Origin of the sequence: Ferrimonas kyonanensis DSM 18153, assembly GCF_000425405.1 — a bacterium.
In the GTDB taxonomy this organism is placed as follows: domain Bacteria; phylum Pseudomonadota; class Gammaproteobacteria; order Enterobacterales; family Shewanellaceae; genus Ferrimonas; species Ferrimonas kyonanensis.
This window is the reverse complement of the sequence record NZ_AUDJ01000015.1, coordinates 1-115,343: the sequence shown is the minus strand read 5'-3', so window position 1 is coordinate 115,343 and position 115,343 is coordinate 1. Positions and strand designations below refer to the sequence as shown.

Here is a 115,343-nt window from a genome sequence, read left to right as displayed (position 1 = left end):
GAGCCGCAGCCAGCACGCCAAGCAAGGGGTCACCTGCGTGACCTGCCACATGCCACAAAAGCAAACCGAAGACGGCCAGGCTTACAGCGAACACAACGTCGGCGGAGCACTGGACAACTTCGATCTGAGCTGCGTGGCCTGCCACGACAGCAAAGCCGAGCTAACCCAGGCCCTGGCTGACAACAAGGCCGCCATCGATGCCCTGCGCACCGAGATTGAACTGATGCTGGTCAAGGCCCACTACGAAGCCAAGGCCGCCTGGGATGCCGGTGCCGAGTGGTACTTTATGGATGAGCCGCTGATGGCCATTCGTCACGCCCAGTGGCGCTGGGATTTCGCCATGGCTTCCCACGGCATCCATGCCCACAACCCCGAGGAAGCAATGGCGCTGCTGACCGAGGCCAAGGCTCAGGCCGAACTGGCGCGCACTCAACTGGCCGAGGTGCTGACCCAGCTGGAAGTGACCGAAGTGGCCTACCCGGATCTGTCCAGCAAAGCAGCGGCCCAGGCGGCGGTGAAGTTGGACATGGAAGCGCTGAAATCAGAGAAGGCCAAGTTCATCAACGAACAGGTGTCCAAGCATTGGCCGGAAGCCGCCATGCGAGCCCTGAAGTACGAACACTAACCCACCGCTGAGTTTCAACCAACCCTTACCATCCGGGCCCTGTTTCAGGGCCCGGATTTTTTGTGCTGCTACCTGGGTTTAAGAAAGCCAACGGCTGCTTGGGCTAAGGGTAAAGTAACGCCGAAGCCCCAAAATAAAGCATGAGCTCCCCCGCCACTACCAAGATGCCATACCAAGGCTGCTCAGAGTCATCAGATCTAAGTTCTACCGAAGACGAAGCTTCACACTCTCCCGTTGCCACTCCCTCCGAGGCCCCTGAATAACCAAGAGTCCGGCTGTTGCATGTTGACCAATAAACGCCGAGACGCCAATTACAGTCATCAGTGACAACAAAATCCTCCACACTGTGACCTGTCCCCTAGAAAACACCAACAGCAGAGGTGTACCGTAATAACCCCGTTAAATCAGTAAGATGCAACCAATGATGCTGTAACGAGTGGGCGCAATGGCTCATCAATGGCGGAGCTTGGCTGAAATTTGACACATTAAAAAATTAAATCAATAAAAATCAGCAACATAGAGGTTTGCACCTACTAACACAGGCAATGCAGCAGCATAGTGTAGAGATGCACGAAGCTACATGACTCCGCATTTGTCAGTGCCTAACCGGTTGTTCGAGATTGTTGACCTGAAGGCAAAGAGGCAGCTTTGGTTTTCATAAGAAAAACACTAGCGACAGGCCGGGCCCTCTGCACGTCCAAGATAAGCGACAAGGATCCTTGGCAGGAAAGACCTCACATTGGCCGCACTATAGGTTGTTAAGTGGTAGATGAAGTTATGAAGAAATTTCTAGCATTAATCATGAGTTTTTTAAGTTTCGCTCCTTCTCATGCTGACACATCTAATTTCGTATCCTATCAAGATACTAAACCGGTACTTAAAAAACTCAGTTTAGGCCAAATGCCATACGAATTTTTTGGCCTTACAAGTAACGGTGTGGATTGTGTATATTTTGTTTTCGAAAATGGAATTTATTCTCTAGAATTCGAAGTGATGGTCGAACCACAGAAACACGTTGCTGAGAAGTTTAAGGAATGGGCGTCTATAAATGGTTTGCATGTTTCACAAACAACCTATGGGAACCAACCACAATACACCTCAACTTCAACAGCACCTGTTTACAGAGTTATTCTTGGCGGAAACTTAGAAGAAACATATAGATTTGGACTGTCCTTCTATCATTTTGCTTTTGGTTATGAAGAGAGCAAACTGTTTGAGTTGGTACCGTAAATTAATTTAACAAGGATAGAAATAATGGATCATGAAATAAAACCCTCTTTCAAAATCGCAACCCGTATTTGGTGGAACATCACTTGGAAAACGATTTTATTTAGCCTCCCATTTTCATTTGTTGGTGGCATAGCTGGCGCAATGATTGGTACGATTGTAAGTGGTGGAAACGATAATTTAGCAAATCTAATAGGTTCAATCTCATCTGCAATAGCAGTAATACCCATTGCGATTTTAGTCATTAGCTCGAGCCTCAACGAATCATATGGTAAATACAGGGTTTCTTTAACCGAAACAAACAGTTATTAAAAACTCACACCAACCTTATCAGTAAGCCACTGATTCACAAAGACCACAATATTGGTGTCTCTATATCCATTAACCACAAAATACAGATCTAAAGGTATTATAGTTATGAGACGTTACCAGAAATTCAGGTTCGCATTAATTTTTCAGGTAGCTCTGACAGTTTTATTCAATATTGCACCACATCTATTAGAAAGTTTAAATACTCTGCTTTGGATAGTCGGTTTCTGCAACGGAATTTATATATTCATAATGATATTCAACTATTTCTGCCCTAGGTGTAAAAAAAATCAGGTCATGAAAGGATTGTATAGCTACTCTTTGCCCTCCGAGCGTTGTTGGAACTGCAAAGAAAAGATCGATTAGATGGTTACTCGATACCGATTAACAAGACACACACGCCAACTGGCAAACTACTGATTTACAAAGACCATAAGATGGGTGTCTTTGTAAATCTTGTAAATCCTTCATAAGATGGGTATCTCCGTAGCCTTTAATTAAATATCAGCGAAGCCAAACGGATGAAAATAAACAATGCATGAAAATAACTGCTTTAATTGTGGGGCACCATTACCATTTGCAATACATAGTAATGAAGTAAAGTGCACAACTTGCACAAAGATAAACTCTATCTCTGAAAATAATAAGAAAAAGTCAACAAAAAATAGAGTTGATAACAAGCCCCAAAATAGTAAGAATAAGTCGTTAGTCAGGAAGGTTTTTGACGGAGCCATCACTTCCATTTGTGTAGTATATTTTATTTTCTTTATCTCTGGAAAGTTAGGATATGATCTTAAAGAGTATTTTCATTTTTCTGTAGCATTTCCTCAAAAGGTTGAAATATCAAAATCTGATATACATAATTTTTCACTTGATGGAGTCAATGAACTGCTGAGACAGTTCCAAAGCCAGATAATTAGCCAGAGATGGCTTGATAGAGCATCAAGTAGATCACAGCTTAATGCTCAACAAATTAGAGATTGTCTAGCCACTAATGTTGTTTTAGATGATCACAAAGACGTATGGGTGGTTGAGTTTATATGTCAAACAGATTTTAAATACTCATCTGATAGCATTAAAGTCACTAAAGAGATTAAAAATCGATTTGAGACGTTCGTAAAGTCTAACAAATCAATCAAATAGGTTATGAAGGTAACCCGCTTTCTGGAAAAGACAATGACCTTAATGTTGCATCAAGAGTTTCTGATGATTAACGGGATAACTATGACAACTGTATCAGTAATTCACTAATTTACAGCAATTAGAAAGTGAGTATTTCTATAGCCAGAAGTTAGAACCACTAATAATGTTAAGGGATATGAATGACAAAAAAACAAAAATATGCAACGCTAATAATTTATTCAATTATTGCTGGTTTTGGATTCGACCTTATTAACAGTGTACCTGCCGTTGCATCAAATCTTGAGATTGCTGCTGCAATTTACTTGACTTCGTTTATGACAATACTAATTGCCATTTCATCAAGCTTATTCAAGCTGAATTTTAAGACACAATTTATCGGGTTTATTAATCCTGTGCAGCCAGAAAATAGAAATGCTTCAAGAGTTCCTTATGCGATTGCCGTTGGCGCGCTTGTACTATATTTTTCTGGAAACCTAGGAACAATGATTTTATCTACCACCCTTTTCTGTATCGGAGAGCTCCTGTGTATAGAAAATCAAACTTCGGCCTTGCAATAGCGATTAACAATACACCCGCGCTATGCTTATCGGTAAGCTACTGATTTACTAAGATCAAAAGATGGGTGTCTTTGTATCTTTTTCAGGCTTAGTACGAATTCGCACTAATACACTGTTATAAGCCACTTGAAATTTGGCGAATTAAAAGGACATTATTTTATGAGAAGTTTATTTTTTCTCTTTGCTTTACTTGGATTACCTGCGGTAGCTGACGTTGTAGAAGAGGAAAAAATAGAGTTAGCTAGATCTATATTCTATGGTTCAGATGTTTTGGATTTAGCAGAACACTCTAATGCTATGACTCAAATGATCTTAACGCGAAAGCCGCACTGGGAAAAACACAAAGAAGTAATATCAGCGCGTGTATCAAAGTTATTGTCTTCAAGTTCATATCAAAGAAAGGTAGCTGCAATAGTCGCGAAAAATTTTTCCGGCGATGAACTACTTCAACTGGCAGAAATTATGAAAAGTCCAGTAATGGCAAAATGGAATAAAAGGATGCCTGAATTTTGGCCACAAATCACAATGGTAACTACAGATCATGTTATGCCTATAGTCGATGAATTGGCGAAAGAAATACTGGAAATAGAGAGCCGAAATACCACTAGTAATCAAGAACCAAGTGAGTTTGAAAAGTTGGTTAAAAGTGGAAACTGTCCGGCAGTCAAATCGTTGGCTGACGAAGCGATAAGAAGCAATAATAGAGATGTTGAAGCTTTATATTTCAAAGGCTATTGCTTAATGAACGAGCAAAACTACACAAAAGCGCGGGAGTTATTTTTAGCGGTCTACGAACAAAACCCAAATTTTAGACGAGTTAACTACAATTTAGCACAGATATATTTAAATGAAAACGATCTTATGTCAGCTATAAAACATGCTACGTTGGATTCAAAAAACTATCCTTCTGATTCAGATAGTTTTTCATTATTGGCTATCGCCCATGGGTATAATGGGAATAAAAACGAAAGTTTAAAATACTTTGATGAATCTCTGAGGTTGAACCCGAAAAACATGAGAAGTTTGTATGAATTAGCGTTACTTTATTTAAGGAACGGTGAAAAGCAAGAGTCATGTAAGGTGTTTCAAAGTGCTGAAATTCACAATCCCAATATCGCAAAATCTGCTGCAAAAAAAGATGCATGTGGCTTATAATCAGGCGTTTAAAAACTCGGACACCGTAATGCTTTCTCTGGAAATTTAGATGACTTTAAATGATTTAACTGTAAATTTCAGTCACCTTGATAGAAATACTATATTATGTGATTGGGAGTGGTTATTAGATGGTGAGTATTTGCCTGTTTTGTTGTCAGCGTCTGGCGATGCCTTTGTACAACATATACGAAATGATCAAGTTTGGTGGTTAGATACTGGTGGGGCTGAATTTTCACAGGTAGCAGAATCGCCTGAAGAGTTTAACGAACTTCTGTCAGATAAAAAATTTGTTGTTGAATATTTTGCTGTTCAATTGATTGGGGATTTGATCCAATCAGGTAAAAGACTATCTAGTGGTCAAATATATAGCTTAACTAAACCTTGGTTGTTAGGTGGTGAATATGAGCTTAGTAATCTTGAACCAACAGATATCGAAGTTCACTTGTCTTTGAGTGGGCAGATTGCACAAAAAGTTGTTGGGACTTAAAGCTAACAAGGTCTTTTAAACGGTTCATGATCATCAGGATCAACAAAAACAGTTGGCTTTGTTTCGTACCTCAACAAGTGTAACTAACTATTTTTCCGCTTAAGGCGGGGTTACACCCCAAGCTCCTGAAAGACCGCAATGTGGAGTGCGCTGCCCGTCACTTCGTGGTGATGCTGTTTGCAGGTAACGATACGATTGGTGGAACAGTTAATATGATGGAATTTAAATTTCTAAAAAACTTTTTATATCTCTCTTATTGGAACTTGTATACGGATATGCTTAAAAAATGTGAAGATGAAGGTTGTCACATTTTCCCTTTTAGCGCCATGTCAGTGATGGTCTTTGCCTTCCTTAGCGGGCTCTGCCACTTATTAGAGATCTTTTCTGGTTATTTCTTGCCCATAAGTTTCGACTTTAGATTGATTATGTTTTTAACAATTGGAGCTATTTCGGCGTACTTTATTTTTGTTAAAAATGATAAATTTAAGCTTGCAAAAGTAATTTTGGCGGGTCTCGAACATATGGACCAAGAGGAAATTTGTGCACGTTGTGGCCTAATGGTTGTCGCTCTTGGTATGTCTCCGGGTGTCCTCGTTTTGATTGTTCTTTTTTTCTTTCATACGAGGTGAAGTGGTTGAACTTAATGGCTGCCCCTGATTGCTCTCCACTTTATTGAGTCGATGACCATCTCCAGGAGAAGTGAAGGCATCTCAATATAAGCCCAATCAAGACACCCATGCTAACAGCATCGGTAAGCTACTCATCTTTGTAGACATGAAGTATAGATAGTATTCGAGCTGGAGACGACTATCTATTTAATTATCGGATAAAAAAATTGAAGATCAACTGTATAGTAAGAGAAGAACTTGAGAGCTTTGTATTTTTACACGGAATTTCTGTTCTATTTATTTTAGGTAGTACTCTCATATCCTCCTCAACATACAGAAGAGAGTGGCTGATTGTAACCGCTCTTGTAATTATTTCAACATCACTCACATGGTTTTATTTTAAGACTTCAAAAAGTCTTGATGTTAGATACCTCCTTTGCCGCAGCATCATAACCTGCTTTACATTAATTTCAATGGCACTTGCTCTGTCTGACATATGGCTAACAGGGGGTAATAGTAACTGGTGGTTGGCATTGGTGCTTCTACTCTCGTTTCTTGGACCAACAATAGGTATTCTTGCTAGGATTTACGAACCATCTGCAAATTTTGAAACATGCTTAAAAAGAGGCCGATTTACTTTGCAGACGTGCAAGTTCAATCCATCAGCCCATTATGGCAATGCGACTAAAAACAACCCTGTTTTAAGGGCTCTTGGAATGAGCGAAGACGTTGAGAGCAATCGACTTAGTATATTGGTTAAAAAAAATTCTGTATATTCGGCGCTAGGAGCTCTATTTTTTGGTTCTTTACGCTCAATAGGTAATCCAGGCTTTTTTGAGGCTTTGTTGCTAGCATTAGGGATATTCTGTGGTGGCTACCTATATTTTTACATTTATGTGGCTGACTTATATTTTTGTGCCAAAGCAAGCCGAACAGCATAAGTTCTATTGATCAATGACTAATGAAGGCACCCTCAACAATAAGTTATTGACTTACATAGACCTCTTAAAGTGTGCGCCTTTCTGTTCTTTGATTAACCAGGAAGACTAAATCTTCGATTATGTGTAAATTAAGTAATGCTACAATTCATAAAATTAGTGATCGCTCTATTTCTTCGTTTTGTATTTTATGCACCTCTATGGATTTACTGTAATAATAATGAGAGAAAGTCTCCCTCAGAGGTTATAGTGGATATTAGTTATGGCTCTGGACCTAGGCCTGTTCTAATCATGACTCCGCTTTGGGCTATGTCTTGGATAACAGGCGGGAATTTAAATTTAATGATTGCCCTTCTAGTCTTGTTTATGGGGTTAATACTTTCTTTGTTGTATTTGAGTGTTTTTTGTTGTGAATGGCTGAATGAAAATCTAGAAAAAACTCTATATTTGGCTCATCGATACCGGAGGAAATGTTACTAAAAGTAGAGCACAAATGTTTTTAATAGTAACTGTACAGGCTATTATCGCAGGTGGAGTGCTATTACTCTCAATTGTCCTTCATTTTGGTTAATGGCGTATTGCTAGGGGCTTTTCACTTAAACCACAACTCGACAGAGGACAGTCCCCGACTAACTCGCTGCCCTTGATATGACTGGCTCTGGTGGAAGCCAGAAGAAGAACAGCCAGCGCGGGGTAGTATTGTCGATGTGGCTCGGGGCATCACAAGCTTCTTTGATTCTGATTTTCCCCAAGTGCTACGTCGCTGAACGACTCCTTTGTGGCGGTAAGAGTCATTGACTCTTACCGCACAAGTGGGGATTTTTCTTAACCACCAGTAACGACTTTGGCTAGAACGCTTCGTTAACCGAGAAGTAGAAACCGCCGTCGCCGTTGCCAAAGCCCATGTCCAGGCGCACGTTCACCCGTGGCTTCACCTCAAACCGATAGCCGACGCCGACACTGTGCAACCACTTGTCGTCCCCCAACTGGGAGATGGAGTCGGATACCGTCCCCAACCCGGCCCACACCACCATGCCGTGGCGGCCTCGCAGGTGCTGACGCCACTCCGCCTGGCCCAGGGTCATCTGTTTGCCCCGGTACTGGCCCTCTTCATAACCCCGGAGCCGATGGCTTCCGCCCAGGTGGCTGAGCTGATCCCAGGGCACATCGCCGCTGCTGAACTCCGCCAGCCATTGCCAGGCCAGTACCGCATCCAGTTGCGTCAGCGACAGGTAGTCGTTGTAGGTCAGGCTGTATTTCTCAAAGTCCTGATCCGATCCCAGTGCTTTGCTGAATACCGCCACATCCGCCTGCAGCAAATGCCCTTCACTGGCGTTGAGGACAAAATCGCGGCTGTCATGAACCAGATGCAGGGTCACGCCGGAGCTAACGATGGTGTCGGCGAAAAATGCCGGCCCACCGCCAGACTCGTAGGCCCCATCCAGATCCCGGGCTTTGGCCCTGGACAGCTCATAGCCCACGCCGACGTAGGTCGCCGGTGCCACCCGCATCAGAAACTGCGGGGTGATCCCCAGGGCATTACGTTCAAAATCGGTTAACTGCGACTCATCGCGGCCGGCATCGATGCCGGTGCCGTAGAAGATGTCTGGCGACGAGGTGAATTCACCCTCGATGTAGAGGCGGTAACGATCATCGTCGAAAAACGACTTGTTGCGCACCTGCACGCCATAGGCGCCATTAACCGAGCCAAAACCGTTGATGGTAATGGAGCTGGGCTGAATGTTGCTGCTTACGTCGTCGGCCTGGTACAGACCCACCGCCGAGATGCCAATACCAAACGACTTCTCCGGGGTGTAGAACGGCCCCGGCAACAGGCTCCAGTCGATGCCATCGTGGGGATCGTAGGCGCCATCGGCTCCCAACTCCTCCAAGACCCGATCCATCCACAGCGACGCCCGCTGCACCAGGCCGGTTTCGGCCTCACTATTTTCTGCAGCCGTTACTGCAGGGGCGGCCAGCAAGCAGGCCACCCCAATCCATGCTGATTTCATCAATTAGAATCGCCGTGATACAGAGGCAAAGTAGGTTTCGCGGTCGCCAAAGCCAATCTCGCCCAATAACTCCCACTCACCGCGCCAGGAGTACATGGCACCAACCACGCCATTCCAGCGTGAAGTGCCCTTCTGAGAGACTTTAAACTTGCCATCGCCGGCGATGGCCGCCACCTCAGGCAGCAGATCCGAGATGTTGCCGGATAACTCCTGATCCATGGCCATGTACATGCCACCAATGAAGGCGCGCATCTCGCTGCCACGGGCCAGTTCCCAGCGATAGCCCACCCGTGGAGCACCGGTAAAGGTACCGATCTCACCGTCAAGGGCACTGAGGCTGGTGTAGGTGTAATTCATGTCGACCAGGGCAAACCAGTTGCCAATTCCCCCGGCCAGGGTGGTGCCGATGCCGTAGGAGCCGCCGTTCAGTTCCAGGGCAAACGGGGCGCCCTGAACCGCCGGGCCGACGGCATCGATGGCGGCGCACAGCAACTTGTCACCCACGCCGCTGACTTTACTGGCGTCGCACCCCAGAGATTCGATGGTTGCCACCGAATCGCCATCGGTGTAGCCGATGATGCCGTACAGGTTCCAGAACGGGAACACCCACAGGTCGCCGCGTACGGTCACGTTGTAGCCATCGAAGTTGGCATTGGGAGCATCGACGCTCACCGCTTCCAGCAGATCGGTGCCGGTCAGACTGATGCTGTTCACCTCTACCGGGTTGCTGAGATCCATGTAGGACAACGACAAGCCGTAGGGTTTGGGGATGGTGTAGCCCCGAGCCCGGGCCTCGTCACCCCAGATGGGAAACAGCGAGCCCTGCTCTTCGGCGATGGCCGCCCCGCTCAGGGACGCCAGCAAAACGGTGGTGATAAAACGCGTCATATACATTCTCTGTAACAGATGGTGCACCGATTGATTCAAGGTGAGATACGTTTTGCCCTTGCAGTGATGTGGGCTACTCTCTAACATCCTAAGCTCTCACGCTTAGTGTGTATTTTCAATCGTGTAAAGCATGTGAAAACCGCTGATTGTAGCCATCGATCCCGGTTCAACCCAGAGATATCATCAATTAATTTGTTGGAATTCGTTTCAGAACCATGACTCTGTGCCGCCTTATTGTCGTCCCCAAGCTGACCTTACTGCTGGTCGGTCTAACGCTGCTGCTGAGCGCCTGCACCACCCAGTGGCAGGGACACCCGAGACCCGATGCCAATACCATCGCCCGCGCCCTCGGCCACCCTGGCGATGAGATTCAGCTGTGGGATCTGCCCAGCGACAGCATGCCGGATTTTCCCCTGCCCAAAAGCCTGCGCCCCTGCTGCGCCTTTGGCAACATGCAGAAGGTCAAGGTCGGTGCCCTGCCGATCCCGTTGTACCGGCTCGGCAACACCGTCGATGTTAACGATGTCGGCCCGCACACCTACGACGGCGGCATGCTTGGTTTTACCCGCTCCAGCGTCAGTGCCACCCGTCATGCGGGTACCGAGAACAACGGCATTGTCTACACCAAGCGCGGTGGCTTCATCGATTTGGCCCACGTACGCGACACCGCCGACGACACCATGGGTTTGTTTTTCCCGATCTTTAAACACCTGGGCCAGCAGCAGGTGATTGAGCTAGACGGTGAGATTGGCCGCCGTTACGTTCGTCTGCACGCGTTCGACGCCTCCAATCTGAGCAACCATCAGCGTTGGCAGCTGGCCGCCGCCCTCGCCGCCCGACTGGCCTACTTCAAGGCCGAGTCCCACGAAATCGCCCAGTGGCGGGGCTACGCCAGTCTGGCCAGCTGGCCGGAAACCGTATCCGCCTACAGCCCGGAAGATCTGTACTCCAACATGCTGGGCGCCAAGCTGTCGCTGGCACTGATCCAATCCAAGCTGGTGCTCAACAGCCAGCTGTACGATCAGAGCATGACGGTGTGGCTGGAAGAGGCACTGAAATGGCTCGGCGGGGTCAGTGCCAAAGAAACCAATGCCCTGTTTGATGTGGTCGACGGCCACTGGTGGGATTCCAGCCGCGCCATTCCGGAAAAATACCTGGTGCTGAAACGCCACTACCTGATGGGCGACGCCCAGCAGCCGCACCGGGTGCCAGTGGCCCTGGCCCGCAGTCACTCACAATGGCCGGCGCTGGCGGCGATGTACGTCGGCCAGCCACAGAGCCAGCCGCTGTCTCTGGCCAGCACTCTGTTTGGGTTGTCTTTGGATGAGATTGGCGAACTGCGGCTGGAGGTCGACCCGGCCTATCAGGCCAGCTTTGCCCACTTGCCTGAAACCCTGTGGCAACAGGGCTTCAGTCATCGCCAGTTTGGGGCGATCGCCGCGGCCGACGAGCGCCTGGATCAGGCAGAACTGGCGGAATTGGGTCACTAACTCAGGGTCAGCAGCGCCTCTTGCAGGCGCTGCCACTGTTCGGCACTGGCGGGCAAACCGACCCGCAAGCCGTCCTTTTCATCGGTCAGGCGCACCAGAATGCCCTGCTGACACAGTTGCCGGTGCCACTGCTCGGCGCGATCGCAGAGCAGGGTCTGAAACAGCGGCGTGCCAGACAGGGTACCCGGCAACGACGACAGCATCGCCGCCAGTCGCAGCGCCGCCCGCTCCAGCCGTGCCCGTTGAGACTGTTGCCAGGCCCGATCCGCCAGCGCCTGGCGGCAGGCTTCTCGCGACGGTCCGGCCACGGTCCACGGGCCCAGCAGATCCGTCAGCGCGGTCAGCACTTGCTGTTCTGCCAGCACAAACCCGGCGCGAATGCCCGCCAAACCAAAGAACTTACCAATGGATCGCAGCACCACCAGGTTCGGCTGCGGGCACCAATGGCTGATGGACTCCTTAGGGTCGACATCGGCGAACGCTTCATCCACCACCAGGGTGCCGCCCTGCTCGGCCAGCTGTCGGTGCCACTGCATCAGCCGCATCGACGACACTCGATAACCGGTGGGATTATTGGGGTTGATCACCACCAGCGCCTGCACCTGAGCCAGCATTGCCGAGTCGGGCTCTTTGTCGTACAGCTCCGGGCGCCAACCGGCGCGAAGCCAGGCTTTCTGATGCTCCTTGTAGCCGACTCGGGGCAAGGCCACCACCGGCTCTGACGGCAACGCATTAAGGGTTTTCAGCACTCTGGGCAGCGCCTGAATTGCCGCCTGCGAACCGGCCACCGGCAGCAGCGACTGACAATCGTAATAACTGCGGGCCACCCGCTCCAAACCATCTTCCTCCTCTGGCAGCCGGTTCCACTGCTCCAGAGGAATGGGCTCCAGAGGGTAGGTCCAGGGGCTGACGCCGGTGGACAAGTCCAGCCACTGAGATCGCTCAATGCCAAATTCGGCCACCGCCTGTCTCAGACGACCACCATGGTGCAATGCGCTCATAAGGCGCCCTCCACTGCAACTGCTAACAAAATCAGGGCACCCGCCCACAGCACGGCGCCCCGGTTCACCAAGGCCACCGCCTGGTCGATGGCACGCCAATCCGCCTGCGGCCCCTGGCCCAGTAACGGCTTGTCGCACTGGTAACCCTCGTACTCGGCGCTGCCGCCAATGGTCACGCCCAGGGCGCCAGCGCCACTGGCCATCACTGGCCCGCCGTTGGGGCTGGCACATTGGCGCCCCTGCTGCCAGGCGCAGCGTAGCGCCGTGGCCAGCCGTCCCTGACCGGCGCCCTGAATGGCGTAGGTCATCACGCACAGCCGCGCTGGCAGGTAGTTAAGCAGATCATCCCAGCGAGCCGCCGCCCAGCCAAATTGACGGTACTTGGCGTTTTTATAACCCCAGCGGGCATCCAAGGTATTGGCTATGCGGTAGATAATGGCGCCCGGCGCCCCTGCCACCATATACCAGAACAGGGTACCAAACACGGCGTCATTGCCATTTTCTAACATCGACTCCACCGTGGCACTGACCACCTGGACCTCCGTTAACGACTGAGTCTTGCGGCTAACGATGTAGCCAACCCGCTCTCTGGCCAGCGAAAGATCCCGCTGTTTTAATGCCACCGCCACCGCCTGGCCATGCTCGCCGAGGCTGCGGCCACCGAGGCACAGGTACAACACCACCGCCTCGACCCACCAGGACCAGGGCAAGGCCATCAATAACAGTGCCGGCAGTGTCAGCACCGCCAGCGCCACTGCGCCGCGCCAGCGTCGATCGCCATACAGTTTCTGCTCTGCCAGAGTAATAAGGCGTCCCAAACCGATTAATGGATGAAACCGCGTCGGCTCGCCAAGGAGGCGATCCAGCAGCAGTGCCAGGCACACCACCAGTGCCACTTGCCAGCAGTCGGCCGCCATCAACATGAGATCACCAAGGCCTGCTGTTGCTCACAGGCTCGTTGCCACTGTTCCAGCGAGTCCTGCGCCAGTTCGTGCACCAGGTGCTCGGGCTCGATGGCCGCCAGCAGCGGCCGCAGATCGGTTTCGGTAAACGGATGGTGACCGTCTATCTGTGTTACGTGTTTCAATGCTCGCTCCAGTCGATACCAGAAATCGGGGCAGCCCTGATACGGGTCGGTCTGAGTCTTGGCCGCCTCAATGTAGGCGCCATTGAGGCTGCAATTCAGGTGCAGGGTATGAATCTCGTCAGTCAGATCCAGCGATTTTAACCGCTGCTGCAAGAACGCCACGCCCTCCTGCTCGCTGCGCAGGCCGGTATGGGTAGCCATCATGTGGCCGGCATCAAAGCACAGGCCGCAATTGTCGTAATTGACCCACTGACGCAGGGTGTCGTACTCCTCGCGGCTGTCGAGACGAAAGCTGCCGGGCCACCACAGGTTTTCAAACAGCAACCGTCCGGAAAAATGACTCTGGGCCAGGGCGGCGTTGATCAGCTCGGCACACACCTTGAGGGTGTCGCGCCAGTGCCAGGGAAACTGCTGACTGAACAGGTTGTCCATGTCACAGGTGACTGGATGAAACACCACGTAAGGGGCCCCCAGATCGGCGGCCAGGTTCAGCTGGTGCACATAGATGGCCACCAGATGCTCGGGATCGCGACTGCCGTAGAAATGCTCCACGGTTTGCCAATCGTCAAACATGGCCAGCAGCGCAGTCGTATTCTGCTGCCAGAACGGGGTCAGAATCGGGAAAAACGTCAGGTGCAGCCCCCCTACCAGATCCATGGGCACCTGGCTGGCCTCAAACTGACCATGGGGCGCGATCTCGTAGCCATCCAGCCCCGCCGCCTGCAGCCACTGCCGGGCATGAGACCAGTCTTGTAGCAGGTGTCCGGGGGCCGGATTGACGGTCACATTCAGCAGTTGCTTCATAGGTAGCCCTGGTTGAACATCGCCACCAGTACCAGCAGGGTCATCAGCTCCACCACCTGCTCGGTGGCGCCGAGGGTATCGCCGGTGTAGCCCTGAATGTGACGGTTCATGTTCCACACCATGAAGGCGAAGGCGGCGCTCCAGGCCAGCAGCAACACCGCCGCCGCCTCGTAAGGCAGCGCCAACAGAGGCGCCGCGCCGCAGATCATCAGCGTCAGCTGGGCCAGGTAGCCCGGGGCGCGATCCCGCTGCGGCGTTTTGCTGTTGCCGTCATCCCGGGCATAGGGCAGCAAGACCGGCACCAGACCGGCCACGGCTCGGCCACCAGCGTGGCAGATCACCAGTGCCAGCATCGCCAGCCCCAGTGGCAGCGTCGATAACGCCACCGCCTTGATGGCAAAGGCCGCCACCAGGGCCAGTACGCCGTAGGTGCCGATCTGGCTGTCTTTCATGATTTCAAGTTTGCGCTGTCGCAGCCAGTGACCGCCAAAGCCATCGCACCAATCCGCCAGTCCATCCTCATGGAAGGCGCCGGTCAGTCGCAGCACCAGCACCAAGGTCAGAACCACCGCCAACGGCTGACCAAGATAAGGTTCAAGCAGCCACAGACACCCGGCCGCCAGCGCGCCAATCAACAGGCCGACCAAGGCAAACCAACGAGCCGCCCGGGCGACGCTGTCGCCATCGAACGGCACCCAGGCCGGCATCGGCAGGCGGGTCAGAAACCCCAGGGCGGTCAGAATCAATTTTGGCTGCATTAGGACTCCTTGTTGGCATCAAACCAGCGCGCCACCAGCGCCGGGGCACTGGCAAAGTACCAGTGAACGTAGGAGGCCACCACTCGGCGGTGACTGTATACCGGCTCTCCGACTCGAACCCGGCCGCTCTGCACCGCCTCGGTGACCGGAGTCAGGCGAATGTCGCTGCTGGAGTAATGGAAACAGTGGCCCTTGATCTGAGATTGATCCAGCTCGGCGGTCAGGATGCCGATCCCCTGCAGTCGTGACTGCATGGCCGCGGTCCCCGGCAGCGCCCCCACCATGGTATGGCTCTGTCCCTCAATATCGATCAGCTGTTCCAGCAGGTACAGCATGCCGCCGCACTCGGCCACCAGCGGTTTATTGGCCTCGACGTGGTCGCGAATCTGCTGCAACAAGGTGGCATTGGCGCCCAGAGCGCCGGTGTGCAGCTCCGGATAGCCTCCCGGCAAATACAGGCTGTCACAACTCGGCAGCGCGTCCCCGGCCAGGGGCGAGAATGTCACCACCTCGGCCCCAAGTTGCGTCAGCAAAGACAGGTTGTCGTGATAGACAAAGGCAAAGGCGGCATCCTGGGCCACGGCGATGCGTTGCCCAGCCAGGGGCCGCCCCAGTGTCTGTAGCGCCGCGTCTGCGGGAGCCGGCTGAAACGCCACCGGCTTTGGCAGCGGCATGTCGCAGCTTTGACCCAATGTATCGGCGGCGGCATCCAGCCAGGCGTCCAGCTCCGGCAACTCCTCGGCCTGCACCAGCCCCAGATGGCGGTCTGGCAGCGCCAGCGTCTCATCCCGGGGCAACCAGCCACAAAACTCAATGCTGTCCGGCACGCTGTGGCGTAGCAGGGTGGCATGGCCGGCACTGCCCACCTGGTTGGCCACCACCCCAAACAGGGTCACGTCTTCGCGATAGTGGGCCAGGCCACAGGCAATGGCACCAAAGGTCTGGGCCATCTTGGCCGCCGGAATCACCGCCAGCGCCGGCACCCCGAAGGCCACCGCCAGATCGGCGCTGGAGGTGGTGCCATCGAACATCCCCATCACTCCCTCGATCAGGATAAGGTCCGCCTCCTGGGCGGCCCGATGAAGATGGCGGCGGCACTGGGTTTCCCCCATCATGCCCAGATCCAGTTGATAGGCGGGCTCGCCGCTGGCCACCTCATGAAACTTGGGGTCGATAAAATCCGGGCCGGTCTTAAACACCCGTACCCGTTTGCCGCGATTGCGCCAGTAACGGGCCATGGCCGCCACCACCGTGGTTTTACCGCTGTCGCTGGCCGGTGCGGTCACCAGCAACGCCGGGCAATGAGCCACCGTCATGAGCGCCACCCCGCCACCGGGGCAAACAGGGTATCCAGATCCAGGTGCGCTTCCAGGGCATCGGCCAGGCGATCGATGCCCTGCTCCCGCAGTGCCGCCATGTCCTGAGCCTTGGCATGGGGCGCCTCCAGGCCCGCCCAGCGCAGCAACAGATTGCAGGCCTGGGGCTGATCAAACACGCCATGGAGGTAACCGCCCAGCACCTGACCATCGGTCGAGCAGGCGCCATCGGCGCTGCCATCCAGTTCAAACGGTTGTTGACCGCTGACCTCGGTATGGCCGGCATGAATCTCATAGCCTTCCACTGCGGCGGTTTCCCCCAGCAGAGTCAGTTGTCCCCGAACCCGGGTCAACTGCTTGGCGCTGGCCAGTGTAGTGCGGGTCGCCAGGTACCCTAAGCCCTCACTGCTGCCGGGCTGGCCTTCGACCCCCAGGGGATCGTCGATGCTCTGGCCCAACATCTGATAGCCGCCACAGATGCCAATCACCTTGCCACCAAAGCGCAGGTGACGGGCGATCTGCGCATCCCACCCTTGCTCCCGAAGGGCCTGAAGATCGGCGCGGGTGCTTTTGGAGCCCGGAAGGATGATCAGATCCGCCGGCGGCAACGGCTGGCCGGGACGCACAAACTGCAGGTCCACCTTGGGATGCAGTCGCAGGGCGTCGAAATCGGTGTGATTGCTGATGCGCGGCAGGCCGGGCACCACCACTCGAAACCGGGCGTCCTCATCGGTCTGCTGGACGTTAATGGCGTCTTCCGCCTCCAGGTATAACCCCTTTAAGTAGGGCACCACCCCCAGCACCGGCACGCCGGTCTTCTGTTCCAGCCATTCCAGGCCAGAGTCCAGCAAGCTCGGGTCACCACGAAAGCGGTTGATGATAAAGCCCTTCACCAGGCTTTTTTCCTGTTCCGACAGCAGTTCATAGGTGCCGTACAGGTGGGCAAATACGCCGCCGCGATCGATGTCGGCGACGATCACCACCGGCACATTTGCTGCCAGGGCAAAGCCCATGTTGGCGATGTCGTGCTCGCGCAGATTGATCTCTGCCGGGCTACCGGCGCCTTCCACCAGGCGGGCGTCCGCCTGCTGGCCCAGCTCCTCAAAGGTGTCTACCACCAGTTGCAGCAGCTTGGGCTTAAAATCGTGATAGCCGCGGGCGTCCATGTCGGACAACGCCTTGCCACGTACAATCACCTGGGCGCCGGTATCGGTGTTGGGCTTGAGCAACACCGGGTTCATCAACACGCTGGGCTCGAGCCGACAGGCCTGGGCCTGTACTGCCTGCGCCCGGCCAATTTCGCCGCCCTCTTTGGTCACGGCGCTGTTCAGTGCCATGTTCTGAGGCTTAAAGGGGGCCACCCGCACGCCGCGACGGGCCAACACCCGACACAACCCCGCCACCATCACGCTTTTTCCGGCATCACTGGTGGTGCCCTGAACCATTAACGAATAACTGCTCATCGTCTCTCTCTTACTGAAATTGCGATTGGTGGCGTGTGCACGCCTGCTCCAACGTGGTGATAATGTCGTTGGCGTCCAGGCCCAGCTCTTCCGCCAGTACCAGCACGCCTCCCAGGCCACAGCCCTCCACCACCAGTCCCTGCTCATAACGATTCAGACAATCGAAGTCACTGAGGCCAAAGTCGGTTTGGTGCAAGCCGAGGCGCCAGTCTGCTGGCAGATGGCTCAGCACCGACTGGCCGTCTGCGGCCACCACCCAACGGGTGGTATCCACCCTGCCGCGAAGATCCGGCCGTACCCGGGCGGCGGCAATCAGCGGCGCCACGAACATCATGCCGCCGGCCAGGTGCGGCACAGGCAACGAGGCCGGCCAATGGCACAGCAAGCCGTACAAGGCTCGCTGAATCTGATCGTGAAACTGCGGACTGGCCAGCAGCGCCTCCACGTCAAACTGGGCGTGCGCGCGGCGATACTCCTGCTCCAACTGGGCCAGCAGTCGTGCTTTTTGCGCCAATTTATCCGCGTCCTTGGTGCTACCGGCGGGACTGAGCGTCAGACCGGTCAGCAGCCGCAGCCACAAGGTAGAAAACGTGGTACCGCCAACGCCACACTCGGCCAGGATGCTGATGCAGCCCCGTTCTGCCTGGGCGGTCAGATCCGGCAGCAGCCGCTGCTGAATCAAGTCGCCACAGTCCGCCTCCAGGCCGCCATGGTGCTGACAATCAGCAAACCAGTCGCTGCTGCCCGGCTGCGGGCACTGCACCTGAAAGTTGTAACTGCGAAACTCAATGTTGTGCCCGGCCTGATGCAGGCGATTGAGCATTCCCCGGGTCAATACCGCCGGGCTGATGCCACCGTTATCCAGCAGCCCTTTGGCCGTCAACGGCGTCGGCTGAGGCGGGCTTGGGAACGGCGTCAGGGCCGAGCCATTGGCGATCAGTTCACTGTCCCGTGTTGGCGTCAGGTGCATCAAGTCCTGGCCGGCACCGGCGTCGGACAACTGATGCAGCTGCGGCAACTGGGTGGCCGCGCCGTTTAGGATATTGAACGCAATGGTGGGCTTTGGGTGTGTCATGACGGTCTCACTCACAGTCAGTCGGGGCGGGAAACAGCCCCATCAACTGGGGCCAGTGCAGCCCCTGCTCATCGATGTAGATCTGAATATGCAGCCGGGCCGCATGCCCCAGCGCCACCCGGCTCAGGTGGGCGTTGCCCTGTTGCTGGCCGCCGAGCAACCAGGACAACAGCACTCGAATCACGCCGGAGTGGGTCAACAGCAACACCGTCTCACCCCGATGGCGTTCGGCCAGCTCAGCCAGCAGGCCGGTGACCCGCTGCAGCAGCGCGTCGGTGGACTCCCCTCCCGGCGGCACCTGCTGCCAGGGCTGCTGCCAATAGGCTTCAAAGTCGCCCTCGGGGCGCTGCCAAAGCTGCGCCAACGCCTGGCCGTCCCACTCGCCAAAATCCAGCTCTTGCAGGCGATCGTCGAGCTGCAACGAACAATGCCGCTGCCGGGCAAGTTGCTGGCCAAATTCGGCGCAGCGCCGCAGCGGCGAGCTGTACAACTGTTGCCATGTCAGGGGCGCGCAGCTGCTCTGCCACTGGCGCCACCCCAGCTCGGTTAACTCGGGGTCACTGCGCCCCAGCAATCGCTCGGCGTCCTGTGGCTGGCCGTGGCGTACCAGGTGAAACTCGGTGGTGGTCATCGAATGCCGTCCTTCAGCGGTTGCTCAATGCCCGCCTGGCACCACAGCACCCTCTGGGCAATGGCGGCAATGGCCTGATGCATCTGGCCACTGGCACAGACAAAACTTCGGCTGAGGCTGTCATCTGGGATCAGCCCCTGCCCCACCTCGGTGGATACCAGCACCACCTCGGCCGAGCACTGGCTCAGGGCGCGGCCAAGCCGGTCAATCTCGTTGTCCAGGTCCACCCCGGCCAACAGCTGATTGGTCAACCACAGGGTCAGACAATCGATCAGCAGCAGCTCGTCGGCGTTGGCTTGCTGCAACAGCCGCACCAGATTCAGCGGTTCCTCGACGCAGCGCCAGTGGGCCGGGCGACGCTGCCGATGCAGTTCGATGCGTTCGGCCATGCTGGGGTGACTGCGGGCGGTTGCCACGTACAGCACCCGCTTATCGCTGGCCAGACACCAGTCCTCTGCGAGGCCGGACTTGCCACTGCGGGCCCCGCCCAGATACAGGCTGATCACAACGCCTCCCGTTGCCGACGGGCGGCATCCACCTTGCGGCATACCAGCGCCATGCCCTCAAGCACCCGCGGGCCGGTGCGATGCACCAGATCCCCTTCGATGGGGACGATCTGGCCATTGGCCACCGCCGGGATCTCCGGCCATACCCGCCAGTCGACGATTTCCTGGTTGCTGTTGCCGTGGTATTCCGGCTTGAGAATGATCTCCGGCTTGCGCACCAGCACCTGCTCCATGGAGACCTGGGGATAATCCGCCTCACCATCGGCAAACACATTGTCGGCGCCGCAATCGGCCAAAATGCCGTTCATCCAGCCGCCTGACACCGTGGTCAGCGGCTCGGGCCACACCTGATAGAACACCTTGACCGGCGCCTGTTGCCGGTACTGCTGGCGCAGCTGAGCCAACCGCTGGCGAAACTCGCTGGCCTGCTTGTGGCCTTCGGCCTCCAACCCCAGGGCCTGGCCCAGTTGCTCGAGCCGGTCGGCAATTTCGTCGATGCGGGTCACGCTGGTATCAAATACCGGCAGCCCCAGGCTTTGCAGGCGCTCCACCAGCGGCGCGCTGGTGTCTTCAACGCTGAGCACCACCAAGTCTGGCTGCAGCAACATCAGCGCTTCCATGTTCAGATAGTCGAAGCGACCGATGCGCGGGATTGCCTGCGCCGCTTCGGGGTAGTCGGCATAATCCACCGTCGCCGCAATACGATCGCCGGCGCCGATGGCAAACAGCATCTCCACCGAATGGGGCGACAACGCCACCAGTTTCTGCGGTACCGCCAGGGCACACGGGGCCAACAGCATCAGGGTCCACCACCACAGCAGGCGTCTCATCGTGACTCCCCTTTCAGTTCCAGCGGCAGGCCGGCAATGGTCAACGTAACCCGGTCGACTCGCTGGCCCAGGTGCTGGTGCAGCCAGCCACACTCATCCACAAAGCGGCGGTTAGACTCCCCAAGGGGCACCACCCCCTGGCCCACCTCGTTGCCGATGAAGATCACCGGCCCGGGCAGGGTCGACAGGCACTGCAACAGCGCCGCCTTGGCCGCCGGCCAGTCGCCGTCGTCGGCAAACAGTTCGTTGGCCAGCCACAGGGTTAAACAGTCCACCAATACCAAGGTGTCGGCACCAGAGGCACTGACCAGCGCCTGGGCCAGATCCCGCTGGGCTTCAATCAGTGACCAGTCGGCGGGCCGGTGACGCTGATGATGGGCAATGCGCTCGGCCATGCTGTCATCGGCTCTGGCGGTGGCGATCACCACCACCTGGCCGCCACCAGCCTGTTGCCACTCACGGGCTCGTTGCTGGGCCAGCCGGCTTTTTCCGGAGCGGGCGCCGCCGCTGATTAACTGCTTCATGAACGACCCCGACGTTTCATTAGAATTCCGATGAAGAAGGCACTGCCGAGAATGGCGGTCACCACCCCGACCGGCAGCTCCTGGTTGCCTAGCAATTGCCGGGACAACAGATCCACCCACACCATCAGAATCGCCCCGAACAGGGCGGTGGCGATCAGGGTGGCGCCGCTGGCGGCACCGATGAGCAGTCGCACGATGTGCGGCACCATCAGGCCAACAAAGCCGATGCCGCCGCAGTACGCCACCAGCGAGGCGGTGATCAGTGCGGTCAGCAGCAACATTCCCAGGCGCAGCGGCACCACCGCCACCCCCTGGGTGTGGGCACTCTCATCCCCGGCCATCAGCGCCTGCAACGGCCTTTGAAACTGGTACACCACCATCAGTGCCGTCAACACTACCACTGCGGGGATCCACAAGGTGCCCCAGGTGGCGCGGCTAAAGCTGCCCATGTTCCAGAACAGCACCGCCTGAATCGCCTGATTGTCGCCGAAATAGAGCACCAGGTTGGCCAGCGACGACAGCAGGAACGAGATCGCCACCCCGGCCAGAATCAAGCCCTCGACCTGGCCGTCCCGAGCCATCACCATCACCACCGCCACGGCGATCAGCGATCCCAGAAACGCACACAACGGCAGACTCAAGCCCGCCAGGCCGGTGGTCAGGGCGATCACCGCCCCTAGGGTGGAACCGGCGGAGATGCCAAACAGGTAGGGGTCGGCTAACGGGTTGCGGGTCACGCTTTGCAGCACCGAGCCGGACACCGCCAGACCTGCGCCGCACAGCATCGCCAGCAACACCCGCGGCAACCGCAACTCGATAATGATCCGTTGAGACAGGTTGGTGGCATCGGCGCCGAGCAGTGCGTTGACAACGGCGCGTCCGACGTCGGCGGCAGCGATGTCGGCACTGCCGAAGGAGATCGCCAGCATCGGCGACACCACGATCAGGGGAAACAACATCAGCAGCAACAGCTGCGGTTTAAGCAAGGGCATAGGCAGGCTTTTGGTAATCGTAAGTAATGCGTGGGTAGCGGCCATTGGGGTGCATATCCACCCGGGCCTCCACCCCATAGACCGCTCGAATGCGGTCGGCGGTGAGCACCTGTTGCGGCCGGCCACTGGCCACCAGCGTCCCCTCACTCAGCAGCAGTATCCGGTCGCAATAGGCACTGGCCAGGTTCAGGTCATGGATGGACGCCACCACCGTCACCCCCAGGCTGCGCACCAGTTTCAAGGTTTCAATCTGATAGCGTACATCCAGGTGGTTGGTAGGCTCATCCAGTAACAGCAATTTGGGTTGTTGCAGTAAGGCCCGGGCAATGAGTACCCGCTGACGCTCTCCGCCGGACAACGAGTCAAAATGATGCTCCGCCAGCGACGCCAGCTTGACCCGCTGCAACACCGCCTCGACCCGGGCCGATTCATCCCGGCGGTCAAGGCGTTGCCACCAACTGCTGTGAGCCAGCAAGCCGGTGGTTAAAAATTGACGCACGGTCATCGAAAACCCCGATGGCCCATGCTGAGTCACCACCGCCACCTGTCGGGCAAACGCCCGGCGGCTGATGGTGCCGATCTCGGCCCCCGCCAGGGCGATGCGCCCCTGCTGAGGAACCAGGTAACGGTACAAGCACCGCAGCAACGTCGACTTGCCCACCCCGTTGGGGCCAAGCAAGCCGACAAATTCTCCGTGATTAACGGTAAATCCGACGTCATGCAGCACCTGACGTTCGCGACAGCCCCAACTGAGCCCCTCCACCTGCAGGTGGGGGCTGGACTCGCTGGAATACTGGTTGTCATCAAAGGACTTAAACATGATCCCGTCTCTGTGTGATTGACTCGGTCACCGTTAACGCGCCCCCCTCATCAGAGGGCGGCGCGGGTTTCGATTAAAAATCGCTGTAACTCAGGCTCAGGTACCACTCGGCACCCGGTCCGTAATAACTGCCGTTGGAGATCACCTCTTCATCCAGCAGATTATTGGCTTTCAGGCGCACCTTCCAGCCCTGAGTAAAGGCGTAGCCGACGCTGACGTCCACCTTGTGGTAGGGACTGATGAAGTCGGGGTTACCGTCGTAGTTAGTGTCACCATCGTTGCGCTTACCCTGGTAGTGGTAATCGACGCGCAGATCCCACTGGCTGAGGACGTAAGCGGCGGAATAGTCGAACTCATGCTCACTGCGCCCCTCCAGTTGCTCACCCTTGCTGTCATCTTCGGCATCCAGGTAGGTGTACGCCAGTTGGTGTTGCAGCCCAAACAGCTCGAAGTCACTGCCCAGTTCCAGTCCCTTGAGGGTGGCCTTGTCGACATTGAAAGGCTTGTAGATATCCCAGCCATTGTCGTCCTGTTCACCGGTCTTGGCCCAGTTGATGAGATCGTCCACCTTGTTCTGGAACACGCTGATGTAGGCGTTGTAGCCGTTACCGGCGTAATTCAGGGTCAGGTCGACGTTTTCAGAGGTTTCCGACACCAGTTCCGGGTTACCCTGCTCCGGCCAGTACAGGTCGTTGAAGGTCGGCGCTTTAAAGGCGGTGCCATAGCTGGCACTCAGACGCCACTGGTCATTGAAACGGTAGGCAACGCTGGTGTTGTAGGAGACTTCGCTGTCGATGTTTTCCACATCGTCGTAGCGCACCACCCCTTCCAGCAACCAGGCGCCGAGATCGGCGCGAGCCAGGGCAAACACCCCCACCACGTCACGTTCATCCTCGGCGTAGTCACCGCGCACCGATTCGTTGTAGTAATCCACGCCGCCACTCAGGGTCAGGCCGCTGCTGGCTTGGTACTGATTGATCCAGCTCAGCTGGTCGCGCCGGGTTTCGTAGATGCTGTGGGCTGGCTGGCCATCACGGAAGTTGTCGTTGTAGTCGCGGGCCTGGCCTGCAGACAGCTTGGAGCTGAAATCGTTGTTGTCGTACTGCGCTTCCAGGTTCCAGAAGAAGTTGTCGTAGTCGGCTTCATTGCTGTACGGGACACTGTTGTCGTATTCGTAGTTGCCGGTATTGTACTGGCCGCTCCAGTTCAACTGCCACTGTTCGCTGAGGCTCTGCTCACCGGTGATACCGGCTGTAATCCGCTCATAGCCGTCGTCGTCGGTTTCACTGTCACGCTTTACATCGAAGCCATCACTCTGATCACTGGAGATCGTCAGGCTGGTGCGGCCGTCGCCATGGCTGATGCCGGCACCGGCGCTGAGGCGGCTGTAGTTGTTGCTGCCCACGGCACCGGAGGCGTACCACTGGCCCCCTTCCAGGCGGCGGGTAAAGATCTGCACCACGCCACCGATGGCGTCACTGCCCCACACCGCTGCGCGGGAACCCTTAACCACTTCGATGCGCTCCACCTGCTCCGGCGCCAGGCTGGAAAAACTGACGCTACCCAGAGTGGCGGAGCTGATGCGTACACCGTCGATCAGCACCAGTACGTGGTCCGACTCGGAGCCACGAATGCTGATGTTGGCGCTCTGACCACCGCCACCGGTACGGGTCACGCTAAGGCCAGGCAAACGCTCGAGAATGTCGACCACGGAGATGGGTGCCAACTCCTCGATCTCCACCCGTTCGATGGTGTTAACCACCGCCAGCTGCTGCTCAGGGGCGGAATCAAAGCGATCGGCGGTGACCACGATGGTTTCATAGTCGGGGGCAGCGGTCGCTGCGTAACTGGCGCACAGGGCCAGAGACAATACAGAAAGGCGCGTTTTTAAACTCATGGTTTTTCCTTGAATAATCGAGTTTTAAAAGCGCGGGAATGCTCTCATCAGAGAGGTAGGTGAATCCGTCATCACGACGGGGTGCTCACACGTACAACAGACGAAGACCGGATAAGGCCAGTTCGATGCGACAATGGAAGCAAGGTACACCTTGCCACCCGGGTCAAACGGTCTTATCAGGCTATCTGCTCAAGAAACCCGCTTGAGTCAAATCAGCAAATCAAGGTAGGTCTCCTGGCTCTCAGCGTCTGAATGTGTTCCCTTCCCGGTTACCCAGTGGTTATCAACACATCGCTCTGATTACAGTTGCAGGTACAGCCGCGGACTCTCACCGCGTTCCCTGTTATGCATGAATCGTGGTCGAACGATTCCTTGCACCTTAATTTGGTGGCCATGATAACCATGCCACAGCGCAAGATTGTGCCAGAGATCACAAGGCATTGAACAGCGATAAATGTCTGTGAATAGTCACAGCGTTTCCCGCAGTTACCGCCTCAAAGTTAGCCGTCCAGACGTCCAGTCCAGATGCACCAAGGGATTCAGGCCCATCCCATCGAACGCGACTCCGATGCCGCGGCTATAAAAAATTTTTTGCGCGTCCCCCAACCCCTAGGCAATTTGCTCAATTATCCAGCTTCGACGGCAGTGAAACCCGCTGGTAACCGCGTTTGAGCAATCGCCAGCAAGGTAGATTCGACACAGTTGGTTACGCTCCTTCCACAGAAAATTCACTCACTTGTGGCAAACTACGCGGCAATTTTTCTGAGATTTGCCATTCTGATAGTCATGAGATCCCTTACCCTACTTTTACTCCTGGCCAGCGCCGCGGCCACGGCGGTGCCCGGCAGTGGCGACAAGCCCGAATGGGGCATCGCCATCGGCATGCGCTTTGCCGACATCCCCTATAAGACCGAGACCGATCAGGTCACCGACATCGTGCCGCTGATGTTTCTCCAGGGTGAGGACTTCTATCTGCACGGACTGGAGGCCGGCTACCACCTATGGCAGGACCAGCCACACCAAGCCACGCTGTTTACCCGTTATCGCTTCTTCGACATTCCCAAAGAGCTGCAAAACAGCATCCAGGAAGACAGTTTTGACCTCGGCCTGCGCTACCGCTATGTCCCCAGAGAGCGTCACTTTGTCGACACCGAACTGCTCAGTGACAACAACGGTCGCAGTTACGGCCACCTGAGATACGGCTTCGACGGCCAGTGGGGCAATCTTAGCTTTCAACCCACCCTGCAACTGGACTGGCGTAGCCAGGACTTTGTCGAGTATTACTACGGCCTGGGCGACACCCGTGCCGACGCCGATGTGGGTGCCTCTGCCGGCATCGGTCTGAAATACCACGTGGGCAGCAACCTGTACCTGATCGGCAAGGTTCAGGGGTCGGTACTGGGCAGTGGCATCGAGGATCTCGACACGCTGGACAAGCGCTTCACTCTGGAGAGCTACGCCGGGTTTGCGTTCTTCCCCACCGCCGAACAGAGTGCCAATCCGCTGCGACGGGAGGACTTTGAAGGCCATTACCTTCGTGTGGCCCATGGTTGGGCCACGCCCTCCAACCTGGGGGAGATTCTCAGCTTTGACTGGGAGAAAGACCCCTACGACAACCAGATGACCTCGGTATTTTACGGGTACCCGCTCACCGACAGCCTGTTTGGTTTTCCCATCGACCTGTACGCCACTCCGGGGATGGTGCTGCACCACAGCTCAGAGGTACAAAAAACCAGTTACGAAGGGGTCATGGCCATCAAGGCCTACTACACCTTCAGCTGGCCGATTCGCTGGCGATTTGGCGTGGCCGAAGGGTTGTCCTACATCAACCGGGTCACCTACATCGAGCGCAGCGAACTGGAACAGAAGGGCTACCGGCCGTCCAAACTAATGAACTACCTGGATTTCTCTATCGATACCAATCTTGGCGATCTGTTTCAGAGCAGCAAGTGGTCCCACCTGTGGCTGGGCTGGAGCATTCACCACCGCAGTTCGATGTTTGAGAGCTCCTCCGCCTTTGGCCGCATCAAAGGCGGCAGCAACTACAACACCCTGTATTTGCAGTGGCAGTTCTAAGCCCCACTTAATCGTGGTTGTAATTAAAGACGTTGATCATTTGGCCGATAGTGAGATCATGGCAGATTCGATTAAGGCAGAGCAGTAATGGACGTTCGTAATCATGGCGCCGAGGTGTCTCAGGTCGCCAGGAACAAAACCACCGATGGCGGCAACCACGGCCAGGCGGTGTCTGAGGTGGCAACGAGTAAGAGTGCCTCCCAGGCGGCAAAGGCGATGACCAACACCCACTTGTTGACGGCGATGGAGGCGGTCAGCTTGAGCGCCGGTCAGGACTCGTTGGCGCTGCTGTACCGCGCCGCCGTTGAAGCCATTGATGAGCACCTGGCGCCGACGTTGGGCGAAAACTCGACCCAGAAGGGGCTGGAGCAAGGCATCGACTACTCGCCGCAGGCCACCGCCGACCGCATCGTCGGCTTCGCCACCCAATTTTTCGGCACCTATCAGGGGCAGAACTCATCCCTCTCCTTCGATGAGCAGCTGGACGGCTTTCTGAGCGTCATCGGCGGTGCGGTGGATAAGGGCATCGATGAGGCCCGCGGCATCCTCGATGGCTTGCAGGTGCTCGATGGTGACATCGCGAGCAACGTCGACCTGACCCAGAATCTGGTGCATGAAGGGCTTCAGGCGTTCAGGGACAGCTTCTATCAGGAACAATCCGCTGACCGTTGATTGAGTTCGCCGCCGCGACTCGACGCCTTGCTAAATCCCGTGACAAAAAAAGTACATCTAACTAAAAATTAGATCGAAACTTTAGGTAAGCCTTGCAGGGTAAGGCCTGCAAGGCTTTTATCTAACATTTTGTCAATTTGTCTCATTTTTAGTTACTTTTGTTGTCCATCCGACTCTTAAGAAAAGGTAAAGAGTTAGATCGTAACGCAACGACACTCATCTAACTTCAGACGGTGCTCTTAGCGTTGACTGTTGGTGGGTAAGAACTGCCGGCAAGGAGTTCATAGCGGACTGTATAGCGCGGCAAGCCAGTGGACAGTATCGAGAACAAACCTGCCGAAGCCCCCGCATATGAAACAAGCACCGGGTGGGTGCGTGCTTGACTTGCCGCTTGATGTGGAAAACCGCACGATTGGATATCCGAGATCTGGAAAGCAGCAAGAGAGTCTGATGATTGATTCGAGGGCCAGAGCTGGTATATGCAAGTGCTTCTGGCCCTCTCAGCAAGGGCCAGTCTAGTATTCTACTTTGCTTTAGTCTTCCAAAACCCCTTTTAAACCTTCAAGCAAAGAAATAAACTTGCTAAGAATATCATCAAAGGCAGCAATAAGGTCGTCTTCATCAATTCCTAACCTATTAATCTGCCCTTCATACTTAGAGCCTCTCCTGTGAGCAACACCTGATGAACGAAGCCCTTGAACGCCACCAAGAAGCGGAGAGATGTCAAGTTCACTTCCTTGAGATACTAGAAATTCATTAAGAATCTTAATTGACCCGCTCGATTCTGTAGTAATGATACTCTTTATGCTTTTAACATTAATGGAGTCGATTGTTATTTTAACCAAGTTAAGTATCTGGTTATCAAACTCCTTTGTCTCATTCTTTGTCAGTCGATGCAGAGAATCGAAGCAATGTGAGTCAGATGGAGCTAGAGGAAGGAACAAATACCAACCGAAATTCTCAAACCATGCTTTCTGAAATGATTCGAATCGATATTTAAATAAAAGATCTAGACTCTCTGGATCAGCGAACTGCCCCAACACACTTCGCTTAAAATTAGTTTGACTGATATCACCACCTTCCACGCCAATATTAAAGCACCTCCAGTACTTTTGCTCTGAATTTGGTATATCCCTACCAAGATCACCTAGAAAAACGCATATGAAATCGCTATGATTATTATCGATCTTAAGATGCCAATAACCCTTCTTATAGATAGCTCCGTCGGACACTTCATATTCTGAAGGTGAATTGTAATATCTTTGCATTACATCCCGACTAAAGAATATCGGGGTTAAAAAGTGTGGAGCATCAGGGTTTGCACCAAAATAATCATTTAACTCACGTGGATTACAAGTATGAAGAACTGGCTCATGAGAGTCACCTCCTACAACGAATTCTTCATAGGCTTCTTCTAAAGCAGTAGGAGAAGTATTTTCTTCAGTTAAGCTCTCACAAAGCATCAACTTCTTACCCAGCACCCTCGTGATATTATCGTATCCATCTACATATGAAGTATTCGATGAAAAACAGTCATATCTCAGTAAGTCATTTTCAATTTTACTAGAAGAAGTTAGGTCTTCGTTATGATGGAAGGTGCATTCAAAATAACTAAGAAAATCCATTTGCTTAGCTGACAAAAAAGCATCCAGGAAAGACTTCCGTATTTCTAACGAATTATCACAGTATCGAATAACTTCTATTTCATTACCATTGATATCTGGCAATATATACTTCGAGTTTTTCAAGTCATGATAAAGACGAAGATAAAGGACTAATTCTTGTGATACTTCAAAATATCTCGGCCTATTACCAATGAAGTTTGTCCTACAATAAACTAAAGGAATATACTTAGAGGTATGTTGTTCATACCAAACCTTATCACCACAAGTAACTATAGAAGGAGAACCGTCTCCTAACAACAGATCCCAGCCACAGCAACTCATATAGGAGCGATCGTCCTTCGGAGCTAGAGAAGAATACAACGATCCATCTATTGACTTATCCTCCGCATTCAAATTCTTATATAGCGGTATCCAAGTTCCAGATAACAATTCATCCTCTACGAAATCTATAAACCCTTTGGCCCTAACTATAGTCATTGACATATTCCTTCAATACAATTTCTTTTATATGATTCATATTGCTTCAGGCTCATTGGTTACTCAATGCACCTTTCAACTTATAGTTCAAATAGCTCAAGCTATCGATAACGCTATCAAAAACAAAATCTAATGCTTGACTATATCCAGATTTTAGAGTTGCACTATCAAAACCAATATTTGCCAGGTGCTCGATTGACTTATTAACTGCTTCGTGAGCCTCAGCATTTCGCAGATCATTATTAATGAACAATGAAGCAAGTTTTTCATTTCTAGTATTCAAATCAGAGAAATTTGAAGCATAGCTAAATGCCGATGCATCTTCACCATACTCAAGTAAAGCTTCGCTGAAGTTTAGAATTCCTTGCAACAATTTCAATGCCTGAAAATTGTTAATTTCTTTCTTGGCTATGCCCATTGCAACCAGTAGTTTCTTTAAGTTTCCTACCTTTATCTTATTCAGAATTTCATTAATAGTTTTGCATCTAGACAAAAAGTCATGTTCTTGCATATCCCTACGAGCTACATGAGATAACTTTTGCAATACGGGATACTTCTGTAACCCCTCTGCTTCAAAGTCTTGACGATTAAACTCTGAAATGTCCGACTCCGACAAGGCAACGCCCACAACCTGACCAAGTAACACGAGATTTTCATTTAGTTTTATTAACTCTTCTAGAAAACGATATGTTTTAGAAACAGTATGCTCTTCTTTTTCTTTCTCTGCATCTATTACACTTGGATCAACTGCGTAGTCGTATACATGATACACTTCCTTATCTGGAATCCCTCGATATAGCTCATAAAAGGGTATCCTAACTATATTTCTTCCAATTCTAATGCAATCCCTAAATGACCATTGCCCTCCATAACTAGGATCTATACGATAAGATGTCCCATCATAATAAGGTATCGCATCGAATGAATTATCCTTTTCGTACCTAGTTAGAAAAGAATCATCAATGTAGGCAAATTCCCTTAACCGAATATCACTAGCTTTTGCTCTAGTCATCGGATCAGTGTGCCCAGGCCAAGTCAGCGAATCTATATCAAGTTCTTCACAAAGTTCTGGCTGAACACTTTGCACTGTACCCCAGACTTGCATAATCACTCTATCCCCTTGATCTACAATATCTAGTTCTATCCACGGCTCCTGAAATTTATAATGTTCAGTTCCAGCCAGTAATTCAACAACCTCAGTGGTTCTTTGTATATACTTTTCATAGTAAAAGGCTCTTGCACCAACACAGCCTTTCATCCAAAGATATTTTCTCAGGTATTCATTCTGCATTGTCCACTTAATATCTTTGTTGCTGCCAAAATAGTACTCGCTCGACACATCTCCTTGTACGACCCCATAATCTGGAAGAGAAGGATTATCAAAAATGACCTTTTGACCAGAATCCCCTATCAGCCTAGGCTTCAACCCCAAGATCATCCAGACATCCTCAGCCAAGAAGAATGAGTAATGTAATCCATCTCCCCAAGAAGCCACAATGTAACCATTGCCAGAAACGGACAAATTGTACTCTCTCGCTCCACCCTTTACTCTACAATCAGGCACTGAGTAAGCTACAACTCCATTGCTAGACTCTCTGAGTATACTAAGATTTTCACTATCTTCTTCGGGCACTACAGCCATAATCATTTGAAGGCATTCATGATTATCTTGATAAAGTTCTCTCTCGTACCGATGAGTTACTACGACTTCTTTCTTCGGATTATCTACCTTTTCATCAGATAGAACATCTTTAAGTCCCTGCGGTATCTGATTTATCGGTAATGGCAATTTATCAATGTATCCAGGCATACTTATTCCTTAGTAATAAAATCATGCAAGATAAACGTGTGCTATTATTTATAATCGTCATTTTGTGAGCCAACCTCTTTGCATCTACCATCGCCGCCTCATCGATGACCAAAGCAGTTTTCTCCGACATGATCGGCTCGCTTCGCAGAAATGCTGCAATCGTACTTAAACCTCGACCTGTAGCCTCTCTTAATCTCTTTGCAGCTCTTCCTGCCAACGCCATTGGATAAATGTGGTAACTAAAGTACTCCAATCCACTAATGATTGAATTGATCACGGTCGTCTTTCCAGTACTTGCTCCCCCCAAAGACAGCAGATATTCCAAAGCTCAATGCGTTGTATACGGCTTCTCCTTACTTGGTAGTTAGCGGATATTCGCTCGCAAAAGCGGCAGCTTGATATGCCTCATCATGGAAACAGCTCCATGCTTGAACTACAGCGAGTCGCCTGAATCGCTTTGCAATGACGCTCTCGATTACTAGCATACCCGTTGGGTGATAGCAGTCTCCGTCACTAATTACATACGCACCACTTAATTTTGAAGCAGCAAAGGCTTCAAAAACAGTCTCGGCCTTGATGGCTGCGACAGCGCTTTTGAATACTTTGGGATCGCTATAAGCCCGTTGACTGCTCAGTCAGAGCATTATCAGACTGCTTCTTCCCCAGGACTTGCAGGTTATAGCCTTTCACCACAAACGCTTCGACAATCACCGCCCCCTTAAACAGGCCCGCACTGAATCGTATTTTTGCTTCCTTTAACTACATCCCCTCCCAACGTCACCCACTATTTTTGATGAGTCATTTTTGAAATATGATTAGCCCTTGATGCTATGCACATTCGGTGAATCCTTCCTGGTCGCGGTTTTGTAACGATGCAGTTCCCAGGTCAGCTGTGCAATAGAATCCGCCATCGCTGTTATCTCGGCCTTGAACTGGCTGTTCTCCGCATTGAGCTTTCTGTTCCTCGCCTCCAAGGCGTCAAAGCGGTCTTTTGCGACCGTCTTGCATTTGCCTTTCGCATCCGGGGCCCGGTCACGATTTGGCTGTTGCTGACGAGCTTTCTCTGCCAGAACGATCTCCCGCAGAACAGAGTGGTTCTTTAACGAACCATTGGCCACGCCGGCTCGTTTTTCTACCGCAGACGGATTGATTTTCTTCTTCTCTTTTTTCAACGCCTCAAGGGCATTTTCCAGCTCGGTCTTTACACTTGGCATCACAATGCTCCTAAATCAAACCGCTCAAAGGCGATGTTATGGTCTGCCATGACTCTCTCTGCGGAATGAATGTCGGTCAGCTCGCGGGCCAGCGTGTTGCGGTTGTAAAAGCCCATTTGTTTCATCTGCTGCAACTTTGCACCGAGGCGTTGATGGCGCTGTTGCCAGTGTCTAGCTTCAGCCTGGTTGATGTTCAGGTTCTCGCAGTCACGCCCGACGCAACTGGATGGCTCAAACAGATGGGTCATCTTGCACTTCTCACCCACAAAACATCGGCCATAGCCGGTCGATTTGTTGGCACCCTTGCTGCTTTTGACATGCGCTTCAAATTGTTCGTCCGTCATCACCTTGGGGTCGCCCTCAAAGTGCTTCATATAGCCGCCTGATTGCTCTTCAGGGTTGTCCTTCAGGTAGGCTCTGTGGCTTTCCATTTCGGCATCTTCCACGGCTTCTTTGACGTTGGCCGGGTTTTCTATCCCCATCAGCGTAAGCACCTCAGAGTGACTGGCGTAGATAGCCGTCATAGCGAGGCTGATGTGCTTGAACTGATGCTTGAGTGCCGCTAGTGACACCACCCCATTACCCACCACAAAATGGGCGAAGGTACGCCGCAGTAAGTGGGTAGTAAAGTGCCAGTAGAAGGTGCTATCCTCCCGTTTCTTTATCGGGTTGTATCGGGCGGGAACCACCGGATTAAGCAGTTTATATACCTCATCCATCGCAACGAGGTCGTAAGTCATATCAAGGTGTTTCGAGTAACCGCTGAGCAACATCGCAAGGTTGGCTTTGTTTAAGTCCGTCTCTGACAACTGATTGTTAATGTTGTCGCCGGTACCAGATGCATCAAAGCTGAAGCGGGGAGACCGATGAATGTCCCCCTGAGTCGAGCGGTAGTCATCATTGAGCGCGGCCAGCACTTGCAATGCCTTTTCGCAAATCGGCGCACAGGCCCAGACATCTTCCCTCGGCAGTGTCTCCAGCCTGCTTGTCCATGAGCGCAGGGTGCACAACGTGATGCCATCCAGGTCGATCTAAAATAACTATGTGCTATGCGCGTTGAATGTAAAAAAGGCCGCCAATATGGCGGCCTTTCTGTGTGTCTGCAGAGGAATCAGGCTGTGGCCAGTTTCTGCTTAGCCTGACGGGCGCGGTAGAAGCTCACCAGCTGCCATACACAGGCAATGTTAAGCACCAGGCTCAACGCCGCCACTGAGTAGGTCAGCATGTCGTTCCTGGGGAAGATCCACAGGTTGCGCTCGTAGAAGTTGGTGAAGGTAAAATAGAACATGAACCAGGCCGCCAAGGTGTAAGCGCGGGCCTGCAACCAAGTGCCCTTTTTAATGAACAGCGCCGGAATGGTGGCCGCCACAATCACCATCAGCTGCGCCGATGCCGACGCCGGGAAGTTCAGGTACACATAGGCGAAATTCCACACGTCGTAGGCGATGATCCACAGCGCGGTCATCTTCGGCCACACCATGTCTTTCTGCGGGCTGTCGTCGGCTCGAATCCCCTTCCAACCGTAATAGCAGGTCAGAATCGACAGTACCCCGGCCACGCCATTAAGCAGGTTCGGGGTAAAGCCCATGGTAAAGTCCTGCGCCACCGCCTCGGCGATGTTGATGGCCAAAAAGCCGACGCAGAACAACTTGGCCAGGCTGTATTGATGCACCTTGGTAAAGCGCATCAGCAGGAAGAACACCGAGGCCGACACCACCGAATAGATCTTGGCCCACTTAAACCAGTACGCCACCCCCTGATAGGGCCAGACGAAGATGGTCAGCAGCAGTGACAGGCCGACGAAGAACGCAAAGCCGCTCCATTTCACAAACCGGAACAACTCGTTCAACGCAATCAGAATCACCAGAGTCAGCAAAATGTGCAACTTGGCCTGAGTCTCATGCCAGCGGAACAGGGTAAAGGTGACGTCCTTTTCCAGTAAATCCAGGCTGGCCCCGGTGACGTTGAGGTTGACGTCGATGTTTTCGCTGTCGATCACCGTCAGACTGGCGTGGTCGAAGTCGGTGATCACTCCACCTTGCAGCGGCAAGATGGTGATGGCGTCGCCCTGACGCAGCCACTGGTGAGTTTCGGCCTCATCACGGCCATTGAATTTCTTCTCGATGTAGACACTGCCATCGGGGTCAAAGGCGATGTGGTAGCTCAAGCCACCGGTGCCCGGTACCCCCTCCAGCAGAATCTGATAAGTGCCCAGCGCCTCGGCGGCGGGATCATTGTCGGCCGCTGCCAATGGCGTACTGCACGCCATCAGGCACGCCAGCATCAACCCCAGCGCCCAGCGCAGAGTGTGAGTGAATGCATTCATCTTGTGTCCTCAGGCTTTATGGAAGTACAGGTTTGACCACATACCGGTCACCGATTGCTGACGCTCTTTCTCGGTAAACACCCCTTCTGGCGCCGACGCCGGGTGACGGAACTTGGTGTCGCAGCCGCCGGTGTACATCTGCCAGTTGTACCAGACGACATAGACCACACTCAGAGCCAGGTTGGCGATGCCCCACCAGGTGGCTAACTCGGGATTGGCCCAGGCGGAGGAGTCCATGAACGGGAATACATCGGTCACACCCAACTGAACCACGAAGATCGCCAGGGTGTAGATACGACCCATGATGTAGAGGTCGTGGCGGCCAAATACCGAGTACAGCTCACAGGCAATCAGAATCGCCAGGCCGCCAGCAAACTCATCGGGAATACAGCCAAACAGGAAGGCGGCGTTCCAGGTGGTGTACAGGAAGCACCAACCCAGAGGGAAGTCCACAATCAGGTCGCCGCAGGTTTTGTCTTCCACCCGCCAGAACTTGCCAACAAACGGAATGGTGGCCACCAGGCAGAAGCCCGACAGTGCATTCCAGGGGTTACCCAGTTGCCAGTCGTGAATCGACGCTTCGGTGATGTTGAGCGCCAGAATGAAAAACAGGAACCACAGGGTCCATGGCTTCTTGAAGATCTCCCAGAACGGGCCGGTTTTCTTTTCGTACACGGCGATGCGCATCAGGCTGACCACGACCATCGGCACCAGCACGCTGAAAATTTTCGCCCACTCGAACCAGGTATCGCGGTTCTCAGACCACAACGGGAAAGTACACAGCGACAGCACGATAAATGCGAAGCCTATGGTGCGGTAGCGTCTGAACACTTCCGTCAGCGCATAGGTGGCCGCGGCGTACACGATGATCGAGATGATCAATGTCATGTTGGAGGGTTCCATGCCCTACTCCTTTGTAACGATAACGACTCCCTGATAGCAACGTGACGGTGTATGGCCTGATCCAAAAATTGGGTGGTGCAGTTTCTAGTTTTAGGGGCGCCTTAAGGCGCGGTATTGCATAGTATCGGCAAGGGTAATGCAGGTCGACGAAGCGCCGTTTCACTACCAGTAACTCAAAAATTTTTATAATTAAGGCATTGAAATACCTTTGATAGAAACCAACAGCTGAGTAATTACTCTAAAAATCAATTTCTGCGTTCGAAGGTAACAGACTGGTGAAATTCGTTAGTGACTGAGATCACAATTGTTGCGACTCAAAGTGGGAACTGTAATTCAGCGGTACGAGGAGGGAGCGGGCCTGCTGGCCATCAACAATACAAACGGGGCGGCGAGATGGCCGCCCCGACATTAACACCGAAGGGGCATCAGGCAAACCAGTGCCGAGTGCGGTTGGCAAAATAGACCAGAGACAACATCACTGGCACCTCCACCAACACTCCGACCACGGTGGCCAATGCTGCGCCAGAGTGAAGGCCAAACAGCGAGATCGCCACCGCCACCGCCAATTCAAAGAAGTTCGAGGTGCCGATCATGCACGCCGGCGCGGCAACGTTATGGGGTAACTTCAGCCATTTGGCGGCGGCATAGGCGATGGCAAAGATGCCGTAGGTTTGGATCATCAAAGGGATGGCGATCAGGACAATGGTTTGCGGCTGCTCGATGATCACCTCGGCCTGAAAGCCAAACAGCAGTACCACGGTCCCGAGCAAACCGACAATGGACCAGGGCTTGGTCTTGGCCAGAAACGCCTCGATGCCGTCGCCATTGCGCCGGCGCTGCAATCGCGCTCGAGTCCAGGCCCCGGCCAACAATGGCAACATCACGTACAAGACCACCGACAGCAACAGCGTCTCCCAGGGAACCTGAATGTCACTGACGCCCAGCAACAATGCGGTGATCGGTGCGAAGGCAAACACCATGATGATGTCGTTGACCGATACCTGCACCAGGGTGTAATTGGCATCGCCCTTAGTCATCTGACTCCAAACAAACACCATGGCGGTACAGGGCGCCACGCCCAGCAAAATCATGCCGGCGATGTATTCCCCGGCACTCTGCGGGTCGACCCAGTCGGCAAAAAAGCCTTTGAAGAACAACCACCCCAGGGCTGCCATGGTGAAGGGTTTGATCAGCCAGTTGATCACCAGCGTCAACAGTAATCCCTTGGGCTTTTTACCCACGTCTTTAACCGCGCTGAAATCGATCTGCACCATCATCGGGTAGATCATGACCCAGATCAGCACCGCCACCACCAGATTGACGTGGGCCCACTCCAGCGCCGCTACCGCCGCAAACGCCTGCGGGGCCCAATTGCCCAGCAATACGCCGGCGGCAATACTCAGCGCCACCCACAGTGACAAATAGCGTTCAAAAATTCCCATTACTCTCGCCTCATACTGATCAAACGTCGCCCCGGCAACCGACTGGTCGCAGCCCGTGACGACGAAATGCTATTTCGATGAAGCCAGAATATACGAATTGGCATATATATGCCACTGCGGATATGAGTTTTTTAACTCATGGCCGACGACACTACGAAGCCGACAAACAACAGAATGGTGGATTGAAACACCGCCACCGCCAGATTGCCCTTTTTAATCTCGGCGATAAAGTCGATGCTGCGAAACACAAATTTATCGATGATCACCAGTGAGATCACGCTGACAAACAGACTGACCACGGCGTAAGTGAGGTTCAGAAACATGAAGGCCGCGTTCTGCTCCAGTGAGGTAATTTCCATTCTTATTTTCCTTTGTTCTCAATTATAAAAGGCGCATCAGGTGCTTCTGACCAGCCGATAGACCAGGCGGTAATAGGATCCAGGCTGGCATGGCGCAGCGCATCGCTGTAGTAGTTCATCAGATCGGTAACCGCATAATCCCGAGCCGACTCGATGCGGTACAGATCGGCGGCACCAAACAGATGCAAAATCTCGTGGGCCTGTACTTGTGGGGTGTAAGTCGCCGCTGAGGCCGACGACACCGACTCGGTCAGCATCACATACTCGTAATGGCAATTCGGTGACACCTGCTTGTTACCACAGGACAGGGCAAAAGAGCGGGCATCACCGTTGGAGTGAAACACCATCGCCACCTGGCCGCTGGGCGCCTTGGCCTCAACAAATGCCGACATCGACGGATAACCCAGTTGATTGGCGATCAATCCCTGAGCGTCGAGGAAGAACTGTTTGGAGCGCAACCACTCTTTGGAGATGCCCCTAGGGGCCTTCAAAAAGAAAAAGCGGCTGCTGATCTGCGGCTTCGCCACCCCATATTGGGCCGCCCGGGCTTGATACCACTCCACCACCTGCTGCAGATAGTGGCGATTCAACAGCCGCTGTTTGCCCGACCAGCGACTCCAGCGGTTGTCGTCCAGATAAAGGTAAAGAATGGTGATCTTACCGGTAAGGCTGGCAGCAATGCCGTTATCACGAGCATCCCGATACTGCTTATCCAGTTGCCGCTCCTGCTGCATGCTTTCGATGTGGTTGCGCAGCCTAAGGATCGCCTCATCCACTTTTCGGTTTGGCTCTCCCAGTTGCTGTGCCTGGGTCAGCGAGTGAATAGCGTAATGGTAATGACGACGGCCGACCTCGATATCGGCCTTCACCGCGTACAGGTAGCGGCGCACGTCCGGCTCCTCGACCCGGGGCAGCAACCGCTTAACCTCATCGTAGGCCAGATCAAACTCCGAGTCCTGCAGCCGCTGAGACAACATCGCCAGCCTCTGGTCTTCCGGATGCGCCGAATTTGGCCCCACCCAGATGGCTACAGCAGCGCACAGCACAAACAGAGACAACAAGGTACGCAGTAACCAGACCTTCATCTCAGCGCCGTCCGTCTAGGGTGGCAATTAACAAGCAGTACACAATCAATCGAAACTTCATCAGCGTCATAATGGCTGACAATAAGACACTACAAATGAAAGCCTTGCAAGAAAATCCAGGCGTCGGTGAGGCCTTTTGGCAGCCAATTGGCGAGGCTTCGTGCAACGTTCGAGAGCGGCACTCCGCCTTGGCTGCCTAAAGCGCTCCTTCCAACTTCGATTGCTTGTGAAAAAACCGAACCAGAGCCTCTACCAACAACCGCTGTCGTCGAGGAATGAAGTTACGCGAACGGTACAAAACAAACATCGACTGCTCCTGATAAATCTGCGAATCAAACAGCAACTCAAACCGGCGGTCCTGAGACCGATAGAGGCGAATCTGCGACTCCGGCAACGACGCAATGCCTTTGCCCGCCAGCATCCACTGCATGGCGATGTCTACCGAATCGGTTGAGATAAAGGACTGAATCTGCTGACTTCCGCAGCTGCCATTCGAATGTTGCCACTCCCAGTGTTTTTCCTCTTTTTGCACCGACACATTGGTGATGCAGCGGTGTCGAGCCAAGTCTTGTGGCAGCAGCGGCCGGCCAAACTGCTGCAGGTACTCGGAGCTGGCACAGAAATAGCGACGGAAAGTGTGCTGATAGCGAGCGATCAAATCGGGATCGTCCGGGGTGATCGGCGACACCATCACATCACACTGGCCCATCTTGGTCATGGTTTTCGGGTTGGTGGTGATCAGGTCCAGACGCACTTCGGGGTAATCAGTGGTAAACGGAATGAACACCTCTTCGGTCAACCAACGACTCATGGGATGGGGTAGGCACACCGCGATGCTGCCCTTAACATCATCCTTATGGCTGGAGATGGCCTCGGTAATTTTCTCAAACTCCTCCAACATGGTTTCCGCGGTTTCCAGCAACAGCCGTCCCTGAGGCGTCAGCTCAACCCCACCGCCGGAGCGCTGCATCAAGGTCGCCCCCACCTTAGCCTCCAGACCCTTTAAGCGACGGCTCAATGCCGGCTGACTGATATCCAGATCGATGGCGGCCTGAGTAATGCTTTTAAATTTTGCAACTGCGACAAACATCCGCAACGTATCCAGATCCACTCTTTTTCCTCTCTGTGACTTTCGTCGGTGATCTTAACGTCATTTCAAATCCTCGCCATGCGCCAGAACACAATTCCCGATGCAAATTCTGCATATCGGAAATAGCAATTCTGGCAGGTCAGCCTCCATTCAAACTCCTAGAATCGCCAACGAATAAACCACTAACTACAAGAAGTTGCAGGAATTTTGATGATGAAAAACACCTCCCTGATCAGCGCGGTCATTCTGGCTGCCCTCCCCCTGGCCTCGGCACTGGCCGCCGATGACTGGGCCCCAAAACTGTACGGCGATCTGCGTGCCCAGGCCCAGTTTCAAAGCGACAACGACTATGAAACTGAAATCTATCAGGCCAACCTTGGCTTGAAAGGGATCTACAAAAACAATGGCTTGATGGTGCGCTACAACACCCGGCTGCAATACTCAGACAACTTCGGCGACGCCTCGGCGTTTAATGACATCGAGCTTATCGATGCCAACCTGATTGTGGCCTACAAAAACCTTGGCGGTTTCTTCATCGGTGAAGGCACCACCGGCACCTGGGTCGACCTCTACTCCAAAGTCGACATTCATGAATCCAACTCCATGGAGCCGTCGAGCAACGGTCACCTGTTTGAACAGGCCAAATACGGTCACAACCAATTGGCTTACTTCACCCCAAAATTCAAAGGAGACTGGGGCACCCTGTGGTTCAAGGCCGCCATCATTACCCCGAACGACAGCAACGATGCCGATGCCGACGTCCTGGGTCTGCGGGCCTTGTACCACAGCGAGCATTTCAACCTGGTGATCAACCGCGCCGAGGTTGACGACAAAATGCTTCCCACCGACGACAACTACGTGCGTTGGGCCGTCGCGTCCGATGTCCGTTGGCACAACTTCACCCTGGCGGCGCTGGCCGAGCTCAACCAAGACTCACCCAAGAAAATTAAAGACACCTACGCCACCGCCCTGACCTACAGCCTGGACAACATCGATTTTGGCATCAGCTACCAACAGCGACGCTATGAATCCGAAGCCAACAAAGACGATCAAACCCTGACCATTGCCAGCGTCAAATACCACTTCGACCAGCACATCACCCTGTTCGCCGAAGGTGCCGTGTACAAGCACGATCCGGACACCATCAGCGGCAACAGCAACAACGACAACAACATCAACCTGGGCTTCATCTTCAAATACTGAGGGACACCATGAACAAACTGTTATTGACCTTAGGCCTGCTGCTGTCTGCACCAGCATTGGCCGACAGCATTCAAGTAGACAACTGCGTGATTCGCGAGAGCATCCCGGGCGCCTCGGCCACTGCCGCCTATTTCGACATCCGCTACAACCGTGACGATGCCAAGAAGTTCCGCTTGCCCGGCGCCGAGATGATGCAGCGAGTGGAAATTCCGGCCCTATCGAACCGGGTGGAGATTCATAACGTCAAGATGCAAGACGGTGCCATGAAGATGTTCCAGATCCCTCGAGTGATGGTGACCAAGCCGCTCACGCAACTGAAACCCGGCGCCCAGCACATCATGGTAATGGACCTGAAACAGACCATTAAAGCCGGTGAGCACTACCCGATGACCATCATGTTTGCCTACAACCCTAGCCTCACCTGCCAGGCCACCGTGAAAACCCTGGAGCAGATCCAGAGCCAGTTCGGTGCCAGCAATCACCCTCATAAGGGGCATTAAACGATGACCAATAAACTCCTTCACTCCCTGGCCATGATCACCTTGACTCTGGGGCTAACCCAGGGCGCCCAGGCCGAAATGGCCTACCCGGAATTCAAGGTGACCCGCAGTTACCAGGATCTGACGCCTCAGCAGATCGCCCGAGCAGAAAAACTGGGAGCCACTTGTTACATGGGCTGCCACCGGCCGGCGCGGGAGAACGTGGTAGAAACCCTGAGTCCGAAGCTGGAAGGGTTACCGGCACAATACTTCATCAGCCAGTGGATTGACTTTGATGCCGAGCGCTTTGGTGGCATCGCCTCACAGATGAAACTGACGGTGTACAAATGGCCGGTCGACATCATGGAAGAGGTAGCCCTGGTGTACGCCAACAAAGAGATGAGCTTTGATCCTAATCCCGAAGTGGTGGCCAGCGACGCCTACAAGCGCGGCAAAAAACTGTACGACAAGGCGTGCAAAATGTGCCACGGCGAGCAGGGCCTGAGCACCAAGAAAGCCAACCCGACCATCCGCGGCCAGATGCCAACCTACATGTTTGAAACCATGGGCGCCTACCGGGACGGCATTCGCAACAACCGCAAAGCCAGAATGATGCAGCGGATCGCCAAACTCTATACCGAAGATCAGTGGCGCGACATGATCGCTTACACTGCCGGCGAGTTCGTTAAACACATTGAGCGAATCGACTTCCCAACCGGCAAAGGCATGCCAACACCTCCCGGGTTCCGGCTGCCCGACACCGGTCAGGTACAGGACTTTACCGACACTCGCGGCGAAGACAGCGATCACCCTAAACACCCGCAGCAGTTCCAGATTAGTGACTCCGGTCTGACGGCGTTCGATACCAACACCAAACTGACCTGGGAGCGCAAAACCTCGCGACTGTGGATGAACGCCGCCGAAGCGGTGGCCCACTGCGACTCGCTGGAAATCGACGGCTACAGCGATTGGCGCCTGCCATTTATGAAAGAGCTGGTGTCCATTGCCGACTATGGGGAGTTCCGCCCGGCCATTAATACCGACGTGTTCTTAAACATGCCGCGGATGAATTCCGGAATCTGGGCACTGCCGATCTCCGATCACAAGGATCACGTCTGGCACGTCGGCTTTCCCGATGCCCACATCATGGGCCAGCACACCGCTTCAACCAAGCTGGTTCGCTGCGTACGGGCCGATAACAATGGCGGCTTCCATGCCAACGACTTTGTCGACAACGGCGACAACACCGTGACCGACCAAGTCACCCAACTGCAGTGGCAGCAAGTGATCAGCGATCAACGCCGCAACTGGGAGGCCTCCATCGATTACTGCCAGAATCTCAACCTGGCGGGCAAGCAGGATTGGCGCCTGCCCAACATCAAGGAGTTGGTGTCCATCGTTAACTACAACGAGGTCAACCCCTCCATCGAGCAGACGTTTTTCCCCAACACGCCATACAAATACTATTTCTGGTCCAGCACCAGCGACATTGGCGGACCGATGAAATTCTTCCGGCCGCTGACCGCCCGCAAGCCTCAGCAACACCCAGAGGAGCAGGTGATTCGCAATGAGCATGGCGTCATGGCCTGGGGCATCGGCTTTCAGATCGGCGATGGCCAGGGCCAGGATAAGCAATCCGACTTCTGGACCCGCTGCGTACGTGACCTGTAATTTCCCTCACCACCTCCGGCCTTCGGGCCGGAGGTTTTATGTAAGGTTTGCCAATGAACGCTCGATTTATTTTCGCCGTACTGGCACTGCTGAGCCCGCTGACCCTGGCTCAACCCCAAACCTATGACGATGCCGCCCGCTGGGCCTTTGTGTCCGATCGGGACAGCCCCACCGTCGCCATTGTCGATACTTTCAATGACACTCTGGTCGAGCATCGCCAACTCAAAGCCATTCCCATTGATATGGCCGTCAGCGATGTCCAAAGCTTGTTAGTGTACATCGCCAAAGACGATCCCAAGTTGTATGTCTGGGATCTCAGCGATAACCGCACCTGGACCCTGCCACTGTCATTTTCGCCACAGTCGCTGAAATTTCATGGCGACGGCGCCATGCTGGCGGTGGCTGGACAGAGTCAGGTTGAGATCATGGAGCCTCTGACCCGGAAAGTGATCAAGCAGATCGACCAACTCAGTGGGCCACTGTCATTGAACTTTTCCTCCGATGGCTACCGCCTGCTGATCACCTCTGAGCCCAATGGCCATACCACGGTGTGGCGTGTCCACCGTGATACCCTTTCCACCCTGCAGATGGGCAGTGGCTCGGCGGTATCGGAAATTACCCTGTCACCGGACTCCCGCCTGGGGCTGGTATCAGAGCCAGCCCACAATCGCGTCCATATCTGGGATTTCACTCAGAATAAAGACTGGCGCTGGCTGACCTTTAACAGCCCGGTCCAACGGCCCTACGTGACCTCCAATTCTGAGCATCTGTTGTTTGTTTCCGACCGCGGAGAGATTGCCATTCTCAACGCTTACTCCGGCCAATGGGTCAATCGGTTTCAAACCGAGGCGGGCATCAGGCAGATTCGAACCGGCTGGCTGGAGCGCATCGGTGTGGTCGATGCCCCTTCGGGTTTCTATGTATTCAACCTGACGGGCGATCCTAACCCACGCCATTTCGATGCCAAGGGCGCCGCCATCGATCTGGTGGTGGTCTCGGACAGTAAGTCGATGTTCTCCACCACCGAAGGATCTCAGGCCATCTCAGTGCTGGATCTGCGTAAGGTCAAAGCCCGCTCCCCCATCGTCACTCAACTGAAACAGCCCAATCACATCGCCATGGGGCTCACCAACACCATCTGCCACTAAGGAGGCGCTCGTGCGTATTCTGATTTCACTGCTGCTGGTACTCAGCCTGCCCGGCTGGGCCAGCGACACCCTGCAATTTGCCATGCACAACGCCGACGGCAAGGCGGTCACTCAAGACAACTACCGTGGCCAGTACCTGCTGATGGCCGTAGGCTATACCACCTGCCCCGATGTCTGCCCCACCACACTGATGGTGATGACTGGCGTAATGCATAAACTGGGCGCCGATGCCGACAAGCTCACCCCGGTATTCGTCTCCATTGATCCCAATCGAGACACCCCGGAAAAACTGAAAAAGTACGTGGGCTACTTCCACCCTGGTATTGAAGCCCTCATCGGCACCGCCGATCAGACCCAGGCCATCGCCGACAACCTGGGAGCCACCTACGGCTATCAGTTGGACGGACTGCCGCTCTCCCCGCCCTTCCCTGCTCGCTACGAGGTCTACCACTCCGCCTATTTCTACCTCTATGACGGCAACGGCGCACTGCTGGACGTGTTTGGTTACGGCTCCAGCGCCTCCCACATGGCCGCCAGCATAGCCCAGTACCTGAATCAGGAGGCCTTATGATTCGCACTCTGTTCAACCTCGTCTTGGTAGGCCTCATGCTGCTGTTTCAGGCCGCAGCTCAAGCCGAATCGGCCCCCCCCATGACCGGCGAACAACTGTACAACGACTACGGTCGCGGCGGCTGCGTTAGCTGCCACGGTGCCGATGGCAACCAGCCCAAGATGCCACTGATCCCGAAAATTGGCGGTCAGTCATCGCCCTACCTCGCTTCACAGCTGCGGGATTACCATCACAAGCGCCGGGTAAATGGCCTCTACATCCCGATGGAGAACGTCATGGACACCTACACCGACGACGAGATTCAGCGCATCGCCGACTTCCTGTCGACCCGAGGGACGTTTTAGCCGTCAGGGGCACCCTTATTTGACGGCGTGGTCATCCACGCCCTCAGGGTTCCCCGGTTCTGGCACTGTTTTACAACCGCAGTGCCTGCCTCTCCTTGCAGCCCACCCGGGCAGGCGCGCTATAATGCCCGTCAAATCAATCGATCATATCTTGCCGATGCGTCTCTTTGCTCCATTGGCGGCACTGTCGCTGCTGTCACTCTCCGTCAGCCAGATGTTGCCGACCAGCGCCTACGCCACCGAACCACTGTACCTCTATCAGGACGTCATTGGCGGCCCCTACGTGGATGACTGGTTTATATCCGGCCACCGGGCAACGGACGCCGGCCTGATTTTGCAACGGCAAGGCAAGTCCGGTCAGTGGCAGGCGCCGGTGGCCGTCGACTGCGCCGCCCGCACCCTGACCGTTACCGGCCCGGGCCTGCGGTTTGAGCACAGTAAGCTGTCGAAGCAACAAGCCCAGGCCGACATTCCCACCGCGGTGGTCAGTGCCAGCATTCAGGCACTGTGTTCACCTCAACAATCGTCTGCGGCTCAGAGGCCGCCCATCAATTCATGAGTCTCCATGTCTGAATCAATGAAAACACCCACCGAGATCCACCCGATGCTGCGCGCCCTGGCGCTGTCAAAACAAGCCCTGCCCCAGTGCCAGCCCAACCCACCGGTCGGCTGCGTACTGGTAAAGGACGACCAGATCGTCTCCGAAGGATTTACTCAGGCCATCGGTGGCAATCATGCCGAAGTGGAAGCGCTGAATCGCTATGCCGGCTCAATGGAAGGGGTGACCGCCTACGTCACACTGGAACCCTGCTCCTTTGTGGGGCGAACGCCGGCCTGTGCCCGCACTTTGGTGCAAACCGGCATTAAGAACGTGGTGGTGGCGATGCTGGATCCGGATCCGAGAAACAGCGGCAAAGGCATCGCCATTCTGGAACAGGCCGGGGTCAGCGTAGAGGTGGGCGTCCATCAGCAGGCAGTCAGCGAGTTTCTGACACCCTACCTGGGTAAGTCCTAACCCGTCAGAAACAGGGGGGAACCCCTCAAACCAAAAAAGCGCGCCGGTCGGCGCGCTTTTTATCGTTGTAGTGCCGGCACTCAGACCTGATCGATCACCGCATGGATGGCGGCGAGAGTGTCGCGTCCAAACACGCCACTGCGCTCCGGCGACCAGCCATACAGCTCATCGGGCTGGAAGTTATGGTCTTTGAACGGCATCTCTACGGTGTAGGACAGGCAGCGGAACTGCTCCGCAACCCAGTTGGAGCACACCGTCAGGTTGGCCTCACCGGGCTTATCTTTGTCGTAACCGTATTCATCCTGAAACTCGGGCGTGATGGTGGTCAGCGCCTGCTTAAACGCCTGCTCCAGCTCCTGGCGACACTCATCGTAGGAGGGGGTGCCTTCACTGCCGGCAACAAAGTTGTAGGGGATCGCTTCATCCCCGTGCACATCCAGGAACAGATCGATGCCGGTTTCCAGCATCTTTTCACGCACCAGGAACACTTCCGGGCTTTTCTCCATCGATGGCGTCTGCCATTCCCGGTTCAAGTTCACCCCAATGGCGTTGGTGCGCAAATGACCACGAATAGAGCCATCCGGGTTCATGTTCGGCACCACATAAAACACGCTGTTGCCCAACAAGGCGCGGCCAACGGTGTCGGTGTCATCCAGCAACCGCGCCAACAGGCCTTCGATGAACCACTCGGCCATGGTCTCGCCCGGGTGCTGTCGACCGATGACCCAGACAATGTTCTTGCCCGGCTCAGGTTCGCCGATGGTCAGCAGACTGATGTCGTTGCCGTCCAGAGTCTGGCCCAGAGTATCGAGCCGGCACAGGGGGTGGGTCTGGGCGTGGTGCAGCAGATCCTGATGGCGGCCGTAGCTGTAGGGAGCAAAGTAGGCGAAATAGATGGAGCCATGCTCCGGAGTCACCTCAAAGCTGAGGGTGTCACCGTCGAAGTCGGCGGGAATGCGGAACCACTCCTCCCGATCGTAGGACGCCACCACGCTGTAACCGTCCCAGCCTTCCGGGTAGGCCGACTTGGCCAGATTCAGCAGTTTCAGGGAGTGAGGCTCACCGGCGGTAGTCTCCAAACGGAAATGGAACCACTGATAAAACTCCGACTGATTGTCATTGGGGATGGTCAGCTGAATGTCATCGGCGGATTCGGCTTTGACGACATTGATGCTGCCGCTTTCAAAATTACTGAATATTCTCATTGGACTGTCCGTGTTTGAGCGGTTGCCCGCAAGACTACCACAACAACCACCGCAACATGAGCGCATCAACCATAAAAAACGGCCCGAACAATCGGGCCGTTGTCATCAGGGTGTTTCAGGCTTACAGATAGTTACCCGACATCAGCGCCGCCAGCGCCACCTGCTCCGGCGTCGGCTTGACCTCCTCTTCCGGCAGCCCCTGGGCGGCCGCAGTGTCCGGGAACATCTTGAAGGTGGTGCTCATCAACAGCTCGTACACCTTAGGTGCCAGCACACTGATGGCGCGCATGGCACTGCCGATGCCGGTGTTCACTTCGGCCGGCTGCTCCAGCAGCGCTTCTTCGATCATCGCCACCGCTTCGTCCGGACTCAGGGTCGGGGCAAAGTTGTACATCGGCGAGGCCTCGATCATCGGCGTACGCACCAGCGGCATATGCACGTTGGTGAAGTTGACGTTGTGCTCGCGGTATTCAGCTCCCGCCGACTGCGACCAGGCATCCAGCGCCGACTTGGAGGCCACGTAGGCCGAGAAGCGCGGCGCATAGCCACCGAGCACGGCAATGGTAGAGATATTCACCACGTGGGCACCACCGCGCTCAACCATGGACGGCAATGCCCGCATGGTCAGCCGTACCGGAGCAAAATAGTTCAGCTGCATGGTGCGCTCGAAATCGTGGAAACGATCGTAGGTCAGCTTCAACGACCGGCGGATGGAACGACCGGCGTTGTTCACCAAAATGTCGATGCCCTGATGCTCGGCCAGCACCTGGTCCACCAAGGCGTCACAGGCATCCAGGTCGTTGAGATCGCAGTTGTAGCTGTAGGCTTCGCCTCCTTCCGCCAGAATCTCGGCTTCCACCTCTTTCAGCAGCTCCATGCCTCGAGCCACCAGAATCACCTTGGCACCGGCCTGGGCCAGGCGAATCGCCAGTGAACGGCCGATGCCAGAGCTGGCGCCGGTAACCATGGCAATCTTGCCCTCAATGTTCTCCTCCAGGGTGCGGCTGCCCATGCGATTGGGATCCATGTTGCGCTCCCAGTAATCCCACAACACTCCGGCGTAGTCTTTCAGTGGCGGCACCGAGATGCCGGTGCCCGCCAGCGCCCGCTGCGTATTGGAGTCGTCATACTTGGTTTTCAGTTCCAGCAGTTTCAGGGCTTCGCGGGGAATATTCAGGCTGGACAGGGTCTGGTCTATCAAGTGGCGGACGGTAGGCAGATTCAAAATCGCCATCCGTACCGGCGCCGGAATGAAGTCCAACACCCCGGGGCTGATTCCCGCGGAAAGGCGTGAACCGTGAGCGGCACGGGAGAACACGTCCAACGCCTCGATCATCTTCACGCCAGGGTTGTCCACCAGGTGGTAGCACTGGCCCTGGGTATCCGGCACCGTCAGGATATGATCGATGGAGTCGGCCACGTAATCCACCGGCACCATGTTGAACTCTCCGCCTTTGATCCCCAGCGCAGGAATCCAGCTGGGCAGCACATTGCGCAGCTTCTGCAGAGTCTTAAACAGATAATAGGGGCCGTCGATCTTATCGATTTCACCGGTCTTGGAGTGGCCCACCACCATGGAGGGGCGGAAGATTCGGTAGGGCAGCGCTTCCTGCTTACGCACCAGCGCTTCGGAGTCGTGTTTGGTGCGCAGGTAGGGGTTAATGTCCAGCCCCTCACCCTGCTCAAACATCTGCTCATTGAACACGCCAGGGTAGAAACCCGCCACCGCAATGGAGCTAAGGTGGTTGAAGCAATCGGCCTTGATAAACTCCGCCAGCGCCAGCGCCTGACGGGTGCCTTCGACGTTGATGTCGCCGTTGGCCTGAGCATTGGCGGTAATGTCGTACACCGCCGCCGAGTGAATGAATTCCTTCACCTGATTCAACAACCGATCTTTATCGGCGTCGGACACCCCCAACATCGGCTGAGTCAGGTCGCCGCTGATCAGAGTAAAGCGTTCGAAATCCAGATGCAGCTTTTCACAGTGTGCCTTGAGCTTATCTTCGGAGCCTTCCCGAACCAGTACAAAAATCTCGCCTTCTCGCTTCGACAGATTGGCCAGAATGTACTTGCCGATAAACCCGGTACCGCCAGTAACAAAGTAACTCATAACGCCCCTTTCTCCATCCATAGACAAATGACTTTCTTAATGATGGTAGGAAGTTAGTGGTCAATCTATTACCTGCGAGGTAATATTGACCACTGGCGACATGATGGAATTCACATCTCTGCATAAAAGGAATTGATGATGCAGGCTGCAGGGTTACGAATGCCCAAGGGCGCCTTCGGGCGTCTACTGAAATTCTGGCGAAAAACCCGGGGACTGAGCCAGGAAGCGTTAGCGCTGGAGGTGGGTTCCTCCCTGCGTCACGTCAGCTTTCTGGAGACAGGGAAATCCCTCCCCAGCCAGGAACTGGTCGAAAAGCTGGCACAACTGTTAGAGTTGAACGTTCGCGAAACCAACAACTTTCTGGCCTCGGCCGGCTTTGCCGCCACCAGTTTCTCCCTAAGGCCCGACTCGGAAGAACACCGCTGGCTGCACCAGTCTCTGGTAGCCACGCTCAAGGGACTCGAGCCCTACCCCACCATGATCATCGATCAATACGGCAACGCCAAGATGATCAACCGCGCCTGGCTGGAGCTGATCTGCTGCTTTGCACCGCAGACCGCCCAAAGCGATAGCTTTAACCTGGTCGACCTGATCTTTACCGACAAGGGATTTAAGCCCTACCTCATCGGCTGGGAAGACACCATCTGCGCCCTGATTCTGACGCTGCAACAGGATGTATTGATGTATCAGGACAGCTGTGCCAGCAAACTGTTACAAAGAGTGCTGGCGGAAGGTTCGGTGCCCAAAGACTGGCGACAGCGGGGATCCAAGCAGATGAATGTGACCGGATTTGTCACGACCACCGAACTGCCAGGGCAGCCAAGAGAACAACAAATGCACGTATTTCATACAGTTGGCGCAACCAGTTTCGTCTCTGAGCCAAAACTGATGATCTACACCATCTACCCCAAAGACCCTAAGTCCGACCCGTTGTGGCACCAAAGAGTGGCCAACTGCACCAAGAAACACCCACTGCTGCCCTATTGACCCCGTCGTCATCAGCGGCCAAGATGTGCGTTATTGTGCAAAAAAAGGGGGCGTGTGTTGGATCAGGTTCGTGTTCATTGGTTGTGGATTCCGCTGCTGGTTGTCAGTCTTACCGGCTGCCCCAGTGCGCCTCCCGAAAGGCTGCAGGCCTGGGTCGTCCCAGCCCCCACCGCCGCCACCGCCACCGAACCACCACTGCCGAGTCGCTTTAACCTGGTGAGCTGGAACGTGCACAAGCAGTTGGGTACGCCCGGCTGGCAGCAAGAGTTCAGCGATCTTCAGCAGCAGTATTCGCCTCACCTGATGGCCCTGCAGGAGGTCAATGTCGATCCGGCGCAGGCCCCGTCCATGTTGCCTTATCACTATGCCTTTGGGGCTAACCTGGTTCAGTTTGATGGCCATCAGTCTGGCGTCATGAGCCTGGCCGCCAGTCCGATTCAGTCTACTTATCTGCAACTGTCGGCCCCGACCGAGCCGGTCACCAACACCCCCAAGGCCTCGTTAATATCGGAAGTGACCATGGCCGACGGCCAGTCACTGTTGATGATCAACATTCACGGCATCAACTTCGTCACCAACTCCGATTACCGGCGACAGCTGGACACCCTGGAGGGCGCCATCGATGCTCATCGAGGCCCGGTAATCTTCGCCGGTGATTTCAATACCTGGTCCGATGGCCGCAAGGCTCTGCTGGACGCCCTGGCCCAACGACAAGGGCTGGCTTCGGTGCAGTTCGCCGACAGCAGCGGCATTAAGCAGTTTTTTGGCCATGAACTCGACCACATCCTCTACAGCTGTCAATTGACACCAGTGGCTGACAGTGCCGACGTACTCAGCCAGTACACCAGCTCAGATCACACCCCGCTGTACGTGCAGTTTGATTACAGTCCAACCTGCAGTTGAACTCTGTTTATCTATAGATAACTGGCTTCATATAGAGATCCTATTCTGATCGCAATGAGACTCTCGGCAGATCACTCTTACCTATTGGATGCCTAAAAATTAGTGGCAATCAGACTTTTTAACCCTTACAAATTTGATTGCAACTCAATATCACAGCGAATAGCCTGGAGATGTCTAATCAACCGCGGGCAGTCCATTCTAACGATTTTGGTGTCCACTAAAGCGGCTCAAGTTCAAAATAAACTCTGATTGCTTGTTATCAATAGGCCTTCAAAGGGGAGCTTATTATGAATTAGGGCTCTAGATAGACTGGGTATCCCCTAGTTGTTGGACACTGATTTGAATCCATTCCCGAGGCGACGCGCCATATTGACGCTTAAACTCTCGACTGAACTGCGAAGAGCTGCTGTACCCGCTCAACGTTGCCGCTTCGCTAATGGTCACCCCAGAGGCAACACGCATGGCCGCATCATTGAGCCTAAGGCTTTTGACAAACTGCAATGGAGAAAGAGTGGTTGCCCCTTTAAACTTACGATGAAATACGGCTCGGCTCATGCCGGCCTGACTGGCCATATCATCAATGGTGATGGTGTTGCTCAAATGCTCACGCACATAACGAATCGACTTGGCAATCTGATTACCCACTCCATAGGCTTGACGCACCATCTGCCCTGCTCCTCCAGTGAGCACCAAATAGAACAGCTCTCGCAGCCGTCCCCGCCCCAATAGTCCTGTCGCAGATCTGTCCCCGACTAGCTGCAAAAGACGATAGGCTGCCTCATCGAATCGAGCATCCTTTTTCACCACCGCTAACCCGGGCACGAATTCGCTGGCCATTGCAACCTGAGTCGGCAGGTTCGCCGCTTCGAACTCTATGGCTAACTCGGTCAGCACCCCACAGTCCAGAGAGATCAGAACCCCCAGCACCGGTTCCTGTTCGCTGGCAAAGGGGATCTCTGCCTCTATGGGCATCGCCATAGTGCAGCAGAAATAGTTACTCTGATCATAGGAGTGCGCCTCGCTTCCCAGGTAGGCCACCTTGCTGCCACTGACCAGCAAACATATGCCAGGAGAATAAACCGCCGGCGAGCGAGTAAAGGTGTTGGAGATCCTGAACAGCTGTACCCCGTCAATGCCGGTTTCGGTCAGGCCTTCAGAGGGCGTCAGCGTCTCTATCAACGCTTTTATCTTACTGTTTTCCATATTCACGAGGTTAGATCCCGATAACGTACAAATCAACGTTCTGAGACAAATAGGCAAAAATTGAAGAGAAATCCACCTAGAGACGCCCCACCGCCAAGACATATAGTCATATTACGCCAACAAAAACGCTGCTGGTATCAACCTCCGGACTCCACAACGGGTCTCGCACATCTGGCCAGCAGCAGCGCCACTACCATGAATGAGGAATAACAAATGTCACTGAAACTGAATTCAGAGCTGCTGACACCAGGCACCAACAAGGTGAGTTTTCCCAGCGAAGGCCATCAGCTCGCTGGCCTGCTATTTCTGCCCGAAGGGTTCGATGCCAGCCAAAAATACCCCACCATAGTCATGACCATGGCCTTCAATCAGGTCAAAGAACAGACCGGCTCAGTGTACGGGAAGAGGTTGGCAGCCCTGGGTTACGCGGCCATGGTGTTTGACCACAGAGGGTTTGGCGACAGCGAAGGTAAGCTGCGCTCTTACGAATACACCCCGGCAAAACTCGAAGGCCTGTCCGATGCCATCAGCTTCCTGCGCATGCACGATTTTGTCGACAGAGCACGCTTCTTCGGACTGGGCGTGTGCGCCGGGGCCAGCCATATTGTCACCACTGCATTGACTGACAAACGCCTGAAGGCCATAGCCACCGTCAGTGGCATGCTGAACAACGCCGCAAGTCTGTTCGGGGTGATGGACAGAGAGACCGCTGTTGCCGCACTGACTGCCGCCAACGACGCCCATCAGAAATACTATGAAACCGGCATCCAGGAGAACGTGGATATATTGGGTATGAGCGAGCCTCCCGCTGAAGACGCTCCCAGCACCATGCACGAAGGTTACGACTACTACATGACCGCCCGTGCCGGAAGGGAAACCAACCCCAACTACACCCACATGGCGCCGCTCTTCGTCAATGAAGATTACCCACGCTACAACGCCACAGCCATGGCGCCCTTCCTCTACACCCCCTTCCTAGGCATCGTCGGTAAAGATGCAGATACCGCCCCGCTCACTCAGGGCTTTGTCGAAGCGGCCAGCGAACCCAAAGAACTGTATGAGATCGAAGGCGCCAGTCACGTCAGCCTTTACGACATCGACAAGGATGTGGACAGAGCCGTTACCAAAATAAATGAGTTTTTTCAAAAGCACGGCAGTTAACTCTTATTGGCACTTCGCTGCAGGACAGGCATTCTCACCTGGCCAGGAAAGCGACTGAATTGGAATATTATGAGCAAACTACTCCCAAACCCTTATGGTCCAAAAGGTTGGACCCCGGAGCGCCTCTCATCACTGAAAGGAAAGACCTACCTAGTCACCGGAGCCAATGTGGGCGCCGGCTTTGAGGCCACCAAGGTACTGGTCAGTAAAGAGGCCAAGGTGGTGATGCTCTGCCGCAACCCCGGCAAGGCAGCCTCTGCCATCGAGGCGATCAAGCAGCAGTACCCGGTCGCGGAGCTCTCCTTTATCCAACTGGACCTGGCATCTCTGGAGTCGGTGCGAAGCGCCGCAGATGCCATTAAGCGTGACATCCCGAAAATCGATGCCCTTATCTGTAACGCCGCCATCGCCCAGGTGGCCAAGCAGGAGATGACCATCGATGGCTTCGAAAGCCAACTGGGCGTCAACCACTATGGCCACTTTCTGCTGTGCGGTTTGCTGTTTGACAGGGTCAATGAATCGGCTGGTCGCATCGTGGTCGTCGGCAGTATGGGCTACAACATGGGCCTTAAAACCATCCAGTTTGATGACCTGAACTTTGACCACAACTACAATCCGATGAACAGCTACAGCCACAGCAAGCTGGCGCAAATGGTGTTTGCCTATGAGTTGCAACACAGGGTTCGAGAAGCCGGGTTAAAGATGCAGGTTCATGTGTGTCATCCCGGCGCAGCAAGAACCACCCTGTCTCAGGAGGAGGCCAATCTGCCCACCAGGATCCTTTTCAAGCTGTTGTCGCCGCTGGCGCAGTCTGCCGAGCGCGGATCCTGGCCAGAGGTGCTGTGCGCCACCGAAGACCATCTGGAGCCTTATGCGTTTTACGGGCCCACCAAACGGGCGCAAATGGTCGGCCCGGTGGGCAAATGCATATTGATGCCTCATGCCCTGGACCGAGAAATGGCAAATAGGTTGTGGGCAGTATCAGAGCAGAAGACCGGAATAAGCTGGTCTCCATAAGTTCGTATCTCTGAACCCTGTCTCACTCTTACGGAGCAGCTTGATCTCAAGGTGCTCCTTTAACATAACTAAATGAGTTCTCATAAATGGCTCACACCAACTTTCTCAAACTGACCTTTGGCTTTCCCAGACTGATACTGCTGCAGGCCATAAAGCCCTTACGTCTGGCTTTGCGCAAATCTCAGGAGCCCCCTAAAAGCCAACAAGAGATGGCCCAGATGATCGAAAAAGCCTTGTCTCATGAGATTCGAGCTGGCTATACCCATAGATTCATCCCCCTGTTGTTCGTTACGGTTAATGAGCGCGTATTCTGTAGACGTTACAGCTACTCAGAACCTTCTTGGCACAGTTCATTCGGCCGAGACCCGACTGGGCAGATACGACTGGACAAAACCACAGTGGATATTAGGGCCCGACTCCCTCAGGATTTGGAGGAGGTCTTGCCAGTCATCGATCTGGCCTATACAGAAAAGCTGAAACAACTCGGAGCCAGCTTTCTGCTGGCTGGCGCAACTGAGCCTCGCGCTCAGAACAGTACACTTGAACTGACGCTAGCGAACAAGCCTGGTTGGCATTAGGAATTGTGGGGGTTGTTCGGACACCACACAGGTGTCAGCGCATAAAAAATCCAGTTGGGCCCACAAGAATGACAAGGGAGTACCCAGCTCCCTTTATAATCATGAAAAGCTACAAACAAGCTTGATTTTATACCAAAAAAAGTGCTATTCCCACTATCGTTTCGGTGCGAATCACTCATGATCCAAAACCAACTTTGATATCAGCTCATTTAGTATTCTGTAATCCACCATGCTGCACAAAAGTTTTAAGTCCAACACTTCAAATCCCCCGTACACCTTTCTAATCGCACCGACACCAAATGCTTCATGGATTACCTTAAGCACATACTGTACCGTGGTACCAGACATATCAGACAAGTCCTGATACCTAGCCGTGAAATTGTCTTTCCCATATAAACTGGAGTGAACACACATCAAAATTAGCGAAAATATAATGTGTTCCCTTTTCCCCACCACATTACTAAACAGCGCCCAATCTCGCTGCTTCATGCTTATTTCAGAGAAAATCCTCACTAAATATCGAAATAGCGTTTCATCTTTCATGGATTCGCGATATATCACGTCTGCGGGGATACAGGTAATGACAGACTCTTCAAGGCACTGATACATTACATTTGAAAGTGCATCCGGACCAGGACTGACAAAGAGCCCCTCTTTTAAAATGAAACTGCTATTGCTAATCCTATCCCCCACCAACTCGACATCTGTCCTCAGAAGGCCTTGTTTTAAGTGGCAGACTGCCGATGAGTCAAACTCCGGCGCAAAGGTGGAGCCTTTTCCCAGATGAATTTCATAACTGCAGCACAAAAGTTTGTTAATTGTTTCCTCTTTCACTCCTCCAAGCCTAAGGTGAGCATCAAAGGACATGTATACATAATTTTTTGATGCATACTCAATCAGTTCCACCCCTTTGAAAGCAGATATATCATCCATACTATGCCTCACCAAAGTCAACAAATACATGACCGATATTACACCGCCGATCACTCAAGCTACAGCAATGATCTCTATCCAATCCACTCTCATCACATAAGTTCACAAAAAAAGTAGATGATTTGAAAAAACGTGGTGTCACCAATCGGGGATTTTAAACAAGATGAAGATCTCCGAATTCGCCATGCTGCACAGTTGCCTGGACAAAGATCAAAAGTCTCTGGATAAGGCGACATTCAAAAATGAAATATCATCACCCCAAGGGCAAAGCTGTGAACCTAGGTCGCAGATCTCTTGCCGGCTTAGCTCTAGTACTTTCCATACCCTGGTCTGCCTGCACGGCAGCCAATTCATCTGAAAGCATGCTCCTCGAAAAATTCCAGTCGGGCAACTACTCCAAAAAAGGCGCCGACAGCTGCCTGATGTGTCACAAGAAAAGTGACAGCGTCATGGCGGTGTTTGCCGGGGTGCACGGCAACACCGAGCGCAGCGACAGCCCGATGGCGGGGCTGCAGTGCGAAGCCTGCCACGGCCCCCAGGGCAAGCACCGCGGCAAGAACGAGCCAATGATTACCTTTGGCACCTCCGGCAACGTCTCTGCCGAGCTGCAGGACAGCGTCTGTCTCTCCTGCCACCAGGACGATGGTCGCGCTCACTGGAGTGATTCGGTGCACACCGACGAGGAAGTGGCCTGCGTCAGCTGTCACCAGGTGCATGTGGCCTCCGACCCTGTGGTCAATCGTTCCAACGAGGTGGCGGTCTGTACCAGTTGCCACACCGAACAGAAGCTGGCGATGAACAAGCGCAGCGCTCACCCGCTATCTGATGGACTGGGTGCCGGTGAGATGGTGTGCAGTGACTGTCACACCCCCCATGGCTCTCTGACCGACGCCAGTCTGACTCAGCTCACCGAAACCGACACCTGCTACCAGTGCCACGCCGACAAGCGCGGCCCGGTGCTGTGGGAGCACGAGCCGGTGACTGAGTCGTGTTCTACCTGTCACAACCCCCACGGCAGTGTTAATGACGCCATGCTCACCCAGCGGGCACCGATGTTGTGTCAGAGCTGCCACGCCAGTGACGGTCACGCCAGTCGCGCCTACGGCGATAACGCTCTTGGTTTAGGAGAGAACGCGTTCACTTCCGGTCAGAGCTGCCTGAACTGCCACAGCCAGATTCATGGCTCCAATCACCCCGCCGGCAGCGCCCTGCAGCGCTAAGGAGTCTTAGATGAAATTCCAACTGAGTATTTTGGCTCTGGCCCTGATGCAGGCCGGCGTGGCCCAGTCTGCTGGGTTTAATTCTGGCTTTAACTTAAAGGGCGCCAATACCGACAAGGTCAACACCGCCAAGTGGCAGTGCAAGCGCTGCGAAGCGCCCGGTGCCGCCGGCGCCATGGGGGTGTCCGCCGTCTGGAACGAGCTGGATGACGCCCGCGCCGCCAACGATTTGGGCGACGACAGTGAATTGGCCGCGGCCCTGCAAGCAGACGCGGTCTACACCGGCGCCACCCGGGTTAAGGTTCAGGCCCATAACCTGGGGATGGACACCGGCTCCGCTCAGGTGAGCGTCAGCAATGAGCGTTTCGGTGCCACTGTCGGTTATCAGAGCCAACTGAATGTGAAGGCTGACAACGCCCAGAGCCTGTATGGTCTTGAAGGTAGTGATTTAGTCATGCTGCCTTCCGCCCAGTCCACCACTTTGCAAGCCAAGCGCGAGCAGTGGCAACTGGGCTCTGAGCTCAAAGGCCAGGGTTGGGGCGCCTATGTGGATTACCGCCTGGAAGAAAAAACCGGCCAGCAGGCGAGCAGCACTCAGCTCAACCGCTCTCCGGTGAACTTCGCCCGCCCCATCGACAGCCAGACTCAGCGCCTCAATGCCGGTACCGAGATGAACGGTGATGCCTGGCTGGCCTCCCTGCACTACCAGGGCAGCCTGTTTGATAACAGCAACAGCAGCATCGACCAGAGCGAGCGCGGCAGCCTGCAGGCCCTGTCTCCGGACAACGAAGCCCACCAGCTCATCGCCCGGGGTCAATACCGCTTTAGCGGCATCAATGTCACCGGTCAGTTAGCCAAAGGCTGGCTGTATCAGGACCAGGACTACGTCACCTTAGGTGGGGTGCCCAACGGCATCACTCACCTGAACGGCAAGGTGCAGACCACCGACGCTCGCCTCAACGTCAGCACCAAACCCGCCAAGGGTCTGAAGCTGCGCGCCAAGGTGACCTACCGTGACCGCGATAACCGCACTCCAGAGCGTCTGTTCTCCAGCGTCGATTACGACGTGCTGCGTGGCCGTACCCATCAGAGTGTGGCGCTGGACTTGGAGAAGACCAGCTACTTGGTGGACGCCCGTTACCGCCTGTCTGCCGACTGGCACCTGCTGGGCGGCTATGAGCACGAGAGCGTCGAGCGCAATCACTCGGTCCGCGAGGAGACCGACGAGGATAGCCTGTTCGCCAAGCTGACCTTCAAGGGCATCGATACCCTGCGCATTGCCCTCAAAGGCGAGCTCAGCAGCCGCGACGGCTCCACCTACCAGGCCAGTGAGACGACCTCCTCCGAGGACAACCCGCTGCTGCGTAAGTACCACCTGGCCGACCGCGACCGCACCCGCGCCGAGCTCAAAATCAGCCACCAGCCCATGGACAGCCTGGCGCTGGACCTCAGCTACCGCTACGCCAAGGACGACTACGACCAGAGTGAGTTGGGTCTGACCGAGTCCACCGACCACGGCTACGACCTGGCCCTCAGCTACCGCTTCAATCCCCAGCTAAGCCTCAGCCTCTATGGCGGCCAGCAGTGGATTGACAGCAGCCAGCTGGGCAGTCAGAGCTTCGCCACCGCCGACTGGCAGGCAGACGTGGAGGACAGCTTCAGCCACATCGGCCTGGGCGGTCATTACACCGGCCTGATGCAAGACCAACTGACCTTGGGTCTGGATTACGACTACAGCGAGTCGGACTCCGATACAAGCGTCACCGGTAAAGCGCCCTTCGGTGATTACACCGCCTGGGGCCACCGCGCTCAGCTGTTTGCCGATTACGCCATCAGCAGCAATGCCACCCTGCGCGCCCAATACCGCTACCTGCGTGGCTACGACAGCGATTACACCCAGGTCGCGCCCCAAGCCATTCCAGGCCTTGTCACCCTGGGTCAGACACACAGCAACTACCAGGCTCATCAGCTGATGCTGACCCTGAGCTACGCCCTATAACCAACAAAGGAAAATCTCATGCAAAGACGTGATTTTTTGAAACTCAGCGCCACCGCCGGTGCGGTGTCCTGCGTCACCGCCTGTGGCGGTAAGTCCGGTGAGTCCGTGACCCCTCCCACCGCCCCAGAAGTGAAGGAGGTGGAATCCATCACCCTGTGTGAAACCAATTGTTCTACCAGCTGCGCATTTAAGGTGATCAGTGTTGATGGCCGCATCGTCAGAATCGAGCCAGAAGATGTGACCACCGCCGAGAAAGAAAACATGGACATCCGTCAGATGCGTCCATGTGCCAAGGGCAACTCCGCCAAACAGAAGATCTACAGCCCCGACCGTGTGCTGACTCCTCTGAAACGTACTGGTCCTCGAGGCAGCGGCCAGTATGAGGAGATCAGTTGGGAGCAGGCCTACCGAGAAATCGGTGACAAGCTGCAACAACTCCAGGCTGCCCACGGCCCAAAATCCATCTACCGAGCCGCTGGCTCTAACTATGGTGGCAGCCATTCCGCCTGGTGGGTCGATAACCTGCTCAATGCTTCAGGAGGATTCCTGGCAGCCCACAATGCCATGAGCTTCAGCCAGGTGTATCGCGCCATGGAGATCAGTTACGGCGTTCATGGCCATGCCCGTGACTGGTCCTCCACAGTCGAGATCCAAAACAGTGACTTCATTCTCGGCTTTGGTAACAACCCGCTGGAGACTCTGGCTTCAGGCAGCGGTAATGGCTTCGAGTTTAACCACCTTCTAAAAGGCAAACCCTTTGTTAACTTTGATCTCCGTTATAACGACACTAACCTAGGGCGTGAGCAAGAGTTCCACTTTATCCGCCCAGGTACCGATGCCGCGCTGATCCAGGGTATGGCCCACGAACTGATCACCAAAGGTTGGGTAAAAAAGGAGTGGGTCAAGAAGAAATGCTACGGCTTCTACGCCGAGCCCGAGATGGACAGCCCAACTCAGAAGGACGCCGATGGCAACCCAGTGAGACTGCCTGAGGTTCCTGCTGAGGAGTGTTACCAAGGCCACATCCTAGGCCTGAAAGATGGTATCCCCAAAACCCCTGAATGGGCTGAGAAGATCTGTGGCGTCCCTGCCGAAGTGATCCGCTCTACTGCCAAGAAACTGTACGAAGCCAAAGCTCCCTATGTGGTTGCGGGCTGGGGCTTGCAGCGTCAATTGTGCGGCGAAGACAACGTGCGCTCAGTAACCGTTCTGGCAGCCATGGTGGGTGCCATCGGTAACCGAGGCAACAGCACCGGCGAACACGCCGATGCCAAAGGCTACATCTACCCCATGCCCCTGATGGATTTTGCGGCCAGCGCTCGCTGGGCGGTGCAAATCCACAGCTGGCCACGAGCCATCAAGAACGGCACCACCATGTCTGTCCTTAAGGACAACATCCACCTGCCTGCCGATGAGATCGACCCGGTTACCGGCGACGGTGTTTTGGGTGTCAATATGAAGGCAATCTTCAACCGCGGTGGTAATCCATTCAACCAACAAGCAGACAACCACAAAATTCTGGAACTGCTTAAGGATGAAAACGATGTCGAGTTGATTGTCAGCATCGACACCCACCTCATTCCATCCATGTATGTTAACGATTACGTTCTGCCAGATTTTACTCAGTATGAACGTGAAGACCTGGCCCCTACCAATATGCAGTCCGGCACCATGGGCTTTATTGTGGGTACCTCCACAGCCCTTACGCCTATGGGTAATGTGAAATCCACCTTCGAAATTTGCCTAGGCATCGCCAAACACATGGGCATTGAAGCTGGCTATACCATGGGCCTGGCTCTGAATAATGATGAGGATGCCCTCAACTCGGTCTACAACTTCACCCGTAACGTGATGCGCCCGGACCTGCAGCAATACATGCCAGAAACCTTCAAGGAGATGCAGGAGAAAGGGATCGTTAAGTGGGCTCGCCCCTGCAACGAGACCGAAGAGTCTGCCCGCTTCCACGTTGGCTACTGGGATTATGTACAGAAAGATGACATTCACCTGCACACGCCAAGCGGCAAGATCGACATCTACTCGCACTACCTGCGCGATCTGGCAGAGAAAACCGCCAAAGTGTACGAAGATACCGACGGTGTACCAGAGTACTGGCTGAGTAACGCCGGCGGCTATATAAATACCATTCCAAAGTACATGGTGACACCGGAATCAGTTCAGGATGAGAGCGAACACCTGAAAGACTACCCACTGCAGTTTGTTACCTACCACACCAAGTCTCACGTCCACGTTCAGTACCAGGGCCCCTGGATGAAGGAAGCCCTGCGTTCTGGCGCCTGGATCAACGAGCAAACCGCTCAAGAGTTGGGCATTAAAGATGATGACATGATCGTCATCGAATCCATTCGCGGAAAAACCAAGGTGGAAGCCAGAGTAACCAATCGCATCGCCCCCGGGGTGGTGGCTCTGGGTCAGGGCCGACACTTCAAGTCCGTGGCCGGTGTCGATCAAGGTGGCAGCGCCAACGCATTGACCAGCCATGAGTACAACTCCCCCATCGAGAAAGCGTCTGGAGTCGCCAACTGTCGCTGCAAAGTCGCCAAGGCTTAAAGGATATCTATCATGAGTAATAACGTTCAGTACGCATTTCACTTCGACCAAAGCAAGTGCAACGGCTGCAAAGCCTGCCACGTGATCTGTAAATCTAAATTCGACGCAGAGAATGGCCGCATTCCCCGTCGTGTCTATGAATATGTTGGTGGCAGCTGCAGTCAGGACGCCAACGGCGTAATGAAAAACAACGTGTTTGCCTACTACACCTCTGTAGGCTGTAACCACTGCTCTGAACCCGTCTGTGTCAAAGCCTGCCCTACAGGTGCAATGCACAAACGCAAATCGGACGGTCTGGTGCACGTTGACGCCAGTGTCTGCATCGGCTGCGAAAGCTGCGCCCGTGCCTGCCCGTATGACGCTCCCCAGATTGACCGAACCCGTAAGGTGATGACCAAGTGTACTGGTTGCCCAGAGCAAACCGCCAAGGGCAAACTGCCCCATTGCGTAGCAGGTTGCACCCAGCGCGCTCTGGACTTTGGTACGGTAGAAGAGATACAGGCGAAGTACCCAGGTGCTGAGCGCGCCAACGTAGCACCGCTGCCCGCGCCAAGCACCACGACCCCGAACCTGTTTATCACCAAGTCCAGGATCTCTCGCCCCTCCGGCAGTTCCGAGGGCAAAGTAGAGAATTGGCAGGAAGTATAAACTGACCATCAGGAGGCCTTATTGATAAGGCCTCCTTCACTTACCCCCAATAGAGAGAGAATGATGTCAGATAACCCACAGTTCCAGGAAGCAGCGGCCATCTTTGGCATTTTGCACAACATCTGGTTCGCGACTCCTGATCAGGCATTTCTCAATAGCCTTAATCAGGGCGTCATCGAGTCTTGGCCCGCGCACAACGACATAGAGTCCAACGCACTAAATACCCTAAAGCAAAGTCTGAAATCCGAATCATTGAAAACCATCAAAGCGGATCATTTTCGACTGTTTGTCGGAGCACACAAAAAACTGGCTTACCCTTGGGGCTCGGTGTACACCGATCCGGAAGGGTTGATGTATGGAGATACCACCCAAGCGTTTGAGGCATTCTGCCACGACCATAGAATTGAGTTTAAATTGCCCTACCGGCAGCCTTTAGACCACATCGGCATTATTATGGCCACGCTATCTCGTCTTTTTGCGCAGGAGGGTACCTCTCAAGTTGAAGACGCAGTCAAAGAGTTGCTGGGCGACCATCTTTTACCCTGGGTAGAACGTTTTATGATGAGTGTGGAGCTTAATGCCAATACAGAATTTTACCGTGGTTTTTCTATCCTTATGCGTGAGCAGATTACCTATTGGGAACACCGATTTCAGGTAAAGGCTAAAGAGATTAAACTGTTTCGTTAACACTCTTTCTCATCACCAACGAATCAATCACTGCATCACATTGCCGGTTCACTCTTCAAGGCAGTAGCCATGGCCCAGGCCACCCAGACTCGAATTGGCAATCCTGGCAGATAGCCAGAGTGAGATTCCCTGAAGTCAACCATTTGCCCTGACGCGCCAGTTGGCGCTGCCCAACTCTAAGGTGTCCACACCGGCCTTTTGGGGGCCCGGCATGGGCAAACCGATGTTTATTAACAAGAGGAATCCAATCAACGCCTTCGATAAGCTCAACATCAGCGATGATGCCCCCGGTACACCAGCTCAGATCACACCCCACTGTACGTGCAGTTTGATTATCAGCCCAGTTGCGGCTGATCGCTGTTCAGTTGACCTGAAACCGCTGTCAGCCGAGCAATTTGGGTGTATATTTGAAGCACTTACCCCCACTTTAGAACCAATGTGAGCCAATTTTACCAACTGTTGACCCTGACTCTGGTGGCCGCCTACTGGATCGTGATTGCCGGTGTGTCGCTGCGCATTGTGCTCAAGCGGCGCCCATTTGGCGTCTCGCTGGCCTGGCTGCTGCTGATCTACATCATTCCCTTGTTCGGCGTGGTGGTGTACCTGCTGTTCGGGGAACTCAACATTGGTCGCAAGCGCAAACAGCGGGTCAAGGAGATGACCGCACCGTTCAAATACTGGAACGAGCGATTGCACCGCCAGGCGCAATCGGATCGGCGCCTGGGGCAGCACGCCCGCCCTCTGCATGAATTGAGTCTGCGCCGCTTGGGGATTCCGGCTCTGCTGGGCAACGATCTGGAATTGATTGAAAACAGCCAAACGATTCTGCGCCGCATCATCGACGACATTCACCAGGCCAGCGACACCATTCACATGGAGTTCTACATCTGGCATCCCGGCGGTCTGGCCGATGAGGTGGCCGATGCCCTGATTCAAGCCCGTCAGCGTGGGGTCACGGTACGCCTGCTGCTGGACGGAGCCGGCAGCCGCGAATTTTTCAACAGTCGCTGGCCGGACACCCTGATGCAAAACGGTGTCAGCATCGTCAAAGCCCTGGGCGTCAACCCACTGCGGATGTTCTTAAGGCGCATGGATCTGCGGCAACACCGCAAGATTGTGGTCATCGATCAGCGCATCGCCTACACCGGTTCCATGAACCTGGTGGACAGCCGCTACTTTAAGCAGAGTGCCGGCGTCGGCGAATGGATCGACATTATGGTTCGGCTCACCGGGCCATCAGTCTGCTCCCTGGCCGCCCTGCAAAGCTGGGATTGGGAGTTTGAAACCGACGAACGACTGCTGGATGAAATCGCCCTCCCCCAGGTCGAAAGCCCGCTGTCACATCGCCATGCCGAAGACTCGGTCCAGGTCATCCCCTCCGGCCAGGGCTTGCCAGAGTCCATCATCCAACAAGTGCTGTTGCTGAGCATCTATCACGCCAAACACAGCATCACCCTGACCTCGCCCTACTTCGTGCCCAGCGAGCAACTGCTCGATGCCCTGCGCACCGCCGCCCAGAGTGGCGTCGAGGTTAACCTGATCATTCCCGATAAGAACGACTCTTTTATGGTGGAGTGGGCCAGCCGGGCGTTTTTCACCGAACTGCTGAATGCCGGAGTGGCGATCTACCGTTTCAATGGCGGCCTGCTGCATACCAAATCGATGCTCATCGATGATGACCATTGCATCATCGGGACCGTTAACCTGGACATTCGCAGCCTGCTGCTCAACTCCGAGGTGTCGCTGGCCATCGACGATCCGGACTTCTGCCAGGAGCTGGGCCAGTTACTGGATCGCTATCTGCAGCAGTCCAACCGCATCGATGCCCATCAATGGCAGTTGCGTCCGATGTGGAAAAAGTTGGTGGAGCAGTTCTTCTATACCTTCGCGCCACTGCTGTAATTCAGGCTCTGAGCCCGCCAAAATTCACTTCAGCCACCAAGCCGGTCACCGCAGACTATAGTGATATGGTCTGCCATTTCGGAGCCCGGCCAATGCAACCCGTTCTAATCCCGCAATTTATCACCTTTACTCTGGCCATTGTGGCGCTGTTTATCGGCAAATCGGTGATCGCCTCTTCCCCCACCCTACAGCGTTACAGCATCCCTGAACCCGTGGTTGGCGGCTTTATCTGTGCCGCCATTACCGGGCTATTATTCGCGATTTTTCAAGTCGAAGTGAGCTTTGAAATGGAGGTGCGCGACGCCCTGCTGCTGTATTTCTTTGCCGGCATCGGCCTTAAGGCAGACTTTAAGACGCTGCTACAGGGAGGCCGGCCGTTGGCGATTCTCATTGGTCTGGCGGCAGGGTTTATTGTGCTGCAAAACCTGGTCGGCGTCAGCGTCGCCAGCGCCTTTGGCTTAGACCCACTGGCGGGCTTACTCTCTGGCTCGGTATCCCTGACCGGCGGTGTTGGCACCACCATGGCCTGGGCCCCCACCTTTGTGGAAGAATTTGGCATCGCCAACGCCCTGGAGCTGGGGGTCGCCTCCAATACCCTGGGGCTGATCTCAGCCTGCGTCATTGGCGGTCCGATCGCCAGCTACCTCATCGGCCGTCATAAACTGACTACCGGCAGCCAGGAGGAGTTGGACATCGGTACCGCCCATGGCAGCGACAACCGGGTAACCGTCGACTATTTCGGCGTGCTGCGCGCCTGGCTGTGGCTGAATATTTCGCTGATCGTCGGCTACCTGCTGAATGCCACCCTCGAGAGTGTCGGGGTACGCCTGCCTCTGTTTGTCTCCTGCCTGATGGCGGGGATTGTACTGGGTAACCTGGGACGCGCGCTGCTCTCCAGGAGCAACAACCTGGTCCGAAAAGGCTACGTCGAAGACGCCACCAAGGGATTGTCTCTGATCCAGGATATCTGCTTGGGTATGTTTCTGACCATGGCGCTGATGAGCCTGAAAATCTGGGAGCTTCAGGGCAACCTGGCTTATCTGAGTGCGGTGATCGGCCTGCAAGTGTGCCTGTCGGTGGCCTTTACGGTATTTATCGTGTTCCGACTGATGGGCCGAAATTACGAGGCCGCAGTCATCTGCTCTGGTTTCGGTGGCGTCACCCTTGGCTCGACCGCCACCGCCATCGTCAATATGACTGCGGTCACTCAACAATACGGCGCCGCTCACCGGGCCTTTATTATTGTCCCTTTGGTCTGCGGCTTTTTTATCGACATCATCAATGCCCTAGTCATCAATTACTTCGTCTACGGTTAGTGAGCCAGTGTCGGTGTCCCGCTCTCGCCCGCTTGCACACTGCTACGGCAATGCGTCAACGCCAGGGGCGGTGGAGGCGACATCGAAGCTAACTTATGAAAAAATCACTAATTGATAATATAATGGAATGACGAATTCCTGATTCCGGCGCCCTATGCTCAACCTCAACTGGCTACAAACTTACGTTACCCTGGTGGAAACCGGTCATTTCACCCACACCGCCGACAAGTTGGCCATGACCCAACCCGGTGTCAGCCAACACATCAGAAAACTGGAACAGCATTTTGGCCAGTCGCTGCTGATTCGCGAAGGCAAACGTTTTGGCCTGACCCAGGCTGGCCGCGAGGTGTACCAGCAAGCCCAACGCACCCTGGCAGAGCTGTCTGGCCTCGAGCAACAACTGTCGACGGACGATCCCTTCAATGGCCCGGTGCGCTTCGCCTCACCGGGCAGCCTGGGGTTGAAGCTCTACCCGGAACTGCTGTCATTGCAACAGCAGCACCCGTCGCTGAGCATTGATTACACTTTTGCCCCTAACGAGGGAGTAGAACGGGACCTGGTGGCGCGAAAGCTCGATATCGGCCTGATCACCCGTCCCGGCGACAAGCCGGATCTGGCCTATCGCCCCTTTGCCGAAGAACCCCTGTTCCTGGTAACCCCGGCCGACATAGAGGCGCCAGACTGGGGCACCCTGTTAACCCTGGGCTACATCGATCATCCCGACGGCAGCCACCACGCTGGCATGCTGCTGGGCAGTAACTTTGAGCAATACCAACAGTTGTCACAACTGCCCAAACGCGGCTTTTGCAACCACATCAGCATGATTCTCGAACCCGTCAGCCGCGGCCTGGGCTTTACCGTTCTGCCCCGTTACGCCGTCGCCGCCTTTGCCCGCCCCGAAGAGATCGCGGTCCACGCCCTGCCCAGTCCGGTGTCGGAGTCCATCTATCTGGTGCAACGACGGCACCAACCGTTACCAACTCGTATTCGATTTTTGATCGAAGCCATTACGCCAATGTTACGCGCGTGAACCAAACTCATAAAATAGAGTAAAAGCCGCTATCCCAGTCTGGCCGGGGCCTTGCTCACCTGTTAGCATCCCCGCCCTGATTGTTCTGTGGATACCCTTATGCTGGCCCTATCGCTTCAGGTCGTCTTCGTGGCAGGCGGCCTCATCTACTGCTGGATGCTGTTTCACGCCTTTAATAAACAGCGTCGCGGCGGACAGCTCAAACCGTCGACGTCGGTGGCGAAAGTCGGTGCCGTCGGCGCACTGGCAAACTTTCTGGACACCCTGGGGGTAGGCAGCTTTGCCATTAAGACCGCCTTCTATAAACAGTTTCAAATGGTGGATGACCGGCTACTGCCCGGCACACTCAACGGCCAGTGCGTATTGCCCACAGTAGCCCAGGCACTGCTGTTCATCGGTGCCGTGGACGTTGACCCCACCACGCTGATCGGCATGATGACCGCCGCAGCCCTGGGGGCCGGCATCGGTGCCAAGTGGGTCTCGGGACTGGATCGGCAACTGGTGCGGCTGATCATGTGCATCGCCCTGCTGATCGTGGCCGCCCTGATCTTTGCCGGCCTGCTGGGGTGGTTTCCGGTAGGAGGCGAGGCCATGGGTCTAAGCGGTGCCAAGCTGGCCGTTGCCTTAGTGGGCAACTTTGTCTTTGGCGCCCTGATGAGCGTTGGCGTCGGCCTCTATGCTCCATGCATGACGCTGGTGTATCTGCTGGGAATGAACCCCATCGCTGCCTTTCCCATCATGATGGGATCCTGTGCCGTGCTGAGCTTTTTCTCCGCTGGCACCTTCATTCGTAACGGCGCCTTCGATGCCAAGGCGGTGATGGCCGTCGCCGTCACCGGCCCGATGGCCGTGGTGTTGGCAGCCACGCTGGTGAAATCGATGGATGTAGAGATGCTCAAATGGCTGGTGGCCTTTGTGGTGCTCTATACCTCGGCATCGATGTACCGTTCCTGGCAGCAGTCGCGACCGTCGGGTGTGGCTCAGCCCTCCCACTAAACCCAAAAAAGAGACCCTCGGGTCTCTTTTTTTAATTGCGGCTCTGCAATGCCTGCCAGCGCTGTCGCACCAAGTGCTCAAACCGCACCGCCGCCACCGGCGGGCTCACCAGATACCCCTGACCGGACTCACATTGATGGCTACGCAAAAACTCGTACTGAAAATCGGTTTCTATCCCTTCTGCGGTTACCACCATCTCCAGGTTATGAGCCAGGGCGATGATCGACTGGACAATGGCGCCATTACGTTGATCGGTTTCCAGTTCGCAAATAAAGCTGCGATCAATCTTAACCCTGTCCACCGGCAGGGTCTTTAAGCGGCCAAAGGAGGAGTATCCGGTACCAAAATCGTCGATGGCGATGGCTACCCCCGCCTGACGCAGCCGCCATAGCTGCGAAGCGATGGTCTTGCCCTGCTGCAGCAACATGGTTTCGGTGACCTCGATCTCCAGACATTCAGGCGGAATCCCATTTCGGTTCAACGCCGCCAGCAAACTTTCCACCAGTTCGCCGGTTTCAATCTGTTTCACCGAAATGTTGATGCTCACCTGCTGCAATGGCAAGCCGTGCTCGAGCCAGAGCGCCATCTGCTGGCAAGCCATCTCGATCACTTGCTGGCCAATCTCAACGATCAGGCCACTGGTTTCAGCCTGTAAAATAAAGGCATCGGGAGTGAGTACACCACGATCGGGGTGGCGCCAACGGATCAGCGCCTCGGCACCGGTCACCATGCCACTGCCAAGATGAAACACCGGTTGAAACAGTAAAAAAAACTCCTGCTTGTCGATGGCCCGGCGCATCTCTTTGAGTAATTGTTTCTCCTGTGCCATCTCATCGGCCAGAGATTCACTGTAACTGTGCACCTGTTGCGTTCCCAACCGTTTGGACTGGAACATCGCCATCTCGGCCCGATGCAGTATGCCCTTGGTGGTGCACACCTCAGAACACAGGTGGCTGATGCCAATACTGGACTGGGTGCGCACTTCGACCCCATCGACCTCGACGACGGTGTCAAGCTGACCGAGCACCTGCTCGGCCCAGGCTCGACACCGCCGCGGCTCATCCTCGGTCAGGACCACCAGAAAGGTGTCCCCATCGAATCGCCCCAGATAGCCGTTGTCGCCAACAGCCCTGGTCAGGGTTGACGCCAAGGCCTTAAGCACCTTATCGCCAATGCGAAATCCAAACTCTTCGTTTACCCGCTTGAAGTTATTGACCCCGATGCACACCAGGCTGAGTTGCGGCGTATGAATCGCCAATTGCTGACCGATGTGCTGCACCAGGGCGGCGCGGTTGGGCAAGCCGGTCAGCGTGTCGGTAAACTCTGAAGCTCGGAGTTTGTTTTCCACCTCTTTGATCAGGCTGATGTCACGGCCGATGGCCAACAGGGCAATGCCGCTGCCTACCGGTACCGCGTTGAGGGTGATCTCGCACATCAACGGCTCACCGCTGCGGGTCTGGTGAACCCACTCGAAACGGTGGTAACCGTACTTGATTGCCGAGTCGATCATCGACTGAGCCAGGTCTTCAGACGAGGTGTGATTGGGCTGAAAGGCTGGGGAGATCTCCGCCGGGCTTAGCCCCAGCAATTCCGAGGCGTCATCGAACCCCAGTTGACGGACGGCCACCGAATTACACCAGATAAATCGTCCCTGATGCACCACCCACATCATGTCAGAGGTGGCTGCAAACAGCTGCCGAATCACGTCCAGATAAGCCAGCAATCCCTGTTCCGTCAATGGCGACGTATCCGCGGATTCAGGGGCCGACCGATCGCTGATCATGGCCAAAATTACCCTCTCCCCAAAAGGTAGATACCCACACAGTAACATGGGTTAATGCAACATTAAAGCAACAAAATGAAGGGAAATACCTTGATTTGTCAGTGACTTTAGCCAACCATCCTGCGATTAAAATTCCACCAACCCCAACCGAAGGCCACAGTGCCCGGCGCAACTGACAAGACCGCCGACGCAGCCACAATCCAAAGCCATGATATCGGTCATTGCCTGGCCAAGCACCCTACTGATACGGTAGTCTTCGGCCAAGGAGATAAATCTAACTCACTCTATTCAAAAGGAATTGAAATGCGCGTTCTGCTGGGAGCCCTGTGTCTGGCTCTGTCTTCCGCATCGCTTGCTGACTCGTTGGTAATCAACAACGTCAATGGCTACACCCTTACCGAGCAGGGAGTTCACCGCTTTGGTGCCCTGCACATCGACGACGGCAAGGTGGTCGTCACCGCTGCACGAGACGGCTTCAACGGACTTTCGCCGGATCGGATTATCGATGGCAAAGGCCACACCCTACTGCCAGGGTTGACCGACGCCCATGGTCATATTATGGGGCTGGGCTACCTGCAGTCCGACCTAGACCTCAGTGGCATCACCAGCAAACAAGCCGCTCTGGAGCGTGTGCGCCAGTTCGCCGATGCTCACCCTCACCTGACCTGGATTCGAGGCCGAGGCTGGAACCAAGAGTTGTGGCCCGATACCGCCTTTCCCACCGCCAGCGATCTGGACACCGTAGTACCGGAAAGGCCGGTTTGGCTTAGGCGGGTGGACGGCCATGCCGGCTGGGGAAACAGCCAGGCATTAACGCTGGCCCGCATCACGCCCACCACCCCCGACCCTGAAGGGGGGCAACTGTTGCGAAATGCCGACGGCTCGCCAACCGGCATCCTGATCGACAACGCCATGGGGCTGGTGGAAGGACGCCTGCCGCCGCGAGAACCCCACGAAACCGAGGCGGCATTTCGTTCTGCCACCCGTAAACTGGCGTCACTTGGACTCACCGGTGTCCACGATGCCGGCGTCAACCATCAGACCCTGCAGATGTACCAGATGTGGGATCAGCAACAGCAATTGCCCATTCGAATCTACGCCATGGTGTCGGATCTGGACACCCTCAGCCGCATGCCAGGCCCCTACTTCGGCGATCGACTCATCGCCCGCTCGGTGAAGCTCTATGCCGATGGCGCCCTGGGCAGTCGCGGCGCCGCCCTGCTGGACGACTACAGTGACATGAAAGGCCACAGGGGGCTGTTGATTCACCCGATTAAAGAGCTCAAACGGCGAATTAAAGGGGTGATCAACCGCGGCTTCCAGGCCAATGTCCATGCCATCGGCGACCGTGGCAACCGCGAGGTGCTGGAGGCGATGATCGCCTACGGGAAACCAGAGCAGCGCAACCGCATCGAACACCTGCAGGTGGTCGAACCCAGCGACTTTGACCGCATCAAAGCCGCCGGCATCGTTGCCTCGATGCAGCCCACCCACGCCACCTCCGACATGAACATGGCCGAAGACCGACTGGGATCACTGCGGATTCACGGCGCCTATGCCTGGAAGACCGTGATCAACAAAGGCATCCCCTTTGCCGCCGGTTCCGACTTCCCCATCGAGTCGCCAAACCCCTTCTGGGGACTGTACTCGGCGGTGTCTCGCCAGGATCATCAAGGCCACCCTGAGGGAGGTTGGTACCCGAGACAAAGCCTGAGCCGTGAACAAGCCTTGCATGGCTTTACCCTCGGCGCCGCCTATGCCAGCTTTCAGGAAAATGAGCTGGGATCACTGGATCCGGGCAAGCGCGCCGATTTTATCCTCATCGATCGCGACTACTTCACCGTGCCGGTGGAGCAGATCTGGCAGACCCAGGTATTGGCCACCTACATCGACGGTCAGCCGGTCTACCAGCAATCCGACCTATAAAGGAGCAACGACCCCGTGGCCCGTCACCAACATTGAACAGTTGCGCCGGGCCACCGCTTCGGTATGGTTAAGGCTCTGCCGATCAGCATGAGCATTGCGCGTGAGTTCAGCCCCACAACCGGATCTACCTCAAGACTACTACCTCGGTAATTTCACTCGCATGGTGAACCACGTGCGGGGTCGCTACCAAGCGCTGCTGAGCGACGACGAACTGGGCTGGATTCGAGACTTCGATGCCCTGCCCCACCCGGCGCGCTGCCTGTGTGTTCGACTGCTATCAAGAAAAGGCCCGGTATTTCGTACCGATAAGCTCCGCTACCCAGAGATCGACGACCTCGCCGGTGCCATCAGCCTCCTGCGAGATGCCGGTATGATCCACAGCTTTCAGCCCCACGACTGGTCACAGCTGGCGCCCTGGGTAACCAAAGCTGAGTTACTCCATCATGCCCCTTGCGGGCAGGAGAAACTGCGAAAACCCCAGTTAGTGGTGCTGCTTGACCAACAAGCCCTTCCCTTACCCCCAATGCCGTTGATCGCCCTGAGCCAACCGGAGCTACTGGAGACCCTGTTGTTGCTCTATTTTGGCAATGCGCATCAGGATCTGGCCCAGTTCGTCGTCAGCGATCTGGGCATTCAGGTATTTGAAGACTACTCGCTGGATCCCAGCCTGAACGCCTTTGAACAGCGGCCGCAATTGGAGGCAGCCCGACACCTGAGTCGACTGAACAAGCGTTACCACCAGGCCGTCGAGCAAAAAGACCGAGCGGCGATTCTGGCCCTGATCGACGATCTGCCTTTGCCCCTGCCCTGGGACAAGTGGGAGCGACGACGACAGCGACTGCTGCTGGAGATTGCCCGCGAATTTGAACGCGCCAAGCAACCGCAGCGTGCATTGGCGTTGTATCAGCACAGTCCGCTCGCCCCCAGCCGCGAGCGTCAGGCCAGGCTGCACCTGAGCGCCGACGCGCCACACCTGGCCCGCCCACTGGTGCAGGCCATGCTCGACAGCCCACAAAACGAACAGGAACTGACCGTCGCCCGGCGGTTGGGGAAAAAACTGAACCGACTTGCGCCGTTCGCGTTTCCGCAGCCGGTTGCTCCGCAAATTCAGCAGCACACCCTGAGCCTGAGGGACAAAGACCTGCCAGTTGAACAACTGGTTGCGGAGCACTACCGGAGTCTGGGCTGGCAGGCAGATTACAGTGAGAACGCCCTGCTCAACGCGCTGTTTGGCCTGGCTTTCTGGCCAGCAATCTTCGCGCCAGTCCGAGGCGCCTTTCTCAATCCTTATCAGCTGGGCCCCAAAGACATGTTCAGTCCCGGCTTCCATCAGGCCCGTGGCGACCTCATCGATCACCTCCTGTGCCACTGGCAACCCGCACAGCTACTGGAGACTTACGATCAAAAACGGGGAATTGCCAACTACTGGGTCAACTGGGACAGAATCAACCGACCGCTGATCCAGTCGGCCCTAACTCGCCTGAGCCGACCACAGCTGACCGCTTGTTTTCGGCGACTGCTGTTTGATCTCAACGCCAATCGCAGCGGCCATCCAGACCTGTTTCTGACCCGGGATGATCAGCACCTGTGGCTGGAGGTCAAAGGTCCCGGCGACACCCTGAGAGACAACCAGACCCGTTGGCTGACCTTCTTTGGCAACCAAGGCATTCAGGCAGCAGTATGTTATGTGACCATTGACACCCAACCCAGCGATTAGGCAGTTGCAGTCCGCCGGAGTCGGGCCTATCCTGTTTGGCTAACTTACTGATTTTGTATTGGATGATACCGAAATGGCCGGAGCCAGTTTATTAACCCTTCTGGATGACATCGCGTCCCTGCTGGACGATGTTGCCGTTATGAGCAAAGTGGCCGCCCGTAAGACCGCTGGCGTGCTCGGCGACGACCTGGCCGTGAATGCCGAACAGGTTTCCGGAGTCAAAGCCGACCGCGAACTGCCGGTGATCTGGGCCGTGGCCAAGGGCTCGCTAGTGAACAAGTGCTTTCTGGTGCCCGCCGCCCTGGCCATTAGTGCCTTTATTCCCTGGCTGATAACCCCACTGTTGATGCTTGGCGGCCTGTTCCTCTGCTTCGAAGGCGCGGAAAAAGTGCTGGAGATGGTCTCCAAGCAGAGCCATCGCCAGGCACCGGATCTCAGTGGTGACGATCAGCAACAATATGAACAAACCAAGATCAAAGGGGCCATCCGTACCGACTTTATTCTGTCTGCAGAAATCATCGTGTTGACGCTGGGGGTCGTGGCCGCCGCGCCGTTTATGACCCAGGTGGCCACCATGTCCACCATCGCCGTTCTGATGACCATCGGCGTTTACGGGCTGGTGGCGGTCATTGTGAAAATCGACGATGCCGGCCTGTACCTGAGCCAACGTTCCACCTCTGTGGCCCAGTCTTTTGGCCGTCTGCTGCTGGCCGCCGCCCCGAAACTGATGAAATCCCTGTCGCTGATCGGCACCATTGCCATGTTCCTGGTCGGCGGCGGCATCTTGAGTCACGGCGTACACCTGTTCAGCGAATGGATCTCCGAGGCCGCCGCCGAAACCGCGTTGATCCCCGCCGTTGGCCATATCGCCTCCGCGCTGGTACCCGCCCTGCTGAACGGCCTCATCGGCATGATTGCCGGTTTTATATTGGTGGCCATTGCTCACCTGGTCGGCAAACTCCGTCATTAAACACTGGGGCCGAAGCCTGACTTCGGCCCAACCCCCTGCCCCAATCCAGCCCCCCTAAAAAGCAGCCCTGTCCGCTCTGGTCTACACTGTGAACGCCCGCTATTCATAGGTAACTGCCTGTGTACCCGACAGTTACTAACGAATTGGCATGGCGCCCCCTAAGACAGACATGGAGTAAAGCATGCAACGCTATTGTGCAGAATTCATCGGTACCTTCTGGCTGGTTCTTGGCGGATGCGGCAGTGCCGTATTAGCTGCGGGCTTTCCCGACGTGGGCATTGGCCTGCTGGGTGTGTCGCTGGCATTTGGCTTAACCGTACTGACCATGGCCTTTGCCCTGGGCCACATCTCGGGATGCCACCTGAATCCGGCGGTATCCATTGGACTGTGGGCCGGCGGCCGCTTTGAAGCCAGCGCCCTGTTGCCCTACATTCTGGCCCAGGTCGCCGGCGGCCTGGTGGCAGGGGGAGTGCTGTTTTTGATCGCCAGCGGCGCGCCAGGGTTTGATGTCAGCGCCGGCTTTGCCGCCAATGGTTATGACAGCCACTCCCCAGGGGGATACAGCTTGGGCGCGGCGCTGCTCACCGAAGTGGTGATGACCATGGTCTTTCTGGTGGTCATACTGGGCGCCACCGATCCCCGGGCACCGGCAGGACTTGCGCCCGTCGCCATTGGCCTGTGCCTGACCCTGATCCATTTAATCAGCATCCCGGTCACCAACACCTCAGTAAACCCCGCTCGCAGCACCGGTGTGGCCCTGTATGTGGGTGACTGGGCCCTGTCTCAACTGTGGCTGTTCTGGCTGGCCCCCATTGTTGGGGCAATATTAGGCGCGTTCCTGTACCGTTATCTGGGCTCCGATCAATCCTGAATTCCTGCTCATTTCTGGCCCATTACCTTCGCTCGAAGGCAGTGGGCCAAAACGGTGCAATTGTGTACAGTTTAAGCGGCGATGGTTACGTTCAGGTTGCCAGTCGTGTCCATTGCGTTATCGGAGATCGAAGCATTATCGCTAAACTTAGGCGCACTTAACCCAAAATAAAGCGATATTCATCCAGCTTAATTGAGTCTGAACGAAACGCCGAAATCCATCGGTTTCCTTTCACCTGTGCCCGGTAAACTTCCTACACTACTCTCACTGACGACTACAGGAGAGCACCATGACACATACTGACACCCTGACTCCCTGGTGGGTTATCCCGGGTCGCCTTGCCGGCATGCGCAAGCCACAGACTCACGAGCTGGGCACCCTGGCAAAATCACGATTCCAGGCCGTGGTCTCGCTGCTGGACAGCGAAGACAATCACCAGCTGTACCACAACTGGCAACTTCCTTATTTGTGGCTGCCGACCGAAGACGGTCAGACCGTCAGCCCTCAGCAACTGCAACAGCTGGAGCAGTTCATCGACCGCTTTGACGGTGCGGTGGCCATCCACTGCAACGACGGTCGAAAACGCACCGTCAGTGCCATCGCCGCCTATTTGATCCGCAAAGAGCACGACTTTGAACAGGCGCTTAAAATGGCCAGCAAAGGCCAGCCTCGAATTGAACTGGAAGAAGACCAGTTACTGTCACTGCTGCAGATGGCCAAAGTGGTTCAGTAATGTCCCTGGGTGGCAGCTTTAGCTGCCACCGCACCAACTTCCCTGCCGCAGACTGGAAAATCCCGCCCTTTCACTTCATCATGGCCCCTCTAAGGCCGCAGTCTGTGAGAACCTATTCGGTTGTTGATACACAGGCTGACCATCGCCATAAAATTTTTAGGCGTACATGTGTACGCTTAAATAATCTCCTGCTACACTGGTCGGACTTTTTATGCAGCAACCGCAAAGGAACCCTATGGCTTCAGCCGCTATGCCCTACTCCCAAGGAGAAGAGATCGCCAACGCCATTACCCATGGTTTGGGGGTTGCCGCCGCCATCGTCGGCCTCACCCTGATGCTCACCAAGGGAATTCCGGTATTGTCTGCCTGGGACATTGCCGCCGTCAGTATCTACGGCGCCAGCATGATTTTGCTGTTCCTGTTTTCGACGTTGTACCACTCCATCTCCAACCCCCGCGCCAAGAAGGTATTCAAACGGCTGGATCACTGTGCCATCTATTTGCTGATTGCCGGCACCTACACGCCGATGATGTCCATCAGCCTCGAGGGCTGGAAAGCCGATATGATTCTGGCCATCATCTGGTCCATGGCCATCGCCGGAGTGGTGTTTAAGGCCTTTTTTATCAATCGCTTCAAGAAACTGGCCCTGACCACTTATCTGGTGATGGGCTGGCTATGCCTGCTGGTGATCTACCCGCTGTATCAGGTTCTGCCCAGTGCCGGTTTCCACCTGCTGTGGATTGGTGGCCTGTGCTACAGCGGCGGGGTGGTATTCTATGTGGCCAAGAAGACCCCCTATACTCACGCCATCTGGCACCTGTGTGTGTTGGCTGGCGCCGTGTGCCACTGCGTGGCCATCGCCGCCTACGTCATCCCCTCCAGTTAGAACCCTGCCGCCGGGGTCAAGTCCGGTGGCCGCAAGGCATCGCCAGCGGCCAGATCGCAGACCCCGTCGGGAAACACCTGCCTGAGCTGGGCCTGGTAGGGGGTCATGGCGACCTCTCCATACTGGCCCTGAGCCACGGCCTCGTCGACGGACAACAGCCGACACTGAAACACGCTGCCTTGCCAGGGACCACCAGCCTGAACCCGGGCATTGCTGAAGTGGGGATAGCGTTGACTGCACGCCCCCGGCTGGCGGCCATTCCATTGCCCATCCCAGACTCCGTCCCCCCGCTGCAGCACCTGCCCGTCGGCGTCGAAGCACTGGTCCTCGATATGAGCGGGTCGTGGCTGCCCCATCAGCCTGGCCTGCAACCACAACTCCATGGCGTCAAACGCTTCTTTCAATGGCGTGTAGCGATAGTCTGACACCCAGATAACCTGGTTGTCGGTATGGCCGTGCCAATCCAGGATGCGGGCCCGAGCTTCAAAGGAAGCAGACAGGTGATGCATATCCAGCCGCTCCTCCAGGTAATGGCGCAGATCGATCACTGGAATGGGGTTGGCGCCCATAAACACCTGACCGGTGCGGTAGGCGCGCTCCACCGCATAGGGATCCGGCTGCCGACGTGGGGCCGGCGCTCCTTCGGTGACGTTGTGATTACCCCACAGCGACAACCACAACGGCAGCCTCATCCCCAGCGGCGTCCAGATGGTCTCACGGCTCATGACCCCGGTTTCCTGCCAACTGCCGATGTGTCGATTCAGATGCAAAAACTCCGCCACCGAAATCCGCCCCTGCCGCAATGAACGTAGGCCATATTGCACCCCCTGATTGCCCCAGGCCGTGCGGGCAAAACCGTGTTGATCACGACCAAAAATCTGCACCAGATCTTCCCAGTAACTCCAATGCTGCTGCCGATCAATCGCGTCACTGAACATCGGCCGAATATAGCCCTGCCTGGGGTTATGAATCAGTGCCGACAGGCCAAACCAGCCATTGATGCACTCGCTGGATCCCTGAGGCCAACTGGGCCAGCGCCCATGGAGCAGCTGGTTCAACGGCTCCAGAAACGGGGCTCGCTGACTGAAACCGGCGGCCGCATTGAGCCCCTCGAGTTCGGTGCGGTTATCAAAGTCCTGCCAACGATGCCGAGTGGGGCTGCGAAAGGCGTAATAGGTGTTGAACAGGTCGCAGTCCAAACCATACAACGCCTGGGTCACCATGTCGGGGTAGGCGTACAAGGCCAGTGCCCCGTCGAACACCTGGCTGCGATTTTGCGCCATCAGATATTGACTCAGTCCGCCGCCGGAACCGCCAATGCCAATGGTGTAGCTGGGCTGGCCGTACAGGGAGACAAATTGGCGCTTAACCCTGCGGGCGGTGTCCTCGGCCCGAACCATGTTGTAGGTGTAACTGGTCTTATTGCCGGTGGAACTGATCACCGCATAGCCTTGTTGCAACTGCTCCAGGCGCTTACGGACAATTTTCGACGGTTTTAACCGCCCCTGACGAAAGCCGATGCCACTGCCACCATGAAATTGATAAATCAGTTTCCGGTTCCACCAGGGGGCCTGTTGTCTGGCGATGTCCGGCGTCGCCAACATGGCGATGTGGTAGATATAGCGGTTGATGGTACCGCTCTCGACCCGGTAGATCTGCGCCACCGAGCGACCGTTAATCTCCGTTTGTGCCACCTGCTCCGGCGGCACCGGGCTTCCTGGCAAGTAGGGCCGCAGGACCCCATTTAGGTCGAGGTAAAAGTAATTCAGAACCGAAGGCAGCCCACAATCGCGGCTGTAACCCAGAATGGTGTCACCCAGTTGCCCGCCGCGATCATTAAACACCGCGACTCCCTGCCCCCGATGGTTGTCAATCTGGGGCTGACCCAGCCCGGAAGCCAGCGTCATGCAGAAAAACGGGTATTGACGGGCCCCCGCATACAGGGGCTCAGCGGGGCCGACTTTCCCTAGAGGAATAGGAAACGCGTAGGTTTCCTGGGGTCGTGGAGTCAGTGCCAGGTGGGTGTCGATGCTTAGCATTGGCTTGAGGTCCGGCGGCGGCAATTGCCTGACCTGAATGGCACGGTAAGGATGGTGCCAGTCCCGATACTGGTAATACCCCATGGTGACCAGTAAACCTGACAGCAGCAGTGCCGCAATCCAGAGCAACCACTTCGCCATGTCCGCCTCCTCATGCTGCCACCAACTTCGACATGACGGCTCTCGGCCTCGAAGCCGATGACCAACACGCCATGGCAGTAAGTATCTGCCAGATCGGCACCAGTCTCCATCTGGTCGGGGGATCCGAGTGTGTTTACGAGACCAAAAAACGGACAAAAAAAAGCCCTCGCCATACGGCAAGGGCCTCGAATCTTTTGTAAGTGTTAGATAACGCTTACGTTCTCTGCTTGAGGGCCTTTCTGACCCTGAGTCACGGTCATAGTAACCTGTTGACCTTCAACCAAAGTACGGCGTCCATTACCCTGGATAGCAGAGAAGTGCACGAACACATCCTTGCCATCTTCACGAGAGATGAAGCCAAATCCTTTTTCGTCGTTAAACCACTTAACTGTACCAGTAACTTGTTCAGACATATCTAACTCTTTCTAAATCAAACGCACAGGCAATCCGTATTACCTGCTATCGATATCAATTATACTCAGGATGTTTGGGTTTACAAACCATCTGGCGATTTTTTTATCAATTGCAGTCAATGATCGAATAGTGAACACCATTTCTTAACGAAAATTTCGTGATTTCACCTTGAAATTGTCAATCAGCTCACTTTTGTCAGTCAATTTGCCTGCCATCAGGTGCACCACCCTACCCGCTTTTTCCACCACTCCTCGGACCTGCAACAATCGAGCTGTCAGATAGGGTTGCCTCTGAGCCCGGGCAGTACCGGCCCAGACCACCACGTTGGCGTTGCCGGTCTCATCTTCAAGGGTGATAAAGGTCACGCCACTGGCGGTACCCGGTCGTTGCCGCCCCACCACCACACCGGTCAGGGTCACCAGTTGCCCATGCCGGCACTCCAGCAACTGCTCTGCCGTGCGCTGTCCACTCAACTGCCCACGCTGGCGCAACATCGCCATCGGGTGCTGTCCCAGGGTCAGCCCCAGCTGCTGGAAATCTGCCAGCATCTCCTCGGCCGCTCCTGGCGACGATAACGCCACCTCGGTAGACAACGGCTGCTCTCCGAACAGCGGCAGTTGCTCGGTCACTGCCGCCAGTTGCCAACGGGCCTGATAGCGGTGACCGCTCATGCATTTCAGGGCATCGGCACTGGCCAGGCGCTCCAGGCTGCCTCGATCCAGCTGGCTGAGAGCCACCAGTTGCTGACTGTCCTGATACCCCAGCCCTGGCCGCTGGGCCACGACCGCCTGCCCGGCGTCCTCCCCCAGGCCTTTCACCAATCGCAACCCCAGGCGTAACGCCGGTTTACCGGCAACGGATTCTAACCGATGGTCCCAATCACTGTGATTCACCGATACCGGCAGCACCTCTGCACCATGACGCTGCAGATCCTGAACCAGTTGCGACGGGGTATAGAAGCCCATGGGCTGACTGTTGAGCAAGGCGCAGCAAAACGCCACCGGATAGTGATACTTCAGGTACGCCGACACGTACGCCAGCAGCGCAAAACTGGCGGAATGGGACTCAGGAAAGCCGTATTCACCAAAGCCGCGGATCTGGTTGAACACCTGCTGAGCAAACTCACTGCTATAGCCCCGGCTGGCCATCCCCTCCACCAGTTTTTTCTCAAACTGGTCCAACTCACCATGACGCTTCCAACTGGCCATGGCCCGCCGCAACTGATCCGCTTCCCCGCCAGAAAACCCGGCGGCCACCATCGCCAGTTTGATCACCTGCTCCTGAAAAATCGGCACCCCCAAAGTACGTTCCAGCACCTGCTGAACCGCCTCGCTGGGGTAAGACACCGGCTCCTGGCCATGACGCCGCCTCAGGTAGGGGTGAACCATGTCCCCCTGAATCGGCCCCGGACGGACAATGGCGATCTGCACCACCAAATCGTAGTAACAACGGGGGCGCAGCCTAGGCAGCATGTTGGTCTGTGCCCGCGATTCAATCTGAAACACGCCGATGCTGTCGGCACGACACAGCATGTCATACACCTGGGGCTGTTCGCGCACCACATCGTCCATGCCATAGGGCTGCCCCTGCCACTGGCTGATGAGATCAAAGCAGCGGCGAATGGCACTGAGCATCCCCAGGGCCAGCACATCCACCTTCAGCAGCCCCAACGCTTCCAGATCATCCTTATCCCACTGGATAACGGTGCGTTCGGCCATGGCGGCGTTCTCCACCGGCACCAGTTCAGACAGCGGGCCCGAGGAGATGATAAAACCACCCACATGCTGGGACAGGTGGCGGGGAAACCCCAACAGCGTCTCCACCAAGGGAACCAGAAAAGCCGCGGCACCGGCGGGAGTGTCCCGGCCCTGCATCAGCGCCTGGGTTTGCTGTTGCCAACTGCTGCTGCCATCGCGGCGATCCACGTGCTTAATCAGGTAGTCCTGATACCCTTCATCCAGTCCCAGCGCCTTGGCCACATCCCGCAGAGCGCTCTTGAAGCGATAACTGATCACCGTGGCCGCCAACGCCGCCCGCTCCCGACCGTATTTTCTATAGATGTACTGAATCACCTCCTCGCGGCGCTGATGCTCGAAATCCACATCGATGTCCGGCGGCTCATTGCGCTCTCGGGAGATAAAGCGTTCAAACAACAGGTTCACCTGCACCGGATCCACCTCGGTGATCCCCAGGCAGTAACACACCACCGAGTTGGCGGCCGATCCCCGCCCCTGATGCAGAATCCGCTGCGCCTTGGCAAAGCGGACGATGTCGTAGATGGTCAGAAAAAAATAGTGGTAACGCAGCTCATCAATCAGCGCCAGCTCAGTCTCAATCTGCCGCTGTACTTGAGGCGGAACCCCCTGCGGGTAGCGCCGCTGAGCCCCGACGGCCACCTGCTGACGCAGGTACGCCGACGCCGTCATCCCTTGTGGTACCACCTCCGCCGGGTACTGGTAGCGCAGCTCCTCCAGCTCAAATTGACACCGTTCGGCGATCGCCATCGTGGCTGCCAGCCATTGGGGGCGAAAACGCCGGGCCAGGGCTGGCAACGATTTGATGTGTGCTTCGGCATTACCACTTAATCGCCACCCGGCCTGCGACAAGGTGCAGCCGTGGTGCACACAACTGAGAACATCCAGCAATTGCTGCCGCTCCGCACGGTGCATACGTACCCCTCCGGCACAGACCAGCGGCAATGACCAACGCCGTGACAACGACTCCACCAGGTGCAACCGGCGCTGATCCTGCGGACAAAAATGGCGCTCCAGCAACAGCCAGCAGCGATCGACAAACTCCGATTGCAGCTGCTGGCAGATGGGATCCAGAGCCGACTCCGGCGCCTCAGCATTCACCAGCAACAACAGCAGGCATTCACTCAGACGCTCGTCGAAATCGGCCCAATGAATCTGGTAGTGTCCTTTCGGACTGCGGCGGCGGCTGCGGGTGATCAATGCCGACAGCTGGCCATAGCCTCGGCGGCTCTGGGCCAGCACCACCACCGTGGCCTCCGGCAACCGAAACTCACTGCCCACCAGCAGCCGAATCTCATGGGTTTTTGCTTCCTCCCAGGCCTTGACGATCCCCGCCAAAGAGCACTCATCAGTCAAGGCGATGGCTCGGTACCCCTGACGGGCCGCCTCCGCCACCAGCTCCTGAGGATGAGAGGCGCCGCGTAGAAAGCTGAAGTTACTCAGGCAGTGCAGCTCAGCGTAGTCCACCACTAGAACCACCCATGGATAAACCAGCCGTCGTGCTGACGAAACGCCCAGCACCAACGATGATCCCCGGTCTGAGCCAGGTAGTAATCCCGGCACACCGGCTCCCCATCCCACCAGCCTGACTCCAACCGCTCCGGCCCCTGGTGCAACTGAAGTTGCTGTCGGGTCACCGCCTGGGGCTCGAGCAATAACCACGGCGGCCGAGGCCGCGACGCCACCGACTCACTGCCCTCCCCCAAGCCGGCCCAGCGCCAGGCCCGCTCAGGTCGAATCTCATCCACGGTGGCAATGCCCCGAACCCGCTCTGCCCCCAAGCGGGCGCTCAGTTGCGAGATCAACTGCCGCTGCGGCTGCTGACTGGCCATCAATGGCTGACCGTTTTCGCTTAACCCTTCACTCGTCAGGTTCACCGGACTCAACTGTTCACTCTGCAACAGCAACTCCGTAACCGGCTGGTACAGAGTCAGGCGCTCAAACCTCAGCTGCAGCAGCTTAAACAAGGCCTGGCGCTGACTTTCGGCAAATGCCGGGCGCAGCACCACCCGGGTGGGTGGCCCCTGACGGTGACTCAGGCTCAGGCTGAATTGACCGCATGCCAACTGCCGCTGACGTAGAAATTCCGCCAGTGCCGCCACCATGCTTTGCAGGGGAAACAACAGCATCGACGCCTGCTCCGCCTCTTCCAGCAGCAACCGCTTCTGCTGAAACTGGGGCGACGGTTGGTACTCAGGGCGGGGATCCGGTAACTCTCCCTGCAATCGTGCCAAGTGCAGCAACAACTCGGCACCAAAACGGGAACCCAGCTCCGCCCGGGGCAAAGCCAGCAGTTGCCCGGCCTGCTGAATGCCCATCTGCATCAATCGCTCACCGCAATCATTTGGCAACTGCAACGCCGTCACCGGCAGTGACCGCAACAAGGCAGCGAGCCGACAAGGGTCGTCGCTGTTGCCATCCTGCCCCTGGCGAGCCAGCACCGTCGCCGCCAGCGGCGTCAGCCCCAGCCCCTGCTGATAGGGTAGCCCCAGCACTTCCAGCCCCCGGTTGATCGCTTGACGCCAGCCATCCAGGCCCTGAAACAGGCGCAGCATGCTGCTGCCTTCGAGCAGCAGCAAATCCGGCGCCACCAGCACCACCCGGCCACTGAAGCCATAGGCCCACTGAGCCAGCTCCAGCAACACCTCTTGCGAGTCCGCCAGCGGCTCCAGCAGCCACAATGACGGGCACAGGGCGGTGGCTGTAGCCACACTCTGATCAACGCTAACGCCCTGTGTCTGCGCCACATCGTTGCACTGACGTACCCGCCGCGGCTGGCCGCTGATCAGGGCGGCGGCCGCCGGTTCCGGGTGCGACTGCAATTGGTAGTGCAACGCCAGATCGACAAAATGCAGTCCCAGCCACAGCATCACCAGGGCCCCTGAAACAGTGTTGCCGCCGGCGGCCGCTTCGGCAGGTGCCACCCTTGCGGCTGCACACTGAGCCACTGCTGGGGCTGACGCCAACCGCCACGCTGCTTGAGGATCTGCAGCGTCGCTCCGCCGGTTTCTAACGCCCAGCGAACCCGCAGGCTGACCGGATGACTGTCACGCTCGGCCTCCTGAGGGAGAAATACCACCGCCACGCTGCCACTTCGTTCGGCCGCCAGTTGCAAACGCCGGGATTCACTGACTGACAATGCATCGAGCCACAACAAAACCCGCCGACAACTGCCACTGGCCAACCCCTGTTCCGCAGCCCACAACTGCTCTTTGCGATCCAGATCCGTCAGACACACCACATTGGCCAGGTCGATCCCCTGCTGCATCCAAGCCGGGGCATAGGGCAGATAAGGCGGACACACCAACAACAACCATTGGCCCTCTCCCGGACACAACAAACGCTGCAACAACAGTGATTCGCCGGCCCCCGGCGTTGCCATCAATACCTCAAGCACGCCCTTGTCGGGCCAGCCCCCATGACACAAGCACCGATCCAGCGCCTCAAAACCGGTGGCAATCCCCCCCTGCTGTTGCTGCCACTGACTGGCCAGCCACAGATCGTCTCGCTGCAATAATGAATCAACGGGTTTTAGCATGATTTTCGCCACAACTGTACACATATACAGTATTAACGATTTTGCACTAAGATCCAACCACCGTGACTCGATGGCGCCCCACCTCTTTCCTTGCCTGAACAGGCACACTGAAAAGCCATCAGAAATTCAGTACACTGCAGCTTCACCTCCAGCAATCAGTACGAGACACGGACCATGAGCGACACCCCAGCCCTGAGTAAGGAGCAGCGTATCTGGCAGGTCTGCCAGTTGGTGCCGGCGGGTAAGGTGGTCAGCTATGGGCAGTTGGCGGATCTGGCCGGACTGCCCGGGCGGGCAAGGTTGGCGGGCAAAGCCCTGCGACTGACACCGGATACCCTGACACTGCCCTGGCACCGGGTCGTTAATGCCGCCGGTAAAATCTCCCTGCCGCCAGGCAGCCCCGGCTTTCAGGAGCAGCAATATCGACTCCGTGAAGAGGGCGTGATGGTCCGCAACGGCCGGGTAAAAATGTCGGAATACCAGTGGCAACCGGATCTGGCCGAGCTGTTGTGGCAACTGCCGTTTTAATCACCAAGTGGCAGGGTCGACTCATTGAGAACAGAGAACTGCTCTACACTCAACACTGTCTGTTCCGTTTCACCAAGGAGAGCCGATGCGAATCTGGCCATTAATGGCGCTGGTCCTTTCCGCCGGCGCCGCCGCCAACCCGCTGTTGCCCTACCGGGCGGATTACCAAGTCTGGCGGGGCGACTCCCAGTTAGGCAGCGGCTATTACCAATTGCAACAGCAGCAGGACGGGATCTACTCTCTGGGCTACCAAAGCAAAGTGGGTTGGCTATTTTTATCGGATACCCGTACCGAGACCAGCGAGTTCAGGGTCAATGACACCACCCTGATGCCCTGGCAATACCACATGACACGCTCAGGAACCGGTCCGGATTTCAGTGCCAGCATCAGTTTTGATTGGCAGCAACAACGCATCGAGGCCCAATACCGGGATGAACGCAAACAGCTGCCCTGGAGCCAACCCAGGTTCGATCCCCTTAGCTATCAGTTGCAGCTGCGGCTGGACGTTGCCCGAGGGGACACCGACATGCTGTACCCCATCGTCTACAAGAACAAAGAACGGGACTACCGCTATAAAGTGGTGGGTAAGGAGACACTGACGCTGCCGTTCGGCACCCTGGACACCATCAAAGTGGCCAGGGATCGTGGCGAAGGCAGCAGCCGTCAGACCTATCTGTGGCTGGCGCTGGAATACCACCATGTACTGGCCAGGCTAATCCAGTACAAAGATGGCGATGTTCAGGCGGAACTGAGGCTGGAACGGCTGACCTTCAGCGAGGCCGGGACGCCGCCACCGGCAGTCCGTCCTTAAACAGCTGCCATTCACCGGGCACCATGGTGTGCCACTGCTCATTGTGGGTCAGGGGACGAGTGGCAATCACCGACACGATGTCAGTTTCGTTGGTTTCACTGGTGAAATCGATCACCATGTCGGTATCGATCAGCTTGGCCTCGCCAAACGGAGCCTTACGGGTAATCCAGCATAAATTATTGCTGCACACCGCCAGCAGGTAGCGACCATCGGTGAGCAACATGTTGAAGACACCCAGTTTGCCCAGCGCTGTGGCCTCGTTGGCCATAAAGCGAAACGCCTGCCGCATGTCCTTAGGTTTCTCCGGAAAGCGTTGGGCCAGCCGGTCCATCAAATAGCAAAACGCCAGTTCACTGTCGGTCTTACCCACCGGATGAAACCGTTTGGGCTTCAGCTTGTCGGTGTAATTACTGAGCTGGCCATTATGGGCAAAGGTCCAGTAGCGCCCCCACAGCTCACGACAGAAAGGGTGGGTATTCTCCAACGACACCCGGCCGCGGTTGGCCTGGCGAATGTGACTGATCACCGCCTTACTCTTGATGGGGTATTCCTTGATCAGGCTGGCCACCTCAGACCGGCAGCTGGGCTGGCAATCCCGAAACGTACGGTTGCCCGGGCCATCATAAAACGTAATGCCCCAGCCATCGGTATGGGGACCGGTGACCCCGCCCCGCTCCACCAACCCGGTAAAGCTGAACACAATGTCTGTCGGTACGTTGGCACTCATGGCCAGCAACTCACACATGGATTCGTCCGTATCACTCTCTAATAGAAGAAGAATAACCACAAATTCACGCCACTGCACCCAAAGCGGCTACAAACGCTCAAACTGTCGCCACCCCAGAATCCACGGCCCTTAGCACAGATTCCCCAACACGGTTTTACAGCAAAGTGAATATTTATGGATAAATAAACCTTGAAGATATTTAAACGAGCGTTTACTTTTATGTGACAGAGGTCAGACCAGACCGTATACTGTGACAGAGAGCAAACCTGTCTGAGGGTTTCTCAGGCGGGTGACACAAGGAGAATTAACGTGACTACCCTAGTTTGGAGCATTGCCTCTATTGTGGTTTTAGGGGGGCTCATCTATAAACGTGCCTCGCTGACCCTATTCACCCTGGCAGCCGCAGCTGCCCTCGGTATCGGTACCGGGCTCGGTATCGTTGGTACCCTGACCTGGCTTATCTTTGCCATCCTGTTTATCCCATTCAACGTCACCTCGCTGCGTCGCTCCCTGCTGACCCAGCCGGCCCTGAAAGCGTTCCGCTCAGTGATGCCGGAGATGTCGCAAACGGAGAAGGATGCCATTGAAGCCGGTACCATTTGGTGGGATGCAGACCTGTTCTCAGGCGCTCCAGACTGGAAAAAGATGCACAGAATCCCGGTGGCCCGTCTGACCGCTGAAGAGCAGGCGTTCCTCGACGGTCCGGTGGAAGAGGTCTCACGCATGGTGAACGCCTTCCAGGTGTCCCACCAGGATGCGGATCTGCCGGAAGAGGTATGGCAGTACCTGAAGGACAACAAGTTCTTCGCCATGATCATTAAGAAGAAGTACGGTGGTCTGGAATTCAGCCCCTACGCCCAGTCTCAGGTTCTGCAGAAACTGGCCGGTGTCGATTCCGTGCTGGCCTCCACCGTGGGGGTACCTAACTCTCTGGGTCCTGGTGAGCTGTTGCAGCACTATGGTACCGAAGCACAGAAAGACCACTACCTGCCCCGCCTGGCCGTTGGCCAGGAAGTGCCCTGTTTTGCCCTGACCAGCCCGGAAGCGGGTTCCGATGCCGGCTCGATTCCAGACTACGGTGTGGTCTGTAAAGGCCAGTGGGAAGGCAAAGAGGTTCTGGGCATGAAGGTGACCTGGAACAAGCGCTACATCACCCTGGCGCCTGTGGCCACCGTATTGGGTCTGGCGTTTAAACTGCGCGATCCTGACCACCTGCTTGGTGACGAGGAAGAGATCGGCATTACCTGTGCCCTGGTGCCTACCGATATGGAAGGCGTCATCATTGGTCGTCGCCACTTCCCACTGAACACCATGTTCCAGAATGGTCCAACTCAGGGCACCGACGTGTTTATGCCGCTGGACTTCATCATCGGTGGCACCGAGATGGCCGGTAAAGGCTGGCGTATGCTGGTGGAATGTCTGTCGGTCGGACGCGGCATCACCCTGCCCTCCAACTCCGCCGGTGGCATCAAGACCGTTGCCGCGGCAACCGGTTCCTACTCCCGCATTCGTCGCCAGTTCAAGACCCCCATCGGTAAGATGGAAGGCATTGAAGAGCCAATGGCCCGCATCGGCGGTAACGCCTACCTGATGGAGGCGGTCAACGCCATGACCACCACCGCGTTGGGCCTGGGCGAGAAACCATCGGTGATCTCCGCCATCGTTAAGATGCACCTCACCGATCGCATGCAGAAGTGCATCATCGACGCCATGGACATCCACGGCGGTAAAGGGGTGTGTCTGGGTCCGGATAACTACCTGGGACGAGGCTATCAAGGTGCGCCCATCGCCATTACCGTGGAGGGGGCCAACATTCTGACCCGTTCTCTGGTGATTTACGGTCAGGGTGCCATTCGCTGCCACCCGTATGTACTGAAAGAGATGGAAGCCGCCTTCGATAAAGATCAGGAGCGCAGCCTCAACGAGTTTGACGGTGCCGTTTGGGGTCACGTCGGCTTTGTTTTCACCAACTTCGTCCGCAGCTTCTGGCTGGGCCTGACCGGCAGTCGCTTCTCCAGTGCGCCTTACTCCGATACCACCAAGCGCTACTACCAGCACATGAACCGCTTCAGTGCTAACCTGGCTCTGTTGTCGGATCTGGCCATGGCCCTGCTGGGCGGCAACCTGAAGCGGAAAGAGCGTGTCTCTGCCCGCCTGGGGGATCTGCTTAGCCAGCTGTACCTGGCCTCGGCCACTCTTAAGCGCTTCGAAGACGACGGTCGCCAGACCGACGACATCCCGCTGATGCAGTGGGCGGTCGAAGACAGCCTGCACAAGTTGCAACTGTCTCTGGATGAACTGTTGGACAACTTCCCCGCCTTTGGCGGCCTGCTGAAGTTCATCATGTTCCCGTTTGGCAAGCCGCTGAAGCGTCCGTCTGACAAGCTGGATCATAAGATCGCCAAGATCCTGCAAACCCCGTGTGCCGCTCGCGACCGCCTGATTGCCGGTCAATGGTTGGAAGCGCACCCGAACAACCCGATTGGTCGTCAGGAGCAGACTCTGCGCAACATCCTGGCCGCCGAACCGCTGTTCGACAAGGTGTGCAAAGCCGCCGGTACCCGTCTGCCGTTCTGGAAGCTGCATGAAGTGGCTGACAAAGGCCTTGAGCTGAATGTATTGACCGAAGAGGAAGCGCAACTGCTGCGTGATGCCGAAACCGGTCGACTGGAAACCATCAACGTGTCTGATTTCGACCCTGAAGAGCTGAAAGCTCAGAAGGTCGATCATCAACCGGCCAGTCCAGTCCAGGCAGCCTAAATCCCCTCGGTTGCCTGACCCCAAACCCCGGCCTGGTGCCGGGGTTTTTTATCTCTGTTCGGGCCGAACCTGGGCCGGTGTGGCTTGGCGCTTTCCTGTATGACTCGCCTTCGCCATAAACTTCGGCAGTGGCGGGCTCAGGCTCTCGATGCCGTCAACGGAAAGCACCAGGCACAAAAAAGGCGACCCCATGGTCGCCAGATTTCTCTTTCGGGCCCAGATCAACGTTCCATGCGAATCACCACCCGCCGGTTTTGAGCTCGGCCGCGGCTGCTGACGTTGGTGGCAATATGGCGCTTTTCACCATGGCCCTGGCTGACGATGCGATCGTCGTCGATGCCGGCATCAACAAAAAACTGGCGCAACTTATCCGCCTGCTCGTTACTGATGGCCATATTGGTGTCTTCGGAGCCGAAGCTGTCGGTATAGGCGTCGATCAGCACCAACTCCAGGGTTGGATCGTAGGCCAAAAATTCGCGGATTCGACTCAGCTTGCGGCGGGAATCTGAAGTCAGGTTGCCATTTTTATCACGGAAGTTCAGTACCGTGTAGGCGATGTCCTCAAAGCTATACGGCAGCAGACTGTCGATGCAGGAGACAAACTCAAAATAACTGTTCTGGAAATTGGCCGAGTTCAGCGACACCGCCACCTGATCAAACGGGTTATACCAATCCTGGTAGAAAAACGTCGGTTGCATCCCCTGCTCCAGCTCAGTCAGCATCACCCAGGCGGCCTGCTTAGGCACCTCGGCGTCATACTGGGCCTGGTAGGTTACCGAGACGATGTCCCTAGCCGGCACACCGGGGCGCCAGGAGGGCGCCACCGAACGCAAGCTGGCTCGGGTTGCCCGCTCCGGCTTACGCTTCATCTGCAACACAAATCCCAGATCGGTAGAACGACCGGCCTTGCTGTTAAAGACGGCGGTACCAAAATTGGGGATGGTGTGCTTCAGGGTGCACTGCAATGGGTTAGAGGTCGCCAGACTCCAGTGAGATTGCTCAATGGACGCCACGTAGTTCCTCACTCCCGCGTAAGCGGAGCAAGAAAGCAAAGCTGAAATGATGGCAACGCCTCTTTTTAACTGCATCCACATGTCCTGAACTGTCTCGTCTACACCCTGTATCGGCCGACCCTAAATAAGCTTTAGGCTATTCTGCAACCACTTAAAGCTTTTGCATTATCGCTGAGCTTTGCGATAATTGCGCCCCCAAAATGATTCAAAGCTAGCGGCATGACCACAACCAATCCAGAAAACTTACTTGTAAACCGTTTCCGAGGCTATTTCCCGGTGGTCATCGATATTGAAACCGCCGGTTTCAATGCTCAGACCGATGCGGTACTCGAAATTGCGGCTGTGATGCTGGAAATGGATGCCGATGGCTGGTTAAAGCCGGCTCAGAGCCTGCAGTTCAACATCGAACCCTTTGAGGGCGCAAATCTCGAACCCGCGGCGCTGGAGTTTAATGGCATCGACCCCCACAATCCACTGCGCGGTGCCGTTTCCGAGAGAGAGGCCCTGCACGAGATCTTCAAAGCGGTCCGCAAGGCCCAGAAAAATGCCGGTTGCCACCGCTCTATCGTTGTGGCGCATAACGCCGCCTTCGACAACGGCTTTCTGAACGCCGCCATTAATCGCTGCGGCATCAAGCGTGTGCCCTTCCACCCCTTTGCCACCTTCGACACCGCCTCCCTGTCGGGCCTGGCTTTGGGGCAAACCGTACTGGCAAAAGCCTGCCGCACTGCCGGAGTCGAATTCGACAACAAACAGGCCCATTCCGCCCTGTACGACACCGAACGTACCGCTGAACTGTTTTGCCACATCGTTAACAAATGGAAGTCCCTGGGCGGCTGGCAGGTGCCCGAGGAAAACGTAAAACAAACCGAACGCACTGATTCAAATCAAGAATAACTAATATAAGGGCGTCAGCAATGGCGTCCGATACCCCATTCGTGATCATGATCACACTTTGCGGCGCCACTTATGACTTCAAATTAGTGAGACTTGTAACCTTTTGAGCAAAAAACGGTTACAATATAGCCGTGTAAGGGAAGTCAAAGCAGCAGTTACCCCATGAGTGCCACACTATTATTAGAAGCCCACAGAGGCCTGAATGAAGCACTCCGTCAGCTCGCCTTAGGCTGTGGAGTGAAAAAGACCTTATATAATCTGATTGACTTGGCAGAAGCCATCATGCCTCAGATTCGGGTCTCTATCCTCAGCTACGATCCTGGCGAACAGACACTGATCACGCTCGCCGCCCCCAACCTTCCGGAAGAGTACAACCAGGCCATCGACGGCATCCGCATTGGCCCACAGGTTGGCAGTTGTGGCAAAGCCGCCTTCTATAAAGAGCCGGTGTACAGCGACGACGTCCATCAAGACCCGAACTGGCAGCCCTTTTTACCCCTGGCCAGGATGGCCCGAGTACAGGCCTGTTGGTCAGTCCCCATCCTCTCCAGCCGGGGCAACCTGCTTGGAACCTTTGCGTTTTATCACGATCAACCCAAATCCGCTTCCGAATGCGACATTGAGTTTATGACCCTGATGTCCTCGGTAGCATCGGTGGCCATCGAAAAAGATGAAATCGAACGCGAACTCTATTACGCCGCCACTCACGATGCCCTTACCGGCGTCGCCAATCGGCACCAGTTCTGCTGTCAACTGGATAACCTGCTGGCTGCGGCTAAGCGGCACCAGACCCCGTTGGCGCTGTATTACATCGACATCAATAACTTCAAAAAACTGAACGATAACTTCGGCCACAGCTTTGGGGATAAGGTGCTGATTAAAGTGGCTACGGCACTGAAATCGCTCTGCCGTGACATGGACGTGGTAGGCCGCTTAGGCGGCGACGAGTTTGTACTAATGTGCCCTCTGAAACACAAAACCGACGCCGACACCATTCACACCCGCCTGCTGTTTGCCTTGCAGCAAAACCTGCAGATTGAGCAGGTCGATGTGGTGGCCAGCATTGGCCGGGCGCTGTGGTTCAGTGACAACCCACTGCCGGCGGAGCAATTGATCGCCGATGCCGATCAGGCCATGTATCGCAATAAGCTCAACTTCAAATAGCAACGGGCGCCAACGCGCCCGTCATGGATTCACTCAATGCCCTACAGCTGGTCGGCATTGTCCGCCAGGAAGCGGGCGACGCCATCCGGAGAGGCGTCCATCCCCTGCTTGCCTTGTTCCCACTGAGCCGGGCACACCTCACCATGGGTTTCATGGAACTGCAGTGCATCCACCATTCTGAGCATCTCATCGATGTTTCGCCCCAGGGGCAGATCATTGACCACCTGATGGCGCACCAGCCCTTGGCTGTCAATCAGGAATGAACCTCTAAATGCCACCCCAGCCTCTGGGTGCTCAACGTCATAGGCACGGCATATGTCGTGCTTTACATCCGCCACTAACGGGTATTTCACCGGACCGATGCCGCCGTCTTCGATGGCGGTGTTACGCCAGGCGTTATGGCTGAACTGGGAATCGATGGAAACGCCTATCACTGCCACGCCCCGCTTTTTAAACTCCTCAAAACGGTGATCAAAAGCGATCAACTCCGACGGGCACACAAAGGTGAAATCCAGGGGGTAGAAGAACACCACCGCCGCTTGACCCGCGATGGCCTGACTTAACGTAAAGTCCTCGACAATCTCGCCATTGCCTAGCACGGCAGCCGCGGTAAAGTCCGGGGCCGGACGACCTACTAATACACTCATGCGTGACTCTCCATGTGGGTGAGGTATGCTAAACCACCCTGGGGGCGATTTAGAGGAATGCTGCGATTATTATGCCCGGTCATCTCTCAGCTTGCCAAGTCACCCTGGTAGTGACATCAATCAGATAAAGCCTAAGTTAATCCGGATATGTATCACATATTCACAGTTGGCCAGCACATTTGTCTGGACTCTTGTTCGCAGTCACTGAAAATGGTTCACTCGCCCAAAATTTAGCAATCAACAAAATAGGTAATTATAAAAATGAATGCCGTTGTCATCGCGGTGCTCCTGGTGCTGGTATTAAGCCTTGCCAGGGTCAACGTGATCATCGCACTGACCGTCAGTGCTCTCGTTGCCGGACTCATGGGCAACATGGATCTGGCCTCGACCATCGATGCCTTTAACGCCGGCCTCGGCGGCGGTGCCACCATCGCCCTCGGCTATGCCCTGCTGGGCGCCTTTGCCGTCGCCCTGTCTCATACCGGCATTCCTGACAGCCTGTCCCGCGCCATTGTCGGTCGCCTCGGCGGCAACCCGGATTCCAGCGCCGTCACCGGTGTCAAATACTCGCTGCTGGTGGCCATTCTGCTGATGGCAGTGGCATCGCAAAATGCGGTTCCCATCCACATCGCCTTTATTCCAATTCTGATCCCACCGCTGCTGGGAGTCTTTAACAAACTGAAGCTGGACCGACGCCTGATTGCCTGTGTCATCACCTTTGGCCTGGTCACCACCTACATGGTGCTGCCGGTTGGCTTTGGCGGCATCTTCCTCAAAGACATCCTGATGGCCAACCTGGTGAGTAATGGCCTCAAGATGCAGGCCAGCGACCTGATGGGTGCCATGAGCATTCCAGCCCTGGGTATGGTCTTTGGCCTGTTGACCGCAATTTTTTTCAGCTACCGCAAACCAAGAGAATACGCCGATCAGGAGCTGGACGGCAGTGCCCATGTTGAGCACCAGCCCGTTAGCGGTCAGCGCATCGCCATCGTCGTCCTGGCCATCGCCTCGACGCTGGGCATTCAGCTGTACACCGATTCGATGATCTTCGGTGCCTTGGCGGGCTTCGTGGTATTGAATCTGGGCGGCATGGACAAAGGGATCAGCAGCCACGACGTGTTCACCCAAGGGGTTCGCATGATGGCCACCGTGGGCTTTATTATGATCGCTGCTGCGGGGTTTGCCGAAGTGATCAAAGCCACCGGTGAAGTGCCAGCACTGGTGGACTCGGTTCGCAATCTTATTGGCGATAACAAAGCCATGGCGGCCTTCCTGATGCTGCTGGTGGGGCTGTTCATCACCATGGGCATCGGCTCCTCGTTCTCCACCATTCCGATCATCGCCGCCATCTACGTGCCATTGGCTATGGGCTTTGGCTTCTCAGTGGCCGCCACCATCGCTCTGGTGGGGACCGCCGCCGCCCTGGGTGACGCCGGCTCTCCGGCGTCCGACTCCACCCTGGGTCCCACCGCCGGTCTCAATGCCGACGGTCAGCACGATCACATCTGGGACTCGGTCGTCCCGACATTTCTGCACTACAACCTGCCACTGCTGGCATCCGGTTGGGTTGCAGCCATGGTGCTGTAAGCATTCAAACAGCAAAAAGGGCGCCCTTAGGCGCCCTTTTTTATACCCTGAAACGTGGCGTTACTCTGCCTCGTCCTGCTTATACTTCGCCGCAGTTTCGGCGATTAAGGGTTGCAGCTCACCTTTCTGAGCCATCTCCATGATGATGTCGCAACCGCCGATCAACTCGCCCTCGACCCACAGCTGCGGGAAGGTCGGCCAGTTGGCGTATTTTGGAAGTTCGGTACGAATATCAGGGTTTTGCAGGATATCAACGTAGGCGAACGCCTCTCCGCAGTTAACCAGAACCTGAGAAGCCTGAGCGGAAAAACCGCAGCTGGGCAGCTTGGGAGACCCTTTCATATACAGGATGATTGGGTTTTCGGCGATTTGGGATTTAATCTTATCTAGGGTTTCCATGGTTACCACGTTTGGTAGTGATCTTGATCCTCATTCTATTAAAAGTGCAACGAAACCCCAATGTATTTTTTCGATGGCCCCGGTCAGTTCAATCAATTGATAACATGATGCACATCACAGGTTAAGCGAGTACAATGACCGGCATACGGAACAAAAACCAACAGCTAAACAGCTAAATGGAGAACGCAAATGGCATTCGAACTACCTGCCCTTCCTTACGCTAAGGACGCGCTAGAACCTCACATTTCTGCCGAAACCCTGGATTTTCACCACGGTAAGCACCACAACACCTACGTGGTCAAGCTGAACGGCCTGATTGAAGGTACCGAGTTTGCCGGTAAGTCTCTGGAAGAAATTGTAAAATCTTCCTCTGGTGGCGTATTCAACAACGCCGCCCAGATCTGGAACCACACCTTCTACTGGCACTGTCTGGCCCCCAACGCCGGCGGTGCGGCTACCGGTGCCATCGCCGATGCCATTAACGCCAACTTTGGCTCTTTCGAAGAGTTCCAGGCCAAGTTTACCGATTCCGCCATCAACAACTTCGGTTCCAGCTGGACCTGGTTGGTGAAAAATGCCGACGGCAGCCTGGCCATCGTCAACACCAGCAATGCGGCCACTCCGCTGACCGACGACGGCGTTACCCCGCTGCTGACCGTCGATCTGTGGGAGCACGCCTACTACATCGACTACCGCAACGTACGTCCAGACTACATGAAAGGTTTCTGGGCCCTGGTAAACTGGGACTTTGTGAACCAGAACTTCGGTGCCTGAACCGTCGACCTCTGATCAAAAAAGGGAGCCAGATGGCTCCCTTTTTTTGTTGGCGAACGTTCAATGATTCACGTCGCCTCCCGCCGTCAACGACGCCCACCCCGGCCACTCTCCATACTGATTGAAAAAGGCTTCAGGGTCATCCGGTACCCAACTGGGACGGACATGATGTTGATGGTAGCTTTGCCACTGCTCACGAGAGTGGATGCCACACCATTTGGCGTAAGTGGCGATCATCTCCAGCGAGATGTGTTCGACAGTTGCTTGGGTCATCGTGGTACTTCCTATGTCACCAACCAATTCAACTCTACCAAAGCAACCCTCTGAAATGTAGGTGTTTATCGTTACACTTATATGACGGATTTATGCCTGCTACAACCTACTAATACTCAAGTATTTTTTCATCATCCCCACCCCGCTATCACGCTGCAATCCTGTGAAAAAAAAGCGAATCCCTCGACGCTGTCGTACGTATTAAGTTGAAACCGCTGTGCGAAAGCCAGGGTCTTATAGATATAGGCTGGTTGATTCCGGGCATTCAACGGGAAAACCGATTAAATATTTCATCTTAAAAATCTAAGGTTTGCTGTCCACTCTCGAAATATAGGGTCTACGCTTAAATCTGGGAAACGGGATGAAATCCAACTCCGCAGGGACTGCCAAACTGGATTCAGGGGGAGAACCATGACTATTTTTCAGCACTATCAACAGCGTTACGAACAGACGCGCGACGAAGAGATGGGCATTCAGGACTATCTGCAGTTGTGCAAGAAGGATCCCAGCGTCTACAGCAGCGCTTCGGAGCGACTGTTGCTGGCCATTGGCGAGCCACAGATGATCGATACTGCCCAGGATCCGACGCTATCGAGGATCTTTTCCAACCGGGTCGTTCCACGCTACCCGGCATTTTCCGAATTCTACGGCATGGAGGAGGCCATCGAGCAGATCGTCGCCTACCTTAAACATGCCGCTCAAGGGCTGGAAGAGTCCAAGCAGATTTTATACCTGCTGGGGCCGGTGGGGGGCGGTAAGTCCTCTCTGGCCGAAAAGCTGAAGAAGTTGATGTCCAAGATTCCGATCTACGTCCTCAGCGCCAACGGACAACGTAGCCCGGTCAACGATTCCCCCTTGTGCCTGTTCGATCTCGAAGAGGATGGCAGCATCCTGCAGAACGAATACAACATTAACAAGCGTTACTTGCGCACCATCATGTCGCCGTGGGCCGCGAAACGATTGCACGAGTTCGGTGGCGACATCAGCAAGTTCAAGGTGGCCAAGGTCTACCCGTCGATTCTGGATCAACTGGCCATCGCCAAGACTGAGCCCGGGGATGAAAACAACCAGGACATCTCGTCCCTGGTTGGTAAGGTCGACATTCGCCAACTGGAGCATTTTGCTCAGGACGACGCCGATGCCTACGCCTACTCAGGCGCCCTGTGTAAAGCAAACCAGGGGATGATGGAGTTTGTAGAGATGTTTAAAGCGCCCATCAAGGTGCTGCACCCTCTGCTGACCGCCACTCAGGAAGGCAACTATAACGGTACCGAAGGCCTGTCGGCGCTGCCATTTAATGGCATCATCCTGGCCCACTCCAACGAATCGGAGTGGCAGACGTTCCGTAACAACAAGAACAACGAAGCCTTCCTGGATCGGGTCTACATCGTCAAAGTGCCTTATTGCCTGCGCGTTTCTGAAGAGAAGAAGATCTATGAAAAACTGCTGGATAACTCCGATCTGAGCGATGCACAATGCGCACCGAGCGTGCTGGATATCCTGTCTCAATTCAGTGTGCTGTCCCGCCTTAAAGATCCGGAAAACTCCTCCATTTACTCCAAGATGCGGGTGTACGACGGCGAAACCCTGAAAGACACCGACCCTAAGGCCAAGTCTCATCAGGAGTACAAGGACTACGCCGGCGTCGATGAAGGCATGAACGGCCTGTCGACCCGATTCGCCTTTAAGATTCTGTCACGGGTGTTCAACTTCGACCACAGTGAGGTGGCAGCCAACCCGGTACACCTGTTCTACGTGCTGGAGAAGCAGATCGAGCGAGAGCAATTCCCGCAGGATCAGGCTGAGAAGTACCTTGAGCACCTGAAAGGCTACCTGATTCCCAAATACGTCGAATTCATCGGCAAAGAGATTCAAACCGCCTACCTGGAGTCCTACTCCGAGTATGGCCAGAACATCTTTGACCGTTATGTCACCTACGCCGACTTTTGGATTCAGGACCAAGAGTATCGCGACCCTGAAACCGGTCAACTGTTTGACCGTGGCGCCCTCAATGCCGAGCTGGAGAAGATTGAAAAGCCTGCTGGCATCAGCAATCCGAAGGATTTCCGAAACGAAATCGTCAATTTCGTGTTGCGTGCCCGAGCCAATAACTCTGGCAAGAATCCAGCCTGGGTGAGCTACGAAAAGCTGCGTACCGTGATCGAGAAGAAGATGTTCTCCAATACCGAAGATCTGCTGCCGGTGATCTCGTTTAACACCAAAACCTCAGCCGATGAGCAGCAAAAACACGACGATTTCGTCGACCGGATGATGGAGAAAGGTTACACCCGGAAACAGGTGCGGCTGCTGTCCGAATGGTACCTGAGGGTACGGAAGTCATCCTAGAGCGGCGGGAGGAAGTCTATGACGCACTTCATCGATAAGCGCCTTAACAATAAAGGAAAGAGCACCGTAAATCGGCAGCGTTTCCTGCGTCGCTATAAGCGACAGATTAAGCAGGCCGTATCCGACGCCGTCACCAACCGCAGTGTCACCGATGTCGACAGTGGGGAACGCATCAGCATCCCCACCAAAAACATCTCCGAGCCGGTGTTCCATATCGGCAAGGGTGGTGATCGGCGCATGGTCCATCCCGGTAACGATCAGTTTCAGCGGGGCGATCGCATTGAACGTCCACCCCAGGGCGGCGGAGGCGGCAGTGGCCAAGGCCAGGCGTCCAACAGTGGCGAAGGGGCCGACGATTTCGTGTTTGAGATCTCACGGGATGAGTATCTGGACATCCTGTTTGATGATCTGGCATTGCCCAACCTGAAGAAGAACAACTTCGACAAGATGGTGGAGTTTAAAACCGTTCGGGCCGGCATCACCTCCGAAGGCATTCCGGCCAACATTCACATCGTACGCTCACTTCGGGAATCCCTGGCCCGACGTACTGCCATGACCGCGGGTAAACGCCGGGCGTTGAAGCAGGCGCAACTCCGTTTGCAGCAGTTAACCGATACACCGGGATCCAGCACCGAAGAGATCCATGCTCTGGAGGAGGAGATCGAATTGCTGGAGCAGAAGATCGCCAGGGTGCCCTTTATCGATACTTTCGATCTCAAGTACAACAACTACACCAAACGAGCCGTGCCTACCTCCAAGGCGGTGATGTTCTGCCTGATGGATGTCTCGGGGTCGATGGATCAGGCTACCAAGGACATCGCCAAACGCTTCTACATCCTGCTGTACCTGTTCCTGACCCGCACCTACAAGGAGTTGGACGTGGTGTTTATTCGCCACCACACCCAGGCCAAAGAGGTGGATGAACATGAATTTTTCTACAGTCAGGAGACCGGAGGCACCATCGTCTCCAGCGCACTGAAACTGATGGCTGAAATTCAAAAAGAGCGCTATCCGGCAGACCAGTGGAACATTTATGCCGCCCAGGCTTCCGATGGCGACAACTGGGCCGATGACTCGCCGCTGTGCCGGCAGATCCTCGACGACACTCTGCTGCCTCTGAGTCGCTATTTTACTTACATCGAGATCACCAACAGGGCGCACCAGACCCTGTGGCGGGAATATGAATCCCTGGCCGGTGCGCACCCCCACTTTGCCCTGCAACATATTCGCTCGGTAGAAGACATCTTCCCAGTCTTCAAAGAGCTATTCAAAAAGCAGACGGCCTGAGTTCTGGATTAAGGGGATAGCCTATGAGCAAAAAGACCGCGTTATCGGACGGACCAGACTGGACCTTTGAGCTTCTGGACCAGTACCACCATGAGATTGAGCGCATCGCCGCTCTGTACCGGCTCGACACCTACCCCAATCAGATTGAGGTGATCTCCGCCGAGCAAATGATGGATGCTTACGCCAGCGTCGGCATGCCCATCGGCTACTCCCATTGGACCTTCGGTAAGAAGTTCATCGATACCGAGCGCAATTATAAGCGGGGCCAGATGGGGCTGGCCTATGAAATCGTCATCAACTCCAACCCCTGTATCGCCTATCTGATGGAGGAGAACACCATCACCATGCAGGCGTTAGTGATGGCCCATGCCAGTTACGGCCACAACAGCTTCTTTAAAGGCAACTACCTGTTTCAAACGTGGACCGACGCCGACTCCATCATCGACTACCTGGTGTTTGCCAAAAACTACATCAGCGACTGCGAAGAGCACCATGGCATCGACGCGGTGGAGGAGATTCTTGATTCCTGCCACGCCCTGATGAACTTCGGTGTCGACCGCTATAAACGGCCGGCAGAAATCTCACTGCGAGAAGAACGGCAACGCCAGAAAGAGCGCGAAGCTTACCTGCAGTCTCAGGTCAACGACCTGTGGCGTACCCTGCCCGCCTCGCCGGCAGAGCAAGCCGATCGCGAGGAGTGCCGTTTTCCCTCAGAGCCACAGGAAAACCTACTCTATTTCATTGAGAAAAATGCGCCGCTGCTGGAGCCATGGCAGCGGGAGATCGTGCGAATCGTCCGCAAAATTGCGCAATACTTCTATCCGCAGAAACAGACCCAGGTAATGAATGAGGGCTGGGCCACCTTCTGGCACTACACCATTATGAATCACCTGTACGACGAAGGCCTGGTTACCGAGCGCTTCATTATGGAATTCCTGCACAGCCATACCAATGTGGTGATGCAGCCAGAGTACAACAGCCCCTACTACAGTGGCATCAATCCCTATGCCCTGGGGTTTGCCATGTTTCAGGACATTCGCCGGATCTGTGAATCCCCGGATGAAGAGGATCAACGTTGGTTCCCGGAAATCGCCGGCAGCGACTGGCTCGATACCCTGCACTTCGCCATGAACAACTTCAAAGATGAAAGTTTCATCTCCCAATACCTGTCACCTAAGGTAATGCGCCAATTCAAGTTGTTTACGGTTCAGGATGACGATCGAAAAAACTACCTGGAGGTAGGGGCGATTCACAATGATGAAGGCTACCGGGAGTTACGACAGAACCTGTCGGCCCAGTACAACCTGTCGAACCTGGAACCCAACATTCAGGTGTGGGACGTCAAGATTCGCGGTGACCGCTCGTTGACCCTGCGTTATCTGCCCCAAAGCCGGGCGCCATTGGCGGACAGCAAAGATGAAGTGATGAAGCACCTGCATCGACTCTGGGGCTTTGACGTATACCTGGAAGAGGAGCGGGATAACGGCAGCACCGAGGTCATCGGCCGCTGTCAGACCAAGACAGACTGAGGTTGCTTCGACCATAAAAAAGCCCGCTTCCGCGGGCTTTTTTTGACTCGCGCTTATTCGGCGATGTCTTTGGGCATATCGGCACGAATGTGCAGCCACAACTTACCGGACTCGATGCCATACTTGCGCACCAGTCCCGGCACCGAATCGGCATCGCCGTTCTCGGCACAGGTCAACAACTCCTGATAGAACTCTCGAGCCAATACCCTGGCTGGCTCATGGCTGAAGTAGTAGCGGCCGACACGGCTGTAGAGGCTTCGGAAGCCATTTAGAATCAGGGCGTAAATCGGATTGTCCGATGACATTGCCAACGAATGGTTGAGGTTGTAATCGTAGTCGGCAAAGGCGCCGGCTTCGTCTTCAACGTCCACCAGTTGAGACAACACTTCCTGGGCTCTTACTGGGTTGTAACGAATGGCACCCCGAATGTAGATGGCACTGATGTTGGTGCGAGCCGACAACAGTTGGTCCATCAGATCCGGGACCCCGTCCTGATCCAGGCGGGCGATGGTTTCCAGAATGTTCAGCCCGGAGGTTTCCCAGAAGTTATTCACCCGAGTGGGCTTACCATGCTGAATGGTTAACCAACCGTCACGCGCCAGACGTTGTAACACCTCTCGCAGCGTGGTCCGGGTTACCCCAATCAACTCGGACAATTCACGCTCAGCAGGGAGGATGGTCCCCGGCGCGAACTTGTTGTTCCAGATGGATTTTACGATATATTCTTCGGCAAAACCTGCTGGACTCTGCGCTTTTATTATCATAGTCACTGGTGCCTTACGACTTTTGAACGATTTTTAATTCAACCATCTTAGCAAATAAAGCCTGAATTCAAAAATGAGATCCATTTCCCAAATATTTGCCCAAATTGACCTCGTCCACAGCTCTAACGACCTGTTTGCTGGATTTGCAGCCAAATAAACTGTAAAAAACTGGTCGAACCTTAGCAATCTCAGAAATCGATAAACAATTTTGATATTAAATGTCAGTTAACCTTATCTCCAATAACGAGTATGATCGTCCGTCTGAGTGCGACAAAATCGAAAAATATACAAATAAGAGAGGAAAGCTATGGCACTAAGTTTACGCCAAGCCTTTTTTCATAACTTCCTAGGCCAGGCGCCTAAGTGGTATAAGCTAGCAATCATCGCGTTTTTGATCATCAACCCCATACTGTTTGCAATCGATCCGTTTGTAGCCGGCTGGGTGCTGGTCGTTGAATTCATCTTTACCCTGGCGATGGCACTGAAGTGCTACCCGCTCCAACCCGGTGGCCTGCTGGCCATCGAAGCCGTTGCCATTGGCATGGCATCGCCGGCAACGGTTCTGCATGAACTGGAAGCCAACCTTGAAGTGATTCTGCTGTTGATCTTCATGGTCGCCGGCATCTTCTTCATGAAGCAGTTGCTGCTGTTTATCTTTACCAAGTTGGTGACCAAGGTTCGTTCCAAGGCCTTGTTGTCACTTGCTTTCTGTTTCTTCTCTGCGTTCCTGTCAGCCTTCCTCGATGCGCTGACGGTGATTGCGGTCATCATCAGTGTGGCGGTGGGGTTCTACACCATTTACCACAAGGTTGCCTCTGGCAAAGACTTCAATCAGAGCCACGACCACAACAACGATGAAGAGGAAAACCTGTGCAAAGACGACCTGGAGCAGTTCCGCGGCTTCCTGCGTAATCTAATGATGCACGCCGGTGTCGGTACTGCCCTTGGCGGTGTGTGCACCATGGTGGGTGAACCTCAAAACCTGATCATCGCCGCCCAGGCCAACTGGCAGTTTGCCGAGTTTGTGGTTCGCATGATGCCGGTTACCCTGCCGGTGCTGATTGCTGGCCTGTTGACCTGTTACTTTGTTGAGCGATTCAAAATCGTCGGATATGGCGAACAACTGCCAGATTCCGTTCGTAAAATTTTGGAAGACTACGCTGAATACGAAGACAGCCGTCGTACCAACAAAGAACGCGCCCAGATGATCATTCAAGCTCTGGTCGGTGTTTGGTTGATTGTCGGCCTGGCACTGCACCTGGCAGCCGTTGGCCTCATCGGTCTGTCGGTTATCATCCTGACCACCTCATTCAATGGCATCATCGACGAGCATTCCATCGGTAAGGCATTTGAAGAAGCCTTGCCATTCACCGCACTGCTGGCGGTATTCTTCTCCATTGTCGGCGTGATCATCGAGCAGGGATTGTTTGGTCCGGTTATCGAGTGGGTACTGACCTACAGCGGCAAGACTCAAGCGGTGATGTTCTTCATTGCCAACGGATTGCTGTCCATGGTGTCTGACAACGTATTTGTCGGAACCGTGTACATCAACGAAGTGAAGTCGGCGTTGCTGGAAGGTAAGATCACCCGTGACCAGTTCGATATGCTGGCGGTCGCCATCAACACCGGTACCAACCTGCCATCGGTGGCGACACCAAACGGTCAGGCGGCGTTCCTGTTCCTGCTGACCTCGGCACTGGCCCCACTTATTCGTCTGTCTTATGGTCGAATGGTCATTCTGGCACTGCCCTACACCATTGTGATGTCACTGGTGGGACTGGGCGCCATTGAGTTTGGTCTGCTTGAGCACTTCACCGCTTACTTCTACGACATTGGCTGGATCGGCCACCATACCGTCGCCGAAGCCGCTGCCAACGCCATGAGTGTTTCCGGACATTAAACGATAACTATTTTCAGATAGTTGTTGCGATATCAAATAAACGCCTCCACAATCGGAGGCGTTTTTTTGAAGTGTAGTAAGGACCATAGATGCTGACTCAGGCTCAACAATTTACCACCCAACGACGCAGCTGGTTGCTGCTGGCAGGATCCGCATTACTGTTAGAGCTGATCGCCCTGTTCTTCCAACATATTCTCGAACTTAAACCCTGTGTCTACTGCATCTACGTGCGCATTGCGGTATTGGCACTGATGCTGGTCTCTCTGGTCACGGCCATCGCACCAAACTCCCTTTGGTTACGCCGTTTCGGTTTTCTCGGCTGGGCCGGCACCAGCGCCTGGGCCTTGTCTCTGAACCTAACCCTACACGCCAAGCAAACCGCGCCCCCTACTCTGTTTGGCTCGACCTGCGATGCCATTCCCAATTTCCCGGCATGGGCACCACTGCATGAATGGTTACCGTCGCTGTTTATGCCCACCGGAGACTGCAGCGATTCCCCCTGGTCTTTCCTCGGCTTCTCCATGGCCCAGTGGCTGATTGCCGTCTTCAGTGTGCACCTGCTGTTGTGCCTGCTGTTCTGGCTGACCACCCTGAAAAAGAGCAACTCCGGAAGCGAATGCTGCGGCGGTGGTTGCCATTAATTCAACACTCAGAATAAAAAAAGACCACGCTTAGCGTGGTCTTTTTTTATTCATCTCTGGAACGATTAATCCAATTTAAATCGACCAACAATTCCCAGCAGTTGCGTATTTATTGCCGCCAGGCTATTGGTTTCATCCAGCGTCTTATTGCCACTCTCTGACAACCTAAGCACCATCTCCCTGATGGCAGCCATGTTACGACTGATCTCCTGGGAGACACTGCTCTGCTCCTCCGCCGCGGTGGCAATTTGAGAGCTGAGATCATTAATGTCGCGAACGAAATTACTCATGGTTTCCAGGCTAAGAGACACCTCTTTCGCGCCATTGGCGGTCTCCTCACAGGTTTTACGGGTACCGGCCATGGCCGACACCACGGTCTGGGAGCCTTGCAGCAGTACAGCCAGGGCATTTTCAATCTCTGCGGTACTCTGCTGAGTTCGCCCCGCCAGCGCCCGCACCTCGTCGGCCACCACCGCAAAACCCCGTCCCTGCTCACCAGCCCGAGCAGCCTCAATGGCGGCATTGAGCGCCAGCAGGTTAGTCTGATCGGCAATCTCACCAATTACTGCCAGAATGGCGTTGATGTTCTGAGTTTCCTCACTCATGTTCTGAATGTTGTCGGCGGTGGAACCTACTTCGCCCACCAACGCCGAAACATTGTTTTGCGCCTGGGTCACGATCAACTTGGACTCTTCACCGGTTCGATTGGCTTCTTGGGTAAACTGGGCAGCCTCGGCGGCACTGGACGCCACGGTTTCCGCGGTGGTGTTGAGTTCCTCCATAGCCGTCACGACCTGATCGGTTTCCGACATATGGCTGGCCAGGGTCGATTCGTTCTCTTCCGCCTGGGCTTTAAGTACCTCCACACCGTGTGCCAACTGGCCACTGGCCTGACGGACCTCCAGCATCATGGTTTGCAGCGAGCCGACCATGGTATTGATGCCCTGCGCGATTTGGCCAAGATCGTCGTGGGAGTTAACCTGCATTCGCTGAGTCAGATCGCCCTCGCCTTCGGCCAGATCCAGCACCCGCTCCTTCAAGGCGATGATGGGACGATACTGGCGCTGCAACATCACCACCAATACCAGAGCCGAAATCAGAATGCTGATGATGGCGGTGATAATGGCGGTGCGGTTGGCTTCGGCGACTGCGGCAAACGCCACCTCCTCTTCGACCGCGATGAGGAAAAACCACTGCTTACCACCCGGCAACTGGATGCGCTTGGAAATGACCAGCTTATTAATGCCATTTAAGACGTAATTCGAAAACAGTTGTTCACTGGCCAACACCGCAGGCGCCCGCTCTCCCAGACCCGGAACCGCCGACAAATTACTCTGCAGAGGTGCAAACTGCGAGGTGGTCCCGATGATGTTGCCATTGGCCTCGGTGACAATGGCGATGGTGCCCTCCACGATGTCCACCGCTTCAACGATGGCATCCAGGGTCGACATCGACAGGCTGGCGGCCACCACGCCATTTCGAGTGCGCTTCACCATAGACAGGTAGGGGGTGGAGGCTCCATCAGTGTAGTAGACATCGGTCACCTGACTGTCGGTACGCTGACGGCCAAGCTGATACCAACTGCGGGCGGTTACGTCGATGGCGGCCTGATCCAATATGCCGCCGGGCCAGCCCGGAAACGCCTGACTGGCATAGCCGGCACCGGACTCCATGCCCACCATCAACCCGTCAATGCCGCTGATTTTTTCGGCATCTTTCAGGGTGCGAAGGTAATAATCATCGCTTTGCGGACCCGCCTGATCAAAAATCTGCGCCAATCCCTGTACCGCTCGGTCCCCTTGCTCGATAAAGCGACTGATGGACTCCGACTCACTGTTCACCGATTCCTGCATTGCAGTCCGCACCTGGTGGCTAACCGCTTGCTGCAGATTGCGAGCCGACATCACACTGGTGGCCAGCAACGCCATCACCAGCAGTGACAACGACAGCAGCATCAAACTGGCCTTAAAACTCATTCCTTTCATACAAAAAACCTATCCAACTTAAAAGAAGAACCCGAACCTGACCATTGGTAAAAGGAGCACTTTATGCTCTCTTATTGTAAAAGCGCATTTATCAATCAAACATCAAAAACATGATTCAAAAATAAACCATGGAATCTAACATCTATTTATACGGCGCCGATAATTTGTCTTTGATATTTTTTTGACACCTTGGAAACACCAAGGATTATTAAATCATTCACACACTACAGGCTCCCCGCCTGATTCTTGATTTGGTTCGACTCCAGCCCCTCTGGCATCGGCTAGACCTAGTCCCACTCACTCCCAGCCCCACCATCTAACTCTTTATTTTCAGCATCTTAGCCAGTTCTAGTTAGTACAGAGTCGACAGCGGCAGCGATAAGTGTCGGTGCCGACCAACCTACAGAATTCTATGAGTTAGACCAGCGAGTGCATTAATAGCACAGAGCAATAATTAAAGTCACCCGGCAAAAGGTAAATATTCAGAGCCACACAACAATCTAATTCGACAGATTTTTCCCTACCGCAAAACCCACTCAACATTCAAGGGTAAATAATAATGACACACATTGATCAATTAAATAGATCAGGAATTGATTTTAGATCTATTTAATTGATCAATTTATTGTTCTATGGCCTGTTTAAAAAACTGTTTTATTCCTGTGGTCTTAATTTTAGAACCAAAAAAAAACGGCGTGCCTGAGCACGCCGTTTCTTTAGGTTTTGTCTGCTTAATCAATTTCATCCAGCGGCCACACTACGATGTAACCGATCAAGTCCGGATCCGGACCCACATGTAACTCACTGAGTACCTTTCGGCGTACCGACATGCCCTGTTTATGCATCTCGGACTTACTGCCGGTCAACAATGGATGCCAACTCGGCAGCCCCCGGCCCTCCTGCAGGCGCCGATAGCTGCAGCTTGGAGGCAGCCACTCGATGGTGGCGACGTTTTCCGGTGTTACCTTGTAACAGTCGGGAACCCACTCAAATCGACGTTCATACTTCTGGCAATCGCAAGTCTTGTCATTAAGCAGCTTGCAGGCCACATTGGTGAAATACACCTCTTCGGTATCATCATCAATCAGCTTGTTCAGGCAGCACTTGCCGCAGCCATCGCAGAGCGATTCCCACTCTTTTTCGGTCATATCCTGTAAAGGCTTATGCCAAAACGGCTGTTGTTCACTCACCAAACTACCTCTGTTTCTACTGCTTCTGGAACGTCAGGCGCGGGATTATACCGGCAACCGGGTAGAATTTCATCCACAGGCAGGCAATGACAGCGGTGGCAGGCAGCACGGGAGGTGATCCACCGCCGGAACCGGCGGCGGAATCAGATAGATCAGTCAGAGAACTTAATTCTGTCGGCCAGGTGTCCCACAGCGGCGACAAAGTAGTGGCTTCGATTCCAGCGCATCAGGGCATCGTAGTTGGCGTACGCCAGATAGCTTCGGCCATGGGCGTCGTCAGGCTGAACCAGAGAGGCTTGAATATCGCGAGTGGGAAGATCGCTGCCATCAAACCGACGCACCCCCATCTGCTGCCACTGAGCCAGGCTTTTCTTCACTTTCAGCCCTTTATCAGTCTCAGCCACCGGCTCGGTCAACGATACTTGCCGGGCCCAGGTCAGATCATCGTTCCATCCGACCTGCTTGAGGTAATTGGCGGCGGAGGCAAACACGTCGGCCTTGTTGTGCCAGATGTCTTTTTTACCATCGCCATCAAAATCCTGAGCATAGGCCAGAAACGAGGTTGGCATAAACTGACACTGACCCATGGCACCGGCCCAGGAGCCTTTCATCTCACTGGCACTGATGTGGCCTTGTTCCAGTATGGTTAAAGCCGCAAAAAGCTGTTCCTTAAAGAAAGTTTCCCGGCGCCCGTCGTACGCCAGCGATGCGGTGGCACCAATCACCGAAAAATTCCCGGTGTAGTTACCGAAGTTGGTTTCCACCCCCCACAACGCCACGATGAATCTGGGCTGCACACCATAAGCATCGCCTACCTGTTGCAACAGCTCACGATTTTCATTTAGCAACTTCTTGGCCTTGGCCACTTTCCAGTCCGGCACGGCCTGGGGCAAATAGGTGTCCAGAGTCTTTTTGAACTCCGGCTGGTTTTTATCCGCTTTGATGGCACGCTTGTGCAGCTTGATGCCATCAAATGCCGCCTCGATGGTGGCTGCGCTGAACTCTTTTTGTGCCGCTTCCTGCTTCAGCTGCTGTACGTACTGTTCGAAGTCAGGCTTGTCGGTTGCCTGAACCTGCAGCGCGACCAACAGCGCCGCTGTGGTTAAACACTTTAGTGTCATCCTGTCCCCCAGAGTCCGTTAAGAGTTATTCTGTTTCTCTTCAAGCCATGCTTTGTGGGTCTTGAGCAGATCCTCTTGTGGAGGAGGCAGTTGCAGATAGAAGCCCTGATCCTTGAGCGCCTGCTTAACCTTGTCCAGATCCGCCTGAGCCAGTTGTTTGATCTTCGACAGCGGCACCACCATTACAAACTGCGGCTGACCAAAGGTATCCAGCAATGCCTGTGGCACGTCGGAAAAGTCATCACGCTTGTTGATGTAGAGGTAGGTCTCTGCCTTTCGGTTACTTTTATAGATAGCACAAATCATTTGAATACTTAGAAAATAAGCCTGCGGCTTGCTTGCGTCGTGGTGTTTGCCACTATACCATGACCGCCACTAAAAAATAGCGTTCAACCGGCCACTGTGCCGGGGTTTACGGGGAATCCACAGATGCAGCAGTCTGGCATCGACTTCACCAGTTCAAGTTTTACCCTGCCTGTATTAAAACTGTCCGGCACCACCCTGGCCGACATTGCACAACAACTCAAACAGCACGTTCAGCACGCCCCGTCTCTGTTTGAAAATATGGCGTTAGTAGCGGACCTGAGCCGGGTCGATCCTGGCGTTGATCTGCTCGAATTGATGCAGCTGATTCGAGACCATCACCTCAATCCCTTGGGTATTCGCAACGCACACGATGCCCACAAAATACAGGCAAAATGCCACGGCATCGCACTTTTGAACCCCTCTCGCGGCAGCAGTGGCACCACCACTGCCACCAAGGTCGTTCGCCGCTCAGTACGCTCGGGTCAACAGATCTACGCCCAGGGTGGCGATCTGGTGATCATCGGTTCGGTCAGCAACGGCGCCGAGGTGATTGCCGACGGCAGCATTCAAATCCTTGGAACGCTAAGAGGGCGCGCCATTGCCGGTGCCAACGGTCAGCACAATGCCTCCATTGTTTGTGCCAACCAACAGGCAGAACTGTTGTCCATCGGCGGCTACTTCTGGCTCACCGAGCAGATAGACCAAGCCCATTGGCAACAAGGAGTAATGGCCACCCAACAACAAGGTCAGCTAACGCTGGACCCCATCAATTTCTAACCCAATTACGAGGATGTAGTGAAATGGCGAAGGTCATTGTTGTCACCTCCGGCAAAGGCGGCGTTGGTAAAACCACCAGCTGTGCCGCCATTGGCATGGGACTGGCTCAGGCGGGCCATAAAACCGTCATCATTGATTTTGATATCGGGCTAAGAAACCTGGATCTGGTTATGGGCTGCGAACGCAGGGTGGTGTATGACTTCGTCAACGTGATTCAAGGTGACGCCAACCTCAATCAAGCCCTGATCAAGGACAAGCGATGCGACCGGCTGCACATTCTGCCGGCCTCACAGACCCGCAATAAGGACGTGCTGACCCAAGACGGCGTTGGCAAAGTGCTGGAGCAACTTAAACAGGAGTTTGAGTTTATCATCTGCGACAGCCCGGCCGGGATTGAAAACGGCGCCATGATGGCGCTGTATTTTGCCGATGAAGCGATCATCACCACCAACCCGGAAGTGTCGTCGGTGCGGGATTCAGACCGCATCATTGGCATGCTGCAAAGTAAATCTCTGCGTGCCGAGCAGAACCTCGAACCGGTGGTGGAACACTTGCTGTTGACTCGCTACAACCCTACTCGAGTGCAAAATGGAGAGATGCTGGCGGTGACGGATATCGAGGAGATTCTGGCCATTCCGTTGCTGGGGATCATTCCCGAATCTCAAGCGGTGTTGAAAGCATCCAATGCTGGTAACCCGGTCATCATGGACGATCAGTCCGATGCCGGACAGGCCTACCAAGATACCGTCGCCCGTCTGCTGGGTGAAACCCGGCCAATGCGCTTTACCGAGGTGGAAAAGAAAGGCTTGCTGAAAAGGTTGTTTGGAGGGAAATGATGTCGATTCTGGATTACTTCCGCAAACAGGAACCGGCCAGCGCCAACCTGGCTAAAGACCGCCTCAAGATCGTGGTCGCCCATGAACGGGCCCAGAGACAGGGGCCGGACTACTTGCCGGATCTGGAGCGGGATATTCTGCAGGTTCTGGCCAAATACGTCAGCGTCGATGCGGACAACGTTAAGGTACAGCTGGACAAAACCGACAACCAGTGGGCGGTACTGGAACTGAACATCACCCTACCCGACCACCAGTAACCATAAAGCCGGCAATCGCCGGCTTTATGCTCTCTAACGCTTCTGATGACGCTCGCGATTATCCGCTTTCTGGCGTTCGCTTTTCTTCAATAGCAAATACACGGCACCGGTTCCTCCATGGGGCTTGAGTGCCGAATGGAATGCCAACACCTCTTTGATCTGAGGCAACCAGTGGGCAACGCAACTTTTCAGCATTCCTTTCACCGGACTCGACTGACGACCTTTGCCATGCAACACCAGCGCCGTACGCACCTCACATCGCTGACAATCTTTAATAAACTGTAACAAAGTCTGTTTCGCATCGGCGACATTGTGGCCATGCAGATCCAGGCGGGCATCGATCTGGTACTTTCCCAGGCGCAAATTCTTATACACCCCATGTTGAACACCGTCGCGAGCAAAGCCGATGGGATCGTCAGGATCGACTAACGGCATCGCTGCATCACTGACCCCGTCCTGTTCACCATCGATGCTGGCCTCAGCCGCCATGCGGCGGGCAATCTGTGCCTCAGATGGCTTGCTTTTGCTGCCCACCGCACAGCACTTATCCTGCTGTCCAATGGGTTTCACATCGGCCATCGCATTCAGAAACTCATCCATCTCGTTTGATTGCATAATAGCCTCCGCTTTTATCGTGACTTTGGTAGTATACCGAATCCGTTTTAACGCTTCAGGCCGCCGGTGGTTAACCGCCTAGCATTTGCTCAGAAGGGCGTTTCCCCTGGCCTATGTCAAACTTTGTAATGGTTTCAACCTTTACGAAATTCAGTCTGACAGCGATAGTAAAATTGTGTAGCAAATGTGGAGCACCTGAGTGCGAGTTTTTAGCCTGTTATTGGCATTATTGCTGGCCGGCCCGGTCAGCGCACAAGAGGACGTCAATGGGGCCATCAACCGTATCTATGACGAAATCAGCGCTGCGTACAACAGCCTGGATTCAGATACCTTGACTGGCTACTACAGTGACAATGCCTGTCTGATCAGCGCCTCCAAAGAAGAGGGGCTGCTTAATGGCCGTATGGAAATTGCCGATGGCCTGGCCCACTGGTTTAAGAAAATCGAAAAACGGGGCGCCGAACTGAAGGTGCACTATCGCGTGGTCAATCGCCAAATCAGTGGCGACACCATTACCGACGCGGGCTACTATCTGGTGGTATACACTCCGGATCACAGCACCGAACAGCCTTCCAGCGAATTTGTCGGCAAGTTCATCATGAGCTTCCAACAAGATCAGGATAAACAGTGGCGCATCATCAGTGATTCGGCTAATCGTACCCGAGTCGATCGATTTACCGATGCTCAACGCCAAAAAGGGCTGTACTACAAGGAGTACTCCCCTTCGGCCCTTCCTCAGCAGGCCAATAGCAAATGAGTCACTGTCAATGTGGCAGCAGCCTGGCGTACCGCCTCTGCTGCCAACCGCTTCATTGCGGCGATAGCCATGCCTCCTCCCCCGAGCAACTGATGCGATCTCGCTACTGCGCCTTTGTAGAGGGCAAAGCCGACTATCTTCTAGCGACTCACCACCCGCAATATCGCGCCTCACTCACCGTGGAACAATTAGCCGACAGTTGCCGCGACAGTGACTTTGTCGGTCTGCAGATCGTCGACGTCCCTGCTGTTTCCGGCGATCAGGGCGAGGTAGAGTTCAAAGCCTGGTATCGCCAAGGCAGCGAAATCCTGGCTTTATGGGAACGCTCTCGCTTTCAAAGGCTTGAGGATCGCTGGCATTACTGCGATGGCGACATTCAACCCCTACTAAAGCTGGGTCGCAACGATCCTTGCCCCTGTGGCAGTGGCAAGAAGGCCAAAAAATGTTGTCTCTGAGTAACAGAAGTACTCACTTGCCATAAAAAAAGGAGTGCCGAGGCACTCCTTTTTATTGAGTTCAGTCTGGCTGTTATGCCTGTTCCATCTCAAAAATGATTCGTTCTGCGGCGCAACTAAAGATAAGACGAGCCTTCATCTCGCCCTTCTCTGCATCCCATTCTGTTTCGCTGGTGACACTGTCACCGAAACGTGCCTGAGCCCGGGTCAGATAATCACCAAAAAACGCCAGGGCCGCAGCTTCATCTTTTGCCTGAATAGGCAAAGCCAATACATTGTCGTCTTCAGCGATCATGGAACCGATGTCCAGATACACGCCACATGCATCGCACGCCACGTCTTGTTTCTCTGCGCTCATCTATTACCTCAAGAATGATAGGGATTCGACTGAAATTATAGCCGCAGCTGAACCTAAATAGGGGTGAGCCAGATCACAATCATTTCGGCCCTCAGGCAATTGCCGAGGCTTGAAGTCGCTGAGCTGCCAATAGTTGATCCAATGGCCATCTAGCCGGTTTGTTAGCCGCGTAGGCCTTCGCCGCCTTAGTGACAGATGGCGCACAGTTGTCGATGGCCACCTGCATACCGTGATCACGTTTTCCCTGGTAAGTCAAGGCGTCGGGGGACAAGCAATGTTGCAATCTGGATTGACTGAGGCCGGAGCGTTGAAATGCCGATGCAATCCGCACCCCTGCATCGGATTCCTGATACTCCCGTTTCAAGGCGGCTTCTTCTGGCAACTGGAAACGCTGACGCAGATCCTGTTGCTCCGGCAAGGCCGGCTTGGGCAGCTGAAACTCACCATGCAGGCAGACGTCTTGCGACAACATGGCTAACATTAAGCCAAAGTCACTGCGCCTTTCTGTTTGAATGGCCTGGCTAAGGGAATCCCCCAATTGCCATTCATTGACCAACATGGTCTCAACCTGCATAGAAAACATCCAAAAATCCTGAGTTCAGTCTCTTTATCGGCCTAACAACATAAAACTTTAGGAAAAAGTTGAACCAAGGGCTTTACACCTGCCAATGCTCTGATACTATAGCGCCGCACTTGTGGAGGGGTTCCTGATTGGCCCCAGAAGGTAGCAGTGAGCAGACTTGTCTGATTC

Annotated in this window: 107 protein-coding genes and 1 riboswitch (1 of these 108 running past the window's edge); of the genes, 57 read left to right on the top strand and 50 right to left on the bottom strand. The window is 55.0% G+C overall.

All coding sequences use genetic code 11. The annotated features are described in order from the left end of the window. The 9 genes from H598_RS0107365 to H598_RS26430 all read left to right on the top strand — a co-directional run. Window positions 1–625, top strand: partial view of an ammonia-forming cytochrome c nitrite reductase subunit c552 gene (locus tag H598_RS0107365; protein ID WP_035415637.1) — the end only. It extends 755 nt beyond the left edge of the window; the window shows 625 of its 1,380 coding nt (coding positions 756–1,380); the start codon falls outside the window, past its left edge; the stop codon is at window positions 623–625. 777 nt (window positions 626–1,402) lie between these two features. Further along, window positions 1,403–1,855 (top strand): hypothetical protein, encoded by a 453-nt coding sequence (locus H598_RS26450; protein WP_156896965.1) that lies wholly within the window; start codon window positions 1,403–1,405, stop codon window positions 1,853–1,855. Between the two features lie 24 nt (window positions 1,856–1,879). After that, window positions 1,880–2,164, top strand: coding sequence for a hypothetical protein (locus tag H598_RS26445; RefSeq protein WP_156896964.1), 285 nt, complete (start codon window positions 1,880–1,882; stop codon window positions 2,162–2,164). Between the two features lie 531 nt (window positions 2,165–2,695). Next, window positions 2,696–3,304, top strand: coding sequence for a hypothetical protein (locus tag H598_RS26440; protein WP_156896963.1), 609 nt, complete (start codon window positions 2,696–2,698; stop codon window positions 3,302–3,304). A 179-nt stretch (window positions 3,305–3,483) separates the two neighbouring features. After that, window positions 3,484–3,861, top strand: a complete 378-nt coding sequence (locus H598_RS26435) for a hypothetical protein (protein ID WP_156896962.1) — start codon at window positions 3,484–3,486, stop codon at window positions 3,859–3,861. A gap of 159 nt (window positions 3,862–4,020) precedes the next feature. Then, the gene (locus tag H598_RS0107360) at window positions 4,021–5,016 is read left to right on the top strand and encodes a tetratricopeptide repeat protein (protein WP_028112450.1); all 996 of its coding nucleotides are present in this window, start codon (window positions 4,021–4,023) and stop codon (window positions 5,014–5,016) included. A 49-nt stretch (window positions 5,017–5,065) separates the two neighbouring features. After that, the gene (locus H598_RS25945) at window positions 5,066–5,503 is read left to right on the top strand and encodes a T6SS immunity protein Tdi1 domain-containing protein (RefSeq protein WP_084144368.1); all 438 of its coding nucleotides are present in this window, start codon (window positions 5,066–5,068) and stop codon (window positions 5,501–5,503) included. Between the two features lie 140 nt (window positions 5,504–5,643). Further along, complete coding sequence (locus tag H598_RS0107355) at window positions 5,644–6,132, top strand: hypothetical protein (RefSeq protein WP_028112449.1); 489 nt, start codon at window positions 5,644–5,646, stop codon at window positions 6,130–6,132. Window positions 6,133–6,338: 206 nt separating this feature from the next. Then, complete coding sequence (locus tag H598_RS26430) at window positions 6,339–7,052, top strand: hypothetical protein (protein ID WP_156896961.1); 714 nt, start codon at window positions 6,339–6,341, stop codon at window positions 7,050–7,052. Between the two features lie 845 nt (window positions 7,053–7,897). Here the strand turns inward: H598_RS26430 and H598_RS0107350 are convergent. Together H598_RS0107350 and H598_RS0107345 are read right to left on the bottom strand one after the other, a co-directional pair. Next, window positions 7,898–9,061: a BamA/TamA family outer membrane protein gene (locus tag H598_RS0107350; protein WP_028112448.1), complete on the bottom strand. Its 1,164-nt coding sequence runs from the start codon at window positions 9,059–9,061 to the stop codon at window positions 7,898–7,900. Between the two features lie 3 nt (window positions 9,062–9,064). Beyond that, on the bottom strand, window positions 9,065–9,949 hold the full coding sequence (locus tag H598_RS0107345; protein ID WP_051252548.1) for a hypothetical protein: 885 nt from the start codon (window positions 9,947–9,949) through the stop codon (window positions 9,065–9,067). A gap of 215 nt (window positions 9,950–10,164) precedes the next feature. On the opposite strand from H598_RS0107345, the gene H598_RS0107340 reads away from it, so the two are divergent. Beyond that, the gene (locus H598_RS0107340) at window positions 10,165–11,439 is read left to right on the top strand and encodes a DUF4056 domain-containing protein (RefSeq protein WP_035415634.1); all 1,275 of its coding nucleotides are present in this window, start codon (window positions 10,165–10,167) and stop codon (window positions 11,437–11,439) included. On the opposite strand, the gene cobD is transcribed toward H598_RS0107340, so the two are convergent. The 14 genes from cobD to H598_RS0107270 all read right to left on the bottom strand — a co-directional run bounded on the left by cobD (window position 11,436) and on the right by H598_RS0107270 (window position 25,143). Further along, entirely contained in the window at window positions 11,436–12,440 is a 1,005-nt protein-coding gene (gene cobD, locus H598_RS0107335; RefSeq protein ID WP_028112445.1) for a threonine-phosphate decarboxylase CobD, read from the bottom strand. The genes H598_RS0107340 and cobD overlap by 4 nt on opposite strands. Next, window positions 12,437–13,363, bottom strand: a complete 927-nt coding sequence (cbiB, locus tag H598_RS0107330) for an adenosylcobinamide-phosphate synthase CbiB (protein WP_245595573.1) — start codon at window positions 13,361–13,363, stop codon at window positions 12,437–12,439. Before cbiB ends, cobD begins: the two co-directional genes overlap by 4 nt. Then, window positions 13,357–14,331 carry a TIM barrel protein gene (locus H598_RS0107325; RefSeq protein ID WP_028112443.1) on the bottom strand — a complete coding sequence of 325 codons (975 nt, stop codon included), beginning with the start codon at window positions 14,329–14,331 and terminating at the stop codon, window positions 13,357–13,359. Before H598_RS0107325 ends, cbiB begins: the two co-directional genes overlap by 7 nt. After that, a complete protein-coding gene (gene cobS / locus H598_RS0107320) occupies window positions 14,328–15,089 on the bottom strand; it encodes an adenosylcobinamide-GDP ribazoletransferase (RefSeq protein ID WP_028112442.1) in 762 nt (253 codons plus the stop codon). Before cobS ends, H598_RS0107325 begins: the two co-directional genes overlap by 4 nt. Further along, window positions 15,089–16,405, bottom strand: a complete 1,317-nt coding sequence (locus H598_RS0107315) for a cobyrinic acid a,c-diamide synthase CobB (RefSeq protein ID WP_028112441.1) — start codon at window positions 16,403–16,405, stop codon at window positions 15,089–15,091. Before H598_RS0107315 ends, cobS begins: the two co-directional genes overlap by 1 nt. After that, window positions 16,402–17,868 (bottom strand): cobyric acid synthase, encoded by a 1,467-nt coding sequence (locus tag H598_RS0107310; protein ID WP_028112440.1) that lies wholly within the window; start codon window positions 17,866–17,868, stop codon window positions 16,402–16,404. Before H598_RS0107310 ends, H598_RS0107315 begins: the two co-directional genes overlap by 4 nt. Before the next feature lie 10 nt (window positions 17,869–17,878). Then, window positions 17,879–18,943, bottom strand: coding sequence for a nicotinate-nucleotide--dimethylbenzimidazole phosphoribosyltransferase family protein (locus tag H598_RS0107305; protein ID WP_035415633.1), 1,065 nt, complete (start codon window positions 18,941–18,943; stop codon window positions 17,879–17,881). 7 nt (window positions 18,944–18,950) lie between these two features. Further along, window positions 18,951–19,574, bottom strand: coding sequence for a histidine phosphatase family protein (locus tag H598_RS0107300; protein ID WP_028112438.1), 624 nt, complete (start codon window positions 19,572–19,574; stop codon window positions 18,951–18,953). After that, window positions 19,571–20,080: a bifunctional adenosylcobinamide kinase/adenosylcobinamide-phosphate guanylyltransferase gene (cobU, locus tag H598_RS0107295; protein WP_028112437.1), complete on the bottom strand. Its 510-nt coding sequence runs from the start codon at window positions 20,078–20,080 to the stop codon at window positions 19,571–19,573. The genes H598_RS0107300 and cobU (H598_RS0107295) overlap by 4 nt, the downstream gene beginning before the upstream one ends. Further along, window positions 20,077–20,910: a cobalamin-binding protein gene (locus H598_RS0107290; RefSeq protein ID WP_028112436.1), complete on the bottom strand. Its 834-nt coding sequence runs from the start codon at window positions 20,908–20,910 to the stop codon at window positions 20,077–20,079. Before H598_RS0107290 ends, cobU (H598_RS0107295) begins: the two co-directional genes overlap by 4 nt. Further along, entirely contained in the window at window positions 20,907–21,434 is a 528-nt protein-coding gene (gene cobU, locus H598_RS0107285; RefSeq protein WP_028112435.1) for a bifunctional adenosylcobinamide kinase/adenosylcobinamide-phosphate guanylyltransferase, read from the bottom strand. Before cobU (H598_RS0107285) ends, H598_RS0107290 begins: the two co-directional genes overlap by 4 nt. After that, window positions 21,431–22,426 (bottom strand): FecCD family ABC transporter permease, encoded by a 996-nt coding sequence (locus tag H598_RS0107280; protein WP_028112434.1) that lies wholly within the window; start codon window positions 22,424–22,426, stop codon window positions 21,431–21,433. The genes cobU (H598_RS0107285) and H598_RS0107280 overlap by 4 nt, the downstream gene beginning before the upstream one ends. Then, window positions 22,413–23,246: an ABC transporter ATP-binding protein gene (locus tag H598_RS0107275; RefSeq protein WP_051252547.1), complete on the bottom strand. Its 834-nt coding sequence runs from the start codon at window positions 23,244–23,246 to the stop codon at window positions 22,413–22,415. Before H598_RS0107275 ends, H598_RS0107280 begins: the two co-directional genes overlap by 14 nt. A gap of 73 nt (window positions 23,247–23,319) precedes the next feature. Then, the gene (locus H598_RS0107270) at window positions 23,320–25,143 is read right to left on the bottom strand and encodes a TonB-dependent receptor domain-containing protein (RefSeq protein WP_028112432.1); all 1,824 of its coding nucleotides are present in this window, start codon (window positions 25,141–25,143) and stop codon (window positions 23,320–23,322) included. Between the two features lie 207 nt (window positions 25,144–25,350). After that, window positions 25,351–25,540, bottom strand: a riboswitch (cobalamin riboswitch). A 389-nt stretch (window positions 25,541–25,929) separates the two neighbouring features. Between H598_RS0107270 and H598_RS0107265 the strand changes: the two genes are divergently transcribed. Both H598_RS0107265 and H598_RS0107260 read left to right on the top strand, forming a co-directional pair. After that, entirely contained in the window at window positions 25,930–27,219 is a 1,290-nt protein-coding gene (locus H598_RS0107265; RefSeq protein WP_028112431.1) for a MipA/OmpV family protein, read from the top strand. 87 nt (window positions 27,220–27,306) lie between these two features. Continuing rightward, the gene (locus H598_RS0107260) at window positions 27,307–27,891 is read left to right on the top strand and encodes a DUF5610 domain-containing protein (protein ID WP_028112430.1); all 585 of its coding nucleotides are present in this window, start codon (window positions 27,307–27,309) and stop codon (window positions 27,889–27,891) included. Between the two features lie 533 nt (window positions 27,892–28,424). On the opposite strand, the gene H598_RS26425 is transcribed toward H598_RS0107260, so the two are convergent. From H598_RS26425 to H598_RS0107205, 11 genes are all read right to left on the bottom strand, one after another. Further along, window positions 28,425–29,993 (bottom strand): hypothetical protein, encoded by a 1,569-nt coding sequence (locus H598_RS26425; RefSeq protein ID WP_035415631.1) that lies wholly within the window; start codon window positions 29,991–29,993, stop codon window positions 28,425–28,427. 52 nt (window positions 29,994–30,045) lie between these two features. After that, a complete protein-coding gene (locus tag H598_RS0107250; RefSeq protein ID WP_028112428.1) occupies window positions 30,046–31,803 on the bottom strand; it encodes a hypothetical protein in 1,758 nt (585 codons plus the stop codon). Further along, entirely contained in the window at window positions 31,787–32,128 is a 342-nt protein-coding gene (locus H598_RS0107245; RefSeq protein ID WP_028112427.1) for an AAA family ATPase, read from the bottom strand. The genes H598_RS0107250 and H598_RS0107245 overlap by 17 nt, the downstream gene beginning before the upstream one ends. Before the next feature lie 490 nt (window positions 32,129–32,618). Beyond that, window positions 32,619–33,017 (bottom strand): hypothetical protein, encoded by a 399-nt coding sequence (locus H598_RS0107240; RefSeq protein ID WP_028112426.1) that lies wholly within the window; start codon window positions 33,015–33,017, stop codon window positions 32,619–32,621. Then, window positions 33,017–33,934 (bottom strand): site-specific integrase, encoded by a 918-nt coding sequence (locus H598_RS23625; protein WP_245595572.1) that lies wholly within the window; start codon window positions 33,932–33,934, stop codon window positions 33,017–33,019. Before H598_RS23625 ends, H598_RS0107240 begins: the two co-directional genes overlap by 1 nt. 194 nt (window positions 33,935–34,128) lie before the next feature. Next, window positions 34,129–35,343: a DUF5692 family protein gene (locus tag H598_RS23620; RefSeq protein WP_035415630.1), complete on the bottom strand. Its 1,215-nt coding sequence runs from the start codon at window positions 35,341–35,343 to the stop codon at window positions 34,129–34,131. A 9-nt stretch (window positions 35,344–35,352) separates the two neighbouring features. After that, a complete protein-coding gene (locus tag H598_RS23615) occupies window positions 35,353–36,246 on the bottom strand; it encodes a DUF5692 family protein (protein ID WP_051252545.1) in 894 nt (297 codons plus the stop codon). A gap of 425 nt (window positions 36,247–36,671) precedes the next feature. Next, a complete protein-coding gene (gene arsB, locus H598_RS0107220; RefSeq protein ID WP_028112425.1) occupies window positions 36,672–37,688 on the bottom strand; it encodes an ACR3 family arsenite efflux transporter in 1,017 nt (338 codons plus the stop codon). A 131-nt stretch (window positions 37,689–37,819) separates the two neighbouring features. After that, window positions 37,820–38,047, bottom strand: coding sequence for a DUF350 domain-containing protein (locus tag H598_RS0107215; protein ID WP_051252544.1), 228 nt, complete (start codon window positions 38,045–38,047; stop codon window positions 37,820–37,822). A gap of 2 nt (window positions 38,048–38,049) precedes the next feature. Further along, window positions 38,050–39,132: a hypothetical protein gene (locus H598_RS0107210; protein ID WP_028112423.1), complete on the bottom strand. Its 1,083-nt coding sequence runs from the start codon at window positions 39,130–39,132 to the stop codon at window positions 38,050–38,052. Between the two features lie 196 nt (window positions 39,133–39,328). Continuing rightward, window positions 39,329–40,243, bottom strand: a complete 915-nt coding sequence (locus H598_RS0107205) for a LysR family transcriptional regulator (protein ID WP_156896960.1) — start codon at window positions 40,241–40,243, stop codon at window positions 39,329–39,331. 189 nt (window positions 40,244–40,432) lie between these two features. Between H598_RS0107205 and H598_RS0107200 the strand changes: the two genes are divergently transcribed. The 8 genes from H598_RS0107200 (at window position 40,433) to H598_RS0107165 (ending at window position 46,653) form a co-directional block, all read left to right on the top strand. Beyond that, window positions 40,433–41,425 (top strand): porin, encoded by a 993-nt coding sequence (locus tag H598_RS0107200; RefSeq protein WP_051252543.1) that lies wholly within the window; start codon window positions 40,433–40,435, stop codon window positions 41,423–41,425. 8 nt (window positions 41,426–41,433) lie between these two features. Next, a complete protein-coding gene (locus H598_RS23610) occupies window positions 41,434–41,925 on the top strand; it encodes a copper chaperone PCu(A)C (protein WP_051252542.1) in 492 nt (163 codons plus the stop codon). Between the two features lie 3 nt (window positions 41,926–41,928). Further along, window positions 41,929–43,575, top strand: coding sequence for an Lcl domain-containing protein (locus H598_RS0107190; protein ID WP_028112420.1), 1,647 nt, complete (start codon window positions 41,929–41,931; stop codon window positions 43,573–43,575). 53 nt (window positions 43,576–43,628) lie between these two features. After that, complete coding sequence (locus tag H598_RS0107185) at window positions 43,629–44,723, top strand: YncE family protein (RefSeq protein WP_028112419.1); 1,095 nt, start codon at window positions 43,629–43,631, stop codon at window positions 44,721–44,723. 10 nt (window positions 44,724–44,733) lie between these two features. Then, the gene (locus tag H598_RS0107180) at window positions 44,734–45,294 is read left to right on the top strand and encodes an SCO family protein (RefSeq protein WP_051252541.1); all 561 of its coding nucleotides are present in this window, start codon (window positions 44,734–44,736) and stop codon (window positions 45,292–45,294) included. Next, a complete protein-coding gene (locus tag H598_RS23605) occupies window positions 45,291–45,638 on the top strand; it encodes a c-type cytochrome (RefSeq protein ID WP_035415629.1) in 348 nt (115 codons plus the stop codon). The genes H598_RS0107180 and H598_RS23605 overlap by 4 nt, the downstream gene beginning before the upstream one ends. Before the next feature lie 124 nt (window positions 45,639–45,762). Then, window positions 45,763–46,197: a hypothetical protein gene (locus H598_RS25480; RefSeq protein WP_051252540.1), complete on the top strand. Its 435-nt coding sequence runs from the start codon at window positions 45,763–45,765 to the stop codon at window positions 46,195–46,197. Between the two features lie 6 nt (window positions 46,198–46,203). After that, window positions 46,204–46,653, top strand: coding sequence for a bifunctional diaminohydroxyphosphoribosylaminopyrimidine deaminase/5-amino-6-(5-phosphoribosylamino)uracil reductase RibD (locus H598_RS0107165; protein ID WP_245595571.1), 450 nt, complete (start codon window positions 46,204–46,206; stop codon window positions 46,651–46,653). Between the two features lie 80 nt (window positions 46,654–46,733). On the opposite strand, the gene H598_RS0107160 is transcribed toward H598_RS0107165, so the two are convergent. Next, window positions 46,734–47,858, bottom strand: a complete 1,125-nt coding sequence (locus tag H598_RS0107160; RefSeq protein WP_028112416.1) for a M14 family metallopeptidase — start codon at window positions 47,856–47,858, stop codon at window positions 46,734–46,736. A 121-nt stretch (window positions 47,859–47,979) separates the two neighbouring features. Next, window positions 47,980–49,968 (bottom strand): SDR family oxidoreductase, encoded by a 1,989-nt coding sequence (locus H598_RS0107155; RefSeq protein ID WP_028112415.1) that lies wholly within the window; start codon window positions 49,966–49,968, stop codon window positions 47,980–47,982. A gap of 135 nt (window positions 49,969–50,103) precedes the next feature. Between H598_RS0107155 and H598_RS0107150 the strand changes: the two genes are divergently transcribed. Both H598_RS0107150 and H598_RS0107145 read left to right on the top strand, forming a co-directional pair. Continuing rightward, entirely contained in the window at window positions 50,104–50,955 is an 852-nt protein-coding gene (locus H598_RS0107150; protein WP_084144366.1) for a helix-turn-helix domain-containing protein, read from the top strand. Window positions 50,956–51,012: 57 nt separating this feature from the next. After that, complete coding sequence (locus tag H598_RS0107145) at window positions 51,013–51,858, top strand: endonuclease/exonuclease/phosphatase family protein (RefSeq protein ID WP_028112413.1); 846 nt, start codon at window positions 51,013–51,015, stop codon at window positions 51,856–51,858. A 300-nt stretch (window positions 51,859–52,158) separates the two neighbouring features. On the opposite strand, the gene H598_RS0107140 is transcribed toward H598_RS0107145, so the two are convergent. Next, window positions 52,159–53,061: an AraC family transcriptional regulator gene (locus H598_RS0107140; protein WP_028112412.1), complete on the bottom strand. Its 903-nt coding sequence runs from the start codon at window positions 53,059–53,061 to the stop codon at window positions 52,159–52,161. Between the two features lie 213 nt (window positions 53,062–53,274). Here H598_RS0107140 and H598_RS0107135 point away from each other — a divergent pair, with 213 nt between their 5' ends. The 3 genes from H598_RS0107135 (at window position 53,275) to H598_RS0107125 (ending at window position 55,817) form a co-directional block, all read left to right on the top strand. Beyond that, window positions 53,275–54,222 (top strand): alpha/beta hydrolase, encoded by a 948-nt coding sequence (locus H598_RS0107135; protein WP_035415625.1) that lies wholly within the window; start codon window positions 53,275–53,277, stop codon window positions 54,220–54,222. Window positions 54,223–54,291: 69 nt separating this feature from the next. Further along, complete coding sequence (locus tag H598_RS0107130; protein ID WP_028112410.1) at window positions 54,292–55,239, top strand: SDR family oxidoreductase; 948 nt, start codon at window positions 54,292–54,294, stop codon at window positions 55,237–55,239. A gap of 86 nt (window positions 55,240–55,325) precedes the next feature. Further along, window positions 55,326–55,817 (top strand): DUF2255 family protein, encoded by a 492-nt coding sequence (locus H598_RS0107125; RefSeq protein WP_028112409.1) that lies wholly within the window; start codon window positions 55,326–55,328, stop codon window positions 55,815–55,817. Between the two features lie 171 nt (window positions 55,818–55,988). Here the strand turns inward: H598_RS0107125 and H598_RS0107120 are convergent, their stop codons facing one another. Beyond that, the gene (locus H598_RS0107120; protein ID WP_156896958.1) at window positions 55,989–56,750 is read right to left on the bottom strand and encodes a cyclic nucleotide-binding domain-containing protein; all 762 of its coding nucleotides are present in this window, start codon (window positions 56,748–56,750) and stop codon (window positions 55,989–55,991) included. A gap of 242 nt (window positions 56,751–56,992) precedes the next feature. Between H598_RS0107120 and H598_RS0107115 the strand changes: the two genes are divergently transcribed. The 9 genes from H598_RS0107115 to H598_RS0107075 all read left to right on the top strand — a co-directional run bounded on the left by H598_RS0107115 (window position 56,993) and on the right by H598_RS0107075 (window position 69,116). Further along, a complete protein-coding gene (locus tag H598_RS0107115) occupies window positions 56,993–57,970 on the top strand; it encodes a DmsE family decaheme c-type cytochrome (protein ID WP_051252538.1) in 978 nt (325 codons plus the stop codon). 10 nt (window positions 57,971–57,980) lie between these two features. After that, window positions 57,981–59,969: an MtrB/PioB family decaheme-associated outer membrane protein gene (locus tag H598_RS0107110; protein ID WP_028112406.1), complete on the top strand. Its 1,989-nt coding sequence runs from the start codon at window positions 57,981–57,983 to the stop codon at window positions 59,967–59,969. An 18-nt stretch (window positions 59,970–59,987) separates the two neighbouring features. Further along, on the top strand, window positions 59,988–62,537 hold the full coding sequence (locus H598_RS0107105) for a molybdopterin-dependent oxidoreductase (protein ID WP_028112405.1): 2,550 nt from the start codon (window positions 59,988–59,990) through the stop codon (window positions 62,535–62,537). Window positions 62,538–62,549: 12 nt separating this feature from the next. After that, window positions 62,550–63,185, top strand: a complete 636-nt coding sequence (locus H598_RS0107100) for a 4Fe-4S dicluster domain-containing protein (RefSeq protein ID WP_028112404.1) — start codon at window positions 62,550–62,552, stop codon at window positions 63,183–63,185. 60 nt (window positions 63,186–63,245) lie between these two features. Next, complete coding sequence (locus tag H598_RS0107095) at window positions 63,246–63,872, top strand: TorD/DmsD family molecular chaperone (RefSeq protein ID WP_028112403.1); 627 nt, start codon at window positions 63,246–63,248, stop codon at window positions 63,870–63,872. A gap of 438 nt (window positions 63,873–64,310) precedes the next feature. Then, on the top strand, window positions 64,311–65,774 hold the full coding sequence (gene cls / locus H598_RS0107090) for a cardiolipin synthase (protein WP_028112402.1): 1,464 nt from the start codon (window positions 64,311–64,313) through the stop codon (window positions 65,772–65,774). 92 nt (window positions 65,775–65,866) lie between these two features. Beyond that, window positions 65,867–67,090 (top strand): sodium/glutamate symporter, encoded by a 1,224-nt coding sequence (gene gltS / locus H598_RS0107085; protein ID WP_028112401.1) that lies wholly within the window; start codon window positions 65,867–65,869, stop codon window positions 67,088–67,090. Window positions 67,091–67,244: 154 nt separating this feature from the next. Further along, the gene (locus H598_RS0107080) at window positions 67,245–68,120 is read left to right on the top strand and encodes a LysR family transcriptional regulator (RefSeq protein WP_028112400.1); all 876 of its coding nucleotides are present in this window, start codon (window positions 67,245–67,247) and stop codon (window positions 68,118–68,120) included. Window positions 68,121–68,219: 99 nt separating this feature from the next. Next, window positions 68,220–69,116 (top strand): sulfite exporter TauE/SafE family protein, encoded by an 897-nt coding sequence (locus H598_RS0107075; protein ID WP_028112399.1) that lies wholly within the window; start codon window positions 68,220–68,222, stop codon window positions 69,114–69,116. A 31-nt stretch (window positions 69,117–69,147) separates the two neighbouring features. Here H598_RS0107075 and H598_RS0107070 read toward each other — a convergent pair whose 3' ends face one another. Next, a complete protein-coding gene (locus H598_RS0107070) occupies window positions 69,148–70,899 on the bottom strand; it encodes a putative bifunctional diguanylate cyclase/phosphodiesterase (RefSeq protein WP_169629231.1) in 1,752 nt (583 codons plus the stop codon). A gap of 303 nt (window positions 70,900–71,202) precedes the next feature. On the opposite strand from H598_RS0107070, the gene H598_RS0107065 reads away from it, so the two are divergent. From H598_RS0107065 to trhA, 6 genes are all read left to right on the top strand, one after another. Further along, window positions 71,203–72,825, top strand: a complete 1,623-nt coding sequence (locus tag H598_RS0107065; RefSeq protein WP_028112397.1) for an amidohydrolase — start codon at window positions 71,203–71,205, stop codon at window positions 72,823–72,825. 100 nt (window positions 72,826–72,925) lie between these two features. Then, window positions 72,926–74,542, top strand: a complete 1,617-nt coding sequence (locus H598_RS0107060; RefSeq protein WP_035415624.1) for a VRR-NUC domain-containing protein — start codon at window positions 72,926–72,928, stop codon at window positions 74,540–74,542. A 73-nt stretch (window positions 74,543–74,615) separates the two neighbouring features. After that, window positions 74,616–75,512 carry a DUF808 domain-containing protein gene (locus H598_RS0107055; protein WP_028112395.1) on the top strand — a complete coding sequence of 299 codons (897 nt, stop codon included), beginning with the start codon at window positions 74,616–74,618 and terminating at the stop codon, window positions 75,510–75,512. A gap of 181 nt (window positions 75,513–75,693) precedes the next feature. Then, a complete protein-coding gene (gene aqpZ, locus H598_RS0107050; RefSeq protein ID WP_028112394.1) occupies window positions 75,694–76,383 on the top strand; it encodes an aquaporin Z in 690 nt (229 codons plus the stop codon). A gap of 289 nt (window positions 76,384–76,672) precedes the next feature. Then, on the top strand, window positions 76,673–77,116 hold the full coding sequence (locus tag H598_RS0107045; RefSeq protein ID WP_028112393.1) for a protein-tyrosine phosphatase family protein: 444 nt from the start codon (window positions 76,673–76,675) through the stop codon (window positions 77,114–77,116). A gap of 235 nt (window positions 77,117–77,351) precedes the next feature. Next, complete coding sequence (gene trhA / locus H598_RS0107040) at window positions 77,352–78,002, top strand: PAQR family membrane homeostasis protein TrhA (RefSeq protein ID WP_245595570.1); 651 nt, start codon at window positions 77,352–77,354, stop codon at window positions 78,000–78,002. Here trhA and H598_RS0107035 read toward each other — a convergent pair. The 5 genes from H598_RS0107035 to imuA form a co-directional block, all read right to left on the bottom strand. Next, window positions 77,999–80,182, bottom strand: coding sequence for a DUF6351 family protein (locus H598_RS0107035; protein WP_028112391.1), 2,184 nt, complete (start codon window positions 80,180–80,182; stop codon window positions 77,999–78,001). The genes trhA and H598_RS0107035 overlap by 4 nt on opposite strands. Before the next feature lie 203 nt (window positions 80,183–80,385). Next, entirely contained in the window at window positions 80,386–80,595 is a 210-nt protein-coding gene (locus tag H598_RS0107030) for a cold-shock protein (protein WP_028112390.1), read from the bottom strand. A gap of 144 nt (window positions 80,596–80,739) precedes the next feature. Continuing rightward, window positions 80,740–83,817 (bottom strand): error-prone DNA polymerase, encoded by a 3,078-nt coding sequence (locus H598_RS0107025; protein WP_084144376.1) that lies wholly within the window; start codon window positions 83,815–83,817, stop codon window positions 80,740–80,742. A 2-nt stretch (window positions 83,818–83,819) separates the two neighbouring features. Further along, window positions 83,820–85,223: a Y-family DNA polymerase gene (locus H598_RS0107020; RefSeq protein ID WP_156896957.1), complete on the bottom strand. Its 1,404-nt coding sequence runs from the start codon at window positions 85,221–85,223 to the stop codon at window positions 83,820–83,822. Further along, a complete protein-coding gene (gene imuA / locus H598_RS23595) occupies window positions 85,220–85,888 on the bottom strand; it encodes a translesion DNA synthesis-associated protein ImuA (protein WP_169629230.1) in 669 nt (222 codons plus the stop codon). Before imuA ends, H598_RS0107020 begins: the two co-directional genes overlap by 4 nt. A 174-nt stretch (window positions 85,889–86,062) precedes the next feature. On the opposite strand from imuA, the gene H598_RS0107010 reads away from it, so the two are divergent. Together H598_RS0107010 and H598_RS23590 are read left to right on the top strand one after the other, a co-directional pair. Next, window positions 86,063–86,416, top strand: coding sequence for an MGMT family protein (locus H598_RS0107010; RefSeq protein ID WP_028112387.1), 354 nt, complete (start codon window positions 86,063–86,065; stop codon window positions 86,414–86,416). An 85-nt stretch (window positions 86,417–86,501) separates the two neighbouring features. After that, entirely contained in the window at window positions 86,502–87,227 is a 726-nt protein-coding gene (locus H598_RS23590) for a DUF3108 domain-containing protein (protein ID WP_084144363.1), read from the top strand. Here the strand turns inward: H598_RS23590 and H598_RS0107000 are convergent. Next, window positions 87,187–87,972: a class II glutamine amidotransferase gene (locus H598_RS0107000; protein WP_028112386.1), complete on the bottom strand. Its 786-nt coding sequence runs from the start codon at window positions 87,970–87,972 to the stop codon at window positions 87,187–87,189. The two genes, H598_RS23590 and H598_RS0107000, sit on opposite strands and share 41 nt — an antisense overlap. A 291-nt stretch (window positions 87,973–88,263) precedes the next feature. Between H598_RS0107000 and fadE the strand changes: the two genes are divergently transcribed. Then, window positions 88,264–90,714, top strand: coding sequence for an acyl-CoA dehydrogenase FadE (gene fadE / locus H598_RS0106995; RefSeq protein WP_028112385.1), 2,451 nt, complete (start codon window positions 88,264–88,266; stop codon window positions 90,712–90,714). A 221-nt stretch (window positions 90,715–90,935) separates the two neighbouring features. Here the strand turns inward: fadE and H598_RS0106990 are convergent, their stop codons facing one another. Further along, window positions 90,936–91,727 (bottom strand): flagellar protein MotY, encoded by a 792-nt coding sequence (locus H598_RS0106990; RefSeq protein WP_245595569.1) that lies wholly within the window; start codon window positions 91,725–91,727, stop codon window positions 90,936–90,938. Between the two features lie 219 nt (window positions 91,728–91,946). On the opposite strand from H598_RS0106990, the gene rnt reads away from it, so the two are divergent. Together rnt and H598_RS0106980 are read left to right on the top strand one after the other, a co-directional pair. Continuing rightward, window positions 91,947–92,624: a ribonuclease T gene (gene rnt / locus H598_RS0106985; protein WP_028112383.1), complete on the top strand. Its 678-nt coding sequence runs from the start codon at window positions 91,947–91,949 to the stop codon at window positions 92,622–92,624. A gap of 237 nt (window positions 92,625–92,861) precedes the next feature. Next, on the top strand, window positions 92,862–93,788 hold the full coding sequence (locus H598_RS0106980) for a sensor domain-containing diguanylate cyclase (RefSeq protein ID WP_169629229.1): 927 nt from the start codon (window positions 92,862–92,864) through the stop codon (window positions 93,786–93,788). A gap of 41 nt (window positions 93,789–93,829) precedes the next feature. Here H598_RS0106980 and H598_RS0106975 read toward each other — a convergent pair whose 3' ends face one another. Next, entirely contained in the window at window positions 93,830–94,435 is a 606-nt protein-coding gene (locus H598_RS0106975; RefSeq protein ID WP_028112381.1) for a peroxiredoxin C, read from the bottom strand. 261 nt (window positions 94,436–94,696) lie between these two features. On the opposite strand from H598_RS0106975, the gene H598_RS0106970 reads away from it, so the two are divergent. Next, window positions 94,697–96,022: a Na+/H+ antiporter family protein gene (locus H598_RS0106970; protein ID WP_028112380.1), complete on the top strand. Its 1,326-nt coding sequence runs from the start codon at window positions 94,697–94,699 to the stop codon at window positions 96,020–96,022. 60 nt (window positions 96,023–96,082) lie between these two features. On the opposite strand, the gene H598_RS0106965 is transcribed toward H598_RS0106970, so the two are convergent. Next, entirely contained in the window at window positions 96,083–96,421 is a 339-nt protein-coding gene (locus H598_RS0106965) for a Grx4 family monothiol glutaredoxin (protein ID WP_028112379.1), read from the bottom strand. Between the two features lie 189 nt (window positions 96,422–96,610). Here H598_RS0106965 and sodB point away from each other — a divergent pair, with 189 nt between their 5' ends. Continuing rightward, window positions 96,611–97,195, top strand: a complete 585-nt coding sequence (gene sodB / locus H598_RS0106960) for a superoxide dismutase [Fe] (RefSeq protein ID WP_028112378.1) — start codon at window positions 96,611–96,613, stop codon at window positions 97,193–97,195. A gap of 60 nt (window positions 97,196–97,255) precedes the next feature. Here the strand turns inward: sodB and H598_RS0106955 are convergent, their stop codons facing one another. Then, window positions 97,256–97,468: a hypothetical protein gene (locus H598_RS0106955; RefSeq protein ID WP_028112377.1), complete on the bottom strand. Its 213-nt coding sequence runs from the start codon at window positions 97,466–97,468 to the stop codon at window positions 97,256–97,258. A 411-nt stretch (window positions 97,469–97,879) separates the two neighbouring features. Between H598_RS0106955 and H598_RS0106950 the strand changes: the two genes are divergently transcribed. From H598_RS0106950 to H598_RS0106940, 3 genes are read left to right on the top strand one after another with little or no spacing between them, the layout of a single operon-like run. Beyond that, complete coding sequence (locus tag H598_RS0106950; RefSeq protein ID WP_028112376.1) at window positions 97,880–99,814, top strand: PrkA family serine protein kinase; 1,935 nt, start codon at window positions 97,880–97,882, stop codon at window positions 99,812–99,814. A gap of 18 nt (window positions 99,815–99,832) precedes the next feature. Further along, complete coding sequence (locus H598_RS0106945; protein ID WP_028112375.1) at window positions 99,833–101,101, top strand: YeaH/YhbH family protein; 1,269 nt, start codon at window positions 99,833–99,835, stop codon at window positions 101,099–101,101. 23 nt (window positions 101,102–101,124) lie between these two features. Continuing rightward, entirely contained in the window at window positions 101,125–102,630 is a 1,506-nt protein-coding gene (locus H598_RS0106940; protein WP_028112374.1) for a SpoVR family protein, read from the top strand. Window positions 102,631–102,683: 53 nt separating this feature from the next. Here H598_RS0106940 and fadR read toward each other — a convergent pair whose 3' ends face one another. After that, complete coding sequence (gene fadR / locus H598_RS0106935) at window positions 102,684–103,394, bottom strand: fatty acid metabolism transcriptional regulator FadR (protein WP_028112373.1); 711 nt, start codon at window positions 103,392–103,394, stop codon at window positions 102,684–102,686. Between the two features lie 307 nt (window positions 103,395–103,701). Here fadR and nhaB point away from each other — a divergent pair, with 307 nt between their 5' ends. Both nhaB and dsbB read left to right on the top strand, forming a co-directional pair. Beyond that, window positions 103,702–105,294 (top strand): sodium/proton antiporter NhaB, encoded by a 1,593-nt coding sequence (gene nhaB, locus H598_RS0106930; RefSeq protein WP_028112372.1) that lies wholly within the window; start codon window positions 103,702–103,704, stop codon window positions 105,292–105,294. A gap of 89 nt (window positions 105,295–105,383) precedes the next feature. Then, complete coding sequence (gene dsbB, locus H598_RS23585) at window positions 105,384–105,935, top strand: disulfide bond formation protein DsbB (protein ID WP_051252533.1); 552 nt, start codon at window positions 105,384–105,386, stop codon at window positions 105,933–105,935. Window positions 105,936–106,000: 65 nt separating this feature from the next. Here dsbB and H598_RS0106920 read toward each other — a convergent pair whose 3' ends face one another. From H598_RS0106920 to H598_RS0106905, 4 genes are all read right to left on the bottom strand, one after another. Continuing rightward, window positions 106,001–107,920, bottom strand: coding sequence for a methyl-accepting chemotaxis protein (locus H598_RS0106920; protein WP_028112371.1), 1,920 nt, complete (start codon window positions 107,918–107,920; stop codon window positions 106,001–106,003). 731 nt (window positions 107,921–108,651) lie between these two features. Then, complete coding sequence (locus tag H598_RS0106915) at window positions 108,652–109,110, bottom strand: YcgN family cysteine cluster protein (protein ID WP_028112370.1); 459 nt, start codon at window positions 109,108–109,110, stop codon at window positions 108,652–108,654. Between the two features lie 152 nt (window positions 109,111–109,262). Continuing rightward, the gene (locus tag H598_RS0106910; RefSeq protein WP_051252527.1) at window positions 109,263–110,231 is read right to left on the bottom strand and encodes a lytic murein transglycosylase; all 969 of its coding nucleotides are present in this window, start codon (window positions 110,229–110,231) and stop codon (window positions 109,263–109,265) included. A gap of 18 nt (window positions 110,232–110,249) precedes the next feature. After that, window positions 110,250–110,537, bottom strand: a complete 288-nt coding sequence (locus tag H598_RS0106905; protein ID WP_028112368.1) for a YcgL domain-containing protein — start codon at window positions 110,535–110,537, stop codon at window positions 110,250–110,252. Between the two features lie 123 nt (window positions 110,538–110,660). Here H598_RS0106905 and minC point away from each other — a divergent pair, with 123 nt between their 5' ends. The 3 genes from minC to minE are packed head-to-tail and all read left to right on the top strand — an operon-like array spanning window position 110,661 to window position 112,407. Then, a complete protein-coding gene (minC, locus tag H598_RS0106900; protein ID WP_028112367.1) occupies window positions 110,661–111,314 on the top strand; it encodes a septum site-determining protein MinC in 654 nt (217 codons plus the stop codon). Window positions 111,315–111,337: 23 nt separating this feature from the next. Next, window positions 111,338–112,150 carry a septum site-determining protein MinD gene (gene minD / locus H598_RS0106895; RefSeq protein WP_028112366.1) on the top strand — a complete coding sequence of 271 codons (813 nt, stop codon included), beginning with the start codon at window positions 111,338–111,340 and terminating at the stop codon, window positions 112,148–112,150. Further along, on the top strand, window positions 112,150–112,407 hold the full coding sequence (gene minE / locus H598_RS0106890) for a cell division topological specificity factor MinE (protein ID WP_028112365.1): 258 nt from the start codon (window positions 112,150–112,152) through the stop codon (window positions 112,405–112,407). Before minD ends, minE begins: the two co-directional genes overlap by 1 nt. A gap of 33 nt (window positions 112,408–112,440) precedes the next feature. Here the strand turns inward: minE and smrA are convergent, their stop codons facing one another. Further along, the gene (gene smrA / locus H598_RS0106885; protein WP_035415618.1) at window positions 112,441–113,022 is read right to left on the bottom strand and encodes a DNA endonuclease SmrA; all 582 of its coding nucleotides are present in this window, start codon (window positions 113,020–113,022) and stop codon (window positions 112,441–112,443) included. 199 nt (window positions 113,023–113,221) lie between these two features. Between smrA and H598_RS0106880 the strand changes: the two genes are divergently transcribed. Both H598_RS0106880 and H598_RS0106875 read left to right on the top strand, forming a co-directional pair. After that, on the top strand, window positions 113,222–113,779 hold the full coding sequence (locus tag H598_RS0106880) for a YybH family protein (protein WP_028112363.1): 558 nt from the start codon (window positions 113,222–113,224) through the stop codon (window positions 113,777–113,779). Further along, window positions 113,776–114,234 carry a YchJ family protein gene (locus H598_RS0106875; protein ID WP_028112362.1) on the top strand — a complete coding sequence of 153 codons (459 nt, stop codon included), beginning with the start codon at window positions 113,776–113,778 and terminating at the stop codon, window positions 114,232–114,234. Before H598_RS0106880 ends, H598_RS0106875 begins: the two co-directional genes overlap by 4 nt. Before the next feature lie 73 nt (window positions 114,235–114,307). Here the strand turns inward: H598_RS0106875 and H598_RS0106870 are convergent, their stop codons facing one another. Both H598_RS0106870 and H598_RS25475 read right to left on the bottom strand, forming a co-directional pair. Continuing rightward, on the bottom strand, window positions 114,308–114,592 hold the full coding sequence (locus H598_RS0106870) for a DUF406 family protein (RefSeq protein WP_028112361.1): 285 nt from the start codon (window positions 114,590–114,592) through the stop codon (window positions 114,308–114,310). Between the two features lie 91 nt (window positions 114,593–114,683). Beyond that, window positions 114,684–115,175: a VC2046/SO_2500 family protein gene (locus H598_RS25475; protein ID WP_084144362.1), complete on the bottom strand. Its 492-nt coding sequence runs from the start codon at window positions 115,173–115,175 to the stop codon at window positions 114,684–114,686. Window positions 115,176–115,343 lie beyond the last annotated feature (168 nt).

What these genes read in the sequence shown, in the direction of transcription:
- H598_RS0107045 (WP_028112393.1), top strand. Translation starts at nt 76,673, where the DNA reads ATGACACATACTGACACCCTGACTCCCTGGTGGGTTATCCCGGGTCGC.
- H598_RS0107250 (WP_028112428.1), bottom strand. Translation starts at nt 31,803, where the DNA reads ATGCCTGGATACATTGATAAATTGCCATTACCGATAAATCAGATACCG.
- H598_RS0107150 (WP_084144366.1), top strand. Translation starts at nt 50,104, where the DNA reads ATGATGCAGGCTGCAGGGTTACGAATGCCCAAGGGCGCCTTCGGGCGT.
- H598_RS0107190 (WP_028112420.1), top strand. Translation starts at nt 41,929, where the DNA reads ATGACCAATAAACTCCTTCACTCCCTGGCCATGATCACCTTGACTCTG.
- H598_RS0107140 (WP_028112412.1), bottom strand. Translation starts at nt 53,061, where the DNA reads ATGGAAAACAGTAAGATAAAAGCGTTGATAGAGACGCTGACGCCCTCT.
- H598_RS0107115 (WP_051252538.1), top strand. Translation starts at nt 56,993, where the DNA reads ATGAAATATCATCACCCCAAGGGCAAAGCTGTGAACCTAGGTCGCAGA.
- H598_RS0107095 (WP_028112403.1), top strand. Translation starts at nt 63,246, where the DNA reads ATGATGTCAGATAACCCACAGTTCCAGGAAGCAGCGGCCATCTTTGGC.
- H598_RS0107160 (WP_028112416.1), bottom strand. Translation starts at nt 47,858, where the DNA reads ATGAGAATATTCAGTAATTTTGAAAGCGGCAGCATCAATGTCGTCAAA.
- H598_RS0107215 (WP_051252544.1), bottom strand. Translation starts at nt 38,047, where the DNA reads ATGGAAATTACCTCACTGGAGCAGAACGCGGCCTTCATGTTTCTGAAC.
- H598_RS0107010 (WP_028112387.1), top strand. Translation starts at nt 86,063, where the DNA reads ATGAGCGACACCCCAGCCCTGAGTAAGGAGCAGCGTATCTGGCAGGTC.
- H598_RS23620 (WP_035415630.1), bottom strand. Translation starts at nt 35,343, where the DNA reads ATGAATGCATTCACTCACACTCTGCGCTGGGCGCTGGGGTTGATGCTG.
- H598_RS0106910 (WP_051252527.1), bottom strand. Translation starts at nt 110,231, where the DNA reads ATGACACTAAAGTGTTTAACCACAGCGGCGCTGTTGGTCGCGCTGCAG.
- sodB (WP_028112378.1), top strand. Translation starts at nt 96,611, where the DNA reads ATGGCATTCGAACTACCTGCCCTTCCTTACGCTAAGGACGCGCTAGAA.
- H598_RS0106965 (WP_028112379.1), bottom strand. Translation starts at nt 96,421, where the DNA reads ATGGAAACCCTAGATAAGATTAAATCCCAAATCGCCGAAAACCCAATC.
- H598_RS0107325 (WP_028112443.1), bottom strand. Translation starts at nt 14,331, where the DNA reads ATGAAGCAACTGCTGAATGTGACCGTCAATCCGGCCCCCGGACACCTG.
- H598_RS0107000 (WP_028112386.1), bottom strand. Translation starts at nt 87,972, where the DNA reads ATGTGTGAGTTGCTGGCCATGAGTGCCAACGTACCGACAGACATTGTG.
- H598_RS0107315 (WP_028112441.1), bottom strand. Translation starts at nt 16,405, where the DNA reads ATGACGGTGGCTCATTGCCCGGCGTTGCTGGTGACCGCACCGGCCAGC.
- H598_RS0107360 (WP_028112450.1), top strand. Translation starts at nt 4,021, where the DNA reads ATGAGAAGTTTATTTTTTCTCTTTGCTTTACTTGGATTACCTGCGGTA.
- cobS (WP_028112442.1), bottom strand. Translation starts at nt 15,089, where the DNA reads ATGCAGCCAAAATTGATTCTGACCGCCCTGGGGTTTCTGACCCGCCTG.
- H598_RS0107165 (WP_245595571.1), top strand. Translation starts at nt 46,204, where the DNA reads ATGTCTGAATCAATGAAAACACCCACCGAGATCCACCCGATGCTGCGC.
- H598_RS0106920 (WP_028112371.1), bottom strand. Translation starts at nt 107,920, where the DNA reads ATGAAAGGAATGAGTTTTAAGGCCAGTTTGATGCTGCTGTCGTTGTCA.
- smrA (WP_035415618.1), bottom strand. Translation starts at nt 113,022, where the DNA reads ATGCAATCAAACGAGATGGATGAGTTTCTGAATGCGATGGCCGATGTG.
- H598_RS0106975 (WP_028112381.1), bottom strand. Translation starts at nt 94,435, where the DNA reads ATGAGTGTATTAGTAGGTCGTCCGGCCCCGGACTTTACCGCGGCTGCC.
- H598_RS0107125 (WP_028112409.1), top strand. Translation starts at nt 55,326, where the DNA reads ATGGCTCACACCAACTTTCTCAAACTGACCTTTGGCTTTCCCAGACTG.
- H598_RS0107200 (WP_051252543.1), top strand. Translation starts at nt 40,433, where the DNA reads ATGATGAAAAACACCTCCCTGATCAGCGCGGTCATTCTGGCTGCCCTC.
- H598_RS23615 (WP_051252545.1), bottom strand. Translation starts at nt 36,246, where the DNA reads ATGGAACCCTCCAACATGACATTGATCATCTCGATCATCGTGTACGCC.
- H598_RS0107130 (WP_028112410.1), top strand. Translation starts at nt 54,292, where the DNA reads ATGAGCAAACTACTCCCAAACCCTTATGGTCCAAAAGGTTGGACCCCG.
- H598_RS0106875 (WP_028112362.1), top strand. Translation starts at nt 113,776, where the DNA reads ATGAGTCACTGTCAATGTGGCAGCAGCCTGGCGTACCGCCTCTGCTGC.
- gltS (WP_028112401.1), top strand. Translation starts at nt 65,867, where the DNA reads ATGCAACCCGTTCTAATCCCGCAATTTATCACCTTTACTCTGGCCATT.
- nhaB (WP_028112372.1), top strand. Translation starts at nt 103,702, where the DNA reads ATGGCACTAAGTTTACGCCAAGCCTTTTTTCATAACTTCCTAGGCCAG.
- H598_RS0106905 (WP_028112368.1), bottom strand. Translation starts at nt 110,537, where the DNA reads ATGATTTGTGCTATCTATAAAAGTAACCGAAAGGCAGAGACCTACCTC.
- H598_RS0107350 (WP_028112448.1), bottom strand. Translation starts at nt 9,061, where the DNA reads ATGAAATCAGCATGGATTGGGGTGGCCTGCTTGCTGGCCGCCCCTGCA.
- imuA (WP_169629230.1), bottom strand. Translation starts at nt 85,888, where the DNA reads ATGCTAAAACCCGTTGATTCATTATTGCAGCGAGACGATCTGTGGCTG.
- H598_RS0106970 (WP_028112380.1), top strand. Translation starts at nt 94,697, where the DNA reads ATGAATGCCGTTGTCATCGCGGTGCTCCTGGTGCTGGTATTAAGCCTT.
- H598_RS0107065 (WP_028112397.1), top strand. Translation starts at nt 71,203, where the DNA reads ATGCGCGTTCTGCTGGGAGCCCTGTGTCTGGCTCTGTCTTCCGCATCG.
- H598_RS0107290 (WP_028112436.1), bottom strand. Translation starts at nt 20,910, where the DNA reads ATGAGACGCCTGCTGTGGTGGTGGACCCTGATGCTGTTGGCCCCGTGT.
- H598_RS0106955 (WP_028112377.1), bottom strand. Translation starts at nt 97,468, where the DNA reads ATGACCCAAGCAACTGTCGAACACATCTCGCTGGAGATGATCGCCACT.
- dsbB (WP_051252533.1), top strand. Translation starts at nt 105,384, where the DNA reads ATGCTGACTCAGGCTCAACAATTTACCACCCAACGACGCAGCTGGTTG.
- H598_RS0107100 (WP_028112404.1), top strand. Translation starts at nt 62,550, where the DNA reads ATGAGTAATAACGTTCAGTACGCATTTCACTTCGACCAAAGCAAGTGC.
- H598_RS25480 (WP_051252540.1), top strand. Translation starts at nt 45,763, where the DNA reads ATGCCCGTCAAATCAATCGATCATATCTTGCCGATGCGTCTCTTTGCT.
- H598_RS26445 (WP_156896964.1), top strand. Translation starts at nt 1,880, where the DNA reads ATGGATCATGAAATAAAACCCTCTTTCAAAATCGCAACCCGTATTTGG.
- H598_RS0107155 (WP_028112415.1), bottom strand. Translation starts at nt 49,968, where the DNA reads ATGAGTTACTTTGTTACTGGCGGTACCGGGTTTATCGGCAAGTACATT.
- H598_RS0107105 (WP_028112405.1), top strand. Translation starts at nt 59,988, where the DNA reads ATGCAAAGACGTGATTTTTTGAAACTCAGCGCCACCGCCGGTGCGGTG.
- H598_RS26425 (WP_035415631.1), bottom strand. Translation starts at nt 29,993, where the DNA reads ATGACTATAGTTAGGGCCAAAGGGTTTATAGATTTCGTAGAGGATGAA.
- H598_RS23610 (WP_051252542.1), top strand. Translation starts at nt 41,434, where the DNA reads ATGAACAAACTGTTATTGACCTTAGGCCTGCTGCTGTCTGCACCAGCA.
- H598_RS0107305 (WP_035415633.1), bottom strand. Translation starts at nt 18,943, where the DNA reads ATGACACACCCAAAGCCCACCATTGCGTTCAATATCCTAAACGGCGCG.
- rnt (WP_028112383.1), top strand. Translation starts at nt 91,947, where the DNA reads ATGACCACAACCAATCCAGAAAACTTACTTGTAAACCGTTTCCGAGGC.
- H598_RS0107120 (WP_156896958.1), bottom strand. Translation starts at nt 56,750, where the DNA reads ATGGATGATATATCTGCTTTCAAAGGGGTGGAACTGATTGAGTATGCA.
- H598_RS0106945 (WP_028112375.1), top strand. Translation starts at nt 99,833, where the DNA reads ATGACGCACTTCATCGATAAGCGCCTTAACAATAAAGGAAAGAGCACC.
- H598_RS23605 (WP_035415629.1), top strand. Translation starts at nt 45,291, where the DNA reads ATGATTCGCACTCTGTTCAACCTCGTCTTGGTAGGCCTCATGCTGCTG.
- arsB (WP_028112425.1), bottom strand. Translation starts at nt 37,688, where the DNA reads ATGGGAATTTTTGAACGCTATTTGTCACTGTGGGTGGCGCTGAGTATT.
- H598_RS0106950 (WP_028112376.1), top strand. Translation starts at nt 97,880, where the DNA reads ATGACTATTTTTCAGCACTATCAACAGCGTTACGAACAGACGCGCGAC.
- minD (WP_028112366.1), top strand. Translation starts at nt 111,338, where the DNA reads ATGGCGAAGGTCATTGTTGTCACCTCCGGCAAAGGCGGCGTTGGTAAA.
- H598_RS23590 (WP_084144363.1), top strand. Translation starts at nt 86,502, where the DNA reads ATGCGAATCTGGCCATTAATGGCGCTGGTCCTTTCCGCCGGCGCCGCC.
- H598_RS0107270 (WP_028112432.1), bottom strand. Translation starts at nt 25,143, where the DNA reads ATGAGTTTAAAAACGCGCCTTTCTGTATTGTCTCTGGCCCTGTGCGCC.
- minC (WP_028112367.1), top strand. Translation starts at nt 110,661, where the DNA reads ATGCAGCAGTCTGGCATCGACTTCACCAGTTCAAGTTTTACCCTGCCT.
- H598_RS0107135 (WP_035415625.1), top strand. Translation starts at nt 53,275, where the DNA reads ATGTCACTGAAACTGAATTCAGAGCTGCTGACACCAGGCACCAACAAG.
- H598_RS0107075 (WP_028112399.1), top strand. Translation starts at nt 68,220, where the DNA reads ATGCTGGCCCTATCGCTTCAGGTCGTCTTCGTGGCAGGCGGCCTCATC.
- H598_RS0107070 (WP_169629231.1), bottom strand. Translation starts at nt 70,899, where the DNA reads ATGATCAGCGATCGGTCGGCCCCTGAATCCGCGGATACGTCGCCATTG.
- H598_RS0107240 (WP_028112426.1), bottom strand. Translation starts at nt 33,017, where the DNA reads ATGCCAAGTGTAAAGACCGAGCTGGAAAATGCCCTTGAGGCGTTGAAA.
- H598_RS0107210 (WP_028112423.1), bottom strand. Translation starts at nt 39,132, where the DNA reads ATGAAGGTCTGGTTACTGCGTACCTTGTTGTCTCTGTTTGTGCTGTGC.
- H598_RS0107280 (WP_028112434.1), bottom strand. Translation starts at nt 22,426, where the DNA reads ATGCCCTTGCTTAAACCGCAGCTGTTGCTGCTGATGTTGTTTCCCCTG.
- H598_RS0107030 (WP_028112390.1), bottom strand. Translation starts at nt 80,595, where the DNA reads ATGTCTGAACAAGTTACTGGTACAGTTAAGTGGTTTAACGACGAAAAA.
- H598_RS25945 (WP_084144368.1), top strand. Translation starts at nt 5,066, where the DNA reads ATGACTTTAAATGATTTAACTGTAAATTTCAGTCACCTTGATAGAAAT.
- trhA (WP_245595570.1), top strand. Translation starts at nt 77,352, where the DNA reads ATGGCTTCAGCCGCTATGCCCTACTCCCAAGGAGAAGAGATCGCCAAC.
- H598_RS26435 (WP_156896962.1), top strand. Translation starts at nt 3,484, where the DNA reads ATGACAAAAAAACAAAAATATGCAACGCTAATAATTTATTCAATTATT.
- H598_RS25475 (WP_084144362.1), bottom strand. Translation starts at nt 115,175, where the DNA reads ATGTTTTCTATGCAGGTTGAGACCATGTTGGTCAATGAATGGCAATTG.
- H598_RS0106870 (WP_028112361.1), bottom strand. Translation starts at nt 114,592, where the DNA reads ATGAGCGCAGAGAAACAAGACGTGGCGTGCGATGCATGTGGCGTGTAT.
- H598_RS0107340 (WP_035415634.1), top strand. Translation starts at nt 10,165, where the DNA reads ATGACTCTGTGCCGCCTTATTGTCGTCCCCAAGCTGACCTTACTGCTG.
- H598_RS0107300 (WP_028112438.1), bottom strand. Translation starts at nt 19,574, where the DNA reads ATGACCACCACCGAGTTTCACCTGGTACGCCACGGCCAGCCACAGGAC.
- H598_RS0107185 (WP_028112419.1), top strand. Translation starts at nt 43,629, where the DNA reads ATGAACGCTCGATTTATTTTCGCCGTACTGGCACTGCTGAGCCCGCTG.
- H598_RS0107035 (WP_028112391.1), bottom strand. Translation starts at nt 80,182, where the DNA reads ATGGCGAAGTGGTTGCTCTGGATTGCGGCACTGCTGCTGTCAGGTTTA.
- H598_RS0107055 (WP_028112395.1), top strand. Translation starts at nt 74,616, where the DNA reads ATGGCCGGAGCCAGTTTATTAACCCTTCTGGATGACATCGCGTCCCTG.
- minE (WP_028112365.1), top strand. Translation starts at nt 112,150, where the DNA reads ATGTCGATTCTGGATTACTTCCGCAAACAGGAACCGGCCAGCGCCAAC.
- H598_RS0106940 (WP_028112374.1), top strand. Translation starts at nt 101,125, where the DNA reads ATGAGCAAAAAGACCGCGTTATCGGACGGACCAGACTGGACCTTTGAG.
- H598_RS0107275 (WP_051252547.1), bottom strand. Translation starts at nt 23,246, where the DNA reads ATGTTTAAGTCCTTTGATGACAACCAGTATTCCAGCGAGTCCAGCCCC.
- H598_RS26450 (WP_156896965.1), top strand. Translation starts at nt 1,403, where the DNA reads ATGAAGAAATTTCTAGCATTAATCATGAGTTTTTTAAGTTTCGCTCCT.
- aqpZ (WP_028112394.1), top strand. Translation starts at nt 75,694, where the DNA reads ATGCAACGCTATTGTGCAGAATTCATCGGTACCTTCTGGCTGGTTCTT.
- H598_RS0107110 (WP_028112406.1), top strand. Translation starts at nt 57,981, where the DNA reads ATGAAATTCCAACTGAGTATTTTGGCTCTGGCCCTGATGCAGGCCGGC.
- H598_RS0107080 (WP_028112400.1), top strand. Translation starts at nt 67,245, where the DNA reads ATGCTCAACCTCAACTGGCTACAAACTTACGTTACCCTGGTGGAAACC.
- H598_RS0107260 (WP_028112430.1), top strand. Translation starts at nt 27,307, where the DNA reads ATGGACGTTCGTAATCATGGCGCCGAGGTGTCTCAGGTCGCCAGGAAC.
- H598_RS26440 (WP_156896963.1), top strand. Translation starts at nt 2,696, where the DNA reads ATGCATGAAAATAACTGCTTTAATTGTGGGGCACCATTACCATTTGCA.
- H598_RS0107345 (WP_051252548.1), bottom strand. Translation starts at nt 9,949, where the DNA reads ATGACGCGTTTTATCACCACCGTTTTGCTGGCGTCCCTGAGCGGGGCG.
- H598_RS0107265 (WP_028112431.1), top strand. Translation starts at nt 25,930, where the DNA reads ATGAGATCCCTTACCCTACTTTTACTCCTGGCCAGCGCCGCGGCCACG.
- cbiB (WP_245595573.1), bottom strand. Translation starts at nt 13,363, where the DNA reads ATGTTGATGGCGGCCGACTGCTGGCAAGTGGCACTGGTGGTGTGCCTG.
- cobU (WP_028112435.1), bottom strand. Translation starts at nt 21,434, where the DNA reads ATGAAGCAGTTAATCAGCGGCGGCGCCCGCTCCGGAAAAAGCCGGCTG.
- cobD (WP_028112445.1), bottom strand. Translation starts at nt 12,440, where the DNA reads ATGAGCGCATTGCACCATGGTGGTCGTCTGAGACAGGCGGTGGCCGAA.
- H598_RS0107310 (WP_028112440.1), bottom strand. Translation starts at nt 17,868, where the DNA reads ATGAGCAGTTATTCGTTAATGGTTCAGGGCACCACCAGTGATGCCGGA.
- fadR (WP_028112373.1), bottom strand. Translation starts at nt 103,394, where the DNA reads ATGATAATAAAAGCGCAGAGTCCAGCAGGTTTTGCCGAAGAATATATC.